The following is a 111,015-nucleotide window of genomic DNA, read 5'->3' on the forward strand; positions in this document are numbered from 1 at the left end:
CACGATCCTCACAGGTCTATGCGGCGCGGCCTTGATCGGCGGCGCCGTTTTTACAGCGCTCGACGGCGAGACGACATTCGCTTCGATGCCAGAGCGCATCGAGGGCGCCTTGCGCGGCGCATTCAGCGCCAACGAAAAGGCGACGACACGCAAGACCGATCGTCTGCCGCCGCCGAGCGAAGCGACCGCCGCTCGCCAGGTGATTCGCATCTCTCGCGCAGAGCGCGTTGGCAATCGCGACGTCATGCGGGTGCGCCCTTTCATCCGCATCGCCGGCAATTTGTCGCTCACCACGAGTGAACTCTCGGCAAAGATTCCCGCATTCAATGCGCAGCGGCTGCTGGCCGATGTAGGTTCGCCCCTGCCCGCGTCGGCAGAAGAATCGCAAGCTTCGGAAGACGCGGCTCCCGACGCCGAAGTCTCGTTCGTCACACGCGATCTCGGTACGATCCTGCCGCGCGCGAAGATCGCCACGACGATCCCCGTCGAAGAGGTCATGCTGCGTGTCCGCGAAGCCTCCAACTGGCGCGGGAACGGCAACGCGACGGGCGGCGTGCGCTATGCCTCCGCCGGCTCACCATCGGATATGCGTCTTGCTTACGCCGCCGAGGGACAGGTTGATCCGTATGCCGGCTTTGAGGCGCGCGTCGTGCCGGAGAACGTGACGCTGCTCGAAAAGACCAAGGAGCAGGCGACCGGTGGACATGCGACCAACGAACGCGTTCACATCGTCAAGAAAGGCGAGAGCGTTGCGACGATCCTGCGTGACCAGGGCGCCTCTGCGGAGGAGATCAAGGCCATCGTCGCTCAACTTGGAGCGCGCGGCCGGGACGGCGGACTGAAGGAAGGGCAGAAGCTGCGCGTGCTGATGATGCCGCCCGGCCCAGGTCGCAGGCCGCAAGCTGTGCGTGTCGTTGTCGCCAACGATACCGCGGCCGAGGCCGTGGTCGCGCTCTCCGATCTCGGCAAATACGTCAACGTCGATGTTGCCAGCCTCAACACGCCGACGGTCACAGCGGAAGTCGGCGACGACGATGATGGCGAGGACGACGGCAGCGGTGTCCGGCTCTATCAGAGCATCTACGAGACCGCGCTACGCAACAAGGTGCCGACGAACGTCATTGAGGACATGATCCGCGTCTACTCCTACGATGTGGACTTCCAGCGCAAGGTCCAGGCCGGCGACTCGTTCGAGGTCTTCTTCTCTGGCGACGACGAAGCACCGAACCTGGACGCAAAAGCCGAAGTGCTGTTCGCCTCACTCACCGTCGGCGGCGAGACCAAGAAGTACTACCGCTTTCAGACGCCGGACGATTCGGTCGTCGACTACTATGACGAAACCGGCAAGAGCGCGAAGAAGTTCCTCGTCCGCAAGCCGGTCAGCAACGCTATGATGCGTTCGGGCTTCGGCTCACGGCGCCATCCGATTCTCGGCTTTTCGCGCATGCATACCGGCGTCGACTGGGCCACCGGCTACGGCTCGCCGATCTTCGCGTCCGGCAACGGCACCATCGAGCGCGTCGGCTGGGAAGGCGGCTACGGCAAATACATCCGCATCAAGCATCCGAACGGATATGAGACCGCCTACGGCCACATGTCGGCCTATGCCAAGGGCATCGAAGTCGGCAAGCGTGTGCGCCAGGGCCAGGTCATCGGCTATGTCGGCTCCACCGGTCTCTCCACCGGAGCGCATGTTCACTACGAAATCCTGGTGAACGGACGATTCGTCGATCCGTTACGTGTACGCCTGCCGCGCGGACGCTCGCTCGAAGGCTCGCTGCTCACAAGCTTCGAACAAGAGCGCGACCGTCTCGAAAGCATGATGAACAACCGCGGCGGCGCACGCATGGCACAGGGACAGTCCGCCGACGCGCCGATCACGCGCAGCATCGTGCCGCGCTGACGCGAGCAGCGACAGACGCGCGGCATTCGGAGTGCCGAGCGCCATCCGTCAGTCTGGACATTGCCGCAATCAGCGGCCTCTCGAAGGAAATCGCTGTACGGGCCACGTAAGGCCAGGACCGCGGTTGCGGCCGTGGCCCTACGGTTCTTTCGAACACCCTCAGTGCTTGGTGCGTGTCCTGCCGCCCGCCGCAGTCTTGACCGAGCCGGGCCCCTCGAACGCATCGTCGTTGGCCGACGCGGCGATCTTGCCGTTGAACGTCAGGCCATCATAGGCGGCCGCGATCTTCACGTGCTCGCCATCCTTGATCTGGCCGGCAAGGATCATTTCCGCGAGCGGATCCTGCACGTTGCGCTGGATCACGCGCTTCAACGGACGAGCTCCGTAAGCCGGATCCCAGCCTTTTTCGGCCAGCCAGTCGCGCGCGCCCGGCTCCAGGTCGAGCACGATCTTACGCTCCTCCAGAAGCTTCGCGAGCCGTCGCATCTGGATGTCGACGATCTTGCCCATCTCGCTCTTCTGCAGGCGGTGGAACAGGATGATCTCGTCCACCCGGTTGAGGAATTCGGGGCGGAAGCTCGCGCGCACGACGGCCATGACCTGATCGCGCACCGCAAACGTGTCCTCGCCTTCGGGCTGGTTGACGAGGAATTCCGCACCGAGATTCGACGTCATGATGATCAGCGTGTTGCGAAAATCCACGGTGCGGCCCTGACCGTCTGTCAGTCGCCCGTCATCGAGCACCTGCAGCAGCACGTTGAAAACGTCAGGATGCGCCTTCTCGATCTCGTCGAACAGCACGACCTGATAGGGCCTGCGCCGCACCGCCTCTGTCAGAGCTCCGCCTTCGTCATAACCGACATAGCCTGGAGGCGCGCCGATCAGCCGCGCAACGGAATGCTTCTCCATGTATTCCGACATATCCATGCGGATCAGCGCGGTCTCGTCGTCGAACAGGTATTCAGCGAGCGCCTTCGTCAGCTCGGTCTTGCCGACGCCCGTCGGGCCCAAGAACATGAACGAGCCGATCGGACGATTGGGGTCCTGCAGGCCGGCCCGTGCACGACGAACGGCGGTCGAGACCGCCTTCACCGCTTCGGCCTGGCCGATGACGCGCTTGGCGAGTTGATGCTCCATCTTGAGGAGCTTTTCCTTCTCGCCTTCAAGCATCTTGTCGACCGGCACACCGGTCCAGCGCGAAACAACCTGCGCGACGTGATCGGCGGTGACGGCCTCCTCGACCATCGTGCCCTGATCTTCCTTCGCTTCGATCTCGGAGAGCCTCTTCTCGAGCTCCGGAATACGGCCGTAGGCCAGCTCGCCCGCGCGCTGGTATTCACCCTTGCGCTGGGCGTTGGCGAGCTCGATCCGCAGCTGGTCGAGTTCCGTTTTCAGTTTCTGTGCGTCGGAAAGCTTGCTCTTCTCCGCACGCCAACGCGAGGTGAGGTCGGCCGATCGCTTCTCCAGATCGACCAGTTCCTTTTCGAGGTTCTGCAGGCGCGACTTCGAGCCGGCGTCGCTTTCCTTCCTCAGCGCCTCCTGCTCGATGCGCAGGCGCACGATCTCGCGGTCGGTCGAGTCTAGTTCCTCAGGCTTGGAATCGACCTGCATTTTCAGCCGCGCGGCCGCCTCGTCGACAAGATCGATGGCCTTGTCGGGCAGGAACCGGTCGGTGATGTAGCGGTTCGACAGCGTCGTCGCCGCCACCAACGCGCTGTCGGTGATACGTACGCCGTGATGCTGCTCGTACTTGTCCTTCAATCCGCGCAGGATCGAGATGGTGTCCTCGACGGTCGGCTCGGACACGAACACCGGCTGGAACCGCCGCGCCAGCGCAGCGTCTTTCTCCACATGCTTGCGGTATTCGTCGAGCGTGGTCGCGCCAATACAGTGCAGTTCGCCGCGGGCCAGTGCCGGCTTCAGGAGGTTCGACGCGTCCATGGCGCCGTCGGCCTTGCCGGCGCCGATCAGCGTGTGCATCTCGTCGATAAAAAGGATGATGCCGCCCTCCGCGCCGGTGACTTCCTGCAGCACGGCCTTCAGCCGTTCCTCGAACTCGCCGCGGTACTTGGCTCCGGCGATCAACGCGCCCATGTCGAGCGAGAGCAGTTTCTTGTCCTTCAGGCTTTCCGGCACGTCGCCATTGACGATGCGCTGGGCGAGACCTTCGACAATGGCGGTCTTGCCGACGCCGGGCTCGCCGATCAGGACGGGATTGTTCTTGGTCCGGCGCGAAAGCACCTGGATCGTGCGGCGGATTTCCTCGTCACGGCCGATAACGGGATCGATCTTGCCGTCGCGCGCCGCCTGCGTCAGGTCGCGGGAGTATTTCTTCAATGCGTCGTAAGCATTCTCGGCGGTGGCGCTATCGGCGGTGCGGCCCTTGCGCAGCGCATTGATCGCCGCATTCAAATTCTGCGGACTGACACCACCCTTGGTCAGGATCTGGCCGGCCTCGGAATCCTTATCCAACGCCAGCGCCAGCAATAGCCGCTCAACCGTCACAAAGCCATCGCCGGCCTTCTCGGCCGCCTGCTCCGCCGCATCGAACAGACGCGCGGTCGCAGGGGCGAGATAGATCTGTCCCGCGCCGCTGCCGGAAACCTTCGGCATCTTCGCCAGCGCATCCTCGGTCGCCTTCAAGATCGCGCGCGAATTGCCGCCCGAGCGGTCGATCAGACCGCCCGCGAGCCCTTCGGGATCGTCGAGCAATACTTTGAGGATGTGCAGAGGAGAAAACTGCTGATGACCCTCGCGGGTCGCCAGCGACTGCGCAGACTGGATGAAGCCGCGCGAACGCTCGGTGTACTTTTCGATATTCATAACTATCCCTTCCCTCGGCCTGCGAATCCCGCCCCGAAGGCACGGACGATCGCATCGTCACTGGGGTGTCCGCGCAAAACCTTGATCCAACGCAAAGCTCGTGCGGTCGTCGCCGGCCCGAACGGGCCCGGCTTGCTGCAGATGTGGGATCAGCCCTCACAATTTTGAAGAGGCCGGGCCGGCTTTCGTTGCGATCGGACGCAAAACGGGCGCACACGACTGTCGTCGAATGATATGATTCGTTGCTGGCGCCGCCGGCGCGGAATCCTTAAAAGCTGCGGTATGAGCATGCGCGCATACATCCAGAGCATCTACCGTTACCCGGTCAAAGGCCTGACGCCGGAGCAACTTCCGACCGTGATGCTGAGCACGGGCCAGCCGCTGCCGAACGACCGGCGCTATGCGATCGAGAACGGCCCGAGCGGTTTCGACCCGGCCGATCCGAAGTATTTTCCGAAAACTTACTTTCTGATGCTGATGCGCGACGAGCGGCTCGCTGCGCTCGATGCGCACTATGACGACGACAGCCATGTGCTGACCATCCGTCAGGGCGGCGCCGAAGTTGCGCGCGGCGACCTCGAGACCGCCGATGGCCGGGCGACGATCGAGGCGTATTTCAAGGCCTATTGTGCGAACGAGCTGAAAGGTCCGCCGAAGGTGCTCTCAGGTGGCAATCACAGCTTCTCGGACGTGGCCAAAAAGGTGGTTTCGATCATCAACCTTGCCAGCGTCGCTGCGCTGGAGGACATCGTCGGCCAACCGGTCGATCCCCTCCGCTTTCGCGCCAATCTCTACGTGACCGGCTGGCCAGCCTGGAGCGAACTCGAGAAGGTGGGCCAGACGCTCTCGGTCGGCGATGCGCGCCTCAGCGTCACCAAGCCGATCGTCCGCTGCGCGGCCATCAATGTCGACCCGGCGACGGCCGCCCGTGATCTCAACCTGCCGCACACCATGATGCGCAACCTGGGCCATGCGAACTGCGGCATCTACGCCGAGGTCGTTGCCGACGGCAGGATCGCTGCCGGCGATGCCGTCGCGCCCGTCGGAGACGTCTAAAGCCGACAGGGCAAGAAAGCGGGAGAAACGAAAGCGGGAGAAAACGATGCTCCGTCTCGATCGACGCTTCGTCATCGCCAACGGGTTTGCATTCCTCGGCGCAGCGCCTGCCCTCGCGCAACATGCCGGCCACGCCGGCCATGGCCAATACGAGAAACTGACAGAGCCAGGCCGAATTCTGCGCCCCGAGCTCGCGACCATCCAGAGCGTGTTCGACAGTCCCGCACCGAAAGCGGCCCAGCAAGGCCGCTGGATGGCGAAGGCGGACCTTCCGCTCCCGCGAAGCGAGATGGCCTGGGGCACGGCCCATGAGGGCAAGATGCACATTGTCGGCGGTTATGGCGCGCAGCAGGTCGATCGCCCCTATCACCATGTCTACGACGCCGCATCCGATCGTTGGACGGTGGCCGCGCCCATCCCGCGCGGCGCGAACCACATCGGCGTGGCTTTTCTCGACGGCAAGCTCTACGCCATCGGCGGTTTTCTCGAACAGAACCGCAAGCCCCATTCGGCTTGCTATGTCTGGGATCCGTCAGTCGACGCATGGCAGGCGATTGCGTTCCTGCCCCGGCCGGTCGGTTCGGCTGCGGTGGTTGCCTTTGGCGGCAAACTGCACTGCATAGGCGGCGCAATTGGCGATACGTTCGACACCAAGAAGTCGATCGACTGGCATCTCGTCTACGATCCCAAGACCAACCAGTGGGACGCCCGCGCGCCGATGCCGACCGCACGCGACCACACCGGGACGGTCGTCGTCGGAAATCTCATCCACGTCGTGGGAGGACGCGTCGATTCCTTTCACACCAATTCGAACCTGCATCATGCCTATGACCCGTCGACAGACAAATGGCAGATGCGCAATCCCCTGCCGACCGCTCGCTCGGGCCATGGCGCGGTGCTCTACCGCAACAAGCTCTTCGTCATGGGCGGGGAAGGCACCAATCGGGTGTTCGGCCAGAACGAGGCATACGATCCCGCCAAGGATTCATGGGAGCAGTATGCGCCGATGCTCACTCCGCGGCACGGCCTCGGCGCCGCGCTGGTGGGCGACGAGATCTGCGTCGCTGGCGGCGGCGCGGTGATGGGCGGCGGCATCCAGAGCGCCATCAACGAAGCGTTCACGCTCGCCGGATCCTGACGCCGTCACTCTCGGGCCTGGCCGCGACGGCCGCGCCGATCACGAGCACGTTCCGGGCTAGCGGGCCTTGCCGGCGCGGCTCAGCAGGAACACGCCCTGCTCGCCGAACAAATTCCAGAACCACCATGGCGCGTTGAACCGCAGCGGCGTGCCCCAGGTGTTCAGCGCGACTGCACGGTCCATGCGCGCATCGACCTCGTCGCAGAGCTGGACGAAATCCTTGATGGTGCAGAAATGGATGTTCGCCGTGTCGTACCAGGTCGCCGGCAGGCCCTCGGTGCGCGGCATCTGGCCTTTCAGCAACAATTGCAGGCGCATGCGCCAATGGCCGAAATTCGGGAACGAGACGATGCCGTGCCGCCCGATCCGCAGCATGTGCTCGAGGACCACACGCGGCTGTCGCGTCGCCTGCAAGGTCTGCGACAGGATCACATAGTCGAACGCGTCGTCGGGATAATCGGCCAGATCAGTGTCGGCGTCTCCCTGGATGACGGCGAGGCCCTTTGCCACGCAACGGTTCACGCCTTCGCGCGAAAGCTCGATGCCGCGACCGTCAACGCCACGGGCTTCCAGCAGGCGCAAGAGATCGCCGTCGCCGCAACCGACGTCCAGAACCCGCGAGCCGGGCTCGACCATCCCGGCGACCAGCAGATGATCGCCGCGATAGGTGTGCGGCACATGAGCCGCCGGCTCGGTGCCTGCGAATTCGTGAGCAATCGCCATGGTCAGCCTTTCCGGATCAGGCCGCGCGCCGCACCACCCGAGTCGAGGAAGGCGCGAACGATATCGAAGAATTCCGGCACATCGAGCAGGAATGCGTCATGGCCCTTGTCGGTCTCAATTTCGGCGAACGACACCCGCGCTCCGCCGGCATTGAGGGCATGCACGATCGCGCGCGACTCCGTCGTCGGAAACAGCCAGTCGCTTGTGAACGACACCACGCAAAAGCGCGTGCGCGTGTTGCGGAATGCCTCCGCCAGCACGCCGTCATGGTCGGCGGCAAGATCAAGATAGTCCATCGCGCGGGTCAGGTAGAGATAGCTGTTGGCATCGAAGCGCTCGACGAACGACGACCCCTGATGACGCAGGTAGCTCTCGACCTCGAAGTCGGCATCGAACGAAAACGTCGGTACTTCACGGTCCTGCAGCCTGCGCCCGAACTTGCGGTGCAGGGCTGGGTCGGACAGGTACGTGATGTGCGCCGCCATCCGCGCGACAGCGAGCCCGCGCCGCGGACGCGTGCCTTCGGCGAAATAACGTCCGCCCTTCCACTCGGGATCGGCCATCACCGCCTGCCGCCCGACCTCGTGGAAAGCGATATTCTGCGCCGAGTGTCGCGTTGAGCAGGCCACCGGAAGCGCGGAAAATACGCGCTGCGGGTAGGCCGACGCCCATTGCAGCACTTGCATGCCGCCCATCGAGCCGCCGGCGACGCAGAACAGCGTCTCGATGCCGAGGTGGTCGATCAGCATCGCCTGCGCGCGCACCATGTCGGGAATGGTGATGAACGGAAAGTCGAGGCCCCACACCTGCCCGGTCTGCGGATTCGTCGAAAACGGTCCGCTGGAGCCCATGCAGCCGCCAATGACGTTGGAGCAGATGACGAAGTAACGGTCGGTGTCGATCGGCAGGCCGGGACCGACCAGCGTGTCCCACCAGCCGCCCTTGCCGGTGACCGGATGCGTGTTTGCCACGTGCTGATCGCCGGTCAACGCATGGCAGATCAAGATGGCGTTGGTGCGTTCGGCGTTGAGTTCGCCATAGGTCTGGTAGGCGATCTGGAACGGCGACAACGCAATTCCACAATCGAGCTGCAGCGGCTGGTCGGCGCCGAACGTCACCACATGCGATGATGGATGATCCGCCTCGCGTACGCGTTCCTGCACGTCCGCCCTCTGACTCGGCACAGGGTACAAATTGACCATTCTCGTTCGGCCTCCTCGACCGGTCGCGCCTTGCGGCGCAACCCCAAATTCGCAGGCAACCGGTCGGGCCAATAAAAAACCGGCCTGAACGGAAGTTCGGCCGGGATCCAATTTGTCCCCGGCCTGTTTAGCAAGTTGTTTAACGTGGCTGCAAGCCGGCCGGCTCAAATGACCACGACGAGATCAAGGTCTTAATCCTGCACGACCTTTTCGTCAAGCAAGCGGCGACCAAAGCGGTCCGGCCGCCCAAATTCGCCAATGTTTTCTTTGCTTTCGCAGCCGGTCTTTCCTATCAATGCGGCCGGCGCTGAGCGCTCTTGAAGGTCATGCCCATGTCGAAATCGCCGGCCGGCGCGCCACAACAGTCTGCGCCCTCGTTACAGGACCTGCGCAAGGAGATCGATCGCATCGACGAGCAGATGCACGGTCTTTTGATGGAGCGCGGCGAGATCATCGACCGGCTGATTTCGGTGAAGAAGACCCAGGAGGTCGGCTCGGCATTCCGGCCTGCGCGCGAAGCCGACATGATGCGCCGCATCGTCGAGCGTCACAAAGGCATGTTGCCGCTCGACACTGTCGAGAGCATCTGGCGCGTCATCATATCGACCTTCACTTACGTGCAGGCGCCTTTCTCGATGCATGCGGACCTGTCCGCAGGCGACTCGGCCATGCGCGATTCCGCACGTTTTCACTTCGGCTTCTCGGTGCCGTTCGTTCCGCATTTCAGTGCCGGTGCCGCGGTGGAAGCGCTCTCTAGATCGAAAGGCGATCTTGCGTTGGTGTCGGCCACCGACAGCCGATCGGCGTGGTGGACGGCGCTCGAGCCCGCCGACGCGCCGAAGATCATTGCCCGGCTGCCGTTTCTCGAGCGCGCCGATCATCCAGCCGCATTGCCGGTGTTCGTGATATCGCGTGTCGCCGACGACGCGATGGTCACCGAGGTCGAGATGTTCTCGATCCGCGTGTCCGGCTGGAGCGCCGACGTCGCGCGCGCTGTCTCGCCGCTGGCCGAGATCATAGCGGTGCCGGATACGGCCTTCGACGGCGCAGCGCTGCTCGCGTCGGTGACGGCGCGCGACGGCCTGGACAGGTTGAAATCGGCGCTGATCAAGGCAGGCGCCTCGGTGCGCTCGACCGCCCTCGTCGGCAGCCATGCGCGCCGCTATACCGTCACGCCAGAGGGTGCGCGGCCGGTTGCGTGACCGCCTACCCTCACGATCAGTCGATCACACGACATACGACCAGTTGGAGTTTCCAATGTCCCGCCCCGTGCCGCGACCCGGCGTTCTCGATATTGCCCCGTACGTGCCGGGCAAGAGCAGCGCGCCCGGCGTTGCCCGCGTCTTCAAGCTGTCCGCCAACGAGACGCCGCTTGGGCCATCGCCGAAGGCCATCGAAGCCTTCAAGGCGTGCGCCCTGCACCTTGAGGATTATCCGGAAGGTTCCTCCCGGGTGCTGCGTGAAGCGATCGGCAAGAGCTTTGGTTTGGATCCGGATCGGATCGTCTGCGGCGCGGGCTCCGACGAAATCCTGAACTTCCTCGGCCACGCCTTTCTCGGCGCCGGTGACGAAGCGATCATGACCGAGCACTGCTTCCTGGTCTACCCGATCGCGACGATGGCGAACGGCGCAAAATGCGTTGTCGTTCCTGAGACCGATTTCACCGCAAATGTCGATACGATCCTCGCCGCCGTCACCCCGCGCACGAAGATCGTCTGGATCGCCAATCCGAACAATCCGACCGGAACCTATGTCCCGTTCGACGAGATCAAGCGACTGCAGCGCAGCCTGCCGCCGCACGTCCTGCTGGTGATCGACGCCGCCTACTCCGAATATGTCTCGCGCAATGACTACGAGGCGGGCATCGAACTCGTTGCCACCACCGAGAACACGGTGATGTGCCGAACCTTTTCCAAAATCCACGGCCTTGCTTCGCTCCGGGTCGGCTGGATGTATGCGCCTGCGCATATCATCGACGCGATCAACCGGATCCGCGGACCGTTCAACGTCTCCACGCCGGCGATGCTGGCGGCGATCGCCTCGCTCGCCGACACCGCCTATCTGGAACACGCACGCGCACACAATGATCAGTGGCGCGGCTGGCTGACCGAGGAAATCGGCAAGCTCGGGCTGAAGGTCACGCCCAGCGTTGCAAACTTCATCCTGATTCACTTCCCGCAGGAAAAGAGACGAACCGCCGACGACGCCGATGCGTTCCTCACCAAGCGCGGCCTCGTGCTGCGAGGCCTGAAGAACTACAAGCTGCCGCATGCGCTGCGTCTCACGGTCGGCACCGAGGAAGCCAACCGGCTGGTGGTCGAGGCTTTGCGCGATTTCCAGGGCAGTTGAATTGGCAGCTTGAAGTATTGGGCACGCAGGTGAACGCATCTTCCTTCTTTCCGCGCGTTGCGATCATCGGTCTCGGACTGATCGGCTCGTCGATCGCACGTGGCACCATCGCGCTCGGCCTTGCGGGTGAGGTCGTTGCCACGGACGGTTCGGCCGACGTACGCCAGCGTGCGCAGGAGCTTGGGCTGGCGCATCGGATTACGGACACAAATGCGGAGGCCGTGCAGGACGCCGACCTCGTCATCGCCTGCGTGCCGGTCGGCGCCTACGGTGCCGTCGCGAAGGACATCGCCTCGCATCTGAAGAGCGGTGCGATCGTTTCGGATGTCGGCTCGGTCAAGGCGGCGGTTCTGAAGGACATGGCCGCGCATCTGCCCGACACCATCGATTTCATTCCCGCGCATCCGGTGGCGGGCACCGAGCATTCGGGTCCCGACGCCGGTTTCGCCGAGCTGTTCGTCAATCGCTGGTGCATTCTCACACCTTCCGAGGCGGCTTCGCCGGACGGCATCGAGCGGCTGAAGGCTTTCTGGCAGGCGCTCGGCGCAAATGTCGAAACGATGACGGCTGAGCACCACGATCTCGTCCTCGCCATCACCAGCCACCTGCCGCACCTCATCGCCTACACGATCGTCGGCACCGCGGAGGAGCTGGAAGGGGTCACCGAGTCGGAAGTGCTGAAGTTCTCCGCCGGCGGCTTCCGTGACTTCACCCGCATTGCCGCATCCGATCCGACCATGTGGCGCGACGTGTTCCTGAACAACAAGGACGCGGTGCTGGAGATGCTGGGCGAATTCCAGGAGGACCTTTCGAAACTGACCCGCGCCATTCGCCGCGGCGACGGCGATGCGCTGTTCGAGCACTTTTCGCGCACGCGCGCGATCCGGCGCGGCATTCTGAGTATCGGACAAGACGCGGCGAGTCCCGACTTCGGCCGCCCGCATCAGGGCTTACCGCCGAAAGGCGAGGATGATAAGCCCTGACGGGATTTGCGAGCGCGGCGCCGAACGCGTCGAGACCGGCGCACTAGAACAACGGCGGCGCCTGTCCGAGGCGAATGGGTCCGAGAAACACCGCGCCGTCGCTGAACCGCAGCGGAAACGCCTGCGCCGACTTGCCTTCAAGCGTGGTCTTCTGTCCGAGCATGGCAACGCCGGCGCCGAGCGCCGCGGGCGCCCGCTGGCGTACCACGTTGCCGAGACCCGGGATCAGCCGGTCGAGCGCGCCCATCGCCTTGTCGACCTGTTCGGCCTTCAAGCCGGGCGCCAACCGATCGAGGGTTTCCTGGGGCACACCTTGCTCGAGGATCCTGTCGAGGCCGAGCGCCGGCACGATCTTCTCGAGCCCTGCGACCACCATTTGCAGCTCGCCGTCGAGCATGCCTTGCGGGGTAATGCCAAGCGAACCGGTTGCGACCGCGACCATGGCCCCCTGCTGCAGCCGCGATTGCAGGATCTCGATCCGTCCGTTCTCGGCCTGGATCTCGCGGAAGCGTTCAGGCCAGGGCTTTGGACGAAAGTCCTTCAGCCCGCTCATCCGCGCCTGGACAGTCGCATCGAACGCTTCGCTCAACGCCGGATGCAGCGCGTTGGCGCTCGCCTGCATCAGTTGCCAGGCGACCTCGATCACCGGGTTGGCGCTGGCCGAGCCTTCCACGATCCTGCCATGCAGTTCGGACTGCTTCGCACGTCCCAATGGCGTGCGTCCTGACGCCGTTGCTGCTTCCAGCGACGGCTCGTCCACCACAAGCGCGATGCGCTCCGGCGACACCGGAAGTCCATAGACGCTGCTCTGCGCCTTGCTCCAGTTGATGGTCAGGGATTGCTGCTCACCCTGTTCGGTCACCGTGAGCGGGCCTTCGAATTCGGCGATCAACAACTTTGGATTATAGATCTGCGCGACGGCGAGAATCTCCGGCAGCCGCCCCTGGCCAAATCTGCGGTTGGCGGTCTGCGAGATCAGGTTGACGCTCGCGTTCTCACACCGCACTTCGAAGCGAAACGGATAGCCGCCGACGGTGAGCTTGCCGCAGTCATAGACACGCCCCGACTGGGCTTCGCGCGTGCGCCAGCGGTCGAATTGCGTGCTCACCTGCGACGACGCATAGAACCAAAACGCGCTCCAGCCGACCGCAAGAACGAGCAGGAGGCCGGGCATGACGAAGAGCGGCCAGCGGGAGCGCCTGCGCGGCGGATGTAAATCGTCTTGCATGAGAGTCTCGTTCTATGGGCAAGGCGCCTTGTCGGCGCAATGTTTGCCGAAATTGCGATCAAGTCCCGGATCGTTGCACCGCCGCAATCGGGCTGGTAAGCGTCTGGTATGACTGCAAAAACCGTGCTTGAACAGGACCTTCCACGTGGCGACCTCTGGGTGTTCGGGTACGGTTCGCTGATGTGGCGGCCGGGCTTTGATTTCATCGAAAAGCGGCCGGCCAAGCTGATCGGCGAGCACCGGGCGCTGTGCATCTACTCCTTCCATCATCGCGGCACGCCGGAGAAGCCGGGCCTCGTCCTGGGGCTGGACCGCGGCGGTGCCTGCAACGGGGTGGCGTTTCGCGTCTCCGAGGAGCATCGAATGGCGACGATCGCTTATCTGCGCGAACGCGAGCAGGTGACGACCGTTTATCGTGAAGTGATCCGCAGCGTCTGGCTCGACGGCGATGCGCGCGAGCGCGTCAGCGCCCTCGCCTACGTCGCCGACCGCAGCCATGTGCAATATGCCGGACGCCTGTCGCTCGAGGCGCAGTTGCATCTGATCCGGCAGGGACATGGGCAGTCGGGCCCGAACAGCGAATACGTGGTCTCAACCGTCGAGGCGCTGGAGCGCGACGGGTACAGGGATCCAGGCCTGCATCGCCTCGTCGTCGCTCTGCGAAAATCGTGACGCGACGCTAACGGATCAGGCCTCGGCGACAGGTTCGTCAAGCGGCGCAAGATCGCCGATCAGTCGCGCGCGCTCCTGACGTCCTTCCGCAACAAGTTTCGCGGTCGCCGTCTCGATCACGTCACTGGCGCGCGCCAGGAATTCGTCGCGTGACAGCCCGGGCGGGATCAGATCGAGAAACTCGACAATGATCGTTCCCGGATAGCGCAGGAACGTCCGCCGCGGCCAGAACAGGCCGGAATTGAGCGCCACAGGCAGACATCGCACGCCGCAATCGACATACACCTGTGCCACGCCGTACTTGTAGCGCGGCTCTGCACCGACGGGCCGACGGGTGCCCTCCGGAAAGATGATCAACTGGCGGTCATGCCTCACCCGTTCGCGGGCCAGCGCGGTCATCTTCGACAGCGCGCGGGCGCCCGCGGCGCGATTGACCGGGATCATTTGCCCCTTCAGGAGGAAGAGGCCAAACAGCGGGATCCATGTGAGTTCGCGCTTGAGGATGAACAGCGGCTCGCGGAAGAGCGGCAGCAGCGCGACCGTCTCCCAGGCCGACTGATGTTTGGCGACGACCAGCAGCGGCCCCTGCGGAATCTTGTCGAGTCCGCGGTACTCGACGCGGATATTACAGAACACTCGCAGCATCCACGTCATGCTGTGCGCCCACGACTTCGCCACGCTGAACAGCACCTGTCGCGGCAGAAAAAACGACGGGATTGCCGCCACCATATGCACCAACAACGACAGGTAAAACCCGACGTTGAAAACGAGCGAGCGCATGAAGATGGAGATCATGGGCGGGCCGGTCAGTTGCCGGCAGACGCGCGCTTGCGCGACACCTCGATCGGCGGTGCAGACGGGGTCTCCGGCAAGACCCAATCGTCAAAGTGCACGCGCACACCGGCAGCGAGGAATTTGGCGTATTCAGTCACCAAGAGCCGCGCCGCCGCGCCGCTCGCCCACCACGGCTCGTCGCGCCACTTCTCACCGATCACTGGAAACGGAATGAGAACGACGTCCGGCATGCTGTGGGACAGTTCCACGATCGCCCGCGGCATGTGGTAGTTCGACGTCACAACGATCAGGGAACGGAAGCCTCGTTCATGCGCCCACCGCCGGGTTTCGGTGGCGTTGCCGCGGGTGTCGAACGCGAAGTAATCGAGATCGACGCAGCAGGCGAGCCACGAGGCATTGTCGCGCAGCGAGCGGGAGAGCTCTCCGGTTCCGGTCGACCAGTGAACGCCGGAAATCAAGAGGCGTTTGCCATAGCCGTTGGCAAGCAGATCGACGGCATCCGACACGCGCGACGAACCGCCGGTCAGCACGACGATGCCGTCGGCGGGATTTTTCGGCGGAGCCTCGTCAGACTGCAATTGCGCAAGAAACCAGATGAACCCGCCGAGGATGACCACGAGAACGACACCGCACGCACGCAGCAGCACGCGCGCGCCTAGCAGCAGCGACGCGATATGTCCGGCCTTGTTTGCGTGACCCGATATCATGGCGGTCGTCGAGCGATCCTTCGATCGAACTTTAACGCGGAATCCGGCCCCGCTGTGACGCAATTGTCAAGCAATCGATTCAAATCAGTCAACATCGGCCAGAGTCGCAAGCAGCGTTTGCCGCGATGACCACGCGGTGATGATGGCGATCAGCATGGCCTGCGCTACCAGGACCAGATAGCCCGATGGCCGCAGCGAGAACGTGCCGAGCAGCGCCGCGAACTGATCGCCTACGGGCGTGCCCGAAAACCAGCCGCCTATCGATTCGGCAAAACCGAACAGGAGCACCGCCGCGCCAACACCGATCAGGCCGCCTTCGAGACCGAGCCGGAGGAAGTGGCGCAGGAAACGATTGGCGATGTAACGGTCGCCGGCGCCGACGAAATGCAGCACTTCGACGATCGGGCGGTTCGCGGCCATCGCGCCGCGCGTCGCGAAGGACACTGAGATGACCGTTGCCATGATGACGAGGGCAAGGACGCCCAGCCCTGCGAACACGGTGGCGTTGGTCATGGTGCGCATGCGTTCGATCCAGGCGCGGTGATCGTCCACCGATGCCGACGGCGCCACCTGCGCAAGCCGCTCGCGCAAATCCGACATACCGACAGCACCTCCCGGCGCGACCCGCGCGACGATCACGCGCGGCACCGGCAAATCGTTCAACGAAAGCCCGGTGCCGAGCCACGGCTCGAGCAGACGGCCGGATTCCTGGTCGGAGAAGGCTCGCACGTCGAGAATGCCCGGCGTGACGCGCAGCGCTTCCACCACCGCGCGCACGTCCCGTTCGAGGTCGCGGCCCTGTGCGGGTCGCACCTGGATCGTCATCTCGCTCGAAATGTCGGATTGCCATTCCGCTGCCGACGCCCGCACCAGCAGCACCGCACCGGTGGTGATCGAGGCAAGAAAGGTCATGATCGCCACCACCACGATCAGCGCGCGGCCGGAGATCGTCGACCGCGGCACGATTGGAGACACGTTGCGCGCGGTGGGCGGCAACGGTCGGCCAGCAGTGGATTCTGGCCCTGGCAGTTTCCCTGGCGACGGCATCTCATTCATAGACGTGCAGCCGTCCTTCGTGCAGCACCATGCGTTTGGCCGGATACTGATCCATCAGAGTGATATCATGGGTGGCGATCACGACGGCGGTGCCGGATTTGTTCAGCTCGATGAAAAGCCGCAGCAGTCGCCGCGCCAGCGTGGGGTCGACGTTGCCGGTCGGCTCGTCGGCAAGCAGCAGGCTCGGCCGCGCGATCACTGCGCGGGCGATCGCCGCGCGCTGCTTCTCGCCGCCGGAGAGGATCGGCGGCAGCGCATCCATGCGATGGCCGAGACCGACCCAGTGCAGCAGATCGATCACCTCACGGCGATAGCTTGACTCCTCGCGACCCATGACACGAAACGGCAGCGCGACATTTTCGTAGGTCGTCATATGATCGAGCAGGCGAAAATCCTGCAGCACGATGCCGATCCGCTTGCGCAGGTTCGCCACCGCCTCCTTGTTCAACCGAGAGACCTCGAATCCGAACAGATTGACCAGTCCGCGGGTCGGGCGGTGGGAAAGAAACAGCAGGCGAAGCAGCGACGTCTTGCCGGCACCGGACGGCCCGGTCAGAAACTGGAAGGAGCGCGCCCCGATCTCAAAACTCAGGTCGCGCAGCACCTCCGGGCCAAGCCCGTAGCGCAAGCCGACGTTCTCGAAACGGACCATGGTCAGCTCCGTTCGACACGACGCGGATGACAATCCTTTGCCCGGTTTTCCCGCATGCGAAATCCAGGCGCCCAGGCCCGGCTACCCCTTCGCCCCAATCCCTTGAGATGTTTTGGGGCCGTTATGGTTTCCGATTCGTTAACAGACCGCTGTTAACGTGGTGGCGTCAATAAGGCGAGTTGGCCATGAATATCGTTTGCCCGAATTGTGGAACTTCCTATGACGTGGAGGCGTCCACGCTCGGTGCGGCCGGACGGACGGTGCGCTGCGTCCGCTGCCGCGAGACCTGGCACGCGCGGGTTCAGGATCTGGGACGGGCCAATGCTCTCGTTCACGTCGACGGGGACCGAGCCGGCGCCCATGAGGCTGCTGTGGCTTCGGACCTGCCGCCCCCCTCGGTCGATCATCTCCTTCCTCAAATCGAAAGCCCGCCGCTCGTTCATGATGGCGCGCCGGCCCCGGACTGGACCGGCCGGCACCGCGGCGACGCCAACTCGGCGCCATCACGTCCGGGACAGACCCGCGCTGGTCGCCTACGGCAGTTTGCTTTCGGCTCGGGCCGGGCAAGAGGCTTGAGCTTCAGCCCGGCGACAACGATCGCCGCCATGGCCGCTCTCGTGCTCGCGCTTATCATCTGGCGGAACGACGTGGTACGCCTGCTGCCGCAGACGGCGGCGTTCTTTCAGGCCACCGGGCTTGGCGTAAACTTGCGCAACCTGACGTTCGAGGACGTCAAGATCTCCACCGAAACGGTGAGCGGCCAACGCGTCTACGTCATCGAAGGCGCGATTGCCGCGACTTCGCGCAAAGCGGTCGAGATTCCCCGCCTTCGATTCGTCGTGCAGGACGCGAACGGCGCGGACATCTACGCCTGGAACTCGGTGGTCGACCAGGCCGCAATCAGGCCCGGCGAGAAGATCGCCTTCAAGTCGCGTCTTGCTTCGCCGCCCACGGAGGCGCATTCAATCATCGTCCGCTTCTTCCATAAGCGCGATCTGGCCACAGGAAGCGTGTAATGGCCCGAGTGCTCATCGCCGACGACGAAGAATCCATGCGCCAGCTTGTGGCGCGCGCGATTGCCATGGACGGCCACGAGACGACGACGGCCGAAGACGGCGCCGAAGCGCTCGAAGTGCTCATCAAGGAAGATGGCGGCTTCGACCTGCTGCTCACCGATATCAAGATGCCGGTGATGGATGGCATTGCGCTGGCGCTTGCCGCCAAGCGCGACTTTCCGAAACTCACCATTCTGCTGATGACCGGCTTTGCCGACCAGCGCGAGCGCGCCTCAGGCCTCGACGTCATCGTCCACGATGTCGTCACCAAGCCCTTTGCGGTCGCCGATATTCGCACGGCGGTCGCCGACGCGTTGGCATCGCGCGGCTAGTGTCGTAGATCAGAAATTCGCACCATCGCTGCCGCGAGTCCATCGTGCGAATTTCTGATCTATAAACGACACTAGAATCATAAACTTGCTAGTGTCCTGATCGAATCCGAAGTTCGCTCTGAACTCGCTGCAAAGTATAGCGAACTTCGGATTCGGGACACTAGAAGTCCTTCAGAAGCCGTTCGAGGTAATCGAGCTCGAGCTGTGGCCGCTCCGGATCGGAGAAGCGTCGGCGCAACTCTTCGAGGATGCGGCGGACCCGCTGCACGTCGATCTCGCCCGGGATCTTCACCGAGAAATCGTCGCTGAACTCACGCCCGCGCAGCGGGCGCCCGAGCGGATCGGCGTTGGGACCGCTGTTCTGCTGCCTGCCCACCTGGTTGGACGGGCCGTTATCATTCGGATTGCCATCGCCCTGGCCCTGCTGCAGTTGCTGAGCGAGGTTCTGTGCGCCACGCCGCAGCGCTTCCAGCGCCCGACCCTGCGATCCGACGGCGCCATCAGCATTGCCGTCGCCGAGCTGATTGCCGGCGTCGCCCATCGCGTTATCGGCATCGCCGAGCGAATCGCCATCCTCACCTTGACCCTGACCCTGACCCTGACCCTGCTGGCCCTGCTGACCTTGCTGTCCAGGCTGACCCTTTTCACCCTTCTGGCCCTGGCCGCGCTCGCGCATGCCTTGTTTGCCCAACTGATCCAGCAGCGACTGCAAACGGTCGCGCAAGGCCTGCTGATCCTGCTGCAGGTCGCCCATGCCGTTCTGGTTGTCGTTCTGCTCGCCACCGCGCTGGCCGCGTTGCCGGCGCGAATCCTGGCCTTCCTTGAAGGTGCGGTCGCGCAACTGCTGCTGCTTGCGGATCACGTCGCCGAGCTCGTTCAGCGCCTGCTCCATATCGTCGCCGCCCTGACCCGGCTGCGCCATCTGCAGGTTCTCGAGCATCTGCTGCATCTGGTCGAGCAGCTGCTTCGCAGCGTCCTTGTCGCCCGAGCGGGACATCCGCTCCATGCGATCGATCATGTTGCGCAAATCGTCCTGGCGCATCACGCGCGTGTTCGGATCGAGCGGGCGCGCCAGCTGCTGCGGATTGTTGCGCAACTGCTCGGCAAGCTGGCGCATGAAATTGTCGAGCGCCGCGCGCAACTGATCGGTGAGTTTCTTGATCTCCTCGTCGGATGCGCCGCGCTCCAGCGCCTGACGCAACGCTTCCTGCGCGGCCCGCAACGCGCGCTCCACGTCGCTGATGTTGCCATCCTCGATCGTGACGGCGAGGGCCCAGAGATTGCCGACGACCTCCTTGAGATCGTCATCGGCCTTCGCGTGCGTCAGTTGCTCGTAGATCGTGCGCATCCCGAGATAGTGGCCGAGCTCGGGCGTGAACTGCTCGGGTTCGATCATGAGCGCATCGAGCGCATCCTTCACCTCGTCCCGCTTGTTGGCGTCAAGCGCAAGGTTGCGGCGCTGTTCGATCAGCGAACGCGCCAACGGCTTGACGAACAGCCGCTCCGGCATCCTCATGTCGAATGGCGCGCTCGTCCCCTCGTTGCCGGCCTCGTCCTTCGCCCGCAACGTCAACCTCAGGTCGGCGCCGGCGTAGGGGTGCTCAGTCAGGTCCTTCACGGTCTGGCCGACGCCGTTGCGCGTGCGCGCATTCGGCAGCACCAGCGGAAAGTCGGGTGGCGCGAAGAGCGGCCGCGCTGCCTGGGCGGCGCTATCGCTGTTGCGTGCAGCGAAGGTCGCATGCGCTTCCGTGACGCCGTAGTCGTCCTCGAGCTTATAGGACATCAGCAGCGAACCCCGCGCCTGCCGCTCCGGATCCTTCGCCAGCGATATAGATGGTCCCCGATCGGGCACGGCGGCAAACCGCCATGACGGCAGGCCAGACGGCGCGCGTACCTGCGCAACACCGTCGGCCGCGATGGTGTAGCGGCGTTCTTCGGTGCCGGCCGGTGGCGGCTTGTCGTCTGCAGCGGCCTCGGTGATTCCACCGCTGGTGAGGACATCGAGCCTTCCGCCGCTGGCACGGACAACCAGCGTGCTGCCGGCAGGCACCTGCAGCGTGTTGGTGTTTGGCGTAGTCTGGGCGTTCTGAGCGTTGACGGCGCCGGACAGAATGATCGGCGGCCTGTTGGTATAAGCCGGCGGCGCGACCCAGGCGTCGAGCCGCACGTTCGCGGGCGCGAGCACGCCCTGCCAGTCGAACGCAGCGGCGATGCGTGCGCGCCGGTCGCCGCCGGCGGCGATTGCCGTCGCAACCAGCAGCACCACCACCAGCGCCCGCAGCGCCCAGGGATCGTGGATCGCCAATCGTGGCGACGGCAGACCTGCCTTGATGTTCCGGATCGACGCGAGGGTGCGCTCGCGCTGCACGCGCCAGAGCGTCTGGGCGACCGGGTCCTGCGACGCCAGCGTATCGGTCAATGTGGTTGCAGGCCGATGGCGGATGCCGGTTCCGCGATCGAGCCGGGTGAGCGCCTCGATGCGGCTGGGCCAGCGGAACCAAATCAGCGGGGCGAGAGCTGCGAGCGCCAGAAGGACGAACAGCGCCAGTCCGATCGCGCGGCCGCTCGACGGCAGCCACAGCCACAGTCCGACCCAGGAGGCCACAAGGAAAAGCCCGATGACCGTCAACAGCCGGGCGAGCGTCGGCCAGAGGCGCTCCCAGGCGATCGCGTATTTAGCGCGGCGAAGTGCCTGCTCGAGCTGAAGCCGGGCGAGCGGATCGGCGGTCGCGTGGGTCTTGTGCGGTCCGGGACTGCTTCTGTCCAAACGTCTTCTCCATGCGCTCGGCCAAACCTAAGCCTATCACGGCGGCATCAGTGAGGCACGACTTGCGCGGCGCAACCTGCCTTCCGAGGGCGCGGTCACGAATGCCTCGAACACGCAACGATCCTACCGGCAATTCTGACCATCGGAACGTTTTTCATCCGGCGATCAACATCTTAGCTTCACGAATGCGTGACGGCGCGCGCAAGAAAACGTAGTTTAACGCCGGTTCAAACCAGAGGATGCGTCATGGACAAGAAAACTTTCGACAAGGGCGTAGAGGTCCGCACCGCGGTGCTCGGCAAACAGTATGTCGAAAACGCCCTGAAAAATGTCGACGACTTCAACCGCCCATTCCAGGAACTTGTCACCGAGTACTGCTGGGGCGCCGTCTGGGGTCGCGAGGAACTGCCGCGCAAGACCCGCAGCATGCTGAACATCGCCATGATCGCGATCCTGAACCGTCCGCATGAATTGAAGCTGCACATTAAGGGGGCGCTAACCAACGGCGTCACGAAGGACGAGATTCGCGAGGTGCTGATGCAGGTCGCGATCTATGCCGGCGTTCCGGCCGCCGTGGACAGCTTCCGCCTCGCGCGCGAAGCCTTCGCCGAACTCGACAAGAAGTAACTCCCGAACAACAAAGAGACACGCACGATGGAAATCGGATTCATCGGCCTCGGAAAGATGGGCCTGCCGATGGCCCGTCGCCTGATCGAGGCGAAGCACCAACTCGTCGTCCATGACACCCGCCGCGAGGCAATGGACAAACTTGTCGCGCTCGGCGCGCAGGCCGCCACCTCGCCGAAGGATGTCGCCGACCGCACGGAAACGGTGATGGCAAGCCTGCCATCGCTGCAGATTTCGCTCGACGTCGCAACCGGCAAGGACGGCGTCATCGAAGGCAAGCGCGTCAAACGGCTGGTCGACCTGTCGACGACAGGATCGCAAATGGCGATCCGCATCCACGACCTGCTGGCGGCGAAGAACATCGTTCAGATCGACAGCCCGGTCAGCGGTGGCGTCGGGGGCGCGGAGAAAGGCACGCTGGCGGTGATGGCGTCGGGTCCGCGCAGCGACTTCAACCTGGTGAAGCCTGCGCTCGACGTGATCGGCAAGGTGTTCTTCATCTCGGAAAGGCCCGGCGCGGGCCAGACGATGAAGCTCGCCAACAACTATCTGTCGGCCACCGCCATGGTCGCGACGTCTGAAGCCGTGGTGATGGGCGTGAAGGCCGGGCTCGACCCAGCGGTGATGATCGACGTCATCAATGCCGGCTCCGGCATGAACACGGCGAGCCGCGACAAGTTTCCGAAATCGGTCCTGCCGCGCACCTTCGATTTCGGCTTCGCCACCGGCCTGATGGTCAAGGACGTCCGGCTCTGCCTTGAAGAGATGAAGGCCATGGGGCTGTCGATGGAGGTTGCCGAAGCGGTCGGCCGGCTATGGGAGACCGTGATCAAGGAGATGGGCCCGGAGTCCGATTTCACCTCGGCGATCAAGCCGATCGAGAAGGCCGCAGGCGTCCAGGTCGGCGGCAAGTCACGACAACCAATCTCGAAGTGAGGGACAGGCGATGACCGATACCTACGAAGTCTATGCCGTCAAGTATGCTCACCATAGCCCGCGCACCGCGGCCATGAACTTCATCGGCGGTGATCCACATCAAGCTTCACAGGCGCTCGATTTCTACGTCTGGGTCGTCACCAACAAGGACCGGACGATCGTCGTCGACACGGGCTTCGACGAGGCGATGGCCAAGAGGCGCGAGCGACAGATCATGAAGCCGGTCGCCGAAGCATTGAAAGCGGCCGGTTTCGCGCCGGACAAGGTCGGCGACGTGATCATCACGCACCTGCACTACGATCATTCGGGCAATTACGATGCGTTTCCGAATGCGCGCTACCACCTGCAGGACTGCGAGATGGATTTCGCCACCGGCCGCTGCATGTGCGACGAGAAGATGCGGGTCGCGTTCGAGGCAGATGACGTCACCGCGCTGGTGCGGAAGGTTTATGCCGGCCGCGTCACCTATCATGACGGCGAGGATCAGGTCGCGCCGGGCATCACCGTGCATCACATCGGCGGGCACTCGAAAGGCCTGCAGGCGGTGCGCGTGAGAACGGCGCGCGGCGACGTCGTACTCGCCTCCGACGCAAGCCACCTCTACGAGAACCTCGAGCAGAACAAGGTGTTTCCGATCACCTACAACGCCGACGATGCGATCAAAGGCTACGCCAAGTTGAAAGCGCTTGCTCCGTCGCTGAAGCACATCGTGCCGGGTCATGATCCGCAAGTCCTGGAACGCTATCCAGCGCCGACCAGCGCGCTCAAGGGCTGGGTCGCCAAGCTGGATGTCGAGCCGAGCGCGTAGCGCTCCAGCAACGGTCGCTCTGTTCGCGACGCAACCTCTCGTTTCCGATTCCGCACAGCTTGAGCTGCGGCCGGGCTGCTAGAATTGGCTTCAGCAACAAGCAGAACGGAAACGGGAGGAACCATGGGAAAGCTCGACGGCAAGGTCGCCATCGTCACCGGCGGCGCACGAGGCCTTGGCCGGGCCTACGCACGCAGGCTCGCTTCGCTCGGCGCAAAGATTGCGCTCTGCGATCTCAATTTGAAGTCCTACGAGGAGTTCGAGATCGAGGCGAAGGACATGACGGGCGACAGCACCGTCGCTGAGATCGAAGCCGGCGGCGGCAGCGCGCTTGGCTACGAGCTTGACGTCAACGACCAGAAAGCGGTCAACGCGATGGTCGCCGACGTCGCAAAGAAATGGGGACGCATCGACGTTCTGGTGTGCAACGCGGGCGGCGGGCGCGGCAAGCCGGTCGAGACCAAAGCCTCGACGCTCGACCCGGCGCTGCTGCAGCTGGTCGTCGGCATGAACCTCTACGGCACCATCTACTTCGTCAACGCGGTTGCGCCGCACATGAAGGAGCAGCGCTCGGGTCGGATTGTCACGGTCAGCTCGACCGCGGGCCTGAGCGCGTCCGCCGACGGCGGCTATGCCCACTACGGCGCGGCGAAAGCGGCGATCGCCCATTACACGCGCTACCTCGCGCAGGAACTCGGCCCGTTCGGCATCACGGCAAACTGCATTGCGCCAGGCTCGATTGCGACCGGACGCATCATGACCACGGTCATCCCCGGCAGCAGTGGCGCCAACCGCGACCCCGCGGCGCGCATCGCGCTCCGCCGGCAGGGCACGGTGGAAGACTGCGCGAAAGTCGTGGAGTTCCTGTGCACGGACCTTTCGGACTACGTGACCGGCACTGTCATCCCGATCGACGGCGGAATGTTACGGTAAGTTCAAGCCCCGTCGTTATCGGCTACTGATTCCCGAGCCACGGCGCGTCGCGGTCGAGCGCGATGATATCCTCGACCTCGACGCGCGGCCGCACCACGGCATAGCGATCGTCCTTGACCAGCACTTCGGGCGCAAGCGCGCGGGTGTTGTAGGTGCCGGACTGCACGGCGCCATAGGCGCCGGCGCTCATGATCGCCAGGAGATCACCTTCTCTCGGCTCCGGCAACGTGCGGTTCTTCGCCATGTAGTCGCCGCTCTCGCAGACCGGTCCGACGATATCGGCGGTGATCGTCGGCGTCCCGGCCTGCGGCTGCTTCACCGGCAGAATGTCATGATGCGCTTCGTAGAGGGTCGGCCGCACCAGATCGTTCATGGCCGCGTCGATGACGACGAAATTCTTTGCCTCGCCGGGCTTCATGTACAGCACGCGTGTGACGAGGATGCCGGCATTGCCGACCAGCAGGCGCCCGGGCTCGAACAGCAGCGTACAATCGAGACCCTTCACGGCGCGCTTGACCACGTCGGCGTAGGCCCTTGGATCCGGGGGCGCTTCCTCTCCGGCGCGATAGGGGATGCCGAGGCCGCCACCGAAATCGATATGCGAGATCGTGTGCCCATCGGCGCGCAGCACATGCACGAACTCGGCCAACACAGTGAAGGCATCGCCCAGCGGCGCAAGATCGGTGATCTGGCTGCCGATATGCATGTCGACGCCGGTGACGACGATGTTCGGCAACTTGGCTGCGCGGGCATAGACTTCTCGCGCGCGTGTCAGCGGAATGCCGAACTTGTTCTCGGATTTGCCGGTGGCGATCTTCGCGTGGGTCTTTGCATCGACGTCGGGATTGACACGGACGGAGATCCGCGCGGTCCGCCCCTCATTTGCGGCGAGTTGCGACAGCAGCTCGAGCTCGCTTTCGGATTCGACGTTGATCGACAGGATTCCCGCTTCGAGCGCCATCCGCAGCTCGGAGGCGGTCTTGCCGACGCCGGAGAACAGGATCTTGTCGGGCGAAATGCCGGCTGCGAGTGCGCGCTTCAGCTCTCCGCCGGAGACGACGTCGGCGCCGGCCCCCAGCCGCGCAAACGTCTTCAGGACCGACTGGTTGGAGTTGGCCTTCATCGCATAGCAGATGATCGCGTTCACATCGGCAAATGCTTCCGCGAACACGCGATAATGCCGCTCCAGCGTCGCGGTCGAATAGCAGTAGAACGGCGTGCCCACCGTGCGCGCGATATGGGTGAGGTTCACCGCCTCGGCGTGCAATTCGCCGTCGCGGTAGTCGAAATGGTGCATGGCTATGCCAGGTTCAAAAAGGGCGTGGCGTCAGTCGAGAATGTTGTCGAGAAAGATACGTCCTTTCCGCGACGGCGGGACACTCGGCTGCTCTTCTTCGACGGGATCAAAAAGTCCAAATGGATTGCTTCGCGCCGGCTGCGCTTGCGCCGGCGCGCCCGGTGCCGGTTGCGCAGCTGCCTGCGGCGGCAGGTCGAGCGGGCCTTTACGGCCGCATCCACCGAGCGCCAGCGCCAGCAGCGCCGCTCCAATCAACGCAAGCCTTCCGGACCCAAACCTCCTGGACTGATGAAACAGATTCACGCCAAACGTCCCCAAGCGCGACCGCGGTCGCCATTCCGATATTCGCGCCCGCACCATACAAAGCCTGCCCGGCATTGGCGAGGCCTGACGGCGCCACGGAAGACGCTTTCAGCCGGAAATCGCGTCATTTTGCAGGCGCTTGAGCCAGCTTTCAGCTTGCTCACGCACATTTTTCGGTGCCGTGCCGCCAAAGCTCGTACGGCTGGCGACCGAGCTTTTGACCGACAGCACGGCAAGCGCGTCCGCCGTGATTCGAGGCTCGATCGCCTGCATGGCCGCCAGCGGCAACTGATCGAGGGCGACACCTGATTCCGATGCCTTGCCGACGATCCGTCCGGTGACGTGATGGGCTTCGCGGAACGGCATCTTCAGCGTCCGCACCAGCCAGTCGGCTAGGTCGGTCGCGGTGGCGTAACCCTCGCCTGCGGCCCTCTCCATCTGTGCCTTGTCAGCGACGAGGTCGCGCACCATGCCCGTCATCGCATTGATCGCCAGCGACAGCGCGGCGAACGCGTCCATGGCACCTTCCTTATCCTCCTGCATATCCTTCTGGTAGGTCAGCGGCAGTCCCTTCATGACGATCAGCAGCGCCGACAGCGCGCCGATGATGCGACCGGTCTTCGCGCGGACGAGCTCGGCAGCATCAGGATTGCGCTTCTGCGGCATGATCGAGGAGCCGGTGGTGAATTTGTCGGACAGCTTCACGAGGCCGACCAGCGGCGAGGTCCAGAGCACAATCTCCTCGGCAAAGCGCGACAGGTGCACGGAGGTGATCGCGGCGGCCGACAGCGCCTCGAGCACGAAATCGCGATCAGCCACGGCGTCAAGCGAGTTCGCCATCGGCCGGTCGAAGCCAAGCGCCTTTGCCGTCGCCGCACGATCGATCGGGAACGAGGTGCCGGCGAGCGCGGCTGCGCCAAGCGGACTTTCGTTCAGACGCCTGCGCGCATCGGCGAAACGTCCGCGATCGCGCGACGCCATCTCCACATAGGCAAGCAGATGATGGCCGAACGTCACTGGTTGAGCGGTCTGCAGATGGGTAAAGCCGGGCATGACCGTGTCGGCGTGCTCGAGGGCGCGATCCACCAGCGCACGCTGGTAGGCCGCAAGCGAGGCGTCGAGCAGATCGATGGTGTCGCGAACCCATAGCCTGAAGTCGGTTGCGACCTGATCGTTGCGCGAGCGCGCCGTGTGCAAGCGTCCGGCGCCCGCCCCGATCAGCTCAGACAGGCGGCTTTCGACATTCATGTGAATGTCCTCCAGCGCGCGCTTAAAGGAAAAGGTTCCCCCTTCAATTTCTGACAGAATCGTGTCTAGACCCTGTGCGATGTTTTTTGCATCGTCCGCTGCGATGATCCCCTGTGCCGCCAGCATCGTGGCATGCGCCTTCGATGCGGCAATGTCCTGCGCATAGAGGTGACGATCGACGTCGATCGAGACGTTGATCGCTTCCATGATCGCATCGGGACCAGCCTCGAACCGGCCGCCCCACATCTTGTTGCTCATGATATCTCGCTCACTTGCCGCCTGCCGCTCGCCTGCTAAACCTTCGCCGCTCGCCGGGCCGGACGCGCCCAATCACTCCTCAAAAGAAGCCGACAAGGCCATCCGCAGCTTCCATGACAGTTAACGACGAAACTCCAAAAGCTAACGACGAAACTCCAAAAGCGCCTGGCACAAGATCCTTCCGGCGCATCGGCGTGATCGCGGTCGGCGCCCTGATTGTCGTGGCCGGGGTATACGGGATCGTCACCCTCAAGCGCAATGCGGGCGACAAGGTGTGCAAGCCCACCTTCAGTCTTGCGCGCAAGGTCGAGCCCTTTGTTAAGGGTGAAGTCGCAGCCTTCACGCCGGCAAAGAAGCCCTTTCTGCTTCCAGACCTCGCATTCAAGGATGCATCGGGCGCTGAAAAGAAACTTTCCGACTGGCGCGGTCGCACAGTTCTCCTCAATCTTTGGGCCACCTGGTGTGTCCCCTGCCGCAAGGAAATGCCGGCCCTCGACGAGCTGCAGGCGAAGCTCGGGGGCAAGGATTTCGAGGTGGTCGCCGTCAATATCGACACCCGCGACACCGGCAAGCCGAAGAGCTGGCTGAAAGAGGTCGGCATCTCCGCCCTGCCCTACTTCAGCGACGATAAAGCAAAGGTTTTTCAGGATCTTAAGATGGTCGGAAAGGCCTTCGGCATGCCCACATCGATCCTGATCGACAAGGCCGGTTGCGAGATCGGCATGCTCTCAGGTCCGGCCGAATGGGCAAGCGACGACGCTTTGAAGCTCGTTCGTACCGCGCTCGCCCGCTGACACCCGCGCCTTCGTACCCATTCTTGGCGCCACTTGACGCGGCGGTGCTCACGCTTATACATAACCATATGGTTTACTATCCTGCTGACCCGCTCGACCGGACCTTCGCCGCGCTTGCCGATCCGACCCGGCGTGCGCTGCTGTCGCGGCTCGAGGCGTCGGATGGCCTGTCGATCAGCGAGCTTGCGAAACCGTTCGCCATGTCGCTGCCGGCGGTGATGAAGCACATCGATGTGCTGGCCGACGCAGGGTTGATGACCCGTTCGAAATCCGGCCGCACCGTAACGTGCAAGCTCAATGCGGCTGCCATGCAGGCGGCCGCCGGCTGGCTCAATCGTTACGCACGTTTCTGGAATGAGAAGCTGGACCAACTTGTTGCATTTCTCGAGGAGGACGATCCATGCGAGCCGCGCCCGCAGCCGTCAAACCCAGTCTCACCATCCAGCGACGCCTCAACGCCAGCCCGGACCGGGTCTACAAGGCCTGGACGGAACCGGAGCAAATAGCGCGCTGGTTCGGCCCGTCCGTGGTCGAGCAGGATACCGTCAAGGCCAAGATGGACGTGCGCGCCGGCGGAAGCTTTCAGGTGAGCTTCAAGACAGACGATGGCGAATTTCATCAGGTCGGTGGCGTCTACCGCGAAGTTGTTCCGAACAAAAAGCTTGTGTTCAGCTGGGCCTGGCACACGACGCCTGAGCGCGAGTCGCAGGTGACAGTGACGATCAAGGCCGAAGGTAGTCACACCTTGCTGACGCTGCTGCACGAGCAGCTGTTCGACGAAGCCACCAAGACCGGCCACACGCGGGGCTGGACCGGTTCGCTCGACAAGCTCGAAGCGATGTTCGCCTGACACAAGCGACGAGGACGCCATGAAGCTGTACTACGCCGAGACTCTGAATCCTCGAAAGGCGTGCGCGGTGGCGAAATACCTGAACGCGCCGGTGGAGTTCGTCCATGTCGATCTGACCAAGGGCGAGCAGCGCAATCCGTCCTATCTTGCCATCAATCCGAACGGCAAGGTCCCTGCGCTGCAGGACGGCGAGAACAGAATCTGGGAATCCAACGCGATCATGTGTTATCTCGCCCAAGCTGCCGGCTCGGATATCTGGCCGAACGACCGGCGGCAGACCGAGGTGCTGCGCTGGCTGAGCTGGGATGGACAGCATTTTACGCGACACGCGGGTACGCTTTACTTCGAGCACGTCATCAAGCCGATCTTCGCGCTCGGGCCACCCGACGAGGCAGCGACAAAAGAGGCGACAGGTTACGTCCTGCATTACGGCCACATCCTGAACGAGCACCTGCGCGGGCGCGCGTATCTGCTGGGCGACGTACTGACGATCGCTGATTTTGCGGTCGCGGTGACGCTTCCCTATGCGGAGCTAGCGAAAATTCCGATCAAGGAGTTTCCGGAAGTTCAACGCTGGCATGGACGACTGAACGAGCTTGCCGCCTGGCGCGAACCGTTTTCGAAGGCCTCCGCCGCCGCCTGACGCATCCCGAGTGGCTGGCAGATTGTGCATAAACACATTCCGTGCGCATCCACATCGATGGCGGCCTGAAAGCTGCTGACGATCCAACCCCCTGAAGCTCTCAAGAGGAGAACTATTGTGCCTTACGTCGATGGATTTATCGTTCCGGTCCCGAAGAAGAAGATAAAGGCCTACCTGACGATGGCGAAGAAGGCCGCGAAGGTCTGGAAGGAATATGGCGCACTCGAAGTGCGCGAATGCATCGCCGACGACGTCAAGGTCGGCAAGTGGACATCGTTTCCCCGCAGCGTCAAACTGAAGCCCGGCGAGACCGTGGTCTTTTCTTACATCGTCTACAAGTCGCGCAAGGATCGCGACAGGGTGAATGCCAAGGTGATGAAGGACCCCCGTCTCGAGACCATGATGGACCCGAAGAACCCGCCGTTCGACGGCAAGCGGATGATCTTCGGCGGCTTCAAGGTCAGCGTCGCGGCGTAAAGCGCAGCCGCACCGATCAAGGAATGGGCACCGTCGACGATGCCTTGCTGATCCGTTCGGGCGAAATCCGGTGGACTTTCACCGCAGCCATGGCCGCGGTGAAGATTAGCTATCGTTACCAACAACATAAGCGAGCTTCGTCGGATACCGTGACCTCGGGGCACAGTCACGCCTAAGGTCACCGATCCGGTTGATGCAGCCGACACGAATCGATAAATTCCGGCTGCCGCGTTACTGGCGACACAAGATGGAGCACCATCGGGAAGCGCGGCCTGACGCACGGTCTTGAAGCCGATCGTGTTGATGAATGGCCGTTCGCCTGGGCCGCCGAGGTCACTCGGCATTTCCGTTTCGGGAGGCCCGGTCGCAATGCACGAACGCCAGCCCGCCAACGCCCACAGCATCCTCGCACTCCTTTCGCTCGTCTGGTCGCAAACCGATACAACCTTGCGAATGCGCGTCATCGGCACTGTGCTGCTGGCGCTCGTGCTGGCGGGGCTGAATTCCCTCTCACCGGTCATCTACAAGACGATCGTCGATCATTTCGCCGCTGGCCCCTCACCGACCGATACGACCATTCCGCTGCTGCTCATCGCAGGCTATGTCGCCCTTGTTGCGGTTGGCCGGATCTGCGCCGAACTGCGCTGGGTCACCTATGGCGGCTTCGAGCAACGCGTACAGCGTCGGCTGATCCTGCTGCTCTACGATCACGTGCATGAACTTTCATTGCGCTTTCATCTCGAACGCCGGACCGGAGGTTTGCAGCAGATCATTTTCAACGGCCTGCTCGGTTATCGCTTCATCGTCTTCAACTTTCTGCTCATCATTCTCCCGCTTGCTGTCAGCGTGCTGCTGATCGGAGCCATCCTCGCGACATTCTATCCGTTGCCGTTCGCGTTGGTCATGCTGACGATGTGCACGCTCTACATCACCAGCCTGCTCTTCGGTGTCGGTCGCCAGCGCGAATTGCAGCGGACCGGCAACCTTGCCTTCGAGGAAGCCTATGCGCGGACGACCGACAGCTACCTCAACTACGAGACGATCAAGCTGTTCGGCGCGGACACGGTCGTACGGCAGCGGCTGAATGAGTCACTCAGCCAGGGGCAGAACAGCTTTGTTCGTTTCTACTTGCTGCGTACTCTGACCGGCCTGGCGCAAAGCATGTGGTTGCTCATCTGGCTTGCGGTCACGGTGGTGCTTGCCGCAACCTATTATGTGCAAGGCGTCATGACGCTCGGTGATTTCGTTCTTGTAAATACCTATACACTGCAACTGTGGGTGCCTTTGGAATTTCTCGGTCTTGCCTATCGCGAAATCAGGATGGGACAGACCAACGTCGAACGGATGCTGACGCTGCTCGGCGAGAAGCGCGACGTCACTGAACCGGTCAATCCGATCTCCCTGCCGGTCGGCAAAAAGGAGCTCCGATTCGACAATGTGGAATTCTCCTACGATCGCGATCACCACGTCCTGAAAGGCATCAGCTTCGTAGTGCCGTCCGGGCGTACAGTTGCGATCGTAGGTCCAAGCGGATCCGGCAAATCCACCATCGCCCGCCTTGCCTTTCGTTTCTACGATGCCGGCGGCGGGCGAATATCCCTCGGCGGCGTTCCGATCAAAGACCTTTCGTTGAACGACTTGCGCTCCACCATCGCGGTCGTCCCGCAAGATACGGTGCTGTTCAATGAGACGATCGCTCACAACATCGGCATCGCGCGGGCGAAGGCCAGTCAAGCGGAGATCGAGGAGGCCGCGCGTTTTGCAGAAATCCACGACTTCATCATGTCACGACCGCAAGCCTATGACACCGTCGTCGGCGAACGCGGATTGAAGCTCTCCGGCGGCCAGAAACAGCGGATCGCTATTGCACGCGCGATGCTGAAACGCGCCAGCCTGCTGATCTTTGATGAAGCGACGTCCGCGCTGGACAGCAGGACCGAGCAGAGGATCCAGCGCAGCCTGCGTACCTTGTCGGACGGCGCCGCGACACTGATCATCACGCATCGACTGTCGACGGTGCTGCATGCCGATGAAATCCTCGTGCTTGACGGCGGCGTCATCGTCGAACGCGGACGTCATGAAGAACTGTTGAGCCTGGATGGTGTCTATGCCGCGATGTGGCGCCGCCAACTCCAGCATCCGGATGTCGCAGAGGAACTCGACGTCGCGTCGTGACGGCGTCTCATCTTGAGTCGCCTCCTCGAAATTGCCTCTCCACCGCAGCAGCGTCGTCGCAAAATTTTTTTAAGCTGACATTGAAGCCGTTGACACCCCCGGCCCGATCTAGTACTTAACCGAAAGGTTATTTAACCGATTGGTTCCGCATGACCGACCGCTTGAGCGCCACTTTTGCTGCCCTCGCCGATCCGACCCGGCGCGCGATCATCGCGCGGCTGGCAATGGGCGAAACAACCGTCAGCGACCTTGCCAAGCCGTTCGACATGAGCGGCCCGGCGATCTCCAAACATCTGAAAGTGCTGGAGAATGCAGGGCTGATCACGCGCAGCCGCGAGGCCCAGTGGCGACCGTGCCGGATCGAGCCCAAGGCATTGAAGACCGTCGACGACTGGCTCGATCGCTACCGCCAATTCTGGGAGGAGCGGCTCGATCGCCTCGAGGATTACCTCAACACCCTACAGGCGGAGGCCGCCTCGTCAGCGAACACCGCAGAGACAGCCCCGCGCAAAGCCAACAGAGCCAGCAAGCCCAAGGAGAGCAGGCATGGACGCAAGAAATGAACTCACGCTGTCGGTAACGACTCCATCCGATCGCGAGATCGTCCTGACGCGCACATTCGACGCTCCGCGTGCGCTCGTATGGGACGCCATGACGAAGGCCGAGCATGTGCGCCGCTGGTACGGCTGCGCGAGCGTCAGCCTCGCGGTTTGCGACATCGATCTCCGCGTCGGAGGAAGCTACCGCTTCACCATGCGCACACAGGACGGCGTCGATCATACGATGACCGGCGTCTACCGTGAGATCGTCGCGCCGGAACGCATCGTCCATACGGAACGTTATGAAACCACCGCATTCACCAGTCCGGATGCACTGGTGACGATGACACTGACCGAGCAACGCGGACGCACGAAGCTGCAAAGCGTGATCCTGCATCCGAACCAGGACAGCCGTGACGCCCATCTCAGTGCCGGCATGGAGAACGGCGCCGGCGAGATGTTCGACCGGCTCGCCGCTCTGCTCACAACGATGTCGTAAGCAACCGCATTCACCCCGCAGAAAGGACAGACCATGGCCGAACCGAACAACATGCCGCCGATCACGCCCTACCTCACCATCAAGGGCGCCAACGAGGCGATCGAATTCTACAAGAAGGCGTTTGGCGCGAAGGAGAATGCCCGCCTGCCCTACGAGGATGGCAAGCGGCTGATGCACGCGGAGATTTCCATGTACGGCGGCACCGTGCTGCTCTCGGACGAATTTCCGGAGCACGGTCAGGTCATGGGCCCTACCACGCCGCACTCATCTCCGGTCGCGGTTGCGCTGCACTTCAAGACGCCTGCCGAGCTCGACGCCGCGTTCAAGCGCGCCGCCGAGGCCGGAGTAAAGACCGAGATGGAGCCCACCGACATGTTCTGGGGCGGCCGCTTTGCGGCGCTGCTTGATCCGTTCAACCATCGCTGGCTGATGCACGCGCCATTGCCGCCGAAATGATCGATGTGACCACGCGGCCCGTCGCCGCCTGAAAGCACAACAAACCAAGAAAGGCACCACCATGACCATGCTCGCTCCTTCGCCTGGATTTGACGCGCCCTCCGTCTCTGCGACGGCGATCTGGAGCGGGCGTGTGCTTTCAGGTCTGGTGGTTCTGTTCCTGCTGTTCGACGGCGCGATCAAGCTCGTCCCGCTCGAGATCGTCACGCAGACGTCGTTACAGCTCGGGATTCCGACACATCTGGCGCGGACGCTGGGCGTGCTCACCCTCGCCGGCGCGATCCTCTATGCGATTCCGAGCACTGCCGTGCTCGGCGCGATCCTGCTGACCGGCTATTTCGGCGGTGCGATCTATGTGCATGTCCGCGCCGACAGCCCGCTGTTCAGTCACACCCTGTTCGGTGTCTACCTCGGTGTGATCATGTGGGCCGGCCTCTGGCTGCGGGACCCCGCCATACGCGCGTTGATTCCCTTGCGGCGCTAGGAAGCGCTCCCCGACTTTCCGATCTTTCCATTGTCCTCGCGGCCCCGCCGACATGAAGGCGCCGCGGAAGCAGCTAGCGGAGGCTTACGTGAGCGCACCGACCAACATCAAGGCGCCGCGGGTGGAGGTGACCCTGACGCGCACGTTCGATGCTCCCCGCGCGCTGGTATGGAAGGCGTGGACGGAGCCGCAAATGATGGCGCGTTGGTGGGGACCGGACGGCTTCACCAATCCGGTGTGCGAGATGGACGTACGCGTCGGCGGTAAGATCCTGATCCATATGCAGGCGCCGGACGGGACGGTGCATCCGATGACCGGCATCTTCGATGAAGTCGCAGAGCCGGAGTGCCTGGTGTTTCGGGCAATTCCGGTGGATCGCAACGGCACGCCACTGCTTGAATCGCTGACCACCGTCACCTTTCACGAAGCCGGCGGCAGGACCAAGATCATTGTCCATGCGAGCGCCGTTCCGCTCGAGCCGGTCGCGACCGAGATGCTGAAGGGCATGAACGAGGGATGGCGCCAGAGCCTTGACCGGCTCGCTGATCTCGTCGCGCCGCACTGACCACTAAAGTTTCTGAAAGCCGCCGGCCGGCGGCCCTCACCCACAGGAGACGATGACAATGATGAATCCCGACCCAACCAAGGAACACCTTTGGCTGCAACGGATGGTCGGCGACTGGGACATGGAAGGCGAGTGCGTCATGGGTCCTGACCAGCCACCGATGAAGAGCAAGAGCTTTGAGCAGGTGAAGCCGATCGGCAGCCTCTGGGTGATCGGCGAGGGCGAAGGCGAGATGCCCGGCGGCGGCGCGGCGCTCACCCGAATCACGCTCGGCTACGACCCGCAGAAGGGTCGCTTCGTCGGAACGTTCATCGGCTCGATGATGACCCATCTGTGGCTCTATGAAGGCACGCTTGACGCGGCGGGAAAAGTGCTCACGCTCGATTGCGAAGGGCCAAGCTTCGCCGGCGACGGCACGATGGCGAAGTACCAGGACATCATCGAGATGAAGAGCGATGATCACCGGGTAATGACTTCGCGGGTGCAAGGCGCCGACGGGAAGTGGACGCATTTCATGACGGCGAACTATCGGCGGAAGAAGTAGGCCCTATTGCCTCCGCGGCCTGGCTCGGCCGGGCGAATGCGGTGTTTCTGACGCTCGGATCACTCTTGCTGCAAGCTCATTGATCGGAACGTCAGAAACAAAAAGCCGCACGGAAATTCGGAAGTAGCTGATATCCTGTTGTTTCTGAGCGCTTGCACGACGGCTCGCAGCGAATGATGCGGGCGTCAGAAACAGGTCACTCGCCGATGAGCAATTGGCTGTTCGCGCCGACCTTCATTTCCGCCCTGGGCTCGGCCTTGATGGCCGGGTTGTTCTTTGTATTCTCGAACGCCGTCATGACGGCGTTCGGAAAACTGTCGCCCGCCACCGGAATCGCCGCGATGCAGGCGATCAACATCTGGATCCTCAATCCGGTATTCGCCGCAGTGTTCTTTGGCACCGCGGCGTTTTCGGCGTTGCTAGCAATTGCTGCATTGTTGAATCTGGGGCACGCGTGGTCATTGCCGCTGCTCGCCGGCAGCCTCTGCTACCTCTTCGGCGCGCCTTTGGTGACGATGATTTTCAACGTCCCGCTCAACAACCGCCTCGCCGCCGCAAGCCCCGAGACGGCCGAAGCCGCACGACTCTGGGCCGAGTATCTACGGATCTGGACCGCCTGGAACCACCTCCGCACCATCCTCTGTCTTGCGGCGACCGGATTGTTCATCTGGGCGCTCTGCCGGGGATAAGCTCCGACCGAACGGCTCGGTCGTTGGCGGCGGGCTACCCGTTCTTCCCTTCCGCGCGCATCGTCGGCAGGCCAATGCCGGTCGCCTCGAAGCCGCCGTCAACCGACAGCATCTGCCCGGTGATGTAGCTCGCGCGCTCACTGCATAAAAAGAACACCACTTCCGCCAGTTCGGCCTCCAAACCGTAACGGTTGAGCGGGATCGTGTCGTGATAGTCGGCGCGGATCTCGGGCGTATGCACCGCTTTCGCCATCGCGGTGTCGACCGGCCCCGGCGCCACGGCGTTGACGCGGATGCCAAGCGCGGCGAACTCGACCGCCTGCTGCTTGGTCAGGTGTGCGAGCCCGGCCTTGCTGGTGCCGTAGGCCACTCGCAGCGTCGAGGCGCGCAGGCTCGAGATCGAGGTGATGTTGACGACGCTGCCGCCACCCTGCTCGCGCATCAGCGGCGCCACGGCTTGGGTGCAGATGAATGGCCCGGTGAGATTGACCGCCAGCGTGCGCGACCAGTCCGCCAGCGTCGTCTGCAGGATCGGTTTGAAGATCGCAATCCCCGCGTTGTTCACCAGCGCATCGACGCGATCGAAACGCTCAGCCACCGTGGCGACGGCGGCAGTGACCGCATCCGCGTCCGCGACGTCGCAATGCAGGGCAAGCGTCGTTTCCGGCGCGGCGAGTGCGCCATGGCTCCGGGTCAGCGTCTCGTTGTCGACGTCGAGCAGCGCGACACGCCAGCCGTCGGCGAGGAAGCGCTTTGCGGTGGCAAGCCCGATGCCACGCGCCGCGCCGGTAACGAAAGCAACCTTCTGCATCGCTTGTTTCATCCCCTTGCTGTCTTTTTCGCCATCACGTCCTCATACGCTTTCTGGAGCTTTTCTGCGACCGTCGGGCCGGCTTTCTTGCGGCGCTTCACACCGAGATGGGTCTCTCTCAACTCGTCCATGAACTCCGCCCACATTTTTGGCCCGCCTTCCGCCAGGAGTTTCGCCCGAATACCGAGCTCTTCACTCACGGGAAGATACTTCACGCCCCACGCCGACATTTGCGCCAGCACCGGCAGCAGTTCGATGCCCTGCTCCGTCAGGCTGTAGATGCCTTTCTGCTTGTGGGTGGGATCGTGGGTGCGGGTGATCACGCCCTGCTCGACCAGGGTTTTCAGACGGTCGGCCAGAATATTGGAGGAGATTCGCTCGTCTGACTTCGTCAGCAGTTCGCGGAAATGCCGGCGGTTGCCGAAGATCATGTCGCGGATGATCAGAAGGCTCCATTTGTCGCCGAGGACCTCCAGCGTGAGGTTGATCGCGCAGCTCGAGCGCGGCTGTTCGGCGTCCATGTGCTTGTCCTTTCTCAATCGTCCCAAAAAACCGCTTGCATTTCTGCATCGGATTCTTTAAATGGGCAACTAGTTGCAAAACGCAACTGGTTTTTTGGAGGAACGACAGATGGCAAAGCTGATCATGTGGAACCTGACGACCCTCGACGGATATGTGGAAGGCCCGGGCCGGGACATCTCATGGCACGAGGATGTCTGGGGCGAGGAGCTGGAGCAGCTCTCGCTCGAGCAGGGTCATGCCGCCGGTGCACTGATGTTTGGCCGGGTCACCTACGAGTTGATGGCTGGCCACTGGCCGACCGCCAGCGGCGAGGTCGCCGATTTCATGAACGCACTTCCGAAGTACGTTTTCTCGCGCACCTTGAAGGCGTCGGACTGGAACAACACACAGCTCTTCGACCGGGACGTTCCTGAAACGGTCGCGAAGCTGAAGCGCGAGTCGGCCAAGGACATCTACCTGTTCGGCAGCGCCGAGCTTGCGTCACACCTCATTCCACACAAGCTGATCGATGAATTCCGCATCTGCGTTGCGCCCGTCCTGCTCGGCGCCGGCACGCCGCTGTTCAAGCGTGCGGACGAACAGCAGAAGCTGAAGCTTCTCGAGGCGAAGGGGCTGAAGGTCGGCGCCGTGCTGCTGCGCTACGCACCGGCCTAGAACGGAGCGAACCATGAGCAAGAGCGAGATCGCGCGCCAATGCTATCGCGCCTACGAAACAAAGGACCGTAAGCTGCTGGAAAGCTTGCTTGCGGACGACTTCGTGTTTTCGAGTCCGCGCGACGACTACATCGATCGGGCGACTTACATGGCTCGCTGCTGGGCGAACAGCGGCAACATTCGAAATTTCACCTTCGAATATGTTGCCGAGCAAGGCGATGAGGTCGTCGTGCGCTACCTGGTCGAATTGACCGACGGGACCAGCTTTCGCAATATGGAGACACTGCGCTTCTCCGGCGACAAGCTTCGCTCCGCCGATGTCTACTTTGGCCGCACCGTCGAACGGGATCAGCCCTCATGTCGTTGACGTTCTATTTCCATCCGCTGTCGTCGTACTGTCAGAAGGTGCTGATCGCGCTGTACGAGAACGATACCCCGTTCGATGGCCAGATCGTCGACCTGATGAGCGAGACGGGGCGCGCCGACTACCTGAAACTCTGGCCGATCGGCAAGATGCCCTTGCTGCGCGACGAAGCACGCAACCGGCTGATTCCGGAGACCAGCATCATCATTGAGTACCTTCAGCGGTTCTACGGCGGACCGACCGTGTTCGTGCCCGATGACGTCGAGCAGGCACTGCATGTGCGTCTGCGCGACCGCTTCTTCGACCTCTACGTCTCGAACCCGATGCAGAAGATCGTGACGGACAAGCTGCGGCCGGCAGGTCAGAACGATCCCGCGGGGGTCGTCGACGCGAAATCGCAGATCGAGACCGCCTACAAGCTGATCGACAAGGAGATGGCGACGAAGGTCTGGGCGTGCGGCGAAGCTTTCACCCTGGCGGACTGCGCCGCGGCGCCGCCACTGTTCTATGCGGACAAGGTTCTGCCATTCCGCGACCGCTATCAGCATCTGGCTGCCTATTTCGAACGGCTGCAGCAACGGCCATCCTACGCCCGCACGCTGCGGGAGGCAGAACCCTACATGAAGATGTTTCCCGGCTGACGTCTTCGGTTGGCGACGAGCGAAATCGGCTGATCACGTCCGGATGAAGGCGCCGCCGGATTCCCGGGTCGGGTAGCAGCTCAGCGCATCGCGCGATCGCTGCCGAGCCCGACCAGCGGCCGCGCCCGCAGTTCGATACAGACCTGCTTGACGATCTCATGGCCGCTGAGCATGCGCGCCAGCATTCGTTTGACCTTCCAGGTGGGCTCGCGTGTCAGGGTCACTCCCGGAATGACGTCCGTCCGCTGAGCGATGCGCGCCGCCTCTTCGACCCAAAGCAGCTCGATCAGCCGGCTGCAGAAGAATTCGTCGCGCTCCGGCCTGAACCTGCCGTCGCGCTTGTCCTTGACGATCTCTATTCCCGTGACGGTCGGCAGCAGCAGATTGCGCTGGTGCCGCACGTCGGCGTGCCTGAGCCATCGCGGCGCCACTGCGAGCCAGACTTCGGGCAGATAGAAATTGAATTCGCGCAGCTGGCCGGTCAGACGGCCGTCGCTCAGGCTGTCGCGGGGGCCCTTGATCTCGACTCCGATAATGTCGTCCCGGCCGACCAGAACCATGTCGATCCGCCGTTCGCCAAGGGCGAACTCGTGAATGACGCGCACGTCGCCGAAGCGCTTGCGGCCCCAGGCCTCGACGGCTGCGCGGATCTCCTGCTCTTCGATCGATGTGTTGGCCCGCGCCGGGCGCTTGCGGGCCCCACCAGACCTCGCAGGGACCGCCGGAGTGTTGTCGGCAGAGAGCACGCGCGCCTCGCTAGCCACATTGATCGGCGCCTGAAGCTACGCGCTGATTGCTAAGGAAGCATTTCATGCCGTCGCGTGACGGCCATTTCAGCGGTCGTAGCGGACGGCGAAGGGCCCGCTCGCCTGCTCGGCCGGCTCGATGACCGTCACATCGTCGACGCGCGCGAGTTGCGGCCCACGGCGACAGGCGGCCAGCATTGCTTCAACCGCATCGGCTGAGCCGCTGAACAGCCCTTCCACCTCACCGCTTGCAAGGTTACGCACCCAACCGGAAAGGCCGAGCGCTGCGGCCTTGCGCTGCGTCCAGTCGCGATAGCCTACACCCTGCACACGGCCGGAGATGCGAACGAGGATCGAACGGCTGGCCTGCATCGGAACCTCCCGATGCCCAGTTTTACACCGATCGAATGGTGCTTACACCGCGATGTCGAGGTTGCCGCCGACACCGGCGGCGAGATTTGCGGATGATGACTGAGGCTGCAGCAGCGTTTGTACCACCGCTGCCTCGGCGTCCAGGTTCATCTTCATCACCCTCGTCGCCACCGCCTGCTGCGTGGCGGCCGCCTGCATCGTCAAGAAGCTGGCGGCTAAAGCTGCAACGTCCATATGCGCCTCCGTAGCGGCGGAGACTAATCGATAGACGTTAATAAAATTCAGCGCGTTGGGACCGGGGTCTCGCCACGGTAGTCATAGAAGCCGCGCTGCGACTTGCGGCCGAGCCATCCAGCCTCGACGTATTTCACCAGCAGCGGACACGGCCGGTATTTCGAATCCGCGAGACCTTCGTGCAGCACCTGCATGATGGCAAGGCAGGTATCGAGACCGATGAAGTCGGCGAGCTCAAGCGGCCCCATCGGGTGGTGTGCGCCGAGCTTCATCGCCGCGTCGATCGCCTCGACATTACCGACGCCTTCATAGAGCGTGTAGATCGCCTCATTGATCATCGGCAGCAGGATCCGATTGACGATAAAGGCCGGGAAATCCTCCGAAACCGCGATCTGCTTGCCGAGCTTGGTGACGAAATCCTTCGAGGTCTCGAACGTCGCATCCTCGGTGGCGATGCCGCGAATGATCTCGACGAGCTCCATGCGCGGCACCGGATTCATGAAATGAATGCCGATGAACCGTTCAGGACGGTCCGTCGCAGCCGCAAGCCGGGTAATGGAAATCGACGAGGTGTTGGATGCGACGATCGCATCCTGCTTCAGCACCGCGCAGAGATCGTGAAAGATCTTGCGCTTGATCTCTTCCTTCTCCGACGCGCTCTCGATGACAATGTCGCAATCGGCAAGTCCATCAAGCGCGGTGGCCGGCTTGATACGGCTGAGCGCAGCTTTGCGAACATCGTCGGTCAGCGCGCTCTTCGAGACCAGGCGCTTCAGGTTACCGTCGATGGTCGCCAGCGCCGACTTGATGCGGTCCTCGGCGACGTCGTTCAACAGCACATGGTAGCCGGCCAATGCCGCAACATGCGCGATGCCATTGCCCATCTGGCCCGCGCCGATCACCCCGACTTTCTTGATGTTCATGGCCATCCGTTCATTGTCACAGGTCAGGCGGCTGTCCCCGGCCCCTGTCCTGATCATAACACCGGGCGGAAGCCTGTCATCCGCCCGGTGCGACCTTCTGCTCCGGCCTACTTGCCGGCTTTCGCCAGTTCTGCCGTCAATTCAGGCACTGCCTGGTACAGGTCGGCGACCAGGCCGTAATCTGCAACCTGGAAGATCGGCGCCTCTTCGTCCTTGTTGATGGCGACGATCACCTTGGAGTCCTTCATGCCGGCGAGATGCTGGATCGCCCCGGAAATGCCGACGGCGATGTACAACTCCGGCGCCACCACCTTGCCGGTCTGGCCGACCTGCCAGTCGTTCGGCGCATAGCCGGCATCGACCGCGGCGCGCGAGGCACCGACACCTGCACCGAGCTTGTCGGCCAGCGGCTCGATATACTTCGTGAAGTTCTCGCGGCTTTGCATCGCGCGGCCGCCGGAGACGATGATCTTCGCCGAGGTGAGCTCGGGGCGATCGCTCTTGGCGACTTCCTCGCCGACGAAGGTCGACAGGCCCGGATCGGCTACTGCCGCCACGTCCTCGACCTGTGCACTGCCGTCGTTGCCGGCGGCCTGGAAGGTCGAGGTCCGGACGGTGATGACCTTCTTCTTGTCGTTCGACTTCACCGTCTGGATCGCGTTGCCGGCATAGATCGGCCGCTCGAACGTGTCCGGCGAGACGATCTTGATCACTTCCGACACCTGCATCACGTCGAGCAGCGCGGCGACGCGCGGCATCACGTTCTTGTAGCGGGACGTCGCAGGCGCGACGATCGCATCATACTTGTCGGCGAGCGAGACGACGAGCGCCGCAAGCGGCTCGGCAAGGTCATGCGCATAGAGCGCGTTGTCGGCGAGCAGCACCTTCTTCACGCCGCTGAGCTTCGCTGCGGCCTCGGCCGCGCCCTTGGCGTTCTGGCCGGCGACCAGCACGTCGACGTCGGCGCCGAGCGCTGCGGCCGCCGTCAGGGCCTTGTTTGTCGCGTCCTTGATCGACGCGTTGTCATGTTCGGCAATGAGCAGCGTAGCCATCAGATAACCCCGGCCTCATTCTTCAGCTTCGACACCAGTTCGGCGACATCCTTTACCTTGACGCCAGCCTTGCGGCCCGGCGGCTCGGTGGTCTTGACGATCTCCTGCCGCGGCGTGAGATCGACGCCGTAGTCGGCGGCAGTCTTCTCGCCGATCGGCTTCTTCTTCGCCTTCATGATGTTCGGCAGGCTCGCATAGCGCGGCTCGTTCAGGCGAAGGTCGGTGGTGACGATCGCCGGTCCCTTCAGCTTCACGGTCTGCAGACCGCCGTCGACTTCGCGCGTCACGGTGAAGTCCGTGCCGTCGATCACGACCTTGGAGGCGAAGGTTGCCTGCGACCAGCCCAGCAGCGCGGCCAGCATCTGGCCGGTCTGGTTGGAATCGTCGTCGATCGCCTGCTTGCCAAGGATAATGAGACCCGGCTTCTCCTCATCGGCGACCGCCTTCAGGATCTTCGCGACCGCGAGCGGCTCGACGCTTCCCTCGGCCTTCACAAGGATGCCGCGGTCGGCGCCCATGGCGAGACCGGTGCGAATGGTTTCCGTGCACTGCTGCGGGCCGATCGACACGCAGACCACCTCGGTCGCCTTGCCGGCTTCCTTCAAGCGAAGCGCTTCCTCGACCGCGATTTCGTCAAACGGGTTCATCGACATCTTGACGTTGGCGAGTTCGACGCCCGACCCGTCACTCTTCACGCGGATCTTCACGTTGAAATCAACGACCCGCTTCACTGGCACAAGAACCTTCATCGGTCCCCTTTCGTCTAGGTCAAAGGTATGATGGCAGATGGCCGCGGAACCTACTGGCCCGGCCTGACCGGGTCAACGCAGGAAGGAGCGTTTTTCGAAGGGTTTAGCCGGTTCCAGCCTTTAACGATTCTGACCTGGCACCCAGAGCACGTCCGCCCGGCCGTCGTCGTTCATGCATCGGGCCGCGACGAACAGAAAGTCGGACAAGCGGTTCATATACTTAAGCGCTGCCGGGTTGACCTGCTCATCGGCGCGGGCGGTCAATTCGGCCATTAGCCGCTCGGCGCGGCGGCAGACCGTGCGGGCGACATGCAGATACGCCGCCCCGGCATGACCGCCGGGCAACACGAACGAAGTGAGCGGCGCGAGCTTCGCATTGAGCTCGTCGATGTCGCGCTCGAGCCGTTCGACCTGGCTCTGCACGACCCGCAACCGTTCGGCCTTACCGGGCCGCTCGGGCGTCGCGAGATCCGCACCGACATCGAACAGGTCGTTCTGGATCGCTGCAAGCATGGCCGCGAGGCGCGACGCCGGATCGACGTGCAGTCGCGCAACGCCGATCATCGCGTTGGTCTCGTCGACAGTTCCATATGATGAAACGCGAAGATCGTATTTCGGCCGGCGCTCGCCGGTGCCGAGCGCGGTCGTGCCGTCGTCACCGGTGCGAGTGTAAATGCGATTCAGCACCACCATGATCAGACCTCCGGTCTATCCATCGGGCTAGTGCTCCTTTTCCGAAGTTCGCATCACTTCGCCGCACACTCTAAATGCGAACTTCGGAAACCTCCGGAGCGCTAGCAACTTTATGATTCTAGTGCGGTTTTGAATTTGAAATTCCTGCGATGAGATTGCCGCGGTTGGCAGGAATTTCAAATTCACCGCACTAGCCACGTGACATCGCCCACAAGGCCGCCATCGCGATGACGATGGCCACGAACTGCAACAGCACGCGCAAGCGCATCAGCCGCTGCGAGGTGTCCGGCGAGCCGCCACGCATCATGTTGAGCAGCCCGAGCAGCAGCACCACCGCGACCGCAGCGATCGCGACCGGCACCAGAAAGTTACTTAGAAAACCAGCCATTGAACACGCCCATATTGCCCTTTGCTATCTAACACCGCCAGCGGGGGGCTCGCCATGAGCAGACCGCGGACCTGTGCCGTACCCCCATCTTTCCCCATCGCAGGGCCTGTGTGACAATGCAACGCGCCGTCGGACACAAGTGCGCTAGTGCCGCCGATTTGAAATTCCTGCACCACCTGCGGCAGGCTCGTACTAGGAATTTCAAATCGAAAAGCGGCACTAGCATCATATCTTTGCTAGTGCCCTCTTAGTTTTCGAAGTTCGTGTCGGAGGGTGCCGCGATGTATCACGAACTTCGAAAACCGGGCACTAGACCGATCAAGTGAAATACGTCCGCTACATCTATCGCGTTTCGATACATGCGCTGGACATGTTCCTGGTCGATGACGGCTGGGCGATCGCAAGCCATATCGCGCTATCGGCGCTGATGGCGCTGTTTCCGTTCCTGATCGTGCTGACCGCCCTCGCCGGCTTCTTCGGCTCGGCGGAGCTTGCCGACCAGGCGGCCGAACTGATCATGGATACCTGGCCGGACCGCGTCGCAGACGCCATCGCGGGCGAAATCCACAACGTGCTCACCGTGGCGCAGGGTGGCGTGCTCACGATCGGCCTCATTCTCGCGATCTACTTCGCGTCGAATGGCGTGGAGAGCTTGCGCGTGGGGTTGAACCGCGCCTATGGCGTGGTCGAGATGCGGAGGTGGTACTGGCTGCGGCTGGAATCGATCGGCTACACCCTGCTCGCCGCGGTGGTCTTGCTGTCGCTCGCGTTCCTGATCGTGCTCGCGCCGCTTCTGATCGCGACCGCGCGGCGCTACTTTCCGATCGCGATGGAAATCAACGAGCCGTTTATCGATTTCGCGCGCCTCAGCCTCGCCATCCTGTCACTGGTCGTTGCTCTCTTCATCGTCCACAAATGGCTGCCGGCGGGAACGCGTCGCGTGCGCGACATCATGCCCGGCATCCTGCTGACGATCGTCGGCTCGCTCGCCTCCGGCATCCTGTTCGGAAAATATCTGGAAGAGTTCGCCAACAATTACGTGACCACCTATGCGGGTCTCGCCTCGGTCATCATCGCGCTGGTGTTTCTGTATTTCATCGCCTCCATCTTCGTTTATGGCGGCGAGTTCAACGCCGCTATCATGAAGACGAGGCTTCCTGGGGGCGGCGCGAACGCACGACCTTCGCAAGCACCTGCGCCAGCGCGCGCGGAGAAACAGGTTTCAGGATAAACGCATCGGCGCCGGCTGCGAGTGCTGCGGTCTCGTCTTCGTCGCGCCCCGAGAGGCCGATGATGGCGATCCCGCCATGCGGCCCGTCCAGCGCGCGGATACGTCGGATCGCCTCGATGCCATTGATGCCTGGCAGCACCATGTCCATCAGCACGACATCGAAGGCACCGTGGGTGAGGCGCTCGCCCGCAGTTTCGCCGAGCCCGATGAACTCGGTCTGGTGGCCGAGTTCGTTCAGGACCGCGTTGAGCACCACCCGGCCGAACGGATTGTCCTCCACCGACAGGATGCGCAGCATGAAAGCCGCATCCTGCGCGACATCCTCGCCGTCGGCGGCCGCCGCTGCATCGGCGCCTGCCGCGAGCGGGAACGGCACGGTCAGCGCAAACAGCGCGCCGCCGCCTTTGCGCGGTGACGCCGTGACGTCTCCGCCCATGGCGCGTGCGAGCTGGCGCACCGAGGACAGTCCGAGGCCGGCCCCGCCATAGCGCTGGGCGATCGAGAGGTTGGCCTGCGAGAACGGCCGGAACAGCCGCTTGATTTCCGCAACCGATACGCCGATGCCGGAATCGGCGATGGTGAAGCGAACCGTCACCCGGCCCTTCGAGACGCCCGTCACTGCGGCCCTGAACGCCACGTCGCCGGACGTGGTGAACTTCACGGCGTTGTCCACCAGGTTCTCGAGGGCCGCGCGCAGCCGCACGGCATCGCCGATCACCAGGTGCGGCAGGTCGTTCGCCAACTCGACCGTGGCCTCCAGACCCTTCGCGGCGGCGCGACCGGCAAGCGAGTCGCCGGCTGCGCGCGTCAGCGAGCGCAGGTCGAACAATTCCTTACGAAGACTCAAGGCGCTGGTCTGGCTGCGCGCGCCGTCGACGAACAGCGTGGCAAGGGCCGACAGGTGGTTGGCACTCGCCTTGATGGTATCGACCCATCGCCGCTCGCGCTCGCCGAGCTCGGAGGTGGCAAGCAGTTCGCTGATGGCGAGGATGCCGGTCAGCGGTGTGCGCACTTCGTGAGCGAACGTCGCCAGCACGGTTTCGACGACGCGCTGCTGGCGCGCGCCACCCTTCGCTGCGGATTTCGCAGCCGCTTTCGCCGGCCGCTTGCGCCGCGCCGCGATCGGCCTTGCGCCGGAGCGCGATGTGCGCCGTTTGGAAACCATCGTCCCATCCCTGCCCGAAGGCAGATTGCCCCAGGCCTTTGCGTGAGTCACGCGAGAGGTAGCCCAACTTTGCGGCGAATGTCGTCGGCGGTGACGCCTGCCGCCCGCAGTTCCCTGATCGACGTCGCCTTGGTGGATTTAGAAAGCTTCTGACCGGCGTCGTCGCGCACGAGGCGATGGTGACAGTAGATCGGCGCCGGCAGCTCCAGGAGGGTCTGAAGCAGACGGTGAACGCTGGTCGACCAAAACAGGTCCTGACCGCGAACGACGTGTGTTACGCCCTGAAGCGCATCGTCGAGCACAACCGAAAGGTGATAACTCGTCGGCACCTCCTTGCGCGCGAGGATCACGTCGCCCCATTGCTCCGGCTCGGCGAGAACCCTGCCGGTCTCTCCGTCAGGTCCTGCGCCGTCCTCACGCCATGTCAGCGATCCGCTTCGCGCCTGCGCCGCCGCCATGTCCAGCCGCAGCGCATAAGGCGCGCCACTTGCGATCATTGCATCCCGTTCAGCCGCGGGACGTAACCTCGCCTCGCCCGGATAGAGTGGCGCACCGTCCGGATCACGCGGCCACGGCGCGACCTGCTCGCGCCGGCGCACCAGGCTTGCGATCTCGGCACGAGTTTCGAAGGCCGGATAGAGCAACCCGTCCTGTTCCAGCCGTCGCAGCGCCTCGCCGTAATCGGACATATACATCGATTGCCGCCGCACCGGCTCTTCCCAGACGATGCCGAGCCAGGCTAGGTCTTCGTAGATCGCGCGTTCGTATTCGGGCCGGCAACGGGTTTGGTCGATGTCTTCGATCCGCAGCAGAAAGCGCCCGGAGCCTGCGCGTGCGGCATCGAAATTCAACAGCGCTGAGAGCGCGTGACCAAGATGGAGGTAGCCGTTTGGCGACGGCGCAAAACGGAAAACGGGTGGCGCTTCTGGCATGCTTGCGACTCGCGTGGCTCACCACATCAACATAACCCTCTCATCGCCGGGCTTGACCCGGCAATCCATCAGGCTCGACAATGAATCTTCTGCAGATCGATGAATGCGCAGGTCAAGTCCTGCGCATGATACATGACACCACGCCATGACTTTCCACCTCAACACCCAGGAGGATCTCGACGCGGCGCTACGCGTGCTGATCGAGCGCGACGCGCGGCTGAAGCCGGTCATGGAGATGACCGGGCACGCACCGCTCAGACGGCGCACGCCGGGCTTCGCCGGATTGGCCTCGACCATCTGCGGCCAACAGCTCTCTACATTCGCCGCCGCTGCCATCTGGGCACGGATGGTTGCCGCCTATGACGAACTGCATCACGAGCATATTCGTTCCGCGCGTGCGGACCGGCTGCGCCGCTTCGGCCTGTCGGAAGCAAAAATCAAGACGCTGAAGTTCGTCGCGCGCGAAATCGCTGCGGGCCGGCTCGACCTCGCAAAGCTCGCCGATACGCCCGCCGACGAGGCACACGATACGCTCACCGCCCTGCACGGCATCGGCCCTTGGACCGCCGACATCTATCTTCTGTTCTGTCTCGGCCACAGCGATGCGTGGCCCGCAGGCGATCTCGCTGTGCAGGAGGCCATTCGCATCGGACTCGGACTGAAGTCGCGTCCGACGGTCAAGGAGATGGCCGTGATCGGCGAGGCCTGGCGACCGTATCGCGGCGCCGCCGCGCATCTGTTCTGGGCCTATTACAAGGTGGTGAAGGCCAACGGTTTTGACCCGATGCCGCCGGAGAAGCCAAAGAAGGCGATTGCAAAGGCGCAATCGAGCCGTACCGTGACGAACGCGCCGGCCAGGCGCAAAGCCGCAATCATTTCTTCCAACAGGAAGGCTGTGAAAGGACGCGCCACGGATGCACGCTGATCTTCCCCTGCTCGACGGGCCGCGCATCGCGCCCCGTTCCGGCACCGCCAGACAGCTCGTGGTGTTCCTGCACGGCTACGGCGCCGACGGCAACGATCTGATCGATATCGGCAGTGTCTGGCAACATTGGTTGCCGGACGCTGCCTTCGTTTCGCCGGATGCGCCCGAGCCGTGCGCGGAGGCGCCGATCGGCCGGCAGTGGTTCACGATCGACCGATCCGATCCGTCGGGTCGATGGAAGGGTGTCACGGCGGCTGCGCCGATCGTGCATCGCTTTCTCGACGACGAACTGCGTCGGCACGATCTGCCGCCGTCGGCGCTGGCATTGGTCGGCTTCAGCCAGGGCACGATGGTCGGCTTGCATGTCGGCTTGCGCAGGGCGACACCGCCGCTCGCGATCGTTGGCTATTCCGGCCGCCTGACCGCGCCCAACCAGACCGACTTCGCGGCCATGACAAACGAAATCGTGAGCAAGCCGCCTGTCCTTTTGATCCACGGCGACATGGACATGGTCGTGCCGCCGGAATCCCTCGAATTGTCGGCACAGGGGCTGAAGACACTCGGCATCACAGCCGAAACCCACATGTCGCACGGCATCGGCCATGGCATCGATCAGGACGGCTTGCAGCGCGGCGGCGAGTTCCTGGCGCGCGCATTTGCCGCTCAGAAGCGCTGATTCGAGGTCGAAGGCGCTGGATCGGAGTTATCGCGCAATCGTGCGATGAGGCGCGATCGTGTCCCTGAAACCGGAGCCAGTTTCGCGCCAGCGGCACCCGTTTTAGGCCAAGATTCCTGCCCAAGAGACTGCCCTGAAGCCTCTTCACAAGCATGTCACGCTCCTTGTAGACTATGTACACGTAAAGACGCTTGCGAATCTCGAGGGGAGTCTGGAGCGTTACTTGAACGCGCACGTGTCACAGGGTGGCTTTCCAGCGCTGGTGCTGAACGCGGATTTTCGCCCGCTCAGCTACTATCCACTATCGCTCTGGTCCTGGCAGGACGCGATCAAGGCGGTATTCCTCGATCGCGTCAACATCGTCGCCAATTACGACCACGCGGTGCGCAGCCCCTCGTTCGAGATGCAGTTGCCGAGCGTGGTCTCGCTCAAGTCATTCGTGAAGCCGACCACCCATCCCGCGTTCACGCGGTTCAACGTCTTCCTGCGCGACAAGTTTTCCTGCCAGTATTGCGGCGACGACTCGGACCTGACGTTCGATCACATCGTCCCGCGCTCGAAGGGTGGCCAGACCACCTGGGAAAACGTCGTCGCCGCCTGCTCGCCCTGCAACCTGCGCAAAGGCAACATGACGCCCCAGCAGGCGCACATGTATCCGACGCAGCATCCTTACCAGCCGACCGTGCATCAGCTGCACCGGAATGGCCGACTGTTCCCGCCCAACTATCTGCACGATAGTTGGATGGACTATCTTTATTGGGACACCGAACTGGATCCGTAATTCTTTCCGGGTCGTTTCTCGTATATCCTGTCGGGTGAGCTCGGGTTCGTTGCGAACCCGTCCCTGTCGAAAACAGGAGACACCCGCATGGCATCACTGACCGAATGGAAAGTGCCGCCCGCGTTCCAGCCTCGCGCGCAGGACTACGGCTTCGATCTCGATCGCACGCTATCCGCCGTGGTCGGCCTGCACGCGATCGTCCCGCAGGATGCGTTCAGCGCCAATACGCTCGGCACCGAACGCGGCGGCAACGGTGTGCTGATCGACAACGGCCTCGTGCTGACCGTCAACTATCTGATCACCGAGGCCGAAACCGTCTGGCTGCATCTCGGCGACGGCCGGGTCATGGAAGGTCACCCGCTCGGCGTCGATCAGGAAAGCGGGCTCGGCCTCGTGCAGGCGCTCGGATCCCTCGACATAGAGCCGCTCGCGCTCGGCTCGTCGAACGCGACGCAGATCGGTGACCGCGTGGTGGTCGCCGGCGTCGGCGGGCGCACGCGCTCGCTCGCAGCGAGGATCGCCGCCAAGCAGGAGTTTGCCGGCTACTGGGAATATGCGCTGGACGAGGCGATCTTCACTTTCCCGGCGCACCCGAACTGGGGCGGCACCGGATTGATCTCAACCGGCGGCGAATTGATCGGCATCGGCTCGCTGCAGATCGAGCGAGCCAGCGAAGGCCGCAGCGAGCATCTCAACATGATGATCCCGATCGATCTGCTGAAGCCTGTCCTTGGCGACCTGCGCAAGTTCGGCCGCGTCAACAAGCCGGCACGGCCATGGCTCGGTGTGTTCACGGCCGAAGCCGACGACAAGGTGATTGTCGCGGGCATGTCGCCGAAGGGACCGGCCGCACGCGCCGAGTTGAAGGAAGGCGATGTCATCGTCGCGGTGAACGACGAAAAGGTCTCGACCCAGCGCGAGTTCTACCAGGCATTCTGGACGCTCGGGCCGGCCGGCGTCGACGTGCCGCTCACGCTCTATCGCGAAGGCGACACCTTCAACGTGGTGCTGACGTCGACCGACCGCACGCGAATGCAAAAGAAGCCGCGGCTGCACTAAAGCCTTTTCCGGAAAGGTGGATGCCGGCTTTCCGCACGAAAATGCGGCCGCTCAAGAAATCTGGACACTCTTTGACTCACGTCGCCGATCTGCGCAGCAGCAGCAGCGCAGCAAGCGCTGTGAGGCTGAGCGTCGACGAAACGATGAGCACATAGCCGCCCATCCACGCCATCAGAAATCCGAAGCCCAATGGCGCAAGCGCCTGGCAGATGCGCGACGGCGCCCCCAACAGACCGAGCCGATAGCCGTAATGCTCAGGCCCGAAGATCGCGAGCGGCACCGTGCCGCGCGCGATGGTGAGGATGCCGTTGCCGGCGCCATGCAGCAGCGCGAATGCAACCGCAGCGCCGCCGCCGAAGATCCCGATCACGCAGGCGCCGAGCGGATGAGCGAGGCATGCGAGCTTGTTCGACACGAGCGGATGAAATCGGCTCAGCACGCCGGCTTCCAGGATGCGGGCGGCGACCTGCGCAGGACCGATCATCGCGCCTGCGACGATGGCTTGCGTCGGCGTTCCGCCGAGCGTCTCCACAAGACGGGGCAGATGCGCCGCCATCGCTGACGTCACCGTCCACGCGGCAGCGAAGGCGAAGGACAACAGCACCATGTTCCGGTCGATGGGAATGCGCGGCTTGATCGCAGCCGGCTCGGCAAGCCGTTTTGCCCCGGCGCGCGGAAGAAACAGCAGATTGAGCGGGAGACCGATGACTATCTGCGCCAATGCCCAGCCGTAACAGGTCCAGCGCCAGCCGACGGCGTCCAGCCCCCATGCGGTCAACGGCCAGCCGACCGTGCTGGCAAATCCCGCAATCAATGTGATGCCGGTGATGGCGCCGCGCGCCGTAGCCCCATAGATGCGTCCCAGCGCGGCAAAGGCCGCATCGTAAAGGCCGCATCCCATCCCGGCACCGAGCAGCAGCCAGGCGGCGGCCATCGTCAGCACGGATTGCGATGCCCCGAGCAGGATCAGTCCACCGGCAAACAGAAGGTTCGAGGCCGACAGCACCTGGCGACCTCCCGCGCGATCGATCTGGCGACCGATGCGTGGGCCGAGCAGACCGGACAGCACGAGCGAAGCCGAGAACGCCGCGAAGAACCAGGTTTCGGAAATGCCCAGGTCGCGTGCGATCGGATCGGCGAGGATCGCAGGCAGATAGTAACTCGAAGCCCAGGCCAGGGTCTGGGTAATGCCGAGCGGCACGATGATCCAGAGCCGCTCCTTCGTCATCGCGTCGCGGCAAGAGTCTCGCGGCCCTGCTCCGGCCGCGTCGCGTCGCCCTGACCGAGCATCCGTTGCATCAGCACCGTATCGACCCATTGGCCGAGCTTGAAACCCACCGACCTCAGGGTGCCGACCGGCTGAAACCCGAAGCGCGCATGCAGCGCAATCGACCCTGCATTTTCGCTGTTGCCGATCACCGCCAGCATCTGCCGCCACGGTCCCTGCTCGCAGCGGGCGATCAAGGCCGCCAGCAATGCGGTGCCGACGCCCCGTCCGATCATTCCGTCGGCTATGTAGATCGAATCCTCGATCGTATGACGATAGGCCGGACGCGCACGATATGGACCTGCATAGCAGTATCCGACGACGCGGCCGTCGATCGTGCCGACGAGGTAAGGCAGCCCTTGCGCCAGAACCGCCGCGCGGCGCGCAATCATCTCGTCCACCGATGGTGGTGTTTCCTCGAACGTCGCCAGCCCGTGCCGCACATGCGGCGCGTAGATGCTCTGTACCGCGGCCATATCGACGGTTTCGGCGTCGCGCACGACAAGGCCGGCGCGCGCCTGTGCGGGTCCAGCGGCCGCAGGCGGCGATGCCTCACTCATTCCATGCCTCACTTTTTATGCCTTCCTGTTTCGTTTCGCCGTCGATATGGCCTTATGGCAGGCGCACCCCATAAAGGAAGGTTTTACAAATTATGCCGTGCATGAGATTTTCTTATCCATGAAGACTCTCAATCTCGACTATCTGCGGACTTTTCTCGACGTGATCGAGCTCGGCAGCTTTTCCGCCGCCGCCGACCGCCTCTCGCTGACCCAGCCCGCGGTCAGCCTGCAGATCCGTCAGCTCGAGAATCGGCTCGGGACCCGGCTCGTCGAACGCATCGGCCGGCGCGCACAGCCGACCGGCGCCGGCGCCGAGCTTGCAGGCTACGCCCGCGAGCTCGACAGGCTGGCCGCGCGAGCGGTCGAAGCGGTCAGCCGTCATGCGACCGGCACCATCGGCCGGGTGCGGATCGGCACCGGTGCGACGGCCTGCATCTATCTGCTGCCGCCTTTGCTCAGAGAGCTGCGCCGGAGGTTTCCATCGCTGCAAATCACGGTGAGCACCGGCAACACCGCCGACGTCGTCAGAGCCGTTGACGACAACACGATCGACGTCGCGCTCGTCACATTGCCGGCGTCAGGCCGCTTGCTGGAAATCACGCCGATCCTTGACGACGAGTTCGTCCTGCTCGCGCCGGCTTCGATCAAGCTGCCGCCACGCCTGACGGCGCAAGCGCTGTCCGCCCTGCCGATCCTGCTGTTCGAGCCGGGAGGAAACACGCGGCGGATCGCCGACGAATGGTTCAGGCGCAGCGGCATCACCCTGAAGCCGGAGATGTCGCTCGGCAGCGTCGAGGCCATCAAGGAGCTGGTGCGCGCCGGCCTCGGCTGTGCCGTGCTGCCGGCCATGGCGGTGCAGTCGGAGAGACACCGCAAGGGGCTGGTCGTCCGATCGCTGACGCCGAAGCTGCATCGGACGCTTGCGCTGGTGATCCGGCGCGACAAGCCGTTGCACCGCGGCCTGAAGGAGGTCGTCGGCGCCCTGACGCGGCTCTCGAAGACAACGACCGAATGAGTCCGTCGGCCATAGAACCGTGACCTCCTCGCTATTGCGACCCTCAGGCCCCGCGGGCCTGGCAGGCGCGCCAGATCTTTTCCGTTGTCAGCGGCATCTCGAGCTTATGCGCGTCGCCGCCGATGGCGTTCTGGACAGCATGGACGATGGCCGCGAGCGAGCCGGTGGTGCCTGCTTCACCGACCCCCTTCACGCCGAGCGGATTAGTCGTCGCCGGCGTCGGCCTGCTGACGTCGACGATCGGCGGCATGTCGGTCGCGCGCGGCATGCCATAGTCCATGAAGGACGCCGTGATGAGCTGGCCGCCGGTATCGTAAACCAGGTTTTCCATCAGCACCTGGCCAAGCCCCTGTGCAATCGAGCCGTGCATCTGCCCGGTGACGAGCACATGATCCATCACGTTGCCGCAATCGTCGACAGCCACGTAGGAAACGATCTTCGTCTCGCCGGTTTCGGGATCGACCTCCACCTCAGCCACGTGGCAGCCGTTCGGGAACGTCTGCGGCGTGTCGATGACATTTGCCGTGTCGAGGTCTTCGTCGAAGGTCTTCGCCTTCGCAAGCTCGGTCGCACGGCCCGCGACGTCGAACAGTGACAGGCGACGGTCGGTGCCGACGATGCCGAACATGCCGTCACGGTACTCGATATCGGTTTCGGTGGCCTCCAGCAGGCTGGCAGCGATCTTCCGGCCCTTTTCGAGCATGCTGTCGACCGCGCCGACCAGGGCGCTGCCGACGGTCATGGTCGTGCGCGAACCGACCGACGAGGATGCCGGTCCGGCAATGTCGGCCCGGCTGCGGTTCGCGTCGAGCCGAACCTTTGCCGACGGAATGCCAAGACGTTCGGCAACGAGCCTCGGAAAAACGGTCGCGTGCCCCTGCCCGGTCGAATGCACGCCGACGCCCAACAGAATCGTGCCATCACCAGGAAACGACAGCGCCGCGCCCTCACGGGGCAGCGCGCCCGCATGCTCCAGGAAGAAAGAGACGCCGATGCCCCGCAGCTTGCCTTCCCGCAATGCGGCTTTGCGACGCTTGCCGAAATCATTATAGCCGCCTGCCGCCAGCGCATCCTGCAGGATCGGCGCGAAGTTGCCACTGTCGAACACGGTGCCGACCGCCGTCTTGAACGGCATGGCGGTGGCCGCGATCAGGTTGCGGCGGCGGAGCACGATCGCATCGATGCCGCTGACGCGCGCGGCCTCCTCGACCAGCCTTTCCATGGTGTAGTTCGCTTCGGGACGACCGGCGCCGCGGTAGGGTCCGGTGGGCAGCGTGTTGGTAAAGACGCAGCGAACGTCGATCGACATCTTCGGAATGTCGTAGGCGCAAGGAAAACACCGGGCGAAGTTCATCGTCTGGATGTTGGCGCCCGCCGCAGCAATATACGCACCCATGCCGGCCAGATGCTGCACGCGGAGCGCAAGGAACCTGCCTTTGGCATCGAGCGCCAGCTCCGCGTTGGTGACCGTGTCCCTCGCCTGGTTGTCGGTGAGGAACGCCTCCGTCCGGTCCGACATCCAGTGCACCGGCCGCCCGGTCAGCCGCGCTGCGACCAGGAGTGCGACGTATTCAGGATAGACCGATGTCTTCATCCCGAACGCGCCGCCGACGTCGTCGGTATGGACGTCGACTTGCTCACGCGTCAGGCCGAGAACCGCAACAAGCTGGTCCCGCAGCGCCGTGGCGCCCTGCGAGCATGCGCGCAGCGTGTAGCGGCTCGCCCTGGCGTCGTAGACGGCCGTGGCACCGCGCGGCTCCATCGACGACACCGAGATCCTTTGATTAACGGTCCTCACCCGGGCGATATGCGTCGCCTTCTCGAAAATTTCAGCGATGCCGTCGCCAGCCGCAGCGATGGTCGGCATCGACCAGTCCAGCGCCACGTTGCCCGGTGCCTGCGGCCAGAGTTGCGGCGCACCGCTTACGGTCGCGTCCGTGACTGACGTGACGTGCGCCAACGGCTCGTATTCGACCTCGACCAGTTCGGCCGCATCGCGTGCTGCCGAAAGCGTCTCCGCGACAATCAGAGCGACCGGTTCGCCCACATGCATGACGCGCGTTCTGGCGAGCGAGGGTCGTGGCGGCACGATCAGCGAAGCACCGTCGCGGCCCGCAAGCGGCGGATGCCGCGAGATGCTTGTTACGCCGGCGGCCTCGATATCGGCGCCAGTCAGCACGCTGACGACGCCCGGCACTGCGCTCGCCGGCGCCGCGTCGAGTCTCGCGATGCTCGCATGCGCGACCGACGCGCGCACGAAACAGCCGATGAGTTGCTTCGGCTGACTGAGATCGTCGGCGAAGCGTCCGTGTCCTCTCACAAGTCGATCGTCTTCCACTCGCATGCGCGCGCCCCTCACAACTTCCAGATGAAAACGAACTCTACGCAACAAGATTTAAACGCGCGAGTGTCGCGTCGTTAAACTAAAATTCGACTGTTCCGCTGAACGAACCAGTACGACGTTGGTGACATGGTGCGCGCATTGGACGAGGGGAAACTATGGCGACCAAGCTACAAGTGAGACAGAGCAACGTGATCGCGTTTCCGCAGGCGCCGCGCGTGCGCCTTGCGATCCGCTGCGAGGATTCGAGTCGCCCGGCGATCTGCTCGCATTGTGGTGGTGTGCTCGCAAAAGGCGAGTCCGAAGACGACTGCTCCAGCGTCCGCATTTCCAAGTCGTCGTAAACCGCGAGCTTCGTCCTTCCTGACGACGCCCTTCCATCCGGCACCGTCGATTGGACGACCTGCCCGGCTCCGGCCAGGCGCGGGACCGACGATGCGGGAACGACAAGGTTGGATCTGTTGAGCGCGAGTCGCCTTGCGGATCGAGGCGGCTGCGCAGTCAGCAATACGCGGCAATTCGCGCCTCGAACTGCCTGTTTTGCGTGCAGACCACCGGCGATCGCGGGGCATCCACATTGAATAGCCGCCACAAGGACTTCGGCGGCATAACTGCATGCGTCTGTGAGACTACCTTGCAGCGCAGCAAAGGCCTATTTTGCGCTGGTCCGACGCGCAGAGCCGGGTGCTGCGCAGATACAGATGAAGAACGGCGCCTTGCACCAGCCCCTCGCCTCGCTTTCAGTTTCCAGCCAACGACGCACCGCGTTCTTGCGCGTCGCGGAGGCGCTTGCGGCAGGCGCCTGCGGCGGCTTCATCTTCAACTGGCTCGGAATGCCGGCAGGATTTCTGTCGGGCGCGATGCTGGTGGTCGCCATTCTCGCGCTTGCCGGCCGGCCGCTGTCGGTGCCGCAACCGCTGATGCATATCATGACCGCGACATTGGGCATCACGCTCGGCTCCGCCGCGACGCCCGAAATGATGCACGGCATGACCACCTATCCGATCAGCCTGACAATGCTCGGCCTCGGCACCGTCTGCGTCACGCTCGGCTCGATGCTCTATCTGCGTTATGTTCACGGCTGGAGCGCGCTTTCTGCCCTTCTCGGCGCGGTGCCCGGTGCCCTGTCCCAGACTGTGGCGATGGCGCTCGAGACGAAATCCGACGAGGTCGGTGTCGCGATCGTACAGACATTGCGCGTGGTGTTGCTGGCCGTCTTTTTGCCGATGGGGCTGGCGCTTGCGGGCATGTCGATCACCGGTCCGGGCATGAGCCGCCTCGCCGTGGCTGACACTGCGTCGCTGCCACTTTTGGTGGGTGTCGCCGTCGCGATCGGTTACCTCTTCCACCGGCTGAGGTTTCCCGGCGGATGGATGTTCGGAGCCATGCTGGGCTCAGGCGTGCTGCACGCTTTCGGCATCGTCCGAGGCGGCCTGCCGATCTGGGTCGTCAACATCGCCATGGTCGGCATCGGCGCGATGGTCGGCACCCGCTTTGCGACCATCGGCTTCAGCGCCTTCATGCGCTACCTGGCCGCCGGGATCGGCTCGCTCGCGGTTGCACTCGTGGTCATCACAGCCTTCCTGCTGCTCACCGTCTGGCTCGCCGGCGTGCCGATTCAGGACACGACGATGGCGTTTGCGCCCGGCGCCATGGACGTGATGATGGCAGTGGCCCTGACGCTGCAACTCGATCCGATCTTCGTCGGCGCGCACCATCTGTTCCGCTTCATCAGCGTGTCGCTCGCCCTGCCACTCGTGGTGCGCACGGTGGCACCGAAGACGACCGAGATTCCGGAGAACGAGATCTAAAGCATGATCCGGAAAAGTGGGCACCGGTTTTCCGAAAAGATCATGCTCAAACCAGAAGCTAAAGCGCGATGGTGATTCAACCAAGTGCCATCGCGCTTTAGCCGTTCGCCCCGCGCATCCGCGAAAGTCCGAACAGCGCGATCAGGCCCATCAGACCTGAAATCAGGAAATTGTAGCCGGCAAGCGATAGGCCGAGGAAACGCCACTGCACCTCGTCGCAACGGACCACCCTGACCGTATCGAGCCGCTGCAAGAGGTTTCCGGCGCTGCCGAGATCGGTGACCGGCCCACTGCAGGTGGCGGGCCCCGCCCAGAAGCCCCACTCGACGCCGGCGTGAAATGCACCGAAGATCGCGTTGGCGAACGCGGCCAGAGCAAGGATCGCAAGCCCTCCGATCAGGAACGCCCGCGGCAGGCGAGGCGCTGCGAAGGCCAGCAACGCACCGAGCACGATCACCAGATAATAAGCATAGCGCTGCTGGAGGCACATGGGACAGGGCTTGATGTCGAGCCCGTACTCAAAGAACCACGCTCCCGCGAGCGTTGCCGCCCCGATCGCAGCGATGGTGCCCGCCGCCAGCGCAGCGGGGTTCGGACCCGTCTCGGCAACCTCTGTCCGCATCAACAAGGCCGTGCTCCAATTCGTAAAATCGTCGTAACGCGACCGATTTGCGCTGTCGAGGCGGTGCCGGATCACGAACAGTTGGGACCGGCCGCCGCCAGCACGCATCCGATGCGTCTTTCCGGCTTCCGCGCGAAGCTCTGCCGGCGAAGTCGGGTTGACCGGCGGCCGGCTGCCGCTATAGTCCGCCCGCTTCGCGGGGCTGCGGCTGAAATCCTGTTCAATGGACGACCGGCGCACGCTCAGGCGAATGCCCCTGTGGCGGAACTGGTAGACGCGCTCGACTCAAAATCGAGTTCCGCAAGGAGTGCTGGTTCGATTCCGGCCAGGGGCACCATCACTTGCGGTTCAGTGCGAACCTGATGATCAGCAAAATTGGCGTCGCCACCACGAAAAGAAGCCCAATCGCAAGAAAGCACTCATTGAAGGACAGTGTGGCGACTTGCTGTGCAAATGCCTTCTGGATGAAGGCGGTTGCGGCTTGGGTAGCACCTTCCGGCTCATGGCCTCGTGCGGCCAGCAAGCTTCCGAGCGCTTCCTGACGTTCTGCCAGCGCGCGATTCCCGACAGCAAGGTATTGTGACAACACCGTACGGTTCAACGCGTTCTGGTGATCAAGATATGTGGTCAGCCAGGCTATGCCGATCTGCCCGCCAATCTGACGGCCGATATTGAACAGCGCGATGCCCTGCGGCAGGACGCGCCTGTCCAGACCGCCGAGCGTCACCAGCGTCAATGAAACGAACAGGAGGCCAAGCCCCAGCCCTCGCAGAAGAAGCGCCGGCACCATGTCGGGCAAACCGCTTTCGGAGTTCGATCCGGCAAGCATCCACATCGCGGTCATAAAGCAGATGATGCCGAAGGGAATCGTCTTGGTTGGGTCCAGATCCTTCAACTGGATCAGCGCCCCTGCCACCAAAAGACCGGCACAGACCATGAGACCGCTCGGCAGAAGCAGCAACCCGGCGTAGGTCGGTGACAGGTCGAGCACGCTTGTCGCAAAGGCTGGCACAACGAAGGCGCTGCCGGACAGCGCGCACCCGGCGACGAAGCTGACGATGAAGCCAAAGCTGAAGTGCTGGTCGCGGAAGACGGCGAAATCGATCAGAGCGCCGCGGCTCTGCCTGACGACCTGCCACGCCAGGAATGCAATCATCGCGAGCCCGGCCAGCAGGCTGACTTCGGCAATCTCCGGCTCGTCGAACCAGTTGTATCGACTACCCTCCTGCGTGACGAAGACAATGGACGTCATGGCAATTGCAAGAAGAGTCACGCCGATCCAATCGAACCGGCGAGGCGGAGATGACGACAACGTCGTATCCTCGATCGGCATGATGCGGCACACGAGCAAGCCGCAAAGGCCGAGCGGCAGATTGACAACGAAGATCCACGACCACGACGCGTTATCGACGATCCAGCCTTGCAGCGCCGGAGCAATCGTCGTCGGAGCCATGATCGTACTGAAGGCAAAGACGGCTTGGACAATGCCCTGGCGACAACGTGGAAATACGTCGAACAGCACAAGTTGGCTGCTGACGAGCAGTGCCGCTCCGGCAGTACCCTGGATAATGCGCCAGGCAATGAGCGCGGTCAGGTCGCTCGTCGCAGCACATCCGACAGAGCTGATCATCAACATCGCGGTCGAACCGACGATCAGCCGACCGGAAGCGATCCGTTGGTCAAGCCAGACTGCGGCCGGGAAGGCGGTAAGTTTCGCTGCAAGATAGGCCATGTTGAGCCACGCGACCTCGTCTGGCGTGGCGTGGGTGCCTCCCATGACATGCCCGCGCGCAACGACGAGAATCGTGCTGTTGATGGCGTCCGTCGTCGCGGCAACGGTCAGGATCATCAGGAAAAGCCACGGGCGGCGCGTGGAGCCCTGCGACGCCAGAGCGGCGGCGTCGGAATGTCCCGCAAACGTGGTCATTGCGATCGAGCTGTGCGGAAGAGCGAAAGGTGAAGGCGATCCGGAGCAGTTTGCGGCGGCTGGTTCGCCGCTATTGATCGCAGGTCGATGCTCACTTCGACCGACATGCCGGGAACGAGACGTCCCAGAAGCGCATGGTTCTCGTCAAGCCTGATCTTTACCGGTACGCGTTGCACGATTCTGACGAAATTGCCTGTTGCATTATCGGGCGGTAGCAGGCTGAACGCCGCGCCGCTTCCGGGCGAGAGGCTGTCCACCACGCCGCTTATGGCGACACCTGAGTAGCCGTCGACGGTGATCGTAGCCGCCTGTCCAACGTGCATGCGCGCGATCTGCGTTTCCTTGAAGTTGGCCACTACCCAGACGCCCTTGACCGGTACGATCGACAGCAGGACGCCGCCGGGCCGCACGTATTCGCCGGTGCGCACGCGCCGATTGCCGACGACGCCGGCAACGGGAGCACGGATGATGGTCTCTGAGAGAGCGATCTCGGCCAGCTGAAGATTCGCGCGCGCCTCTGCCATGCGCGCTTCGAGCTGCCTGGTCTCCGATTCAAGAACGCGCTCCTGCTCCCGCGCGGCCGCTATCGCCGCCTCGCCTCTCGCCAGAGCTGCGCGCGCTCGCTCTGCATCGGCGGTCGCACTGTCGTGCGTTCGTCGGGACGTTGCGCCTGAATCAACAAGCTGCGTCGTTCTCGCCAGCTGACGCCCGGAAAACACAACGTCGGCCCGGGCCATTTCCGCGGCGGCCTCCGCTTCGCGAATGATGGCGCGCTGCATTTGTTGCCTTCGCTGCAGGTTCTCGATCGCCGCGGCAACCTGCGCAACTGTCGCGGCAGCACGATCGCGCTGCGCGCGATAATCCTCGTCAGCTATTCGCAGAAGTACGGAGCCGGCATCGACTACCTGGTTGTCATCAACCAAGACGTCCGCCACGTAGCCTGAAATTTTGGGACTGATGGCCGTGATATCGCCGTGCACATAAGCGTTATCGGTCGAACGGGTCGTCTCCGCTCTTTCCCGCCATGCCCACACTGCCCATGCCGCCACAGCGATCAGCAGCGCAGCGCTCGTTCCGATCAGTGAGCGTCTCGCGATGCTTTTCATGGACTTGCTCTCTTTACGCATCAATTTGATAATGCTACGGTACCGTACCGTACCTCACAAATCGATGTGAGGTCAAGCGGAGGTACGGTATCCATCTGCTGCTCGATCCGCGACGCAGTGATGGGCTGGGAAAAACAGCAGTATGACCTTGAAAGAACTTGAGGAACGTCCCAGTGCAGCCGCACGGAAGGATGCCCGGCGCGAGCAGTTGCTCGGCGCGGCAACAGAAGTTTTCTTCAAGTCGGGATTTGCCGGAGCAAGCGTCGACGACGTGATTGCGAAGGTCGGGGGATCGAAGCGGACGATCTACAGCTATTTCGGCAACAAGGAACAGTTGTTTGCGACGATCGTCGAGGAAATCTCTAGGCGAGCCATGGGGCCGCTGGCCGACGAGGACATGCGGCGGGAAAGCCTCGAAGCAACGCTATGTGAAGTGGGGCGGCGTTACATCGCCGTGATCATGTCGCCCGAAGCGCTGCAACTCTATCGCACCATCATCGGGGAAGGCATCCGCTTTCCGCAACTTGCAAAGATCTTCTTCGAAGCCGGCCCGGGCCGGGCGAGCGCGACATTAGCCAGCGTGCTTCAGCGAATGGCAACGGCGTGGGGCATTCATGACGAGAACTACAAGCAACTTGCTGAGCATTTCCTCGGCATGATTCGAGACGATCTTCACCTCCAGGTCGTACTGGGATTGCGGCCACCGCCAACAGAAGAGGAAGCGGAGATTGCCGTCCGTACTGCGGTAAAATTATTCCTGCGCGGTGTCCATCCTGAGCGCTAGAGATCTGTCGTCGCAATTTACCTCAAATTATCACGGTCGCACGAGCTCGACACCTCCGTGCGCGGGATAAGCAAGCACTATCGTACTATTACGTAATGCACTTCGTGATCCAAATCCGAATAATCGGCCTGGCACATACGCGAAGAACATCATGGCCTGGTTAGCAAGATTGCTTCTTCTGATCCCGGCGGTCGTCGCCGACTGGTTCGTGTCTCGCGAGGATAAAAGATTCCCGGTGGTCGCCATGGTGATCGCTTTGGTGTTTCCTGGCGCTGATCGGCATTGCCGCCCTATATGCGCAGCGCGCGTCGGAAGATCGTCGCCGCTCGCCCTGAGCCATGCTGATTGCCCGATACGGAGCTGCGTTGCCGCGAGCACCTCGAAAACATTGCGCGCGCGACACCCCGTTGGCATCACGGCCAGCGTGCACGTCGGTCCTCTTTACCCAAAGTAGGCCACGACACGAGCAGCCTGGCGCGAGGCAGCGATCGACCAGTTGTTTCTAACGCAGCAAGCGCTCAGTACTCCCAGGGACCCGGTACCCAACGAAACACGTCGCCGTCGACCGCCACATGACAGACGGACGGAAACGACAGGTGAGTGGCCAACAGCGACTCGCGGTTCGCCGCCACCTCCCGCAGAAGACGGACCCGGACGCGGGCCGCCTCCTCGGGATCGTGTTCGAAGCCGTTGTACCAATCAGGGTGCTCGAACCCGACCTGAAACACGGCGTCGCCAGCGAACGTCAGCCGGTCGCCGCCGGACGCCAGGCGGACCACGCTATGCCCGGGGGTGTGGCCGCCGGTGCGTTGGACGACCACGCCCGGCGCCACTTCGTGCTCGTTCTCGAACGTCCGCAGCTGGCTGTGGTACTCTTTCAAGAACCGCTTGCCCGTCCGCCGAAGTGCATCCGGAAACCCTGGCGGCATGGAGACGTGTGAGAAATCGGGCGACTCCCAGAACTCGGCCTCGGCCGCCGCCAAGTGGACGCGCAGGTCCGGACGCAGCCGCTCTTTCACCCCGCCGGCGAGCAGTCCGCCACAGTGATCCATGTGCAGGTGTGTGAGCACCACGTCGGTCACCGATAGGGGATCGATGTCGGCGGCCTCCAGGCGCCGGGCCCACTGCCCGGCCCGCGGCAAGTCCGGAAACTCCGCCCCTATCCCAGCGTCGATGAGTATGGTCCGACCGCCGCTACGCACCACGACCGTGTTCAGCGCCCATTCGAGCACGTCCGGAGGCAGGAACATCTCCTCCAGCCAGGCCGCCCGGACGGCCGGGTCGATGTTGTGGCCCAGCATCGCGCCTGGCAGCGATAGCACCCCATCGCTGACCACCATCACGTCAATTTCGCCGACTCGCAGCGCGTAGCGCGACGGGACCAGCTCGTGCTCCGGTCTACCGTGAGTGTACCTCGCGTGCACCTTGTCGGCGCAGTGCTTGACCGAGGGGTGTGGGCTGTTGACCGAGGTCATGTTTGCCTCCTGTTGCTGTTGCTGTTGCTGTTGCTGTTGCTGTTGCCGTTGCCGTAACGTCACTGTGCGGGCACGAGCGCCGGGGCGCCCTTGTCCTTGATCAAGAGCACTAGGAATTTCGCCGGCTGGGTGCCGCTTGCGTTCCGGTCGACGACATGGACATCGTCAGGGCCTTCGTAGAAGGACTGTCCCGGCGTCAATGTCACTTGTTGTCCGCCCTTCAACTGCATCACGACGGAGCCCTCCAGCACGTAAACAAACGAATGTGCATTGTGTCGGTGGATAGCGCTCGACCCGCCTGGCGCATGCTCGACTGTGATCATCAGAGCTTCCCTGCCGGGATTCTCCGGAAGATCCTTAGTCATGAGCGACGTGACCTTAGGCTCCTGAGCTACCGCCGTGCCGACCATGAGGCACGCAAGAACCAACGCAACGAGTTTGATCGTCATAGTCGCCTCTTTCCTTCGTTGCCCGCGACCCACTCGGACAGGCTAGGCGTGTGAGTGGCGGAGCCATTCGTCGAAACCGATGCGGCCGAGGCGCGCTTCGCCCAATGGCACGAGCGAGTGCTCTTCAACTCGGCTGCCCCAATATCGGGCCTCGGGATCGCTCACGACCTGGCGCGGGTCGCCGACCGCCTTCAGATAACGGGCGACGATTTCGTTGAACGGCGCCCGTTCGAGGCCGGCGATCTCGACGATGCCGTTTCGCGGCGCCGCGAGTGCCACATCGGCAACGATGGCGGCGACGTCGTCCGCCGCGATGGGCTGGAACAGGATGGGTGGGAGCCTGACGATGTTTCCATCCGCGCTTGAATCGGCGATGCCGCGGAGGAATTCGAGAAACTGGGTCGAACGGACGATGGTGTAGGGGATGCCGGAGGTCTTGATCAGGCTCTCTTGGGCGACCTTGGCGCGGAAATAGCCATTGTCTGTCCGGTCGATTGCGACGATGGAGAGCGCGACGTGATGCCTGCTGCCGGCACGTGCTTCTGCCGCAAGGAGGTTCTTCTCATGCGCCGAAAAAAAGTCCATCGCGGCTGCGGGCTCGAAGGATCGAGAGTTGGCAAGATCAATAACCACCTCGGCGCCATCCAGTGCCGCCTCGAGACCCTCGCCGGTTATTGTGTTGACGCCAGTATTCGGGGCCGCGGCCAGAGCATCATGGCCAAGCCCGCGCAGCCGCGCGACCGTTTTTGCACCTATAAGGCCAGTACCACCAATCACGATGATCTTCATTATGCCTCCCGCTCAAACATGAGTCTGTGGGTTGCACTTCGCCGTGCCAAGCACAGGTTCTCAGCCCCTGATCCTCATCCCTTGATGAAAGCAAGCAGATCGGGATTCACGATGTCGGCATGGGTGGTGCACATCCCGTGAGGGAAATTCTCGTAGACCTTCAACGTGCCATTCTTAAGCAGCTTGATTGAGAGCAACGCGGAGTCGGCAATCGGCACGATCTGGTCGTCGTCGCCGTGCATGGCGAGCGTCGGGACATCGATGACCTTGAGATCCTCGGTAAAGTCCGTCTCCGAGAACGCCTTGATCCCGTCGTAGTGCGCCTTTGCGCCGCCCATCATGCCCTGGCGCCACCAGTTCAGGATGATCGGCTGTGACGGCTTTGCCCCCGAGCGGTTGAAACCATAGAAGGGCCCGGTCGGAAGATCGATGTAGAATTGCGACCGATTGTCAGCGAGTTGTTTGCGCAACCCGTCGAATACTTCGACCGGCAGGCCACCCGGGTTGGCCGGCGTCTTGACCATAAGAGGCGGCACTGCGCCAATCAGCACCAACTTTGCAACACGACCCTGCGGTTGCCCATGGCGTGCGACATAGCGCGCGGCCTGTCCACCCCCGGTGGAGTGACCGATATGGACCGCGTTCGTCACGTCCAAGTGTTCCATGACGACGTTCGCATCCGCCGCGTAGTGATCCATATCGTGGCCATCGCCGACCTGAGTCGATCGGCCGTGGCCGCGGCGATCGAGTGCAATGACGCGGTAGCCGTTGCCGAGAAAGTACAGCATCTGCGTATCCCAGTCGTCCGACGACAGCGGCCAGCCGTGGTGAAAGACGATGGGTTGTGCGTCCTTGGGACCCCAGTCCTTGTAATAAATCTCAACGCCATCGGTGGTCGTGATAGTGCTCATGCTCTGGGACCTTTCCGGTTGTGCAGATTGCGGTCGTAGCCTTGCGCGGTCGCCGGAAAAATTGGTTTGGCACTGCGAGTGCGCTGTGGTCCTACGATCAGCCATACTGAGGCCATGCGTGCAGATCTTGCCGCGCGCACCGCACTGACGAAGTCCTCGCTATCACAGGCGTTCACTTCGCCCTTGCACCCCACGTACTGTGCATGCGGCGCGAACTGATGGATTTCCAGCATCAGCGGCCCGTTCGGACCCTTGGGATCGGATGCGGTGGTGATGGCGACGAGGAACGGCAGACGCATATTGCGAGCGGTCGACATCGCAACTCCGTTGACAGATATGACTGTGATTGGACGCTGTGCGCTTGCACACGCTGACGGCGCGCCGAGTGGACAGGCCGCTCAGGTTAGCTTGAAGCACGACGTAAGCAAAAAAAATCAGCATTAACCCGGAAATCGCAGGCGCACTTTCCCGGAACGCTCCGAGCCTCTTCGTCCGGAGAGCGAGCGCTTTGTTGGGGCCAGACACGATGTCGGGCCGCCAGAGGAACGCGGCCTAGAATGATGGCCCAATAATACGCCCTTCCATTTGCGCCCGTCATCATGCGCTTTGTGCGCAAGCTGCCCCAGTTTCGCACCGTCGGGCATAGTTGCGACGCACGGCGCTCTGGGTTGCTGACGGTAGTGAGGTGTTGTTGCTGTCGAACAGATGAGTGGCATCCAACAGACGCAGCTGCGCATCGCGATCATGCTGGTGACGATGCCGATGCCCAAATCCATGCTCGAAATGGCCTTGATCAAATCGATATTCGTTGCCGGCATGATGTCACGCGCTAGCGTCGGCAACTGATTCGGCTCCCCACTCGCTATATCGTCGACAGCTTTGGATCTGCTGCGGCTGTGCCACGTGCTGACGCCGCTCTGACCTCAGCACCCTTCGGCTGTTGTGCTTGCGCGTTCGAGGGTTTCTCCCGATTGCCCAATTAGCTTCACGCGCGAGGATGCGCTTGCCGCACTCTCTTGCTTGGATGGGCCGTCCTTCCCAACGCGGCGTCGATGAGCACCAACATGAAGACGAGAAAGAGCGTCGAGGAAATCAATCCAGATTGGCGCCGCTTCTTGGGCGCTGGAGGCGCTCATGGACGTCTATGAGGCAGTCACAAGTCGACGGGCGGTGCGCGGATTCACCAGCCAACCCGTCTCAAGAGAAGTGATCGAGCGCGTGCTGTCCGCGGCAGCGCGGGCGCCATCCGGATCGAACCTGCAGCCTTGGAACATTTACGTGGTGACCGGCGCACCGCTGGCTGAGCTCAAGCATCGCGCGGTTGAGCGCGTGGCTACAGCCGACCCATGGGACGAGCGGGAGTATGTGATGTATCCGCCCGAGCTTAAGTCTCCGTACCGCGAGCGCCGATCCGCCTTCGGCAAGGAACGCTACAGCACACTCGGCATTGCGCGCGAGGACTGGGAGGCGCGCCAACGGGCCGCCATCGCGAACTGGGACGGTTTCGGTGCGCCGGCCGCTCTGTTCTGCTACATCGACCGCGACCTGGGGTTCCCGCAATGGGCCGACGTCGGGATGTATCTGCAGACCGTCATGCTGCTGCTCCGCGCTGAAGGTCTCCACAGTTGCCCGCAAATGGCGTGGTCGCAGGTTCGCAAGACCGTTGCGGAAATCGTGCTGCCGTCGGATGGCCTCATCCTCTTCTGTGGCATGTCGATCGGGTACGCGGACCTCACGGCGAATTGCACCCGCACGGGGCGGGCGCCGCTCGCCGAGACGGTCACGTTCATCGACGGGGCCTGCCCGCTTTCGCCGCCGCACGAGCATTCGCTCGGCACCTCCGTGCGCGGGATAGCAAGTACTATTACGTAATATACTTCGCGATCCGAATAATCGGATCGGCACATAAGTTGCCGGAAGCGAGAATCATCATGGCCTGGTTGGCAAGATTGCTTATGCTGGTCCCGGCGATCGTCGCTGGCTGGTTCGTGTCTCGCGAAGATCCGAGATTCTGGGTGGTAGCCATGGTGATCGCTCTGGTGTTTCTGGCGCTGACCTGCGTTGCCGCCATCTATGCGCCTTCGATTCTCGGCAGGCGCAACACTGGCGCATCGGACGATCGTCGCCGCGCGCCCTGAGCCATGCTGATTGCCAGATACGAAGCGGTGTTGCCGCGAGCACCTCGCCCCTCGCGACTCCTGTTGGCATCGTGGCCAGCGCTGCATGCGCGGGGGTTCAGGCTGCTGCCGCGAGGGTCGCTTCGGGCGGTCGGCGGAAACCGATCGCCATGCGATTGAAGGTATTCATCAGGCCGATCGCAATCGTCAGGTCGACAATTTCCTTTTCGCCGAACACATTCGAAACGGCCTGAAACTCCTTGTCGGGGATGGTCGTCTCGGCGACCCTCGTAACCGTCTCCGCCCAGGCCAGGGCTGCACGCTCCCGCTCGTCGAAAACGGCGCCCGCTTCACGCCACACCTGTACGAGTGCCAGCTTCTCCGCCCTGACGCCCTTCTTGGTAAGGCTGCGGGTATGAAGATCGAGGCAGTAGGCGCAGCCGTTGATCTGAGATACGCGCAGGTAGACGAGCTCGAGCAGAATCTCGTCGAGGCCAGATTGCGCGATATAGCCGTAGACACCGCCCAACGCCTTGTAGCCGGCGGGTGCGACATTGATGTAGTCGATACGAATGTTCATGAAGCAACTCCCAAGTTATGCGGCAACACGGATGGAGCGCATCGCGACGGCGGCTCCGAACTGGCTTTCAGCAGCATGCCCTGAGCGGTGGCCATTAATGAGTGACCGCTCGGTGTGGTGCCTATTGCCAGAACGATACCGCTCATCCTGGCGGGGCACGTCCTCGCCAAGGAGATGAACCCGGTTTGTATCATTCGAAAGCACCAAAAATGCTTCGCTTCAATGTACCATCGTGGCCGCCCGGCCACGTGAATAGAACGCTTTGGTCCACTCCGGATAAAGCTTTCTGGTCCTGACCCCGCCGACGAACTGGCGGTACTTCCTCACAGATCAAATGCAAATCTGTGAGGAGACTGTCATGGTCAAGCTATCGCCACCCGGAATTGTCCTTCGACATGCGCACAGTCAGGACGAGCTGGCCGCTTGCTTTCCGGTGATCTCCCAATTGCGACCTTCGCTCAAGGACGCCGCTCACTGGGTGGAGCGCGCATCAGGCATGGCCACCGATGGGTATCGTGTGCTGGCAGCCTGGGACGGTGATCAAGTCTTGGCGCTCGCCGGATACCGGATGATGGAAAATCTCATCCACGGCCACTTTCTCTACGTCGACGATCTTGTGACATCCGAAAGTCAGCGAGGCAAAGGGCTTGGTGCCGCTCTGCTCAAAGAACTGTCGTCTATCGGCGTCGATGAGTATTGCCGTCGCCTGGTTCTGGATACCGCGGCAACGAACACCAACGCGCGCCGCTTTTACAAGCGCGAAGGGTTGATCGACGCAGTCATTGGCTTTGTGAAGCCACTGGAGAAAGTCGCATGAACATCCTCCACGTCGATTGCAGTCCACGACCAGAGTCGCACAGTCGCCAGCTTTCAGCCGCGATCGTCGAGAAGCTTCTCACGATCCTTCCCGAACCGGGCATCAGTCGTCGAGACCTGGGACTCGAACCGATACCCCATACCCGGTCCGACTATGCCGCCGTCCTGGCGTCGCCTGCGGCGCTGGCTGCGGGAGCGTCCAGTGGCGCGGTGCGCCTGTCCGAGCAACTCATTCAGGAGGTCGAAGCCTCCGACGTCGTCGTTATCGGCACGCCGATGAACAACTTCACGGTTCCGTCGGTCCTGAAGGCGTGGATAGATCAGATCCTCCGCGTTGGTCGTACGATCAAGCCAACTCCGGCCGGCAAGGTCGGGATGCTTCGGGACCGCCCGGTGTTTGTCGGGATCGCTTCCGGCGGTGTGTTCGCCGGCGATCAAGCCAACCAGCCGGATTTCCTCACGCCTTATCTTTCTGCCGCACTCGGCTGCATCGGGCTCAATACCGTCCATTACCTGCCTCTGCAGGCCACCGCCTTCATCGACAAGGCGCGTGCGACCGAGATTCGCCGCTCGCTCATCGCGACGATCGAACCGTCGATGGTCAGCCTCTGATGGTTGGGAATCATGATGAACAGATGCGCGTTGACATCGTCGGCGGCGGACTCGCCGGCGTGCTGGCGGCGATCGAGCTGCCGAGAAACGGTGGCTGCGTCCACGGGAAGATAATCGGAGAGCACCTGGGGCAGAACAGCTGAGAGCTGACGATCGTCGTCACCTCCAGCCATAACACAGGAGAGGTAACATGAAGATCCGATCGATCGCATTGGCAGCGACGCTGACCGCGATGGCGGCTTGGCCTAGCTTCGTGTCAGTCGAGGCAGCAGCGCAGGAACGTCAAACGATCACGCCGGCTTTCCAGGAGGCGATTCCGAACATTCCCGGCAAAAGCCTCATCGGCATTGTCGTCAGCTATCCACCCGGCGGCAAGTCGCCGGCGCATTCCCACGCACGCTCCGCCTTCATCACGGGCTACGTACTCTCGGGATCGATCCGAAGCCGGGTGAATGACGGCAAGACGCAGGTGTTTCGCGCGGGTCAGCACTGGACGGAGCCGCCCGGCGGCGCGCATCACCCCATCAGCGAGAACGCGAGCGCCACCGAACCTGCGAGTCTGCTCGCCATCTTTGTCGTCGACACCGACGATGCCGGGCGGCTGACCATCTACGAGCAATGAGAAAGCCGCTTGCTGGGCGACCTGCGTGCCGACGTACATCGTGGCGGGCGGCCAGGCCGAGGTCTGCCGTCCCGCCTCCATTGATGGTCGGCGTGTCATAGGAGCTCTTTCCGCGCTTGCCGAATTATAACGGTGACTTATATAGTAGCCGTTATGAGCTACATTGGAGCCGGCGTCGAGTACGCCTTGCACTGCCTTCTCTGGATCGCTGGTCCGCTTGAGCGGCCGCCGAGCAGTCGTGACCTTGCAGAGATCCAGGGCGTCTCTCCAACCTTCCTGAAGAAGATCTTCCCCAAGCTGGAGAAGGCAGGGATTGTCGAAGCCACTGGCGGAATACGCGGCGGCTACCGGCTCGCTCGGCCCGCAAACAACATCACCGTCCTTGATGTGGTCGATGCTGTCGAGGGTCCGAAACAGCTCTTCGATTGCCAGGAAATCCGAGGTCGGTGTGCTCTTTTCCAGGGCAAGCCGCCTAAATGGTCGATCCAGGGCGTCTGCGGCATCCACGCCGTGATGTTGCGGGCTGAGCGAGTCATGCGCGAGGAGCTGGCAAAGACCAGCCTCGCCTCGCTGCAAAGAGGGCTTCTCGGCAAAGGCATGCCTGCCAGTTTCTCTGAGCAGGCGCGCGCCTGGTTCGCAGATCGCCAGACTGCGCGCGAAGGCGCACGCATCACGGCGATGCGTTCCCGCCCAGGCACGCGCGACGACGCGGAAACGGAGTAGCGGCCGAGAGAGTCCCAATGGTCCAGCCGACTTCGGACAAGACGGTCCTGAGAGAGCGCCCTCCGGCCACCTATGCACCGGCAGTTCGACTGTCGGGCTGCGTGCACCGAGTTGCAAAGGAGTAAGACGGCATGACAACAAGAGTGTTTGTGGCTGGGGCAACTGGCGTCATCGGCCGTTCGCTTATCCCCCTCCTTCGCGCGGCCGGTCACTCGATCACCGGCGCGACGCGGACGACCGAGGGCGAGTCGAAACTGGAAGCTCAGGGCGTCAACCCGGTCGTCCTGGATGTGTTCGACTGTGATGCGCTGGAGCGGGCCGTTGTCGCTGCCGCGCCCGATGTGGTCATTCACCAGCTCACCGATCTCGCGGCGGGCATTGACTCGCAATCACCCGAGCAGGGGCTGAAGCGCAATGCGCGCCTCCGTCGCGAGGGGACGGCGAATCTCGCCAACGCCGCCCGCGCAGCCGGCGCGAAGCGACTGATCGCGCAGAGCATTGCCTGGGCCTATGCGCCGAAGGACGCGCCCTTTCTCGAGACTGACCCGCTGGATATCCACGCTCGAGGTGCTCGCGCGATTTCGGTCTGCGAAGGCGTCGTTCCACTTGAGAGCGCCGTCCTGGACCAAAGCGAGTTCGTAGGCATCGTGCTGCGGTATGGGCAGCTCTACGGTCCACGCACGTGGTCCGCAGAACCGACCGGATCAGCTCCGGTGCACGTCGAGGCCGCGGCCTATGCTGCCTTTCTTGCCATCGATCACGGTGGCTCTGGCGCCTACAACATTGCCGATCCCGGCGGCGCGGTAGCGATCGAGAAAGCCGTCGCCGATCTCGGCTGGCGCCACGACTTTCGCATCAAGGAGCGGGGCTAGGCTCATGGAGCACGTGGCGCCGCCCTGGATGCCGGACGAGCTGACGCTTGATCGCGTCGGCCCTATGACGCTCATCGATCAGATCGCGCGCCACATCGAGGTCGCGATCACCGAGGGCGCCCTTCCTCCCGGAGGCCGGCTACCTTCGTGGCGTGATCTGGCCGCTCAACTCGGCGTCGCGCGCGGGACTGTCAAAGCAGCCTACGAGAAGCTCATTGATCGGCGGCTCCTTGTCACCGCTGGTTCAGCCGGAACCCGCGTGGCCGATCCTCTACCGTCTTCCATCGTGCCGACCATCGCGTCGGTCTCCGAGAGACTCCTGCCACCGGATGCTTTGTATCGCTCCGATGAGCCGCTCGTGTTCCAGTTGGGCGTCCCCGCCCATGACGCGTTCCCCGCCACCCTCTGGGCGCGCCTGTATCGACAAGCGGTGCAAACCACGGCCCTACGGACGGGCCACTCAGATTCGCGCGGCTTGATAGAGCTACGATCTGCCCTCGCGTCGCATGTCGCCATCGCCCGAGGCATCGAGTGCTCGCCAGAACAGATTATCGTGACCGGCGGGTTTCGAGGCGGATTGTCGATCGCGCTCCTCGCCATCGGCGCGACGGGCAGGCACGCTTGGGTGGAAGATCCCGGCTACCCCGCGACCCGACTCGCGCTCGAGCTTGCCGGCGTCCAGCCTGTCGCAGTTCCGGTCGATGACCAAGGGCTCGTCGTCCGACAAGGTCGCGAGCTGGCGCCGCGAGCCGGGCTCGCCATCGTAACACCGGGACAGCAGGCGCCGAGCGGTGTGACACTGTCACCGGAACGCCGTACCGCGCTTCTCCGCTGGGCCATGGAATCCGGTGCCTGGATTATCGAGGATGACTACCTCGCAGAATTGCATCTGTCGGGCCGGTCTGTGAACGCGCTGGCGTCGGGTGCCGGCGCGGATCGCGTCATCCACGTCGGGACGTTCAGTAAGACCATCAGCCCGATGGTGGGCATAGGATTTCTGGTCGCGCCGTTGCCTCTCGCGCGCCGATTAATTGATGTCGCAACATGGCTCGGTGCGCCTCCTAACGCCGCCGTCCAGCTCGCGCTCGCGGAATTTCTGCGCGAAGGCCATTATCTGCGACATTTGCGCCGAACGCGACGGCTCTATAGCGAACGAAGACGATGCCTCCTGGAGACGCTTGGAAGACTTGGGATCGATTCGGCGGTCCCCGCAGCATTGTCCGTGGTTGTGCCTCTTCCAGATGGCTTCGATGACCAGAAATTCGTGGTCGAAGCGCGTGCCGCGGGCTTCGGACCCGCACCATTATCCCCGTGGTTTGCGGCCGCAACGTCCTCCCACTCCGGCCTGCTTCTCGGGGTAGCCAATGTCCTTGAGCGACGGATCGAGCGCGATTGCCGTCAATTGCTGGCGATGATCGGCGATTTGCCGGAGGGTGGCGAACGCAGCACGAATCCGCTGCGCGCCACCGGTCTGATCGAAGCCCATGGGAAGGCGCACATACGTTCGGTCTGAATGGTAGAGGCCAAATACGGCTTCCTGGACCTCCATATCTCCTGCACGAAAGTATCCTCCCCGCTATGGATGAGGAGGCTGTATTGAGCACGATGCAATTTTATCGAGCGCTCCAGATCGCTGCCGGAATCCATCTCCGCGCGACGCACCGCGCAGCGAGCAACAGCGAATTCGAAACCCGACGAACGGCATGGCTGCCCTCCGACCTCGTCGCTTGCCATGACAAGGCGCCAGGCATTTAGTTTCGCACTCAAATAACTGCACTGGCGTTGTTGCTCTCGCGCCCGCGCAGAAGACGACTGCTGTGGGGACAACAATGACCGTACAAGGTCGGGCCCAAGCGATACGTGCCGCCGATCCGGATGCAAAAGACTTCCTGATATCAAGTCGCATCGATCGTCTGCCACTGACCCGCGTGCAGTGGGAGCTCGCGATCCTTGTCGAGATCACCTGGGGCTTCATCGTCGTCGACACCGACGGCATCGGCGCGCGGCTCTTTCCCTTTGTCTGGCGGCCGCTCGGCACCATCACCAACAATCAGTATGCGGTGATCCAGGCGCTGCAGGTCGGGCTCGGCGTATTGCTCGGCACTTACCTGATGAGCTTCGTCGCCGATCGCTACGGCCGCCGCCCGGCGATCCTGCTCTCGACGGCGCTTGCCGGGTTATGCCTATGGCCATTTGCGTTCGTCACCAGTTTTGTGCCGTTGGTGATCTTCTCGGTACTGTCGACGCTCGGAGTCGGCGGCATCGTCGCAACCCACGCCGTCTATCTGTCAGAGATGTCGTCGCATGCGGTGCGCAACAGGACGATGCTGACGGCGCAGGGCTCCACGGCCATTGTCGGCGTGCTGATCGCCGGCGTCGCGAGCGTGATGATGCCGACATATTGGCGCGAGTTCGTCTGGCTCGGTGTGATCATCCAGGCTTTCGTGCTGTTGCCGATCCTGTACTGGCGCTTGCCTGAATCGCCGCGCTGGCTGGAGACGCACGGCCGTCACGACGAAGCTGACCGGGTCGTAAGCGATCTGGAGAGGCGCGTCACAGCAATCGCGGGGGCACTGCCGTCGCCCGACCCCACACCCCGCATCGTTGGCAAGGCCGGCAAAGGACAATTGCTGGAGATTCTTACCAATCCCGAATACCGCTGGCGCAGCATCCTGATCCTGGTGTGCTGGCTGCTCGCTTATCCTGGCATCGTCTATGGCTCGGGCGCGTTCATGTATGTCTACATGGTAGACCATGGCGCCGACGCGGAGTTTGCGTTCCGGCTGCTGACGGGCGCTGCCGTCGTGACTTTCTTCGCGTTTCTCATCAATGCGCGACTCGGCGAACGGGTCGAACGCAAAACCGTACTGTTCGTGTCGGCGCTCATATTCTCCACCGCCTGGATTCTCATGTACCTCTATCCGACCGAGGCCATGTTCATCGTCGGCATCTGCCTCAGCCGGATCGGCACGGCGCTCTTCCTGTTCAACATGTACAACTACACCGCAATCGCGTTCCCAACGCGCATCCGCTCGGCCGCCTTTGCCTGGACCGACGGTCTCGGCCATCTCGGCGCGTGGGCCGGCGTGACATCGCTCGGACCGCTGTACCAGCTCGGACCAAACCATCTCGGCTGGGTCCTGTTCATCGTCGTTCCCGGCGCATTGCTGCCGGCGATCCTGATCAAGAGCTTCGGCATCAACCAGTCCGAGCGGGTGCTGGAGGAAGTCGCGAAGTAGCCTTTCGCGCCATCAATTTTTGCAGCTGCGAAACGACCCGTCTGCAGATTTTTGACCTGCGCAGACCGATTAATACGTCGCCTGGATCGTCGCTTGCGACGGCGGCGCACAGGCGGTCGGTACGCCTGCTGAATCGCAGGTCCGAATTGGCTTCCAAAGCTCCCGCCTTTTGCATACGCTTCCAGATCGCGGCCGCAAGGCATCCGCCGCTGCCGCCAGTCAGAAGCCCAAGATCCCGGCAAAGGGACGGGTACCACTGGAGGAACACCCATGAAGCGGAGAACAGTCCTCGCCGGACTTGGCGCGTCAGCTGCAGCTGCTGCGCTTGGCATGCCATCGATCCTCAGAGCCCAACAGCCGGTCACGCTGAACGGCGCCGTGCAGTTCAATGACGACCACGCCTTCACCAAGGCGTTGGTGAAGTTCGAGGAGCTGGTGAAGACGTATTACGGCAAGCCGGTCAACTTCACCCTGCACAAGAACTCCTCCCTCGGCCTCGAGAAACAGTACTTCGAGTACATGTCGCAAGGCAAAGCCGTCGACTACGGCATCGTGTCGCCGGCCCACATGAGCACGTTCGCCAAAGCTGCGCCCTTCATCGATGCCCCGTTCGTGTTCCGCGACATCGCCCACATGGACAAGGTCGTCAAAGCCAACCTGCTGAAGCCGGTGTCGGACGAGGTCGAGCAGAAGGCGGAAGTGATGCTGATCGGCTCCGCCGGTGGCGGCGTTCGCAACATCTTCTCCAACAAGCCGTTCAAGAACCTGGCCGAGATCAAGGGCCTGAAGATACGCGTGCAGGGAGCGCCGATCTGGTCGCGGACCTTCGCGGCTGCCGGCATGAGCCCGACGGTAATCGCCTACAACGAAGTCTACAACGCCATTCGCAACGGCGTGATCAGCGCCGGCGAGAACGAGGCCGCAGGTGTGGAAGCGATGAAGTTCTACGAAGTCGCGCCAAGTCTCGTGCTCACTGAGCACGCCGTGTCGATCCGGCCGCTCTGCTTCTCGGTCAAGACATTCAAGACGCTGGACAAGGGCCTGCAGGACGCCATCGTGAAAGCTGGCGCCGAGGCCGGCGATTTCGGTCGCGCGTTGGAGAGCAGCGAGGACACGCTCAAGCTCGAAACGCTCGAAAAGGCGGGCAAGTTGAAGCGGGTCGTGTTCGAGGAACGCGACGCCATGAAGAAGCTCGTCGATCCCGTGATGGCCGCGTACGCGAAGGAAATCGGCGCCGAGGACGTCTACGCCAAGATCAATGCAGCGGTCTGATTGAAGCGTGGATGCAATAGGCCGTGGCGCGCAGCCCGCGCGCCGCGGCTTCGTTTGAACTCCATTCCTGAGAGCTTAAGCCCATGACTGATGTGGCTGACGATGTGCCGACCCTTTGGCGGCGCCTGACGGCAGGCTATGCCAGGCTGCTGGAGATCCTGCTCGCCTGTTGCGTCGGGATCCTGATCTTCCCCGTCACCCTGCAGATCATCTCGCGCTACACCGCGCTGATTCCGTCCTACATCTGGACCGAGGAGATGGCGCGCTTTCTGTTTGTCTGGACGATCATGATCGGCGCCATGGTTGGGGTCAGGGAAGCGCAGCATTTCGAGATCGACGTATGGCCCACCCTGTCACGCCGTGCAGAGGCCGCAGTGCGCATCGTCGCCCGGCTGGGCGTGCTCGCGATGGCCCTGATATTCGTGTTCGCCGGCATCGAGTTCACGCGCTTTGCCTGGAACCGCACGTCCGAGCTCGCTGAGCTGCCATTGTGGATGATTCACATCGCCTGGCCCGTGGCCGGGATCTCATGGATCATCTTTGCCGGTGAGCAGATCGTCGATGAAACGCGCGTCCTGCTCGGAGGCGCGACCAGATGACGGGAGCTGTTCTCTCCGCCGGCCAGGCCGCCGCCATTCTGTTCGGCGGACTCGTCGTATTGCTGATCCTGCGTGTTCCCGTCGCATTCGCATTGGGACTGGCCTGCGTGCCTATCCTTCTGATCGAGCCGCGCCTGTCGATGATGTCGCTCGCTCAGGAGACGTTCAACGCCTACAACTCGTTTATCCTGCTGGCGGTGCCGTTCTTTCTCCTGACCGCCAATCTCATGAGCATCGGCGGCATTACCGACCGGCTGGTGGCCCTGTCCCGCTCGCTCGTTGGACATTGGCCGGGCTCGCTCGCGCAGATCAACGTGGTGCTGAGCGTGTTTTTTGCCGGCATATCAGGCTCATCCACCGCAGATGCGGCAAGCCAGTCCAAGATCTTTATCGATGCCCAGACCAAGGAAGGCTACGATCTCTCGTTCTCGATCGCCATCACCGCAGTGTCGGCCGTTCTGGCCGTCATCATTCCACCGTCGATCCTGATGATCGTGTGGGGCGGGCTGATCTCGACGTCGATCGGTGCCCTGTATCTCGCCGGCATTGTCCCGGGGCTGTTGATCGCGGGCGCGCAAATGCTGAGCGTCCATATCTATGCCGTGCGGCGCGGCTATCCGACCTATCCGAAATCGAGCTGGATCGACATGCGCTGCGCGGTCTGGCGCTCGCTGCCGGCGTTGACGACGCCGTTCATCATCGTCGGCGGAATTCTGCTCGGCTGGTTCACTGCAACCGAATCCGCGTGCGTCGCAGTTCTGTATTCGATCGCGCTGTCGACCTTCGTCTATCGCGAGACCGGCGTACGCGAGCTCTACACGGCCTTGCTCGATACCGGACGGCTTGCCGGCGTGGCGCTGTTCTGCGTCGGCACGGCGAGCGCGTTCGGCTGGCTGCTTGCCTATTACCGGATCCCGCAGGAGTTGCTGGCCAACGTCGCGACGTGGGGCATGGGACCGATTACGGCGGGTTTTTTCATCGCCTTCTGCTTTCTGATCGTCGGCTGCTTTCTCGATGCCATTCCTGCGATCGTGATCGTCGGCACTGTGCTCGAGCCTCTTGCACGTTCAGTCAATCTTCATCCCGTGCAGTTCGCGATCATCTCGATCGTATCGCTTGCCTTCGGCCTGGTGACCCCGCCTTACGGACTCTGCCTCATGGTTGCGTGCTCGATCGCCGGCGTACGGCTACGCTATGCGCTCAAGGACACGATGATCATGCTGGTGCCGATGCTGCTGGTGCTCGCCGCGCTGATCGCCTGGCCCGAGGTGTCGCTGTTCCTGCCGCGCCTGATCGTTCCGAACATGATGGACTGAGAGGTGGTCCCTAGATCAGGCCGATGCCAGACCGGACAGCCGTGACGAACCGTTCGAAATCGCTCTCTTCACGCGCGAGGACGTCACGCAGTCCACGCGGCAATTCCAGCTGCACGCCCATGCGTCGCAGGCCGCAGTTGCAGATGTTTCGTGGTCCCGAGCCGGGAAACATATGCCCCTCGGTGAGCGTGCCGAACCCGGCGCGCCTCAAGGCGTCGGCCACTCGATTGCACAGATCGACGTCGAGACCGCCGAGCCACACGGCTTCAGGATCGTCGCGGTCCAGCCGGCCGTGAACCGCCACGACGACGTCGCTTCGCGCCACAAGCTCGCAGGCAATTGGCTCGTCGAAGTTGTCGGAGGTGATGTGAAGATCGTGGTGCTCGCGATCCGGCTGGAGACCCTCGAAGCAGTAGGCGTTGCAGGTTTCTCCGGCAATGGCGAGCGCAAGCCTCGAAGTCGGCGGCTCAATCCGGCCGCCATGCGGAGCGATCACGGTGACCGGTGCGCGTCTGTCGACGACAACGATCCGATAATCGATCCCTTCGCGCTCAGATGCCTTGAGCGCGGCGAAGCTTCGGTACCTGTCGCCCGTCAAGTCCGGTTGCCCTACTCCGCCGCTGCCATGCGCGGCATCGCCGGAGCGCCGAGGACCTTGTGCTCCAGCACGGGAATCTGCTTACGGCACTTCTCGATATAGGCGGTGTCGATCCGCCCGGCGGTAAAGCCAACGCCATCCGATGCCTTGCAGATGACGTGGCCCCACGGATCGGCGATCAGCGAGTGGCCATAGGTCAGGCGGACCGAGCCGTCTTCGGCCTTGTGCGGACCGGTCTGGGCGGCGGCGACCAGGTAGGTCTCGGTCTCGATCGCGCGGGCGCGGAGCAGCACCTCCCAGTGGTCCTTGCCGGTCTGCTGCGTGAACGCGGCCGGCAGCATGATCACCTGCGCCCCACGCAGCGCCAGCGCCTGGAAAAGCTCCGGGAAGCGCAGGTCATAGCAGATGGCGCAGCCTATCGTGATGCCCTCGCAATCGTAGCTGACGATCTCACGGCCCGGCAGCACGGCAGCGCTTTCCTCATAGCGCGCACCGTCGGGAGACGTGATGTCGAACATGTGGATCTTGCAGTAGCGGGCGACTTCCTTGCCCTCGCGGTTGAAGACGTAAGTCACGTTCGACACCTTGCCGCCCGTCGCCTTCTCGGTCAGTGAGCCGGCATGCACCCAGACCTTGTGCGTCTTTGCCAACGCCTGTGCCGCGGAATACGACCTGCCGCCGCGCTGGTCATCGGCATTGGCGAACTTCTCCGCCTTGCTGCCGCCGTACCAGTTCCAGACTTCCGGCGTGACGATCATGTCGGGCTTTTCCAGCGCGGTCGCTTTTTCGGACAGATCGTTCATCTGGCGGATGTTGGCATCGACATCGGCGACAGAGTTCATCTGCAGAAGCGCGATCTTCATATGATTCTCCTTGGGCGAGGATCGTCAGAACATGGTGAGAGTGGGCAGTGCGGCGCCAAATTCTCCGCGTGATCCCCGCGGAGGCGGGATGCAGTATCCTAGAGCGTTCGAGACACTCTGCAATACTGGATGCCAGCTAAAGCCTGTCCCCCGGGCATGACGCCTGAGGTTAGATCAAAGCCCCATCACCTCTATGCCTTCACGGCAGCCAGAGCATCCAGCACCATTTTCGTCGCGCCCGAAATATCGCCGAGCTTTTCACCCGCGCGCACGCGGTCCTGATTTTGCTCGCCACGCTCCTGCCGGGCGATGGCGGCGATCGCAACGGCGTCCGCTTCCTCCGCGCCAAGCACGAGCACACCGGATTCGTCGGCAAGGATGGCGTCGCCCGGCTTCACCGTAACGCCGCCGCAGGAGACCGGCACGTTCAGCGTTCCGCCGAGATTATAGAGGCGCGTGGTGATCGGTGACATCCCGCGGCACCACATCGGCAGATCGCTGTCCTCGATCTCGGTCAGGTCGGTGCAGGGCCCGTCCACGACGCCGCCGAGCGCGCCCGCCGCCTTGGCGGCGATCGTGACCCCGCCGCCCCAGCAGGCATGCCTGTCGTCGCCGAGGCGGTCGACGACCAGGATGTCGCCCGGCCGCAACAAGCCGAGCGTGTGGTGCAGCAGTGTCGAATCCGGTCCCGGGATCGCCAGCGTCACAGCCGTACCGGCGATGCGACGGCGCTTCAGCAGCGGCTGGATGCCCCGGTCCATGAAGCCCCAGTGACGGCTGTGACCGACGGTGGCCGTTTCGACCTGCATCAGCCTGTCACGAACGGACGCTTCGATCTGCTTCGGCATGGGCTCGACGATGTAGTCAGGCATCCGGACCTCCATATTTTTAGAACTGACCGACTCTTTAAGATTGGCCGACGGCGCGTCTGACACCGACGAGGCGTTCGACAACGATGACAATTGCGAGCGTGCCGGCGATCAGCAGCACCGAGAGCGCCGCGATCATCGGATCGGTCCGGCCCTCGACATACCGCACCATCTCCACCGGCAGAGTGGATGCGCGCGGGCCGGAAACAAACAACGAGATGACGGTCTCGTCGAAGGACAGCAGAAACGACAACGCCGCACAGGCAATCAAACCGGGCGCGGCGAGCGGCAGCGTCACCCGCCAGACCACCCGCCAGGGCGGTGCGCCGAGCGTCGCCGCGGCGGCCTCGACATTCTCCGGCAGCGTGGCGAACGCGGTCGACATCATGCGGATGATGAACGGCACGGTCACGGTCATGTGGCCAAGTGCGATGCCGGGAAGCGTGGCCGTCAGCCTCAGCGGTGTGAAGAACAACAACAGGGCGAGGCCAATGATCAGAGTCGGCAGCAGCAACGGCGCCAGGAAAAAGCCACGCAACGCCTCCCTTCCGCGAAACTCGCCCTTTTCCAGCGCCAGCGCGGCAGGCACGCCGACCAGCAGCGACAGCAGTGTCACGACCAGAGCGATCTGCACGCTCAGCCCCAACGCCTTCATCAGCGGTGCATTTGCGACCAGCGTCTGGAACCAGCGGAACGAAAAACCGGACGGCGGGAATAGAATGAACGAGTCCGCTGAAAAGGCCATGACGACGACCACGACGATCGGCGCGAGAATCAGCGCGTAACTGATGGCGGCAATCAGCGACAGCACGCGTCCTGCGCCACTCATTGCGCGAGCCTCCGGGACAGGACGCTGGAAAGACCGAGGAAGGCGAGCATCAACACCAACGTGTAGAGCGCCATCGCGGATGCCATCGGCCAGTTGGCGTTGGTCGTCGCCTGCTCGAAAATCTCCGTCGCAAGCACGAAGACGCGCCCGCCGCCGAGCAGTTTTGGCGTGATGTAGGCAGACATGGAGAGCACAAAACCTAATCCGGCCGCGAGCACGATCGCAGGCAGGCTCAAAGGCAACGTCACGCGCACGAAGGTGCGCAACGGCGATGCCCCGAGACTGCGCGCCGCCTCCTCCAGCGCACGATCGAGCCGGCCGAAGCCCGCAAGCAGGGCCAGGATCATGTAGGGCAGGATGCTCTCGGCCAGTCCTATGGTGACTCCGGTCCAGTTGAACAGCAGCCGCATCGGCGTCGAGATCAACCCAAGCCAGCGCGCGGCGGAATTGACCATGCCCTGATCGCCGAGGATCGTCAGCCAGCCGAAGATGCGCACGACGCCTGAGACGAGCATCGGCATGATCGCCATGACTGCGAGCAGGCCGCGAAAGCGTGTGTCCGTGCGGAACAGAAACAGGGCGATCGGATAGGCCACGCAAAGCGCAATGGAGGTCGCGGTCACCGACAGCCAGAGCGAGTTGACCGTCAGTTCATAAGTGAACGGGTCGGCCAACAGATCGCGCCAGACCTTCAGCGAAAAAGCCTCGATCATCGCCCCGGTCGCGCCGGTCTCGTTGAAGGCCGTGCGGAACAGGTCGAGGCTTGGCCACACATAGATGACGGCCAGCAGCAGCGCCGCGGGGATTGCAAGCAGCGGCCAGCGCGCGGAGGTCACGAAGCCTCCCGTGAAAAGATGAGCGTATCCTCCACCTTCCAGACCACCTGAACCTCCGTTCCGGCTTGCGGCGTCGGCGCACCCGAGAGGCTCTGCACCGTCACTTGCCCGCCTTCGCCTGACACGACCGTTTCCACCTGATCGCCGATGAAGATGCTCTGCGCGACCTTACCCTTCAGGCGCGGCACATCGGGAGCGACGTTCTCCGAGGCCGCGACAAGGCGCATGCGCTGCGGCCGGACAAAGACATCGGCGTCCCCCTGTGCGAATGACGCGATGCCGGGGATCGGCATGCCCCAGACGGCAAGACCGCCCTGCCCGTCACGCGTGGCAGGCAGCACGTTGACGCTGCCGACGAAGCCGGCGACGAACCGCGTGGCCGGGCGCTCATACACATCCGCCGGCGTGCCGACCTGCTCGATGCGTCCATGGTTCATCACGGCGATGCGGTCGCACATGGCGAGCGCTTCCACCTGGTCGTGGGTGACGAACAGGGTGGTGATGGCAAGCGTGCGCTGCAGGTCGCGGATCTCACGGCGCATGGTCTGGCGCAGCTTGGCATCAAGGTTCGACAGCGACTCGTCCAGCAGCAGCACCGAAGGGCGGATCACCAGCGCGCGGGCCAACGCCACACGTTGCTGCTGACCGCCGGACAATTCGCGCGGTCGCCGGTGCCCAAGCTCCTTCAGGCGAACCATCTCCAGCGCATCGGCCGCCCGTGCAGCGCGCTCCTTCGCTGCCACGCCACGCTCCTCGAGGCCGAAGGTGACGTTCCTCGCAACGCTCATGTGCGGGAACAGCGCGTAGGACTGAAACACGTAGCCCATGTTGCGCCGGTGCGCCGGGAGGTCAGTGATATCCGTTCCGTCGACGGCGATGCGCCCACGATCAGGAGCTGCGAGGCCCGCCAGCATGCGCAAGGTGGTGGTCTTGCCGCATCCCGATGGACCGAGCAGCGCAACCGATTCCCCCTTCTCGACGGCGAGCGTCACATCCGCCACCGCAACGGCATCGCGGTAGCGTTTCTCCAGTCCGGTCAGTTCCAGATAGGCCATGCCTAGTTCGCCGCGATGATCTCGCGCCGCCAGCGGTTATTCCACTGGTCCCGGATTTTGACGATCTCCATCCAATCGACAGGAATCATGCGGGCGCGGGTCTCCGGCGTCGCCGCCGTGCGTGCCAGCGCCTTTGGCTCGATTTGCGCCTTCGCATTGGTCGGCGCGTAGTACAGCCGTTCGGTGAAAGCCTTCTGCGCCGCCTGCGACAACGCATAGTTCACGAACGCTGCGGCGGCCGCCTTGTTCTTCGAGCCGGCTGTCAGGTTGATGGTGTTGATCTGGAAGACGCTGCCCTCCGGCGGCAGCAGCACGCCGATGCGTCCTTTCGACTCGTCGTGATAAAGTTGCGAACGGGCATTCCAACCGGTCGCCACCTTGACGACGCCGTTGAGCAGGAGCGTTGCGCCGTCCGGGTTCGGCTCGAACGTTTTCACGCCTGGTGACAGCTCGCGCAGCTTCTTCACCGCCTTGTTGATCGACGAGCGATGGTCGCCGCCTTCCATCTTTTCGACCATGCAGGTGAGCGCCAGGCCCTGAATGTTGGGTGGTGCCGAGATCGACAGAAAGCCCTTGAGATCTTCGCGCCAGAGATCGGCGAGCTTCGCAAGCGGCGGTTTCACCGTCTGCGTATCGTAGATGATCACCAGATGGTCGTAGGTGACCGCCGGACCGAAATCGCCGCCGACCGCGCGGGCTTCGGAATAAAGCTCGTTGAGCGACGGCGCTTCCGTCGGCGTGATCTTGTCGAACAGGCCTTCGGCATTGCCGATCGACGAGGTCGTCACGTCCATAATCACGACGTCGACCTGCGGATCGGCCTTCTGCGCTCGGATGTTGCCGAGCATCGCCGCCGATGTGCCCCCGGGCGCGTAGTTGACCTTGATATCCGGAAACGCCTTCTGAAACGGCTCGACCACGGTCGCCATGTAATTGTCCTGGAAGATGCCGGTATAGGCCATCAGTGTGATCTGGCCCCTCGGCGCTTGCGCACGTGCGAGCGAGGGCATCGCCAGCATCGCGCCGCCGAGTTGCAGAAACTGCCTTCTCCTGAGCATCGTAATCTCCAGTCTTGATCGGCCCTCGCAAAGTCACGTCGCACAGGTTCGCAATGCGAACGGCGGCGACGGCGCGTTCACAAGCAAAGCATCGGCTACCTTTTCAGGTCAACGGCAAACAACAGGCTTGGCTTGCCCGTACGAACGGCACTTGAGGGTCGGAGCGATGGGGATCATTCGTGCGCGCCGGCTCGCACCCTGCGTCATGCGGCCTACATCATGCCGGTGGCGACCGAATAGATCATCGCGATCGCGAGCACGACAATCATCAGCAGCAGGACGGAGGATTGCCTGCGTCCCTTCAGAACACCCTTGATTTTCGCGACGCGTCCCAACGTTGCCTTGCGGCGCTCTTCGGATGCCGGACTGTCGGACATGATCGACCATCCTTCATGTCTACCGGATTCGATCATATCGTCGCCCGGGCACGACACCAGCCCCACGTAATGTGTGCACTGCGACAAGCAGTCCCAGGACGCCCCACCTCTGTCAAACATCGTACCTGGCGGAAGCGGCTGATCGGCGGACATTCAGCCGCTTCCTCCTGCAATCATCGCCTCTGCGCCAAATCAGGCCACGCGGTCACCTCCTGGCTGGATGTGATGCGCAAGCGGCGAGAGGCGATTCATTCAATTCGACATCAAGTCGGCTCAAGTCCGAGGCTTTTCACGAGCTCGAGCCAGATCGGCTTCTCGTCGTTGTAGAGCTTCTGCGTCTCGTCGAAGGTCATGGCGGCCTCGTCGACACCGAAGGTCTTCATCATCTCCTGGACCTTGTCGCTCTTGCCGGCTTCCACCAGAAGGTTGGAAATCTGCTTGACGATCTCGATCGGCGTGCCGGCCGGAACGGAACAGCTCTGGAAGCCGGTGAGCTCGAAGCATTTGGAGGTCGTTCCTTGCTCCTTGAAGGTCGGCACATCGGGCAGCAGGGGATTGCGGCGGCGTGACACCGCAACCGCCTGACCGCGACCGCCCTGCAGCACGGCCTGTGCCGCGCCGTAGCTGCCGACCGCACCATCGAGCGTCTGGCCGGCAACGTCGGCCCACATCGGCGACTCGCCGCGATAGTGCACCGGCTCGATCTTCAGCCCGTACTGCTTGTTGAGTTCGGCGACCGCCATGTGCGCATAGGAGCCTGCAGCGTAGGTGCCGACGCTGACCCGTTCCGTCTTCCTGCAGTAGTCGATGAACTCCTTGAGGGTCTTCGCGCCCGTCTTGGCGCTTGCGACCAGCGGCAGGCTGCCGGAAGGCATGATCGAAATCAGGATGAAGTCCTTGTCCGCATCATAAGGCACGTCCTTCAGCAGGACGCGGTTCATGATCAGCGTCGTCGAGATCGTGAATTGCCACGTGTAGCCATCGGGAGCAGCGCGCTTCACCTCGAGCGCAGCAACTGTCCCGCCGGCGCCGGCCTTGTTCTCAACCACGATCGGCTGACCGAGCTTCTTCGAAATCACGTCGCCGTAAGTGCGCGCGAACAGGTCGGTCTGACCACCCGCCGGATAGCCGGCGATGACCCTGATCGGCTTGTTCGGCCAGCCCGCCTGCGCCGACGCCTGCGTGCCGAGAATGGGCAGCGTGGCCGCGGCTGCTCCCGTTGCGAGGAAATTGCGACGGGTAAAGTCGAAAGACATCAGCTTCTCCCAAGGGTTAATGCCGCCTGTGGCGGGACATTTCCGTGTCCTAGAGCATTTTCCTGAAAAGGTGGATACCGGCTTTGCGGAAGAAAATGCGACCACCAAAAGCAATCTGGAGCGTATTCCGTTCAACCTGAACGGAATACGCTCCAGTGTCGTGGATCAGAAATTCGCACCGCCATTGCCGCGAGTCCATCGTGCGAATTTCTGATCCATAAACGACACTAGAATCATAAACTTGCTAGTATCCTGATCGAATCCGAAGTTCGCTCTGAGCTCGCTGCAAAGTACGGCGAACTTCGGATTCGGGACACTAGCGTCTTGGCTCCCTAGAGTTCAAGTCGCCTCGACAACTCCCGCGGGTGTAACACCTGACAAAAAATTAAGGCGGCTGGCAAAGCGCTGCCAACCGCCATGACGTTGCCGAAACGGGCTGTTGCCCGATGCTTACTCGGGCGTCAGCCCGAGGCTCGATACGGCCTTCAACCAGATCGGGCCCTCTTCGGCGACGAGCTTCTGGAAGCCTGCGCGACCGACTGCCGGATCGTCGATGCCGAACTGGTCGAGCAGCTGCTGCACCTTTTCGCTCTTGCCGCCTTCGACGAACAGGTCGGAGTAACGGTTGACGATTTCGTCGGGCATGCCGGTCGGGCCGACGGCGCAGACGAAACCCTGCAGCCGGAATACGTCCGACGTCACACCCTGCTCGGCGAACGTCTGCACCCCTGGAAGCTTCCTCATGCGCTTCTGCGACACCGCAATCGCGCGTCCCTTGCCGGACTGGAGCACGTTCTGCGCCACGAACCAGGCGCCGGAGCCGCCCTGCAGGGATCCCGTCAAGAAGTCCGCCCACATCGGCGCCTCACCACGATAGTGCACGGCTTCCATATTCAGTCCATAATGCTTGTTCAGTTCGGCGACGACGAGATGCGCATACGAACCTGCAGCATAGGTGCCGATGTTGGTCTTGTTCTTGCGCGCATATTCGGCAAGCTCGTTGAGGTTCGTCACGCCGGTGCTGTCCGCGACGATGGTCGGCAGGCTGCCGGCAGGCATGTAGGAAATGAGCGTGAAGTCTTTGTCGGGATCATAGGGAAGGTTCTTATAGAGCACCTTGTTCATGATCATCGTCGTCGAGATCGTGAACAGCAGCGTGTAGCCATCGGCAGGCGAGCGCTTGACTTCGACGGCGCCGACCGTGCCACCCGCGCCGGCCTTGTTCTCGACCACCACAGGCTGGCCGATCTGCTTCGAGATATAGTCACCATAGGCGCGCGCGAAGATGTCCGTGGCTCCGCCCGCCGGATAACTGACAACGAACCTGATGGGCTTGTTCGGCCAGCCTTGCGCAATTGCCGGTGTGCCGATCAACGGCAACGCTGCCGCGGCTGCGCCGGTACGAATAACGCTGCGCCGCGTAAGTTTGATGGACATTGCTTTCCTCCGGGTGATGTTGGCGCGGGTCGACTCCGTCTTGCTGATTGCCAATTAGTCTAAGCCGGTTCTGTCGGGCGGCCCAAGGAGATTTCGGGAATTGATGTCGCAGCCGATTGAAAGGGCCGATGAGAAGGGCTGTGGCCTGCGGTCCGCCGGCCATTGGATTTGCGCGCGGGCAATGCGATGGTGATCCGGCATCGGCGCAAACGAACAGGGGCGGCGCTCAAATGACGAACAAGGTCAAGACCATCTGGCAATCCGGCAAGGCCGTCATCAACGGCTGGCTGGCGATCCCGTCGGGCTTTTCGGCCGAGATGATGGCGCAGTGCGGGTTCGACAGCGTCACCGTCGATCTGCAGCACGGCGTGCAGGACTATCTGTCGATGGTGCACTGCTTCCAAGCAATGCAGCCACATCCAGTAACGCCTCTGGTACGGGTGCCATGGAATGAACCCGGTATCATCGGCAAGGTGCTCGATGCAGGCGCGCAGGGCGTGATCTGCCCAATGGTCAACACGCCGGAGGAAGCCGAAGCCTTCGTCGCCGCGTGCAAATATCCGCCGCGCGGCACGCGCAGCAACGGACCGGTGCGCGCCGGCCTCTACGGCGAGCCGGGGACCTACCAGAAGACCGCAAATGCGGAGACGCTGTGCATTCCGATGATCGAGACGCAGAGCGCAGTCAGGAATCTCGAGCCGATCCTCGATGTCGAGGGCATTGCCGGTGTCTATATCGGACCTTCAGACCTCGGCCTGTCCTACGGGCTGGCGCCGAAGTTCGACCGGCAGGAGCCGGAGATCCTTGCGATCTACGACCGCGTGATCGCCGAATGTGCCAAGCGCAAGATCTTCGCCGGCATCCACACCGGCGGCGCCGAGGATGCGGCAAAGTGCATCGCGCGCGGCTTCCGCCTGGTGACGCTGACCAATGATGTGAGCCTGATGGCGCTCGCGGCGCGCAACGCGGTGGCGCAGACGCGCAAGGACTCCAAGGGAGCCGCGTGACGCGGAGGCGAAGCGTTCGCCTTTTAAGCATTCCTCCCCGGCACGGGACGGGAGGTCACCTGAAACACGCCGGTGCAGCGAAGCGCGATCTTGCCGTCGGCGAAGATCCGCCCCGAGGAATGGGCCAGCGTCCTGCCGACGCGATCGACCTGCCCCACCGCCTCCAGCCAGGCGCCGATCGACGCTGAGGCAATGTAATCGAGGCCGAGATGGGCCGTGACCAGCGCGAGCGGAGGTGTCGTGCTCATCGCTGCCAGCCGTCCGAGATAGACGTCCGCCAGCGCCGAGAACAGCGCCCCATGGCAGGTGCCGCGGCTGTTGACGTGGCGCGCATCGACCCGCAGCCCGAGGCGATAGTCGGCGCCTTCGCCCGCCTCAAAAATCGGTCCGATCAGGTCGAGGTAGCCCGAGGAGCGCTTTGACTGCGAGAAGCCGGCCGGGATGTCGGTCATTCGGTCTTCCGTGCTCAGCCGCGCAGTCGGTCGGCGAACCGACTGCGCTTCATACGGGCTCGTTACGGGTCGACGCTCACGCCGCCCTTGCGTTTGCGGTCCAGCCGTCGAAGGCGGGATCGCTCGCCTCGAAGTATTCCTTGCGCAGCCGCGCAACGAACTCTTCGACCGAGACGATGCCCTTGACGCTGCCGATGCCCTGGCCCGAGCCCCAGATGTCCTTCCAGGCCTTCGGCTTGGTGCGCTCGCCGTCCGCCGAGGTCGCAAAGCTCATCTGCGTCTTGTCGGAGGTCGGCAGCGCCTCGGGATCGAGGCCGGCATTCCTGATCGACGGCTTCAGGTAGTTGCCGTGCACGCCGGTGAAGGCGTTCGAGTAGACGATGTCGTCGGCACCGTGCTCGACCACCATGGCCTTGTAACCCAGCGCAGCGTTCGCCTCATGGGTCGCGACGAAGGCGGTGCCGATGTAACCGAAGTCCGCGCCCAGCACGCGCGCTGCGCGCACCGCCCGGCCGTTGCCCATGGCGCCCGACAGCGCGATAGGCCCGTTGAACCACTCGCGCGTTTCGGTGACGAAGGCGAGCGGTGACACGGTGCCGGCGTGGCCGCCTGCGCCCGCAGCCACAAGGATCAGCCCGTCAGCGCCCTTCTCGGCGGCCTTGTGCGCGAAGGTCTGGTTGATCACGTCGTGGAAGACGAGCCCGCCCCAGCCGTGCACCGCCTGATTGAGTTCGGGGCGTGCGCCGAGCGAGGTGATGATCAGCGGCACCTTGTACTTCTCGCACATGGCAAGATCGGCATCGAGGCGATTGTTGGAGCGGTGCACGATCTGGTTGACCGCGAACGGCGCCGACAGGCGATCCGGATTCTTGCGGTCGTGCTCGGCGAGCTCCTCCTTGATGCGGGCGAGCCACTCGTCGAGCATTGACTGCGGACGCGCGTTCAGCGCCGGAAACGAACCGACGATGCCCGCCTTGCACTGGGCAATCACGAGCTCCGGGCCCGACACGATGAACATCGGCGAGCCGATGACCGGGATCGACAGCCGGTTCTTGAACAAGGCAGGCATTGGCATCTCAAAAATCCCTCAAAGCTTGGCGGCCGCCTCGCCTGATCGGCTGATCGTCCCGGCCGGATGGTCGCGGCGCACGATGCCAGAACCCGGCCCAGATGCAATCGGCGGGGACGGCGCGTTTTCGCGATAGGCCAATGCGGCGAACGCATTGTACGATGATAGGCATCATCTCTAATCGCCAGCCGGACAACCGAGGCCAGCTCCGGCTTACTGGCAGGCGGCGCGCGTCACGAAGGTGTCGATCCGGCAGTCGCCTTCCTTGCGCTGATAGCCGGGCATGTAGATGCGCGGGTTGCAGGTCTCGGCCGACTCGGTGTCGAGGCTCCGCCCCGCCGTATAACCCCTCTCCTTGCAGAGCTTTTCGCTCGCCGCGTAGCAGTCGGGTGCGCCGTTGGCGGCGCGCGGGCAGAGCGAACGTCCCATGGCGAAGCCCGCGGTCGGAATGCCCGTCAACGTGTCGAGTGCGCCTTTGTTGATGTCGAAAATGCGCTGCTGTGTCCCCTTGAGGCCCGAGGACACGCCGTCGGCGGAGTCGCGAAACCACTCGCCGAGCTTGTCGATCAGGCCCGGGCGGCTGGACGCTGGCGGAGCGGAGGAAGGCGTCGATGGCGATTGCGGGGCAAACGATGTCGCGGGCGGCTGCTCCGGCGCGGGGGCTGGCGAGGTCTGCGCGCGCAACGGCGCGATCGCGGCGACCAGGCCGAACAGCACCAATACCAGCCACGCCGCGCCGCGGCGCCTTGCTGGACGTCCCGCCGTAACCCTTCTGGACATCCGCGCAGCCTACGCGCTCAAGGGCGTCAACAAAAGGGCAATCTGAGCGGCAGCTCAGAACACCCAGTAGGCAATCACGAAGCCCAGCGCGAGGCCGATCGCGCCGATCGTCACCCAGAAGCCCAGACGCTCCTCGATGATCTTCCGCGCGCTCGGGCCGTAGCGATTCAACAGGAACGCCAGCAGATAGAAGCGCGCGCCGCGGGTGATGACGGAGAACAGGATGAAGAGCGGCAGGCTGTAGCCGGCGAAGCCCGAAGTGATGGTCACGAGCTTGTAGGGGATCGGCGTGAAGCCCTTCAGGAGAATGATCCATGCACCGTATTCGGCGTAGGCTGCACGGAATTGCTCGACCTTGTCGCCATAGCCGTAGAGCTGGATGATCCAGCCGCCGATCGAGTCATAGAGCAGCGCGCCGATCGCGTAGCCGAGCACGCCGCCTGCAACCGAGGTGACCGTGCAGACCAGCGCGAAGAACCACGCCCGTTGCGGCTTGGCCAGCGACATCGGGATCAGCATCACGTCGGGCGGCACCGGGAAGAACGAGCTTTCGGCGAAGGAGACGATGCCAAGCGTCCAGACTGCGTAGGGCTTGTCGGCCGACGCAACACACCAGTCGTACATTCGTCTCAGCATGAGGCGGCCGGCTCCTAAAGAATTCGCGCTGTCGGTGACGTGAGGGCGAGGACGGTGCTTTCACATCGCTACGATCGCCTGTGGCAATCCCCCGCCCAAACGTCGAAAGCATGGCGTACTAGCAGATGAATGATGACAGTGTCGCCCTTCTCGTGCCGCCATTTGCATTCGCGGCAGCCGCCGTCACGAAACCTCAGGGAATCCGGGAACAATGACAAGCCTGTGAAACGGCCGGAAATCCCGATAATTCAGCGTACGCCGCGCCTGCGGGCAGCGTCAGCGCCGTTTCGGCGAGCGGCGCGCCTCCAGCGCGATCACCGGGCGGCGCACCGCCATGGCGGCGGACTTTCCGACCCCGACGACCGCTTTCGCCGCCGGCTGGGCTCTCTCGGTTGCATGGGATTTCGGCAGCTTCTCGGCGATGCCGAGCAGGCGCTCGCGCCGGTCCATCTCGGCCCAGATGTCCTGCGGATGCACGCCCGCGGCGGCCCAGACGACGGCGAGATTGTAGATCAGGTCGGCGCTTTCCCGCACGACAGCCTGCGCATCACCCTGCACGGCATCGATGACGACTTCGATGGCCTCTTCGGCGAGCTTCTTGGCCATCTTGGCCTGGCCACGGCGAAGCAGCCGCGCGGTCCGTGAGACGCCGGGGTCCAGCTCCTTTGCTGCGACGATCGCCTTGTAGAGGCGCTCAACCGAATCACTCATGCGACCAGACTAACGGAATGCCGTGGCGCACGTGTTAACGTCGTGGTGCCAATTGCACACGCCAAGTGAAGGAAAATGGAAGACCCCGACACCTCGGCTCTCAAAGAAGTCTCACAGCAGCGTGCAGCGTGCGTCACTACCAGCCGATCCGCGGCGGACCGTAATTGGTCGTGTTCGGGTTCTGCGGATCGATACGCTGGTAACGATCGGGCCAGTTCGGATTGTAGTTTCGGTAGGCGCCTGGCTGGTGGCGGGGCACGTACGGCCGCTGGTAGCCGTAGCGATAGCCGTAGGCGCGCCGGTGATAATTTTCGTAGGCCTCGCGGCGCTGCTGGGCGGCAATGACGCCGCCGACTGCGCCGATCATCAGACCCATCATGGCGGCACCCGCCGCCGCATCGCCGCGCCTTGCACGCGTTCGCTTGCGTGCGCCGAACTCCACGGCGTCAGCCGGAGTCACTTGCTGGCCGGACGAAGCCCGCAGAGCAGGCAGCGCCTGAGCGTCGAAGGACGTCACGACCAGCGCCGCAATCGACGCCAGCAACATGAGACGCGCTCTCGCCGAAGGCGAGGCAGCAAGGTTTGGACGACGAAACAACATCTGTGCTGATCCCGCGCGGCAGCGCTCGTCCGGGACATGAACCCGCCGCATTGAAGTCATCATGGCCCGCGCAATGTGAATGCAACTTGAACAGCAATGTTCCATTCTGCGACGTTTCGTCCGTTGTGGACAGCCCGCGCGAGCGTCACGCAAACATCATCAGAAACATCGACAGATTCGAGGTCGCGCTGCGGACGATCCTGTGTTTTTATCCGACGGATTCACAGGCTCATCGTGAGTCGGCGCTCCCTCGATCGAAGTGCGTATCATGCGTGTTCAACCCGCCGTCCGGTCATTTTTCCTGTTATTCGCAGCCCTGAGTACACTTGCGCTTCTCGGGGCGTTTTCCACCCCGGCCGATGCTGCGACGGCGATCCGCTTCACGCTCGACCGGCGCATCGACGGCGCCGCGGTGCCGTTCGCGGTCGCCATGCACCGCGGGCTTTATCGGGCCGAGGATCTCGACGTGGCGACGACGGCGGTGAACGGATCGGCCGAGGCCCTCGCCAAGCTCGCCAAGGGCGAAGCCGACATCGCGCTCGCCGATTTCAACGAGCTGATCCGCTATCGCGACGGCGCCAATGGCACACCGCTGAAAGCGGTCTTCATCATGCACAACGAGAACGGCTACGCGATCATCGCCCGCCGCAGCCGCGGCGTCGACAGCGTGACCGACCTGCAAGGCAAGACGATCGGCGTCGCGGAGGGCGATCTGGCGATCCGGATGTGGCCCTCCCTTGCGAAGCGCGTCGGGCTCGACGCCAGCAAGGTCAAGCTGGAGAAGATCGGCGCGGCGGTGCGTGAGCCGATGCTGTCGGCGGGACAGGTCGATGCCGTCAGCGGCATGTCCTACGCCTCGGCGATCAATGTGCGCGACCGGGGCGTGCCTCGCTCGGATCTTCTGGTCATCCGCTTCACCGATTTCGGCGACCGCTCCTACGGACGGGCGCTGGTCGTCAACCCCGCATTCGCGGCCGCCAACCCCGACGCCGTATCGCGCTTCATTCGCGCGGTGATCAACGGCGTAAGGTTCGCGGTCAAGGATCCGGTGCACGCGACCGAGGATGTCCTGGCGCAGATGGACGGCGGCTCGCGCGAACTCGAGCAGGAGCGCGTTCGTGCGATCCTGCATGACAACATCGTCACCCCCGAAGTCCGGCGCGACGGTATCGGCGACATGACCGCCGAGCGTTTCGACGCTTCGCTGGAACAGATCGCGGTTGACTACAAGTTTCGCAACCGGCCCGCGGCACAGGACGTTTTCAACGGCGCTTTCCTTCCCCCGGCGACATCGCGTAAGATCGAGTGACGTTGATACCGCAAGACGCGCGCGCCGCCACTGGACGCCGCCCACCTGTGTGACGAATGGCGCTTTTCCATCTCTATGCCCGCGTCCTCAAATCGCTCGGATCGGAAGCCCGGCTCGGCTGGTTCCTCGCGCTTGCCAACGTGCTGCTCGCGATCGCGCAGTTCGCAGAACCGGTGCTGTTCGGCTGGATCATCGACGCCCTTACCAACGGCCAGGCGGCCGGCACGCGGGCGATACCGCCCTCGATCTGGCCGCTGCTGGGGGCCTGGGTCGGCTTCGGCCTCTTCACCATCGCCTGCAACGCCATCGTCGCGCTGCAGGCCGACCGGCTCGCGCACCGGCAGCGCCAGGCGGTGCTGACGAACTATTTCGACCACATCCTGCAACTGCCTTTGACCTTTCACACCGGCGTGCATTCCGGCCGGCTGATGAAGGTGATGCTGCAGGGCACCGATGCGCTCTGGGGCATCTGGCTCAGCTTCTTCCGTGAGCACCTGGCCTCGATCGTCTCGCTGATCGTGCTGTTGCCGCTGTCGCTCTATCTGAACTGGCGGCTCGCGATCCTGCTGTTCGTCCTGTGCATCGTCTTCACCGTGCTGACGACCATCGTCGTGCGCAAGACCTATGGCATGCAGAACGAGGTCGAGGAGCATTATTCCGATCTCGCCGCGCGCGCGTCCGACGCGCTCGGCAACGTCGCGCTGGTGCAGAGCTTCGTGCGTGTCGACGCCGAGGTGCAGGACCTGCGCAAGCTCGCCAGCAGGCTGCTGTCCGCGCAGATGCCGGTGCTGTCCTGGTGGGCTCTCGTCGCCGTAATGACACGCACGTCGACGACCATCACCATCCTGTCGATCTTCGTCGTCGGCGTATTGCTGCACGGGCAGGGTCTCGCCACCATCGGCGAGATCGTGATGTTCGTGAACTTCGCGACCATGCTGATCGCCAAGCTCGAGCAGGTGGTCAGCTTCGTCAACACCATCTTCATGGAAGCGCCGCGGCTGAAGCAGTTCTACGAGGTGCTCGATGCGACGCCGGCGGTGCGCGACCGGCCCGACGCAATCGACCCTGGCCGCCTCTCCGGCCTCGTCGAGTTCCAGGACGTCTCGTTCTCCTATGACGGCAAGCGGCCCGCGGTGGAGGATCTCTCCTTCACGGCGCTGCCCGGGCAGACGATCGCGCTGGTCGGTCCGACCGGCGCCGGCAAGTCCACCGCGATCGCGCTGTTGCATCGGGCCTTCGATCCGCAGTCCGGCGTCATCAAGATCGACGGCATGGACGTGCGCGGGCTGAAACTCTCGGCGCTGCGACGGAACATCGGCGTCGTGTTCCAGGAAGCGCTGCTGTTCAACCGTTCGATCGCCGACAACCTGCGCGTCGGCAAGCCGGACGCCACCGAGGCGGAAATGAAGATGGCCGCCGAGCGCTCGCAGGCGCTGGAGTTCATCGAGCGCGGCGAGCAGAAGTTCGACACCAATGCCGGCGAGCGCGGACGCATGCTGTCCGGCGGCGAGCGTCAGCGGCTGTCGATCGCACGCGCGCTGCTCAAGGACCCGCCGATCCTGATCCTCGACGAGGCGACCAGCGCGCTCGACGCGGTCACCGAGGCGAAGGTCAACGCCGCGCTCGACGAGGTGATGAAAGGTCGCACCACCTTCGTCATCGCCCACCGCCTCTCCACCATCCGCAATGCCACGCGCATCCTCGTGTTCGACAACGGCAAGGTGATCGAGAGCGGCACCTTCGACGAACTGGTCGCGCGCGGCGGCCATTTCGCCGAACTTGCGAAAGCGCAATTCATGGTGCAGGAGCAGGCTCGGGCCGAGGCGATGCCTCTCGCCAGCGTGGAACCGGACAAATAGCTACCAGGGGCGCTCCAAAGCGGGACAACTGCGCTACAAATTGGACCGATATCCTTGGCGATTGGGCAATTATAGATCGTCTTTTAAGCTTTCGACTCAAGTTAGTTTTGCTAGAATGCACGACAACTTCGCGGTAAAGCCCGTCCGCTTGCAAACTACCAAGAGCAACTTTCGCGAAGGTCGGCATCTTACGTGGATGCGCCTTCAGGACCGGAACCGGACTCGTGCATCACTTGCCAGCATCCCATCGCTTCTCATCGTTTCGCTTTGTCGCACTCGCCGTCATCGCCTGTGCTGCCGTCGTCGCGCTTGCGCAGCCGGCGCGGTCTGAAGCGCTGATCGTCGTCGAGGCGGATTCGGGACGGGTGATCTACCAGGAGAACGCGACCTACCCCTGGCATCCTGCTTCCGTCACCAAGCTGATGACGATGTATGTGGCGCTGAAGGCGGTGAAGGAAGGCCGCATGCAGCTCGACACGCTGCTGACCGTCTCGCCGACCGCCGCCGCGCAGGCTCCGTCGAAGATGGGCTTCAAGGCCGGCACCACCGTCACGCTGGAAAACGCGCTGGCGATGATGATGGTCAAGTCCGCAAACGACATGGCGGTGGTGATCGCCGAGGGCGTCGGCGGTTCGATCGAGAAGTTCGCCGACGAGATGAACAGGACCGCGTTGCGGCTCGGCATGACGCAGACGACCTACGTCAATCCGAACGGACTGCCGGCCGACGCTCAGATCACCTCGGCGCGCGACATGGCGATGCTTGCGCGCGCCATCATTCGCGATTTGCCTGAGTATGAGTATTTCGCGCAGATCCCGGCGATCAAGTTCGGCCGGCGGGTGACGCGCAATTTCAACAGCCTGATCGGCCGCTACCCCGGCGCCGACGGGATGAAGACCGGCTTCATCTGCGCCTCCGGCTTCAACCTCGTCGCCTCGGCGACCCGCAACGGCAAGCGCATGATCGCCGTCGTGCTGGGTGCGCCGTCCTCGCCGGTGCGCGCCGCGAAGGCCGCCCAGCTGCTCGAGCGCGGCTTCAGCAAGACCTCGGGCCTGTCATGGCTGACGCCGTCACACGGCACGCTCGCCTCGATGGAGCCGGTGCTGGCAGACCCGCCGAACCTGCGCGACGACATGTGCGGGCCGAAACGCAAGCGGCCGGGCATCCAGTCCGACGACGATCACGTCGAGATCGCAGCCGGCACCAACGGAACGAGCGAGAACGGCGACGGCAACTTCTCGCTGTTCTCGGCCGGGGCGTCAGCCTCGCTGAAGCCGTCGGAGATGCTGGCGCTGCCGGCGGCCGCCGCCGAGCCGATGGTCGTCTATACCGGTCCGAAGCGTTCGGGCGCAGCGCTGGTCGCAGCCGTTGCCGCCGACGAAGCGAGCCAGACGCCGCCCGCCAAGAAGGGCAAGAAGAAAGGCGTCACCGCGAAGATCGCCGTCAAGCCCGATGCTGCGGGCGCCAAGCCGGACGCTAAGCCTGCGGCCAAGTCGGCGACACCGAGCAAGCCGGCCGCGCAGAAGCAGGCTGCAAAGAACCCGGCCGAACCGAAGCCGGTGCAGGCCAAGGGCACCAAGGAAACCGTCAAGGATGCCGCGAAGGGCGGCGCCAAGGCGGAAGCAAAAGCGAGCGCCGCTGCCAAGCCCGCCGCCGCGGCCGCTCCTGCCGCAGCCAAGCCGAAGCCTGCGGCGAAGGACGCGAAGAACTGAGCCGGCGGCGCGTCGCCACTGCCGGTGTGCGGCGCGGCAGCAAGGCCGCTTGCCACATTCATCGCCATTCTCGATACTGCTGAGCAAGCATACGAGCCCCGGCCGGTGGTCGACGAAGGGGCCTGGCCGTCACGCGTGCATGGTCCCGAAACATCGGAGCCACAGATCATGCGCAGGACTCGAGAGGGAGACACATGACCCAAGGTATGGACCGCATCTGGCTCAAGAAGTATCCGGCCGGCGTGCCCGCCGACATCGATCCGACGCAATATGCGTCGCTGCCCGACCTGCTCGAGGAAAGCTTCAGGACGTACGCCGACCGCAAGGCGTTCATCTGCATGGACAAGGCGATCACCTTCCGTGAGCTCGACGAGATGTCTCTCGCGCTCGGCGCCTACCTGCAGAGCAAGGGCCTGGCGAAAGGCGCGCGCGTCGCCATCATGCTGCCGAACATCCTGCAGAACCCGGTCGCGTCGGCAGCCGTCCTGCGCGCCGGCTACACCGTGGTCAACGTCAACCCGCTCTACACCCCGCGCGAGCTCGAGCACCAGCTCAAGGACTCCGGCGCCGAAGCCATCATCATCGTCGAGAACTTCGCCACCACGCTGCAGCAGGTGATCGGCAAGACGCAGATCAAGCACGTCATCCTCGCCACCATGGGCGACCTGCTCGGCTTCAAGGGCATGATCGTCAATTTCGTGGTGCGGCGGGTCAAGAAGATGGTGCCTGCCTTCTCGCTGCCGCAGGCGGTGCCGTTCAACACCGCGCTTTTGCAAGGGCGCGGCATGACGCTGAAGAAGCCCATGCTGACCGGCGACGACGTCGCGTTCCTGCAGTACACCGGCGGCACCACCGGCGTGTCGAAGGGCGCAACGCTGCTCCACCGCAACATCATCGCCAACGTGCTGCAGAACGATGCGTGGCTGCAGCCGGCGCTGGAGGGCAAGCCGAAGGACGAGCAGATCATGATCGTCTGCGCGCTGCCGCTCTACCACATCTTCGCGCTCACCGCCTGCTTCCTGCTGGCGATGCGCGCCGGCGGCTGCAACCTCTTGATCCCGAACCCGCGCGACATCCCGGCGTTCATCAAGGAGCTGAAGAAGTACCAGGTCGGCAGCTTCCCCGCAGTCAACACGCTCTACAACGCGCTGATGCAGCACCCCGAATTCAAGGACATCGACTTCTCCAAGCTCGTTGCCGCGAACGGCGGCGGCATGGCGGTGCAGAAGGCCGTCGCCGAGAACTGGATGAAGCTCACCGGCGCACCGATCATCGAAGGCTACGGCCTGTCGGAGACCTCGCCGGTGCTGACCTGCAATCCGGGCAACTCGCGCGAATATACCGGCTCGATCGGCATTCCCCTGCCCTCGACCTACATCTCCATCCGCGACGACGACGGCAAGGAAGTGCCGCTCGGCCAGCCGGGCGAGATCTGCGCCAAGGGCCCGCAGGTGATGGCGGGCTACTGGAACCGGCCGGAGGAGACCGCGCAGGTGACGACCGCCGACGGCTTCTTCCGCACCGGCGACATCGGCGTGATGGCGCCGGACGGCTTCGTCAGGATCGTCGATCGCAAGAAGGACATGATCATCGTCTCCGGCTTCAACGTCTATCCGAACGAAGTCGAAGACGTGATCGCAAGCCACCCGGGCGTGCTCGAATGCGCGGTGATCGGCGTGCCGGATGCGAAATCGACGGAGGCAGTGAAGGCGTTCATCGTCAAGAAGGACCCGAACCTCACCGCCGACGACGTCATCAAGTTCGCCGGCACGCAGCTCACGAACTACAAGGTGCCGAAGCACATCGAATTCCGCACCGAGCTGCCGAAGACCAACGTCGGCAAGATCCTCCGCCGCGCCCTGCGCGACGAGAAGAAGGAAGCGCAGCAGGCGGCGTGACCCCGTCATTGCGACATCACCGTCATTGCGAGCCGCGAAGCGGCGCGGCAATCCAGCGCGGCATTTGCAGCAGCCTCAGCACTGGATTGCTTCGCTTCGCTCGCAATGACGGCGTGGGCCCTGCCTCGCACATCAACGTCAAGTGAGTTCGCTGAGATCTGTCCATGCCATTCGTCCTCGCTATCGATCAGGGCACCACGTCATCGCGGGCGATCGTGTTTCGCGACGACATCTCGATCGCGGCCGTCGCCCAGCAGGAGTTTCCGCAGCACTTCCCGGCATCGGGCTGGGTCGAGCACGAGCCGGAGGACATCTGGACCTCGACGCTCGCCACCTGCCGCGAGGCGCTGCGCCGGGCCCGGGCGAGCGCCGCCGACATCGCCGCGATCGGCATCACCAACCAGCGCGAGACGACGCTGGTGTGGGACCGCACCACCGGCACCGCCGTGCACCGCGCCATCGTCTGGCAGGACCGGCGCACGGCCGACATCTGCGCAAGGCTGAAGGCGGACGGCCATGAGGGCGCAATCTCGGCGCGCAGCGGGTTGATCATCGATCCGTATTTCTCCGGCACCAAGGTCGCCTGGATCCTCGACCACGTGCCGGGCGCACGCGCCCGCGCCGAGCGCGGCGAATTGATGTTCGGCACCGTCGACACGTACCTCGTCTGGCGGCTCACCGGCGGCAAGGTGCACGTCACCGACGCCACCAATGCCTCGCGCACGCTGCTGTTCAACATCCACACCGGCGACTGGGACGACGAGCTGTTGAAGATCCTGCGCGTGCCGCGCGTAATGCTGCCGGAAGTGAAGGACTCGGCCGCGCTGTTCGGCGAAACCGGGCTGTTCGGCGGATCGATCGCGATCCGCGGCATCGCCGGCGACCAGCAGGCGGCGACCATCGGCCAGGCCTGCTTCACGCCCGGCATGATGAAATCGACCTACGGCACCGGCTGCTTCGCGCTGCTCAACACCGGCGCCAAGCCCGTCGTCTCGAACAACAAGCTGCTTACCACCGTCGCCTATCAGCTCGACGGAAAGCGCACCTACGCGCTCGAAGGCTCGATCTTCGTCGCCGGCTCCGCGGTGCAGTGGCTGCGCGACGGCCTCGGCCTGATCCGCCAGGCGTCGGAGACCGGACCGCTCGCGGAAGCCGCCGACAGCGCCCAGGACGTCTACCTCGTGCCCGCCTTCGTCGGCCTCGGTGCGCCCTACTGGAATCCCGACGTGCGCGGCGCACTGTTCGGGCTCACGCGCAACACCGGCCCGAAGGAGCTTGCGAAGGCGGCGCTGGAGAGCGTGTGCTACCAGACCTACGACCTGTGGGCGGCGATGCGCGCGGACTGGCCGGACGGCGGCACCACGAGCCCGGTGCTGCGCGTCGACGGCGGCATGACCGCGTCGGACTGGACCATGCAGCGCCTCGCCGACCTGCTCGACGCGCCGGTGGATCGTCCCGAGATCCAGGAGACGACCGCGCTCGGCGCCGCCTACCTTGCGGGACTCAGCGCCGGCGTGTTTCCCGAGCCCGCGCGCTTCGCCGACAACTGGCGGCTGGAACGGCGCTTCCGGCCGGCGATGAGCGAGCCGACGCGCACGCGCAAACTGCAAGGCTGGCGCAAGGCCATTGCCGGGGTGCTGGCCAGCGATCCAAGGAGCACATCATGATCCTGATTGGCCAGTATGACTCACCGTTCGTCCGCCGTGTCGGCATTGCGCTTACGCTTTACGGATTCACCTTCGAGCACCGGCCGTGGTCGACGTTCGGCGACGCCGACAAGATCGCGCCCTTCAATCCGCTGCGCCGCGTGCCGACGCTGGTGCTCGACACTGACGAGGCGCTGATCGAGAGCACGGCGATTCTCGACTATCTCGATGAGCGCGTCGGCCCGGTGAAGGCGATGATCGCCGCCTCCGGCGATCCGCGGCGCAAGGCGCTGAAGATATGCGCGCTCGGCACCGGCCTCGCCGACAAGGCGGTGAGCCTGTTCTACGAACGCGCGCTGCACAAGGAGACCTCGCAGCAATGGAGCGAGCGCTGCCGCACGCAGATCGCCGACGTGCTCGATGTGCTGGAGAAAGCGCGGTCGGCGGTGACGACGCCCTACTGGTTCGGCACGACCATCGGCCACCCCGACATTGCGGTGGCCTGCGCGCTGCGCTTCATCCGCGAGGTACATCCGGATGCCTTCAGCGAGCAGCGGCTCCCCGCCCTTACCGCACACGCCACCCGATGCGAGGCGCTGCCCGCGTTTGTGGAGATCTCGCAGCCGTTCAACCCGCCGAGTTGAGGTGGGCACCGTCATTGCGAGCGAAGCGAAGCAATCCAGTCTGAGGTCGCGGCAACCGCAGACTGGATTGCTTCGTCGCTTTGCTCCTCGCAATGACGGAGTGTCTATTCAATTGTCAAACAGCCCAGCACGCGCGACTCATCGCCCCCTGTTCCTGTCCGGCCTGAGGCTTGCCGGTCGTCTTGTGCCTTCCCTTGCCCGAAAGGGCTGTGCGGAACGCAAGGGCGTTTCACCGCGCCTGCGGCGCCATGTGCTCTTGGCAAGCACATGGCAAAAACAAATGCCACGGAGGCAGCTCAACGCCTGCGCTCCGCACGCGATGGTTCTTGCACGGCTTGCTGCATGTCCCCAGGCCTCGCCACTTTCGCTGGCTTCGCCCGGTTCGTGCGAACTGTCGCCCGGACATGCACTTGGACCGTCCGTCCGTCGTACCGGCGTCTTGTCACCTCAGGCATCACACGGATTTCTCCGGCGCTTTCCAAGGCCCGGCATCGTAACGGCCACCGCATCCCGCTCCGCATCGATAAGACGACCGCGACGCGCCCTTCCGTTGGAGCGGGACGGGTGCATCGTATTGCGGATAGGAATGAAGGCAAGAATAATTTCGGAAAAAACGAATTGCCTGTGAGCATCCTGTTCACAACGTGCACAGGTGAATGGCGAGGACTGGGCATCCTCCGTCATTGCGAGCGCAGCGAAGCAATCCAGTCTGAGCCTGACGCAACCGCTGTACTGGATTGCTTCGTCGCTTCGCTCCTCGCAAATGACGGCGGTGGGTTTCGCGGCAATCGCCGAGCTGGATTGCCGCGTCGCCATAGGCGAGCGAAGCGACGCCGTTCTTCGAACGGCTATGCCTCGCAATGACGAGCTGTGTCGCTGCGCGTTGCCCCGGCGGAGCCGGGCTACGCTCTTCGCGTTACGGCAGCGTCGCCGGCGGACGGGGCGATGAGGGGATGTAGGGCTGGCCCGGCGAATAGGTGGATGACGGCGGGGGCGGCATCAGCGGTTGCGGCCGGGCGACGGCTTGCGGCGGCGGTGGTGGCGGCGCCGGGCTGCGCGTCGGTTGAGCGGCCGGACGCGGGGTGGGCGTAGGCGCCGCGGTCCTGCGGCGCGTCTCCTGCTCGCCGATCTTTTCCACGGCCTTGGCGAGCTCGCGGCCCATCTGCTGCTGGCTCGTCTTCAGCTCCTCGATCGTCTCGCGCAGGGAGACGATCTCGCGCGACATGCCTTCGATAGCCGGCGTCAGGTCAGGCGGCGGCGCGGCGGCCTGCACGGGCGCGGCACTCTCTGCCGGCGCGGATGCTGCCGGCGGAGCGGCCGCGGCGGTATCGGTGGCCGCGGCTGCCTGTTCAGGCGCGGCCGCCTCTTCTGTGGCTTCAGCGGGCGCAGTGCCGGCCTGTTCGCTCACGGTCTCGCTCGGCGTTTCCACCGGCAGGATCGCAGCGAGCTGCGGCACCTGGGTGACGAGCCACCGCCGCGCCGCCTCGCCATAGGACTGCCAGCCGACGGTCACGGCAACGCCGAAGCACACGGTCAGCAGGAAGCGCAGGAAACGGTTGCCGCGGCGCGGCCCGGCGGCGGGCGCCTTCAGCGTGCGATTGTCGTTCGACCGCGCCGGGCGCAGCTCCGGCTCAACTGCCGGCGCGGGCGCGGCCGCAGCCGGGCGATCGGCGCGATCGACGCGCAGCTCCGACGGATCGAGCGTCGGCCGCGAGGTGCCGTTGCGCAGGATGGCGACGATGTCGTCGTGCGGATCAGTGTGCGGACTCACCTGCGGATTAAGCTGTTGAGCCGGTGTGGGCTGCATTTTTGGCGCTCCGACGGTTGGCCTGGCGCGGTAAAAAACTACGAATCCTTCCGCGGATATCTGCATAAAAAGGGTCACCGCCCTTTGGCCGCAGCAAGGCAGTATGGTGGAAACTGTAAGGCTTTGGAACCCGCTCCGCCCTTCGGGCTACGCAGAACCGCAGCCCGGGCGAGCGAAGCGACCCCGGGTCTGACTCTCCACCGAGCGTCCCCGCATGTCGCTTCGCTCATGCGGGCTACGGGCCTCGCCCGCAATGCCTTACGCCGCCTGCTTGCGCTCCTGCGGGTGGATGGTCATTGCGCGGACGCGGCCGAGGCGCAGGATCTCGAGCTCGAGGGTGCGGTTGATGCGGTCGCGGTCGAGCAGACGGATCAGGTCGTCGACGCCGTTGACCGCGACGCCGTCGAGGCTGATCACCACGTCGCCCGGCAACAGGCCCGCCTGTGACGCCGGGCCGTTCGGCTCGAGCTGCATCAGAAGCGCGCCCTGCTTGTTGGCGATGCCGGCCGTCACCGCATGCCGGCGCGGGACCGGTGCGGTCTGGGCTGCGACGCCGATATAGGCGCGGCGGACATAGCCGTGGCGGATGATCTCCGACAGCACGAACTGCGCGGTGTTGCTGGCGACCGCAAAGCAGATGCCCTGGGCGCCGTTGATGATCGCGGTGTTGATGCCGATCACCTGCCCTGCGGACGACACCAGCGGCCCGCCGGAATTGCCCGGGTTCAGCGCCGCATCGGTCTGGATCACGTCTTCGATCATGCGGCCGCTCACGGCGCGGATCGAGCGGCCGAGCGCCGACACGACGCCGGTGGTCACCGTCGATTCGAAGCCGAGCGGATTGCCGATCGCGACCACGAGCTGGCCGCGCTTCAGCGTCTTCGAATTGCCGAGCGAGGCGTAGCTGAGGTCACGCACAGAGTCCGCGCGCAGCAGCGCCAGGTCGGTGTCGGGATCGGTGCCGAGAATGCGCGCGTCGGTGACGAAGCCCTCGTTGCTGCGCAGCCGGATCTCCTTCGATTTGCCGACCACGTGGCTGTTGGTCAGCACCAATCCATCGGGCGAGATGACGATGCCCGAGCCAAGCCCGCCGCGCTCGCGCCCGTTATTACCGCGGGAGCCGGTCTCGACCCGCACCACAGCCGGCCCAACGCGCTCGGTGACATCGATCACGGCGCGCGAATAGGCATCAAGCAACGCGGCGTCGCTCGAAGGCGGCATATCAGCGGCCTGCGGCCGGCTGACGTCGTCGGATGAATTGTCGTTGAAGGTATCGCTGGTGAAATCAAGCATGGGGGACCTCGGGCGTCACATATGGTGGCCGAGGCACGGGGTGGCAAGGAGGGGTGGGTGGCGGTGCAAGGCGGTTACCCAGCCGTCATTGCGAGCCATAGCCGTTCGGAGAACGGCGTCGCTTCGCTCGCCTATGGCGGCGCGGCAATCCAGTCTGAACCGGACGCGGATGCCGCGTTTTTTTTGCGCGCTTCGCGCGGCTGGATTGCTTCGCTACGCTCGCAATGACGGTGGGGGTTGCGCATGGAGAACAACCTAACCGTCATTGCGAGCCGCGAAGCGGCGCGGCAATCCAGGCTGAGCCAAACGCGGACGCTGCGCTTTTTGCGCGCTTCGCGCGGCTGGATTGCTTCGCTACGCTCGCAATGACGGTGGGGGTTGCGCATGGAGACGGACGCCACCGTCATTGCGAGCCATCGCCGTTCGGAGAACGGCGTCGCTTCGCTCGCCTATGGCGGCGCGGCAATCCAGGCTGAGCCAAACGCGGATGCCGCGCTTTTTTGCGCGCTCCGCGCGGCTGGATTGCTTCGCTACGCTCGCAATGACGGAGTGTGCTAAGCTGCCGAAGTCTTGCAAACGCGCTGAATGTGTTGCGAACGACAATGAAAGAACCCTGCGTGTACATCGTGGCGAGCCGACGCAACGGGACGCTGTACACGGGCGTTACGGCTGACCTGCCGGCGCGGGCCTTCCAGCACCGCGAGGGAAAGATCAAAGGGTTCTCGGCAAAGTACGGCTGCAAGATGCTCGTCTGGTACGAGCTGCATGAGGACATGATCGCCGCGATCACGCGAGAAAAGCAGATCAAGGCCGGCAGCCGCGCCAGCAAGCTGGCGTTGATCGAAAGCTTGAATCCGGACTGGAACGACCTCTACGAGACACTGATTTAGCGTCATTGCGAGGAGCAAAGCGACGCGGCAATCCAGGCTGAGCCGGACGCGAATGCCGCTTTTTTTGCGCGCTTCGCGCGGCTGGATTGCTTCGCTCCGCTCGCAATGACGATTGGGGGTTGCGCACTGAGACGGCCCCCGCCGTCATTGCGAGCCGCGTAGCGGCGCGGCAATCCAGAACGGCCGCGGCCGAACATGCGGCCGCCTCAGTCTGGATTGCTTCGCTTCGCTCGCAATGACGGTTGGGGGTTGCTCACAGAGAACAACCCGACCGTCATTGCGAGCAGCGGAGCGACGAAGCAATCCAGTCTGAGCCAGACGTGGATGCCGCGCTTTTTGCGCGCTTCGCGCGGCTGGATTGCTTCGCTTCGCTCGCAATGACGCTCGGGGCACGCGCGCAGCGCGCCCCTGGGCGCCCCCTCACTCCGCCGCTTGTGCGACTTCCAGGGCTTCGAGAACCTTGGGCGGGGACATCGGCAGGGCGTAGAAGCGTTTGCCCAGCGCGTTGTGGACGGCGTTGGCGACTGCGGCCATCACCGGGACCAACGGCACTTCGCCGACGCCTTTGACGCCTTGCGGGTGCTTCGGGTTTGGCACTTCGACGAGGATGGTGTCGATCATCGGCAGGTCGGAGCAGACCGGCATGCGGTAGTCGAGGAAGCCCGGGTTATCGACCTTGCCGTCCTTGTTGTAGATGTATTCCTCGCTGAGCGCCCAGCCGATGCCCTGGCCGACGCCGCCCTGGAGCTGGCCTTCGACGTAACCCGGATGCACGGCGCGGCCGACATCCTGCACGGCGGTGTAGCGGACGACGCGGACGATGCCGAGGTCGACGTCGACCTCCACGTCGCAGACGTGCGTGCCGAAGCCGCCTTCCGCGCCCTGGGTGTTGAGCTGGACGCTGGCGCCCACCGGCCCGCCCAGCGCCGGCGCCTTGTCGGCGAGCTCCTTCAGGGTGAGCGGCGGGAATTTGCCGGCGTTGGCGCCGGCCGGCCGCGCTGCGCCCTCCTCCCAGGTGACCGCCTCCGGATCGATCTCCCAGATCTTCGCCGCGCGCTTGCAGAGCGTTGCGATGACCTGCTCGGTCGCCTGCGTCACCACCATGGCGGAGGCGAACAGCACGCGGCTGCCGCCGGTCAGGTTGGAGAAGCCGACGGTCTGCGTGTCGCCGATGATCACCGAGACGCGGCGATAATCGATGCCCAGCAGTTCGGCGCAGACGTTTGCAATCGCGGCACGCGAGCCGCCGATATCCGGATGGCCGGTGGTGACCACCACGTTGCCGTCCTCGGTGATGTTGACCTGCGCGCTGGATTCGCCCCCGGCGTTGAACCAGAAGCCCGAGGCGACGCCGCGGCCCTGCAGCTTGCCGAGCGGCGCCTTATAGTGCTCGCTGTTCATGGCCGCTTCCACCGTCTCGACGTAGCCGATGCGCGGATAGACCGGGCCATGCGACGCCTTGGTCCCCTCTTTCGCCGCGTTCTTCAGCCGCAGCGCCAGGGGATCGATCTTCAGCGCCTCGGCGAGCTCATCGAGCACGCACTCGACGGCGAAGGCGCCGATCGGCGCGCCGGGCGCGCGATAGGCCGCGACCTTCGAGCGGTTCGACAGCACGTCGTAACCGATCGAGAGGACGTGCGGGATGTCGTAGGGCGAGAACGAGCAGCCGGCAGCGCCGCGAATCGGCGAGCCCGGAAACGCGCCGGCCTGCAGATAGAACGTGCCTTGCGCGGCGACGATCTTACCGTCTTTCGTGGCGCCGATCTTCACCGTGCTGGTCGAGGCCGAGGTCGGCCCCGTGGCCCGCATCACCTCCTCGCGGGTCATCACCATCTTCACCGGACGGCCGGATTTCTTGGCGAGCATCGTCGCCAGCGGCTCCAGATAGACGATGGTCTTGCCGCCGAAGCCGCCGCCGATCTCGGCGGGAATCGCGCGGATGTCGCTCTGCGGGATGCCGGTGAGCAGCGACGTCATCGCCCGCACCATGAACTGGCCCTGGCTCGAGCTCCAGATTGTGGTCTTGCCGTCGGCGCCGACGCCGATCAGGCAGGCATGCGGCTCGATGTAGCCCTGGTGCACCGCGCGCGTGGTGAAGGTGCGCTCGACCACGACCTCGGCCCTGGCGAAGCCCTCGGCGACGTCGCCCTTCTTCAGCTCCATCTTGCCGGCGATGTTCGACGGCTTGCCCTCAAAGGTGTTGAACTCGTGCAGGATCGGTGCATCCGGCTTGATCGCGTCCTCGATCTCGATCGACCACGGCAGCACCTCGTAATCCACCTCGATCAGCTCGCAGGCTTTCGCGGCGATCGCCTCGCTGGTGGCGGCGACGGCGGCGACCGGGTGGCCGGGAAACAGCGCCTTCTCGCGCGCCATCACGTTGCGGCACATCCAGCGCATGTCCTGGATGCCGAGCATCACCGACTTGTCGACCGGAAACTCGACGATGTCTTTCGCGGTGACCACCGCCTTCACGCCCGGCAGCGCTTCCGCCTTCGAGGTGTCGATGCCGCGGATGCGCGCGTGCGGATGCGGCGAGCGCAGCACCTTGCCCCAGATCATGCCGGGCATGGTGGTGTCGGCGGCGAACGCCGCGCGGCCGGTGACCTTGTCGACGCCATCCGGGCGAATGGTGCTCTGGCCGATCCACTTGTTGTTGGTGACGACGTTCATTGTGCTGCCTCCCGCATTTCTGCCGCGGTTTCCATCACAGCGCGGACAATCTTGTCGTAGCCGGTGCACCGGCAGAGATTGCCGGCGAGCCAGAAGCGGACCTCTTCCTCGGTGGGGTTCGGATTCCTGCGCAGCAGCGCGTCGGATGCGACCAGCATGCCGGAGGTGCAGATGCCGCACTGGAGCGCGGCCTGCTCCAGAAACTTCTGCTGCAGCGGATGCAGCTTCTCGCCCTGGGCCATGCCTTCGATGGTGCGCAGCTCGTGGCCATCCGCTTCCGCGGCGAGCATCAGGCAGGAGCAGACGAGCTGATCGTCGACCGTGATGCTGCAGGCGCCGCAATCGCCGGAGGCGCAGCCTTCCTTGGAGCCGGTGAGCCCCAGGGGACCACGCAGCGCATCGAGCATGGTGTCGTTCGGCTCGCAGAGGAATTCCATCGGCTCGCCGTTGATGGTGGTAGAGACGTGCAGTTTTGCCATGAGCTATTGCACCACAATTCGGAGTTGATTCGGAGTCGTCATTGCGAGCGAAGCGAAGCAATCCAGCCGCGCGCCGGCAGGCGCGCCAAAGAAACACTGAATCGCCGCAACGTCCGCGCTTTTTCGTTTGCGCGCTTCGCGCGCGCTGGATTGCTTCGTCGCTGCGCTTCTCGCAATGACGGCGCGTTGGGATGAGGACATCATCACCGCTCCTGCGCGCGCTTGGCGGCAATGGCGGTCGCGCGCCTGAGCAGCACGCCGGCGACTTTCGTGCGGTAGACGATGGTGCCGCGCTTGTCGTCGATCGGACGGCAGGCGGCGCTGCAGGCGCGCGCCGCAGCTTCGAGCGCTTTCTCATCCAGCTTCGAGCCGATCAGCGCCTTGGCCGCGGCCTCCACCAGCAGCACGGTGGGCGCGACGGCGCCGAGCCCGACGCGGGCATCGGTGCAGACGCCGCCCTTCATCGTCAGGTTGACGCCGCAGCCGACGACGGCGATGTCCATCTCCGTGCGCGGGATCATGCGCAGGTAAGCATCGGATGCGCCCTTCGGACGCGGCAGCAGCGTGAAGGCGACGACGATCTCGCCGGGCTTGAGGTTTGTGCGGCCGGGGCCGGCGGGCACCTCCTCCACCTTCAGCTCGCGGCGGCCTTGCGGGCCGGCGACGGTGACGACGGCGCCGGCAGCGACGAGGGCCGGCACGCTGTCGCCGGCGGGCGAGGCGTTGCAGAGGTTGCCGCCCGCGGACGCGCGGCCCTGCACCTGCTTGGAGCCGATCAGATTGATCGCCTCGAGCACACCGGGCCAGACCTTGCCGAAGCGCGGATGGTCGTGCAGCGCCATGCCGGAGACCGCGGCGCCGACACGAAAGCCGCCGTCCTTGGTTTCCTCGATCGCCGTCATTTCGCCGATCTTCTTGATATCGACGATCAGCCCCGGCTTCACCGCGCCGGAGCGCATCTGCACCAATAGATCCGTACCGCCAGCCAGAATGCGCGCGGCACTCCCGGCCGCGGCATAGGCGCCGATCGCCTCATCGAGGGTGCGCGGGGCAACGTATTGG

The 111,015-nt window shown here is 63.6% G+C and carries 115 protein-coding genes, 1 tRNA gene, 1 pseudogene and 2 riboswitches (2 of these 119 only partly in view); of the genes and pseudogenes, 60 read left to right on the top strand and 57 right to left on the bottom strand.

Translation table 11 applies throughout. The features are described from left to right. Positions 1-1,903: the 3' portion of a M23 family metallopeptidase gene (locus tag RCO31_RS22810; protein WP_308970808.1), read on the top strand. It extends 146 nt beyond the left edge of the window; 1,903 of the gene's 2,049 nt are visible here — the last part of the coding sequence; its start codon lies off the left edge, out of view; it ends in the stop codon at positions 1,901-1,903. A gap of 159 nt (positions 1,904-2,062) precedes the next feature. On the opposite strand, the gene clpB is transcribed toward RCO31_RS22810, so the two are convergent. Further along, positions 2,063-4,726: an ATP-dependent chaperone ClpB gene (clpB, locus tag RCO31_RS22815; protein WP_308970809.1), complete on the bottom strand. Its 2,664-nt coding sequence runs from the start codon at positions 4,724-4,726 to the stop codon at positions 2,063-2,065. 282 nt (positions 4,727-5,008) lie between these two features. Between clpB and RCO31_RS22820 the strand changes: the two genes are divergently transcribed. Then, positions 5,009-5,782, top strand: coding sequence for an MOSC domain-containing protein (locus RCO31_RS22820; protein ID WP_308970810.1), 774 nt, complete (start codon positions 5,009-5,011; stop codon positions 5,780-5,782). 46 nt (positions 5,783-5,828) lie between these two features. Beyond that, positions 5,829-6,920, top strand: coding sequence for a kelch repeat-containing protein (locus RCO31_RS22825; RefSeq protein WP_308970811.1), 1,092 nt, complete (start codon positions 5,829-5,831; stop codon positions 6,918-6,920). 57 nt (positions 6,921-6,977) lie between these two features. Here RCO31_RS22825 and metW read toward each other — a convergent pair whose 3' ends face one another. Together metW and RCO31_RS22835 are read right to left on the bottom strand one after the other, a co-directional pair. Next, positions 6,978-7,643: a methionine biosynthesis protein MetW gene (metW, locus tag RCO31_RS22830; protein WP_308970812.1), complete on the bottom strand. Its 666-nt coding sequence runs from the start codon at positions 7,641-7,643 to the stop codon at positions 6,978-6,980. Between the two features lie 2 nt (positions 7,644-7,645). Next, entirely contained in the window at positions 7,646-8,845 is a 1,200-nt protein-coding gene (locus RCO31_RS22835) for a homoserine O-acetyltransferase (RefSeq protein WP_308970813.1), read from the bottom strand. A gap of 106 nt (positions 8,846-8,951) precedes the next feature. Then, positions 8,952-9,031, bottom strand: a riboswitch (SAM riboswitch). A 146-nt stretch (positions 9,032-9,177) separates the two neighbouring features. Here RCO31_RS22835 and RCO31_RS22840 point away from each other — a divergent pair. From RCO31_RS22840 to RCO31_RS22850, 3 genes are read left to right on the top strand one after another with little or no spacing between them, the layout of a single operon-like run. Further along, complete coding sequence (locus RCO31_RS22840; protein ID WP_308970814.1) at positions 9,178-10,047, top strand: chorismate mutase; 870 nt, start codon at positions 9,178-9,180, stop codon at positions 10,045-10,047. A 55-nt stretch (positions 10,048-10,102) separates the two neighbouring features. Beyond that, the gene (gene hisC / locus RCO31_RS22845; RefSeq protein WP_308970815.1) at positions 10,103-11,194 is read left to right on the top strand and encodes a histidinol-phosphate transaminase; all 1,092 of its coding nucleotides are present in this window, start codon (positions 10,103-10,105) and stop codon (positions 11,192-11,194) included. Between the two features lie 29 nt (positions 11,195-11,223). Then, positions 11,224-12,177 carry a prephenate/arogenate dehydrogenase family protein gene (locus RCO31_RS22850; RefSeq protein ID WP_308970816.1) on the top strand — a complete coding sequence of 318 codons (954 nt, stop codon included), beginning with the start codon at positions 11,224-11,226 and terminating at the stop codon, positions 12,175-12,177. Between the two features lie 43 nt (positions 12,178-12,220). On the opposite strand, the gene RCO31_RS22855 is transcribed toward RCO31_RS22850, so the two are convergent. After that, complete coding sequence (locus RCO31_RS22855; protein ID WP_308970817.1) at positions 12,221-13,405, bottom strand: DUF2125 domain-containing protein; 1,185 nt, start codon at positions 13,403-13,405, stop codon at positions 12,221-12,223. Positions 13,406-13,513: 108 nt separating this feature from the next. On the opposite strand from RCO31_RS22855, the gene RCO31_RS22860 reads away from it, so the two are divergent. Further along, positions 13,514-14,077, top strand: coding sequence for a gamma-glutamylcyclotransferase (locus tag RCO31_RS22860; RefSeq protein ID WP_308970818.1), 564 nt, complete (start codon positions 13,514-13,516; stop codon positions 14,075-14,077). Between the two features lie 15 nt (positions 14,078-14,092). Here RCO31_RS22860 and RCO31_RS22865 read toward each other — a convergent pair whose 3' ends face one another. The 4 genes from RCO31_RS22865 to ftsE all read right to left on the bottom strand — a co-directional run bounded on the left by RCO31_RS22865 (position 14,093) and on the right by ftsE (position 17,287). Beyond that, positions 14,093-14,872, bottom strand: coding sequence for a lysophospholipid acyltransferase family protein (locus RCO31_RS22865; RefSeq protein WP_308970819.1), 780 nt, complete (start codon positions 14,870-14,872; stop codon positions 14,093-14,095). Between the two features lie 11 nt (positions 14,873-14,883). Continuing rightward, positions 14,884-15,579, bottom strand: a complete 696-nt coding sequence (locus RCO31_RS22870; protein WP_308970820.1) for a YdcF family protein — start codon at positions 15,577-15,579, stop codon at positions 14,884-14,886. An 84-nt stretch (positions 15,580-15,663) separates the two neighbouring features. Continuing rightward, positions 15,664-16,626, bottom strand: coding sequence for an ABC transporter permease (locus tag RCO31_RS22875; protein ID WP_308970941.1), 963 nt, complete (start codon positions 16,624-16,626; stop codon positions 15,664-15,666). Position 16,627: 1 nt separating this feature from the next. Then, positions 16,628-17,287 (bottom strand): cell division ATP-binding protein FtsE, encoded by a 660-nt coding sequence (gene ftsE, locus RCO31_RS22880; protein WP_308970821.1) that lies wholly within the window; start codon positions 17,285-17,287, stop codon positions 16,628-16,630. 185 nt (positions 17,288-17,472) lie between these two features. On the opposite strand from ftsE, the gene RCO31_RS22885 reads away from it, so the two are divergent. Further along, complete coding sequence (locus RCO31_RS22885) at positions 17,473-18,303, top strand: MJ0042-type zinc finger domain-containing protein (RefSeq protein ID WP_308970822.1); 831 nt, start codon at positions 17,473-17,475, stop codon at positions 18,301-18,303. After that, entirely contained in the window at positions 18,303-18,674 is a 372-nt protein-coding gene (locus RCO31_RS22890; protein WP_308970823.1) for a response regulator, read from the top strand. The genes RCO31_RS22885 and RCO31_RS22890 overlap by 1 nt, the downstream gene beginning before the upstream one ends. 160 nt (positions 18,675-18,834) lie before the next feature. Here the strand turns inward: RCO31_RS22890 and RCO31_RS22895 are convergent, their stop codons facing one another. Continuing rightward, positions 18,835-21,441, bottom strand: coding sequence for a TIGR02302 family protein (locus RCO31_RS22895; RefSeq protein ID WP_308970824.1), 2,607 nt, complete (start codon positions 21,439-21,441; stop codon positions 18,835-18,837). A gap of 246 nt (positions 21,442-21,687) precedes the next feature. Here RCO31_RS22895 and RCO31_RS22900 point away from each other — a divergent pair, with 246 nt between their 5' ends. From RCO31_RS22900 to RCO31_RS22915, 4 genes are all read left to right on the top strand, one after another. Beyond that, a complete protein-coding gene (locus RCO31_RS22900; protein ID WP_308970825.1) occupies positions 21,688-22,068 on the top strand; it encodes a carboxymuconolactone decarboxylase family protein in 381 nt (126 codons plus the stop codon). Positions 22,069-22,095: 27 nt separating this feature from the next. Continuing rightward, a complete protein-coding gene (locus tag RCO31_RS22905; protein WP_308970826.1) occupies positions 22,096-23,004 on the top strand; it encodes an NAD(P)-dependent oxidoreductase in 909 nt (302 codons plus the stop codon). Positions 23,005-23,014: 10 nt separating this feature from the next. Then, a complete protein-coding gene (locus tag RCO31_RS22910; protein ID WP_308970827.1) occupies positions 23,015-23,812 on the top strand; it encodes an N-acyl homoserine lactonase family protein in 798 nt (265 codons plus the stop codon). A 123-nt stretch (positions 23,813-23,935) separates the two neighbouring features. After that, a complete protein-coding gene (locus tag RCO31_RS22915) occupies positions 23,936-24,745 on the top strand; it encodes an SDR family NAD(P)-dependent oxidoreductase (protein WP_308970828.1) in 810 nt (269 codons plus the stop codon). 22 nt (positions 24,746-24,767) lie between these two features. Here RCO31_RS22915 and lysA read toward each other — a convergent pair whose 3' ends face one another. The 3 genes from lysA to argH form a co-directional block, all read right to left on the bottom strand. After that, positions 24,768-26,042, bottom strand: coding sequence for a diaminopimelate decarboxylase (gene lysA, locus RCO31_RS22920; protein ID WP_308970829.1), 1,275 nt, complete (start codon positions 26,040-26,042; stop codon positions 24,768-24,770). 30 nt (positions 26,043-26,072) lie between these two features. Continuing rightward, entirely contained in the window at positions 26,073-26,345 is a 273-nt protein-coding gene (locus RCO31_RS22925) for a lipoprotein (RefSeq protein WP_374991525.1), read from the bottom strand. 108 nt (positions 26,346-26,453) lie between these two features. Then, positions 26,454-27,851: an argininosuccinate lyase gene (argH, locus tag RCO31_RS22930; RefSeq protein ID WP_308970830.1), complete on the bottom strand. Its 1,398-nt coding sequence runs from the start codon at positions 27,849-27,851 to the stop codon at positions 26,454-26,456. A gap of 113 nt (positions 27,852-27,964) precedes the next feature. Between argH and RCO31_RS22935 the strand changes: the two genes are divergently transcribed. The 13 genes from RCO31_RS22935 to RCO31_RS22995 all read left to right on the top strand — a co-directional run bounded on the left by RCO31_RS22935 (position 27,965) and on the right by RCO31_RS22995 (position 36,566). Continuing rightward, entirely contained in the window at positions 27,965-28,645 is a 681-nt protein-coding gene (locus tag RCO31_RS22935; protein ID WP_308970831.1) for a TlpA disulfide reductase family protein, read from the top strand. 68 nt (positions 28,646-28,713) lie between these two features. Then, positions 28,714-29,151, top strand: coding sequence for a helix-turn-helix transcriptional regulator (locus tag RCO31_RS22940; RefSeq protein ID WP_308970832.1), 438 nt, complete (start codon positions 28,714-28,716; stop codon positions 29,149-29,151). Beyond that, the gene (locus tag RCO31_RS22945; protein ID WP_308970833.1) at positions 29,046-29,495 is read left to right on the top strand and encodes an SRPBCC domain-containing protein; all 450 of its coding nucleotides are present in this window, start codon (positions 29,046-29,048) and stop codon (positions 29,493-29,495) included. Before RCO31_RS22940 ends, RCO31_RS22945 begins: the two co-directional genes overlap by 106 nt. Before the next feature lie 19 nt (positions 29,496-29,514). Continuing rightward, entirely contained in the window at positions 29,515-30,138 is a 624-nt protein-coding gene (locus RCO31_RS22950) for a glutathione S-transferase family protein (RefSeq protein WP_308970834.1), read from the top strand. A gap of 117 nt (positions 30,139-30,255) precedes the next feature. Beyond that, the gene (locus RCO31_RS22955) at positions 30,256-30,615 is read left to right on the top strand and encodes a DUF1428 domain-containing protein (RefSeq protein WP_308970835.1); all 360 of its coding nucleotides are present in this window, start codon (positions 30,256-30,258) and stop codon (positions 30,613-30,615) included. 220 nt (positions 30,616-30,835) lie between these two features. After that, positions 30,836-30,947, top strand: a riboswitch (ZMP/ZTP riboswitch). Between the two features lie 37 nt (positions 30,948-30,984). Then, entirely contained in the window at positions 30,985-32,790 is a 1,806-nt protein-coding gene (locus tag RCO31_RS22960; protein WP_308970836.1) for an ATP-binding cassette domain-containing protein, read from the top strand. Positions 32,791-32,939: 149 nt separating this feature from the next. Then, positions 32,940-33,353: a metalloregulator ArsR/SmtB family transcription factor gene (locus tag RCO31_RS22965; protein ID WP_308970837.1), complete on the top strand. Its 414-nt coding sequence runs from the start codon at positions 32,940-32,942 to the stop codon at positions 33,351-33,353. After that, entirely contained in the window at positions 33,337-33,828 is a 492-nt protein-coding gene (locus tag RCO31_RS22970; RefSeq protein ID WP_308970838.1) for an SRPBCC family protein, read from the top strand. The genes RCO31_RS22965 and RCO31_RS22970 overlap by 17 nt, the downstream gene beginning before the upstream one ends. 33 nt (positions 33,829-33,861) lie before the next feature. Next, complete coding sequence (locus RCO31_RS22975; RefSeq protein ID WP_308970839.1) at positions 33,862-34,284, top strand: VOC family protein; 423 nt, start codon at positions 33,862-33,864, stop codon at positions 34,282-34,284. Positions 34,285-34,345: 61 nt separating this feature from the next. Then, a complete protein-coding gene (locus tag RCO31_RS22980) occupies positions 34,346-34,768 on the top strand; it encodes a DoxX family protein (protein ID WP_308970840.1) in 423 nt (140 codons plus the stop codon). Positions 34,769-34,856: 88 nt separating this feature from the next. Next, positions 34,857-35,333, top strand: a complete 477-nt coding sequence (locus RCO31_RS22985; RefSeq protein ID WP_308970841.1) for an SRPBCC domain-containing protein — start codon at positions 34,857-34,859, stop codon at positions 35,331-35,333. Positions 35,334-35,391: 58 nt separating this feature from the next. Beyond that, positions 35,392-35,877, top strand: coding sequence for a DUF1579 domain-containing protein (locus RCO31_RS22990; RefSeq protein ID WP_308970842.1), 486 nt, complete (start codon positions 35,392-35,394; stop codon positions 35,875-35,877). A 206-nt stretch (positions 35,878-36,083) separates the two neighbouring features. After that, positions 36,084-36,566: an anthrone oxygenase family protein gene (locus RCO31_RS22995; RefSeq protein ID WP_308970843.1), complete on the top strand. Its 483-nt coding sequence runs from the start codon at positions 36,084-36,086 to the stop codon at positions 36,564-36,566. Between the two features lie 34 nt (positions 36,567-36,600). On the opposite strand, the gene RCO31_RS23000 is transcribed toward RCO31_RS22995, so the two are convergent. Both RCO31_RS23000 and RCO31_RS23005 read right to left on the bottom strand, forming a co-directional pair. Then, a complete protein-coding gene (locus tag RCO31_RS23000; RefSeq protein ID WP_308970844.1) occupies positions 36,601-37,389 on the bottom strand; it encodes an SDR family oxidoreductase in 789 nt (262 codons plus the stop codon). Then, the gene (locus RCO31_RS23005; RefSeq protein ID WP_308970845.1) at positions 37,386-37,898 is read right to left on the bottom strand and encodes a helix-turn-helix domain-containing protein; all 513 of its coding nucleotides are present in this window, start codon (positions 37,896-37,898) and stop codon (positions 37,386-37,388) included. Before RCO31_RS23005 ends, RCO31_RS23000 begins: the two co-directional genes overlap by 4 nt. Before the next feature lie 109 nt (positions 37,899-38,007). On the opposite strand from RCO31_RS23005, the gene RCO31_RS23010 reads away from it, so the two are divergent. Genes RCO31_RS23010 through RCO31_RS23020 form a run of 3 tightly spaced genes read left to right on the top strand, consistent with a single transcriptional unit; the run spans position 38,008 to position 39,558 of the window. Further along, positions 38,008-38,553, top strand: coding sequence for a dihydrofolate reductase family protein (locus RCO31_RS23010; RefSeq protein ID WP_308970846.1), 546 nt, complete (start codon positions 38,008-38,010; stop codon positions 38,551-38,553). Positions 38,554-38,566: 13 nt separating this feature from the next. Further along, the gene (locus RCO31_RS23015; RefSeq protein WP_308970847.1) at positions 38,567-38,920 is read left to right on the top strand and encodes a nuclear transport factor 2 family protein; all 354 of its coding nucleotides are present in this window, start codon (positions 38,567-38,569) and stop codon (positions 38,918-38,920) included. Continuing rightward, positions 38,911-39,558, top strand: coding sequence for a glutathione S-transferase family protein (locus RCO31_RS23020; protein WP_308970848.1), 648 nt, complete (start codon positions 38,911-38,913; stop codon positions 39,556-39,558). The genes RCO31_RS23015 and RCO31_RS23020 overlap by 10 nt, the downstream gene beginning before the upstream one ends. 80 nt (positions 39,559-39,638) lie before the next feature. Here the strand turns inward: RCO31_RS23020 and RCO31_RS23025 are convergent, their stop codons facing one another. From RCO31_RS23025 to RCO31_RS23060, 8 genes are all read right to left on the bottom strand, one after another. Further along, positions 39,639-40,304 carry a hypothetical protein gene (locus RCO31_RS23025; RefSeq protein WP_308970849.1) on the bottom strand — a complete coding sequence of 222 codons (666 nt, stop codon included), beginning with the start codon at positions 40,302-40,304 and terminating at the stop codon, positions 39,639-39,641. A gap of 87 nt (positions 40,305-40,391) precedes the next feature. Continuing rightward, the gene (locus RCO31_RS23030) at positions 40,392-40,676 is read right to left on the bottom strand and encodes an acylphosphatase (protein WP_308970850.1); all 285 of its coding nucleotides are present in this window, start codon (positions 40,674-40,676) and stop codon (positions 40,392-40,394) included. A gap of 42 nt (positions 40,677-40,718) precedes the next feature. Further along, positions 40,719-40,910: a putative motility protein gene (locus RCO31_RS23035; protein WP_308970851.1), complete on the bottom strand. Its 192-nt coding sequence runs from the start codon at positions 40,908-40,910 to the stop codon at positions 40,719-40,721. A 47-nt stretch (positions 40,911-40,957) separates the two neighbouring features. Beyond that, positions 40,958-41,839 carry a 3-hydroxybutyryl-CoA dehydrogenase gene (locus RCO31_RS23040; protein WP_308970852.1) on the bottom strand — a complete coding sequence of 294 codons (882 nt, stop codon included), beginning with the start codon at positions 41,837-41,839 and terminating at the stop codon, positions 40,958-40,960. A gap of 101 nt (positions 41,840-41,940) precedes the next feature. After that, complete coding sequence (locus RCO31_RS23045; RefSeq protein WP_308970853.1) at positions 41,941-42,885, bottom strand: FAD-binding protein; 945 nt, start codon at positions 42,883-42,885, stop codon at positions 41,941-41,943. Then, complete coding sequence (locus tag RCO31_RS23050; protein ID WP_308970854.1) at positions 42,885-43,634, bottom strand: electron transfer flavoprotein subunit beta/FixA family protein; 750 nt, start codon at positions 43,632-43,634, stop codon at positions 42,885-42,887. The genes RCO31_RS23045 and RCO31_RS23050 overlap by 1 nt, the downstream gene beginning before the upstream one ends. Before the next feature lie 120 nt (positions 43,635-43,754). Further along, entirely contained in the window at positions 43,755-44,327 is a 573-nt protein-coding gene (locus tag RCO31_RS23055; protein ID WP_308970855.1) for a cob(I)yrinic acid a,c-diamide adenosyltransferase, read from the bottom strand. Between the two features lie 190 nt (positions 44,328-44,517). Then, positions 44,518-44,715, bottom strand: coding sequence for a twin transmembrane helix small protein (locus tag RCO31_RS23060; protein WP_308970856.1), 198 nt, complete (start codon positions 44,713-44,715; stop codon positions 44,518-44,520). 322 nt (positions 44,716-45,037) lie between these two features. Here RCO31_RS23060 and RCO31_RS23065 point away from each other — a divergent pair, with 322 nt between their 5' ends. Further along, the gene (locus tag RCO31_RS23065; RefSeq protein ID WP_308970857.1) at positions 45,038-45,946 is read left to right on the top strand and encodes a YihY/virulence factor BrkB family protein; all 909 of its coding nucleotides are present in this window, start codon (positions 45,038-45,040) and stop codon (positions 45,944-45,946) included. Here RCO31_RS23065 and RCO31_RS23070 read toward each other — a convergent pair. Continuing rightward, positions 45,855-47,111, bottom strand: coding sequence for an ATP-binding protein (locus RCO31_RS23070; RefSeq protein ID WP_308970858.1), 1,257 nt, complete (start codon positions 47,109-47,111; stop codon positions 45,855-45,857). The genes RCO31_RS23065 and RCO31_RS23070 overlap by 92 nt on opposite strands. 47 nt (positions 47,112-47,158) lie before the next feature. Then, positions 47,159-48,043: a tRNA glutamyl-Q(34) synthetase GluQRS gene (gene gluQRS, locus RCO31_RS23075; protein ID WP_308970859.1), complete on the bottom strand. Its 885-nt coding sequence runs from the start codon at positions 48,041-48,043 to the stop codon at positions 47,159-47,161. Between the two features lie 145 nt (positions 48,044-48,188). On the opposite strand from gluQRS, the gene RCO31_RS23080 reads away from it, so the two are divergent. The 4 genes from RCO31_RS23080 to RCO31_RS23095 all read left to right on the top strand — a co-directional run bounded on the left by RCO31_RS23080 (position 48,189) and on the right by RCO31_RS23095 (position 51,484). Beyond that, positions 48,189-48,968, top strand: a complete 780-nt coding sequence (locus tag RCO31_RS23080) for a DNA-3-methyladenine glycosylase 2 family protein (RefSeq protein WP_308970860.1) — start codon at positions 48,189-48,191, stop codon at positions 48,966-48,968. Continuing rightward, positions 48,958-49,644: a prolyl oligopeptidase family serine peptidase gene (locus tag RCO31_RS23085; protein ID WP_308970861.1), complete on the top strand. Its 687-nt coding sequence runs from the start codon at positions 48,958-48,960 to the stop codon at positions 49,642-49,644. The genes RCO31_RS23080 and RCO31_RS23085 overlap by 11 nt, the downstream gene beginning before the upstream one ends. A gap of 223 nt (positions 49,645-49,867) precedes the next feature. After that, a complete protein-coding gene (locus RCO31_RS23090; RefSeq protein ID WP_308970862.1) occupies positions 49,868-50,425 on the top strand; it encodes an HNH endonuclease in 558 nt (185 codons plus the stop codon). Between the two features lie 87 nt (positions 50,426-50,512). Next, positions 50,513-51,484: a S1C family serine protease gene (locus tag RCO31_RS23095; RefSeq protein WP_308970863.1), complete on the top strand. Its 972-nt coding sequence runs from the start codon at positions 50,513-50,515 to the stop codon at positions 51,482-51,484. A gap of 76 nt (positions 51,485-51,560) precedes the next feature. Here RCO31_RS23095 and RCO31_RS23100 read toward each other — a convergent pair whose 3' ends face one another. Continuing rightward, positions 51,561-52,712: an MFS transporter gene (locus RCO31_RS23100; protein ID WP_308970864.1), complete on the bottom strand. Its 1,152-nt coding sequence runs from the start codon at positions 52,710-52,712 to the stop codon at positions 51,561-51,563. Then, on the bottom strand, positions 52,709-53,311 hold the full coding sequence (locus RCO31_RS23105) for an N-acetyltransferase family protein (protein ID WP_308970865.1): 603 nt from the start codon (positions 53,309-53,311) through the stop codon (positions 52,709-52,711). Before RCO31_RS23105 ends, RCO31_RS23100 begins: the two co-directional genes overlap by 4 nt. Before the next feature lie 118 nt (positions 53,312-53,429). Here RCO31_RS23105 and RCO31_RS23110 point away from each other — a divergent pair, with 118 nt between their 5' ends. Further along, on the top strand, positions 53,430-54,326 hold the full coding sequence (locus RCO31_RS23110; protein WP_308970866.1) for a LysR family transcriptional regulator: 897 nt from the start codon (positions 53,430-53,432) through the stop codon (positions 54,324-54,326). 43 nt (positions 54,327-54,369) lie between these two features. On the opposite strand, the gene RCO31_RS23115 is transcribed toward RCO31_RS23110, so the two are convergent. Next, a complete protein-coding gene (locus RCO31_RS23115; RefSeq protein ID WP_308970867.1) occupies positions 54,370-56,670 on the bottom strand; it encodes a xanthine dehydrogenase family protein molybdopterin-binding subunit in 2,301 nt (766 codons plus the stop codon). A 698-nt stretch (positions 56,671-57,368) separates the two neighbouring features. Between RCO31_RS23115 and RCO31_RS23120 the strand changes: the two genes are divergently transcribed. Next, positions 57,369-58,478, top strand: a complete 1,110-nt coding sequence (locus RCO31_RS23120) for an AbrB family transcriptional regulator (protein WP_308970868.1) — start codon at positions 57,369-57,371, stop codon at positions 58,476-58,478. 97 nt (positions 58,479-58,575) lie between these two features. Here RCO31_RS23120 and RCO31_RS23125 read toward each other — a convergent pair whose 3' ends face one another. After that, the gene (locus tag RCO31_RS23125; protein ID WP_308970943.1) at positions 58,576-59,100 is read right to left on the bottom strand and encodes a disulfide bond formation protein B; all 525 of its coding nucleotides are present in this window, start codon (positions 59,098-59,100) and stop codon (positions 58,576-58,578) included. 252 nt (positions 59,101-59,352) lie between these two features. Between RCO31_RS23125 and RCO31_RS23130 the strand changes: the two genes are divergently transcribed. Next, positions 59,353-59,437 (top strand) — tRNA-Leu (locus tag RCO31_RS23130). Here RCO31_RS23130 and RCO31_RS23135 read toward each other — a convergent pair. Both RCO31_RS23135 and RCO31_RS23140 read right to left on the bottom strand, forming a co-directional pair. Next, positions 59,438-61,027 (bottom strand): DHA2 family efflux MFS transporter permease subunit, encoded by a 1,590-nt coding sequence (locus RCO31_RS23135; RefSeq protein WP_308970869.1) that lies wholly within the window; start codon positions 61,025-61,027, stop codon positions 59,438-59,440. After that, positions 61,024-62,133 carry an HlyD family secretion protein gene (locus RCO31_RS23140; RefSeq protein ID WP_308970870.1) on the bottom strand — a complete coding sequence of 370 codons (1,110 nt, stop codon included), beginning with the start codon at positions 62,131-62,133 and terminating at the stop codon, positions 61,024-61,026. The genes RCO31_RS23135 and RCO31_RS23140 overlap by 4 nt, the downstream gene beginning before the upstream one ends. A 142-nt stretch (positions 62,134-62,275) precedes the next feature. Here RCO31_RS23140 and RCO31_RS23145 point away from each other — a divergent pair, with 142 nt between their 5' ends. Next, positions 62,276-62,917 (top strand): TetR/AcrR family transcriptional regulator, encoded by a 642-nt coding sequence (locus tag RCO31_RS23145; RefSeq protein ID WP_308970871.1) that lies wholly within the window; start codon positions 62,276-62,278, stop codon positions 62,915-62,917. A 518-nt stretch (positions 62,918-63,435) separates the two neighbouring features. Here RCO31_RS23145 and RCO31_RS23150 read toward each other — a convergent pair. From RCO31_RS23150 to RCO31_RS23170, 5 genes are all read right to left on the bottom strand, one after another. Then, positions 63,436-64,392, bottom strand: coding sequence for an MBL fold metallo-hydrolase (locus tag RCO31_RS23150; protein WP_308970872.1), 957 nt, complete (start codon positions 64,390-64,392; stop codon positions 63,436-63,438). 59 nt (positions 64,393-64,451) lie between these two features. Continuing rightward, positions 64,452-64,841 (bottom strand): cupin domain-containing protein, encoded by a 390-nt coding sequence (locus tag RCO31_RS23155; protein WP_308970873.1) that lies wholly within the window; start codon positions 64,839-64,841, stop codon positions 64,452-64,454. Positions 64,842-64,883: 42 nt separating this feature from the next. After that, a complete protein-coding gene (locus RCO31_RS23160; RefSeq protein ID WP_308970874.1) occupies positions 64,884-65,630 on the bottom strand; it encodes an SDR family oxidoreductase in 747 nt (248 codons plus the stop codon). Positions 65,631-65,704: 74 nt separating this feature from the next. Next, entirely contained in the window at positions 65,705-66,541 is an 837-nt protein-coding gene (locus RCO31_RS23165; RefSeq protein WP_308970875.1) for an alpha/beta hydrolase, read from the bottom strand. Then, complete coding sequence (locus tag RCO31_RS23170) at positions 66,538-66,858, bottom strand: hypothetical protein (RefSeq protein ID WP_308970876.1); 321 nt, start codon at positions 66,856-66,858, stop codon at positions 66,538-66,540. Before RCO31_RS23170 ends, RCO31_RS23165 begins: the two co-directional genes overlap by 4 nt. A gap of 388 nt (positions 66,859-67,246) precedes the next feature. On the opposite strand from RCO31_RS23170, the gene RCO31_RS23175 reads away from it, so the two are divergent. The 3 genes and pseudogenes from RCO31_RS23175 (at position 67,247) to RCO31_RS23185 (ending at position 68,679) form a co-directional block, all read left to right on the top strand. Further along, entirely contained in the window at positions 67,247-67,387 is a 141-nt protein-coding gene (locus tag RCO31_RS23175; protein ID WP_308970877.1) for a hypothetical protein, read from the top strand. A 288-nt stretch (positions 67,388-67,675) separates the two neighbouring features. Next, positions 67,676-68,332, top strand: a pseudogene (locus tag RCO31_RS23180) (nitroreductase); the annotation flags it as partial. A gap of 140 nt (positions 68,333-68,472) precedes the next feature. Continuing rightward, positions 68,473-68,679, top strand: coding sequence for a hypothetical protein (locus RCO31_RS23185; RefSeq protein WP_308970878.1), 207 nt, complete (start codon positions 68,473-68,475; stop codon positions 68,677-68,679). A gap of 97 nt (positions 68,680-68,776) precedes the next feature. Here the strand turns inward: RCO31_RS23185 and RCO31_RS23190 are convergent, their stop codons facing one another. Further along, entirely contained in the window at positions 68,777-69,238 is a 462-nt protein-coding gene (locus RCO31_RS23190) for a carboxymuconolactone decarboxylase family protein (RefSeq protein ID WP_308970879.1), read from the bottom strand. Positions 69,239-69,596: 358 nt separating this feature from the next. Between RCO31_RS23190 and RCO31_RS23195 the strand changes: the two genes are divergently transcribed. The 10 genes from RCO31_RS23195 to RCO31_RS23240 all read left to right on the top strand — a co-directional run bounded on the left by RCO31_RS23195 (position 69,597) and on the right by RCO31_RS23240 (position 79,309). Continuing rightward, positions 69,597-70,055, top strand: a complete 459-nt coding sequence (locus RCO31_RS23195) for a GNAT family N-acetyltransferase (protein WP_308970880.1) — start codon at positions 69,597-69,599, stop codon at positions 70,053-70,055. Then, complete coding sequence (locus RCO31_RS23200) at positions 70,052-70,666, top strand: NAD(P)H-dependent oxidoreductase (RefSeq protein WP_308970881.1); 615 nt, start codon at positions 70,052-70,054, stop codon at positions 70,664-70,666. Before RCO31_RS23195 ends, RCO31_RS23200 begins: the two co-directional genes overlap by 4 nt. A gap of 190 nt (positions 70,667-70,856) precedes the next feature. Then, positions 70,857-71,288, top strand: a complete 432-nt coding sequence (locus RCO31_RS23205; RefSeq protein ID WP_374991526.1) for a cupin domain-containing protein — start codon at positions 70,857-70,859, stop codon at positions 71,286-71,288. Between the two features lie 153 nt (positions 71,289-71,441). After that, positions 71,442-72,011 (top strand): Rrf2 family transcriptional regulator, encoded by a 570-nt coding sequence (locus tag RCO31_RS23210; protein ID WP_308970882.1) that lies wholly within the window; start codon positions 71,442-71,444, stop codon positions 72,009-72,011. A gap of 131 nt (positions 72,012-72,142) precedes the next feature. Continuing rightward, positions 72,143-72,883: an NAD-dependent epimerase/dehydratase family protein gene (locus RCO31_RS23215; protein WP_308970883.1), complete on the top strand. Its 741-nt coding sequence runs from the start codon at positions 72,143-72,145 to the stop codon at positions 72,881-72,883. Between the two features lie 28 nt (positions 72,884-72,911). Beyond that, the gene (locus tag RCO31_RS23220; protein ID WP_308970884.1) at positions 72,912-74,396 is read left to right on the top strand and encodes a PLP-dependent aminotransferase family protein; all 1,485 of its coding nucleotides are present in this window, start codon (positions 72,912-72,914) and stop codon (positions 74,394-74,396) included. A 316-nt stretch (positions 74,397-74,712) separates the two neighbouring features. Next, entirely contained in the window at positions 74,713-76,122 is a 1,410-nt protein-coding gene (locus tag RCO31_RS23225; RefSeq protein WP_308970885.1) for an MFS transporter, read from the top strand. A 270-nt stretch (positions 76,123-76,392) separates the two neighbouring features. Next, entirely contained in the window at positions 76,393-77,394 is a 1,002-nt protein-coding gene (locus RCO31_RS23230) for a TRAP transporter substrate-binding protein (RefSeq protein ID WP_308970886.1), read from the top strand. Between the two features lie 83 nt (positions 77,395-77,477). Continuing rightward, entirely contained in the window at positions 77,478-77,993 is a 516-nt protein-coding gene (locus tag RCO31_RS23235) for a TRAP transporter small permease subunit (RefSeq protein ID WP_308970887.1), read from the top strand. Beyond that, the gene (locus RCO31_RS23240; RefSeq protein WP_308970888.1) at positions 77,990-79,309 is read left to right on the top strand and encodes a TRAP transporter large permease; all 1,320 of its coding nucleotides are present in this window, start codon (positions 77,990-77,992) and stop codon (positions 79,307-79,309) included. The genes RCO31_RS23235 and RCO31_RS23240 overlap by 4 nt, the downstream gene beginning before the upstream one ends. Positions 79,310-79,319: 10 nt before the next feature. Here RCO31_RS23240 and RCO31_RS23245 read toward each other — a convergent pair whose 3' ends face one another. From RCO31_RS23245 to RCO31_RS23290, 10 genes are all read right to left on the bottom strand, one after another. Beyond that, positions 79,320-79,907 carry a poly-gamma-glutamate hydrolase family protein gene (locus tag RCO31_RS23245; protein ID WP_308970889.1) on the bottom strand — a complete coding sequence of 196 codons (588 nt, stop codon included), beginning with the start codon at positions 79,905-79,907 and terminating at the stop codon, positions 79,320-79,322. Positions 79,908-79,918: 11 nt separating this feature from the next. Beyond that, positions 79,919-80,770 carry a carbon-nitrogen hydrolase family protein gene (locus tag RCO31_RS23250; protein ID WP_308970890.1) on the bottom strand — a complete coding sequence of 284 codons (852 nt, stop codon included), beginning with the start codon at positions 80,768-80,770 and terminating at the stop codon, positions 79,919-79,921. Positions 80,771-80,961: 191 nt separating this feature from the next. Then, positions 80,962-81,642 (bottom strand): RraA family protein, encoded by a 681-nt coding sequence (locus RCO31_RS23255; RefSeq protein ID WP_308970891.1) that lies wholly within the window; start codon positions 81,640-81,642, stop codon positions 80,962-80,964. Between the two features lie 34 nt (positions 81,643-81,676). Further along, positions 81,677-82,468 carry an ABC transporter permease gene (locus tag RCO31_RS23260; RefSeq protein WP_308970892.1) on the bottom strand — a complete coding sequence of 264 codons (792 nt, stop codon included), beginning with the start codon at positions 82,466-82,468 and terminating at the stop codon, positions 81,677-81,679. After that, complete coding sequence (locus RCO31_RS23265; RefSeq protein ID WP_308970893.1) at positions 82,465-83,304, bottom strand: ABC transporter permease; 840 nt, start codon at positions 83,302-83,304, stop codon at positions 82,465-82,467. Before RCO31_RS23265 ends, RCO31_RS23260 begins: the two co-directional genes overlap by 4 nt. Further along, the gene (locus tag RCO31_RS23270; RefSeq protein ID WP_308970894.1) at positions 83,301-84,359 is read right to left on the bottom strand and encodes an ABC transporter ATP-binding protein; all 1,059 of its coding nucleotides are present in this window, start codon (positions 84,357-84,359) and stop codon (positions 83,301-83,303) included. Before RCO31_RS23270 ends, RCO31_RS23265 begins: the two co-directional genes overlap by 4 nt. Positions 84,360-84,361: 2 nt before the next feature. Then, on the bottom strand, positions 84,362-85,417 hold the full coding sequence (locus RCO31_RS23275) for an extracellular solute-binding protein (protein WP_308970895.1): 1,056 nt from the start codon (positions 85,415-85,417) through the stop codon (positions 84,362-84,364). A 212-nt stretch (positions 85,418-85,629) separates the two neighbouring features. Further along, positions 85,630-85,794, bottom strand: a complete 165-nt coding sequence (locus RCO31_RS23280) for a hypothetical protein (protein WP_308970896.1) — start codon at positions 85,792-85,794, stop codon at positions 85,630-85,632. 263 nt (positions 85,795-86,057) lie between these two features. Further along, positions 86,058-87,050 (bottom strand): tripartite tricarboxylate transporter substrate binding protein, encoded by a 993-nt coding sequence (locus RCO31_RS23285; protein WP_308970897.1) that lies wholly within the window; start codon positions 87,048-87,050, stop codon positions 86,058-86,060. 450 nt (positions 87,051-87,500) lie between these two features. Continuing rightward, the gene (locus tag RCO31_RS23290; RefSeq protein WP_308970898.1) at positions 87,501-88,487 is read right to left on the bottom strand and encodes a tripartite tricarboxylate transporter substrate binding protein; all 987 of its coding nucleotides are present in this window, start codon (positions 88,485-88,487) and stop codon (positions 87,501-87,503) included. 230 nt (positions 88,488-88,717) lie between these two features. Between RCO31_RS23290 and RCO31_RS23295 the strand changes: the two genes are divergently transcribed. After that, the gene (locus RCO31_RS23295) at positions 88,718-89,494 is read left to right on the top strand and encodes an aldolase/citrate lyase family protein (protein ID WP_308970899.1); all 777 of its coding nucleotides are present in this window, start codon (positions 88,718-88,720) and stop codon (positions 89,492-89,494) included. A 23-nt stretch (positions 89,495-89,517) separates the two neighbouring features. Here the strand turns inward: RCO31_RS23295 and RCO31_RS23300 are convergent, their stop codons facing one another. The 6 genes from RCO31_RS23300 to RCO31_RS23325 form a co-directional block, all read right to left on the bottom strand. Continuing rightward, positions 89,518-89,946 (bottom strand): PaaI family thioesterase, encoded by a 429-nt coding sequence (locus RCO31_RS23300; protein WP_308970900.1) that lies wholly within the window; start codon positions 89,944-89,946, stop codon positions 89,518-89,520. Positions 89,947-90,022: 76 nt separating this feature from the next. After that, positions 90,023-91,021, bottom strand: coding sequence for a nitronate monooxygenase family protein (locus RCO31_RS23305; protein ID WP_308970901.1), 999 nt, complete (start codon positions 91,019-91,021; stop codon positions 90,023-90,025). A gap of 207 nt (positions 91,022-91,228) precedes the next feature. Then, positions 91,229-91,795 (bottom strand): hypothetical protein, encoded by a 567-nt coding sequence (locus RCO31_RS23310; protein ID WP_308970902.1) that lies wholly within the window; start codon positions 91,793-91,795, stop codon positions 91,229-91,231. Between the two features lie 54 nt (positions 91,796-91,849). After that, a complete protein-coding gene (locus RCO31_RS23315) occupies positions 91,850-92,431 on the bottom strand; it encodes a YqaA family protein (protein ID WP_308970903.1) in 582 nt (193 codons plus the stop codon). Between the two features lie 276 nt (positions 92,432-92,707). Then, a complete protein-coding gene (hisE, locus tag RCO31_RS23320; RefSeq protein WP_308970904.1) occupies positions 92,708-93,142 on the bottom strand; it encodes a phosphoribosyl-ATP diphosphatase in 435 nt (144 codons plus the stop codon). 136 nt (positions 93,143-93,278) lie between these two features. After that, entirely contained in the window at positions 93,279-93,689 is a 411-nt protein-coding gene (locus RCO31_RS23325) for a hypothetical protein (RefSeq protein WP_308970905.1), read from the bottom strand. A gap of 322 nt (positions 93,690-94,011) precedes the next feature. On the opposite strand from RCO31_RS23325, the gene RCO31_RS23330 reads away from it, so the two are divergent. From RCO31_RS23330 to RCO31_RS23355, 6 genes are all read left to right on the top strand, one after another. Then, entirely contained in the window at positions 94,012-95,052 is a 1,041-nt protein-coding gene (locus RCO31_RS23330) for an ABC transporter substrate-binding protein (protein WP_308970906.1), read from the top strand. Between the two features lie 56 nt (positions 95,053-95,108). After that, a complete protein-coding gene (locus tag RCO31_RS23335; protein WP_308970907.1) occupies positions 95,109-96,911 on the top strand; it encodes a glucan ABC transporter ATP-binding protein/ permease in 1,803 nt (600 codons plus the stop codon). A 224-nt stretch (positions 96,912-97,135) separates the two neighbouring features. Further along, positions 97,136-98,623, top strand: a complete 1,488-nt coding sequence (locus RCO31_RS23340; RefSeq protein WP_308970908.1) for a D-alanyl-D-alanine carboxypeptidase family protein — start codon at positions 97,136-97,138, stop codon at positions 98,621-98,623. Positions 98,624-98,829: 206 nt separating this feature from the next. Continuing rightward, positions 98,830-100,521 carry a long-chain fatty acid--CoA ligase gene (locus RCO31_RS23345; protein WP_308970945.1) on the top strand — a complete coding sequence of 564 codons (1,692 nt, stop codon included), beginning with the start codon at positions 98,830-98,832 and terminating at the stop codon, positions 100,519-100,521. A 164-nt stretch (positions 100,522-100,685) separates the two neighbouring features. Next, positions 100,686-102,188: a glycerol kinase GlpK gene (gene glpK / locus RCO31_RS23350; RefSeq protein WP_308970909.1), complete on the top strand. Its 1,503-nt coding sequence runs from the start codon at positions 100,686-100,688 to the stop codon at positions 102,186-102,188. Continuing rightward, the gene (locus RCO31_RS23355) at positions 102,185-102,811 is read left to right on the top strand and encodes a glutathione S-transferase family protein (RefSeq protein ID WP_308970910.1); all 627 of its coding nucleotides are present in this window, start codon (positions 102,185-102,187) and stop codon (positions 102,809-102,811) included. The genes glpK and RCO31_RS23355 overlap by 4 nt, the downstream gene beginning before the upstream one ends. Before the next feature lie 916 nt (positions 102,812-103,727). On the opposite strand, the gene RCO31_RS23360 is transcribed toward RCO31_RS23355, so the two are convergent. Then, the gene (locus RCO31_RS23360) at positions 103,728-104,618 is read right to left on the bottom strand and encodes a hypothetical protein (RefSeq protein ID WP_308970911.1); all 891 of its coding nucleotides are present in this window, start codon (positions 104,616-104,618) and stop codon (positions 103,728-103,730) included. Between the two features lie 258 nt (positions 104,619-104,876). Continuing rightward, complete coding sequence (locus tag RCO31_RS23365; RefSeq protein WP_308970912.1) at positions 104,877-105,911, bottom strand: trypsin-like peptidase domain-containing protein; 1,035 nt, start codon at positions 105,909-105,911, stop codon at positions 104,877-104,879. Between the two features lie 21 nt (positions 105,912-105,932). On the opposite strand from RCO31_RS23365, the gene RCO31_RS23370 reads away from it, so the two are divergent. Both RCO31_RS23370 and RCO31_RS23375 read left to right on the top strand, forming a co-directional pair. Beyond that, the gene (locus RCO31_RS23370; RefSeq protein WP_308970913.1) at positions 105,933-106,139 is read left to right on the top strand and encodes a hypothetical protein; all 207 of its coding nucleotides are present in this window, start codon (positions 105,933-105,935) and stop codon (positions 106,137-106,139) included. 374 nt (positions 106,140-106,513) lie between these two features. Further along, the gene (locus RCO31_RS23375) at positions 106,514-106,801 is read left to right on the top strand and encodes a GIY-YIG nuclease family protein (RefSeq protein WP_308970914.1); all 288 of its coding nucleotides are present in this window, start codon (positions 106,514-106,516) and stop codon (positions 106,799-106,801) included. Positions 106,802-107,221: 420 nt separating this feature from the next. On the opposite strand, the gene RCO31_RS23380 is transcribed toward RCO31_RS23375, so the two are convergent. From RCO31_RS23380 to RCO31_RS23390, 3 genes are all read right to left on the bottom strand, one after another. Next, a complete protein-coding gene (locus RCO31_RS23380) occupies positions 107,222-109,474 on the bottom strand; it encodes a xanthine dehydrogenase family protein molybdopterin-binding subunit (RefSeq protein WP_308970915.1) in 2,253 nt (750 codons plus the stop codon). Continuing rightward, positions 109,471-109,953 (bottom strand): 2Fe-2S iron-sulfur cluster-binding protein, encoded by a 483-nt coding sequence (locus tag RCO31_RS23385; RefSeq protein ID WP_308970916.1) that lies wholly within the window; start codon positions 109,951-109,953, stop codon positions 109,471-109,473. Before RCO31_RS23385 ends, RCO31_RS23380 begins: the two co-directional genes overlap by 4 nt. A 203-nt stretch (positions 109,954-110,156) precedes the next feature. Continuing rightward, positions 110,157-111,015, bottom strand: partial view of a xanthine dehydrogenase family protein subunit M gene (locus RCO31_RS23390; protein WP_308970946.1) — the 3' portion only. 2 nt of this gene lie beyond the right edge of the window; only the last 859 of its 861 coding nucleotides appear in the window; the start codon is cut by the window's right edge — 1 of its three bases falls inside, at position 111,015; the stop codon is at positions 110,157-110,159.

The sequence above is a fragment of the Bradyrhizobium sp. LHD-71 genome (assembly GCF_031157255.1).
Lineage (GTDB): Bacteria > Pseudomonadota > Alphaproteobacteria > Rhizobiales > Xanthobacteraceae > P52-10.

What these genes read in the sequence shown, in the direction of transcription:
- clpB (WP_308970809.1), bottom strand. Translation starts at nt 4,726, where the DNA reads ATGAATATCGAAAAGTACACCGAGCGTTCGCGCGGCTTCATCCAGTCT.
- RCO31_RS22820 (WP_308970810.1), top strand. Translation starts at nt 5,009, where the DNA reads ATGAGCATGCGCGCATACATCCAGAGCATCTACCGTTACCCGGTCAAA.
- RCO31_RS22825 (WP_308970811.1), top strand. Translation starts at nt 5,829, where the DNA reads ATGCTCCGTCTCGATCGACGCTTCGTCATCGCCAACGGGTTTGCATTC.
- metW (WP_308970812.1), bottom strand. Translation starts at nt 7,643, where the DNA reads ATGGCGATTGCTCACGAATTCGCAGGCACCGAGCCGGCGGCTCATGTG.
- RCO31_RS22835 (WP_308970813.1), bottom strand. Translation starts at nt 8,845, where the DNA reads ATGGTCAATTTGTACCCTGTGCCGAGTCAGAGGGCGGACGTGCAGGAA.
- RCO31_RS22840 (WP_308970814.1), top strand. Translation starts at nt 9,178, where the DNA reads ATGTCGAAATCGCCGGCCGGCGCGCCACAACAGTCTGCGCCCTCGTTA.
- hisC (WP_308970815.1), top strand. Translation starts at nt 10,103, where the DNA reads ATGTCCCGCCCCGTGCCGCGACCCGGCGTTCTCGATATTGCCCCGTAC.
- RCO31_RS22855 (WP_308970817.1), bottom strand. Translation starts at nt 13,405, where the DNA reads ATGCAAGACGATTTACATCCGCCGCGCAGGCGCTCCCGCTGGCCGCTC.
- RCO31_RS22860 (WP_308970818.1), top strand. Translation starts at nt 13,514, where the DNA reads ATGACTGCAAAAACCGTGCTTGAACAGGACCTTCCACGTGGCGACCTC.
- RCO31_RS22865 (WP_308970819.1), bottom strand. Translation starts at nt 14,872, where the DNA reads ATGATCTCCATCTTCATGCGCTCGCTCGTTTTCAACGTCGGGTTTTAC.
- RCO31_RS22870 (WP_308970820.1), bottom strand. Translation starts at nt 15,579, where the DNA reads ATGATATCGGGTCACGCAAACAAGGCCGGACATATCGCGTCGCTGCTG.
- RCO31_RS22875 (WP_308970941.1), bottom strand. Translation starts at nt 16,626, where the DNA reads ATGCCGTCGCCAGGGAAACTGCCAGGGCCAGAATCCACTGCTGGCCGA.
- ftsE (WP_308970821.1), bottom strand. Translation starts at nt 17,287, where the DNA reads ATGGTCCGTTTCGAGAACGTCGGCTTGCGCTACGGGCTTGGCCCGGAG.
- RCO31_RS22885 (WP_308970822.1), top strand. Translation starts at nt 17,473, where the DNA reads ATGAATATCGTTTGCCCGAATTGTGGAACTTCCTATGACGTGGAGGCG.
- RCO31_RS22890 (WP_308970823.1), top strand. Translation starts at nt 18,303, where the DNA reads ATGGCCCGAGTGCTCATCGCCGACGACGAAGAATCCATGCGCCAGCTT.
- RCO31_RS22900 (WP_308970825.1), top strand. Translation starts at nt 21,688, where the DNA reads ATGGACAAGAAAACTTTCGACAAGGGCGTAGAGGTCCGCACCGCGGTG.
- RCO31_RS22905 (WP_308970826.1), top strand. Translation starts at nt 22,096, where the DNA reads ATGGAAATCGGATTCATCGGCCTCGGAAAGATGGGCCTGCCGATGGCC.
- RCO31_RS22910 (WP_308970827.1), top strand. Translation starts at nt 23,015, where the DNA reads ATGACCGATACCTACGAAGTCTATGCCGTCAAGTATGCTCACCATAGC.
- RCO31_RS22915 (WP_308970828.1), top strand. Translation starts at nt 23,936, where the DNA reads ATGGGAAAGCTCGACGGCAAGGTCGCCATCGTCACCGGCGGCGCACGA.
- lysA (WP_308970829.1), bottom strand. Translation starts at nt 26,042, where the DNA reads ATGCACCATTTCGACTACCGCGACGGCGAATTGCACGCCGAGGCGGTG.
- argH (WP_308970830.1), bottom strand. Translation starts at nt 27,851, where the DNA reads ATGAGCAACAAGATGTGGGGCGGCCGGTTCGAGGCTGGTCCCGATGCG.
- RCO31_RS22935 (WP_308970831.1), top strand. Translation starts at nt 27,965, where the DNA reads ATGACAGTTAACGACGAAACTCCAAAAGCTAACGACGAAACTCCAAAA.
- RCO31_RS22940 (WP_308970832.1), top strand. Translation starts at nt 28,714, where the DNA reads ATGGTTTACTATCCTGCTGACCCGCTCGACCGGACCTTCGCCGCGCTT.
- RCO31_RS22945 (WP_308970833.1), top strand. Translation starts at nt 29,046, where the DNA reads ATGCGAGCCGCGCCCGCAGCCGTCAAACCCAGTCTCACCATCCAGCGA.
- RCO31_RS22950 (WP_308970834.1), top strand. Translation starts at nt 29,515, where the DNA reads ATGAAGCTGTACTACGCCGAGACTCTGAATCCTCGAAAGGCGTGCGCG.
- RCO31_RS22960 (WP_308970836.1), top strand. Translation starts at nt 30,985, where the DNA reads ATGCACGAACGCCAGCCCGCCAACGCCCACAGCATCCTCGCACTCCTT.
- RCO31_RS22965 (WP_308970837.1), top strand. Translation starts at nt 32,940, where the DNA reads ATGACCGACCGCTTGAGCGCCACTTTTGCTGCCCTCGCCGATCCGACC.
- RCO31_RS22970 (WP_308970838.1), top strand. Translation starts at nt 33,337, where the DNA reads ATGGACGCAAGAAATGAACTCACGCTGTCGGTAACGACTCCATCCGAT.
- RCO31_RS22975 (WP_308970839.1), top strand. Translation starts at nt 33,862, where the DNA reads ATGGCCGAACCGAACAACATGCCGCCGATCACGCCCTACCTCACCATC.
- RCO31_RS22980 (WP_308970840.1), top strand. Translation starts at nt 34,346, where the DNA reads ATGACCATGCTCGCTCCTTCGCCTGGATTTGACGCGCCCTCCGTCTCT.
- RCO31_RS22990 (WP_308970842.1), top strand. Translation starts at nt 35,392, where the DNA reads ATGATGAATCCCGACCCAACCAAGGAACACCTTTGGCTGCAACGGATG.
- RCO31_RS22995 (WP_308970843.1), top strand. Translation starts at nt 36,084, where the DNA reads ATGAGCAATTGGCTGTTCGCGCCGACCTTCATTTCCGCCCTGGGCTCG.
- RCO31_RS23000 (WP_308970844.1), bottom strand. Translation starts at nt 37,389, where the DNA reads ATGAAACAAGCGATGCAGAAGGTTGCTTTCGTTACCGGCGCGGCGCGT.
- RCO31_RS23005 (WP_308970845.1), bottom strand. Translation starts at nt 37,898, where the DNA reads ATGGACGCCGAACAGCCGCGCTCGAGCTGCGCGATCAACCTCACGCTG.
- RCO31_RS23010 (WP_308970846.1), top strand. Translation starts at nt 38,008, where the DNA reads ATGGCAAAGCTGATCATGTGGAACCTGACGACCCTCGACGGATATGTG.
- RCO31_RS23015 (WP_308970847.1), top strand. Translation starts at nt 38,567, where the DNA reads ATGAGCAAGAGCGAGATCGCGCGCCAATGCTATCGCGCCTACGAAACA.
- RCO31_RS23020 (WP_308970848.1), top strand. Translation starts at nt 38,911, where the DNA reads ATGTCGTTGACGTTCTATTTCCATCCGCTGTCGTCGTACTGTCAGAAG.
- RCO31_RS23030 (WP_308970850.1), bottom strand. Translation starts at nt 40,676, where the DNA reads ATGCAGGCCAGCCGTTCGATCCTCGTTCGCATCTCCGGCCGTGTGCAG.
- RCO31_RS23035 (WP_308970851.1), bottom strand. Translation starts at nt 40,910, where the DNA reads ATGGACGTTGCAGCTTTAGCCGCCAGCTTCTTGACGATGCAGGCGGCC.
- RCO31_RS23040 (WP_308970852.1), bottom strand. Translation starts at nt 41,839, where the DNA reads ATGGCCATGAACATCAAGAAAGTCGGGGTGATCGGCGCGGGCCAGATG.
- RCO31_RS23045 (WP_308970853.1), bottom strand. Translation starts at nt 42,885, where the DNA reads ATGGCTACGCTGCTCATTGCCGAACATGACAACGCGTCGATCAAGGAC.
- RCO31_RS23050 (WP_308970854.1), bottom strand. Translation starts at nt 43,634, where the DNA reads ATGAAGGTTCTTGTGCCAGTGAAGCGGGTCGTTGATTTCAACGTGAAG.
- RCO31_RS23055 (WP_308970855.1), bottom strand. Translation starts at nt 44,327, where the DNA reads ATGGTGGTGCTGAATCGCATTTACACTCGCACCGGTGACGACGGCACG.
- RCO31_RS23060 (WP_308970856.1), bottom strand. Translation starts at nt 44,715, where the DNA reads ATGGCTGGTTTTCTAAGTAACTTTCTGGTGCCGGTCGCGATCGCTGCG.
- RCO31_RS23070 (WP_308970858.1), bottom strand. Translation starts at nt 47,111, where the DNA reads ATGGTTTCCAAACGGCGCACATCGCGCTCCGGCGCAAGGCCGATCGCG.
- gluQRS (WP_308970859.1), bottom strand. Translation starts at nt 48,043, where the DNA reads ATGCCAGAAGCGCCACCCGTTTTCCGTTTTGCGCCGTCGCCAAACGGC.
- RCO31_RS23080 (WP_308970860.1), top strand. Translation starts at nt 48,189, where the DNA reads ATGACTTTCCACCTCAACACCCAGGAGGATCTCGACGCGGCGCTACGC.
- RCO31_RS23085 (WP_308970861.1), top strand. Translation starts at nt 48,958, where the DNA reads ATGCACGCTGATCTTCCCCTGCTCGACGGGCCGCGCATCGCGCCCCGT.
- RCO31_RS23095 (WP_308970863.1), top strand. Translation starts at nt 50,513, where the DNA reads ATGGCATCACTGACCGAATGGAAAGTGCCGCCCGCGTTCCAGCCTCGC.
- RCO31_RS23100 (WP_308970864.1), bottom strand. Translation starts at nt 52,712, where the DNA reads ATGACGAAGGAGCGGCTCTGGATCATCGTGCCGCTCGGCATTACCCAG.
- RCO31_RS23105 (WP_308970865.1), bottom strand. Translation starts at nt 53,311, where the DNA reads ATGAGTGAGGCATCGCCGCCTGCGGCCGCTGGACCCGCACAGGCGCGC.
- RCO31_RS23110 (WP_308970866.1), top strand. Translation starts at nt 53,430, where the DNA reads ATGAAGACTCTCAATCTCGACTATCTGCGGACTTTTCTCGACGTGATC.
- RCO31_RS23115 (WP_308970867.1), bottom strand. Translation starts at nt 56,670, where the DNA reads ATGCGAGTGGAAGACGATCGACTTGTGAGAGGACACGGACGCTTCGCC.
- RCO31_RS23120 (WP_308970868.1), top strand. Translation starts at nt 57,369, where the DNA reads ATGAAGAACGGCGCCTTGCACCAGCCCCTCGCCTCGCTTTCAGTTTCC.
- RCO31_RS23125 (WP_308970943.1), bottom strand. Translation starts at nt 59,100, where the DNA reads ATGCGGACAGAGGTTGCCGAGACGGGTCCGAACCCCGCTGCGCTGGCG.
- RCO31_RS23135 (WP_308970869.1), bottom strand. Translation starts at nt 61,027, where the DNA reads ATGACCACGTTTGCGGGACATTCCGACGCCGCCGCTCTGGCGTCGCAG.
- RCO31_RS23140 (WP_308970870.1), bottom strand. Translation starts at nt 62,133, where the DNA reads ATGAAAAGCATCGCGAGACGCTCACTGATCGGAACGAGCGCTGCGCTG.
- RCO31_RS23145 (WP_308970871.1), top strand. Translation starts at nt 62,276, where the DNA reads ATGACCTTGAAAGAACTTGAGGAACGTCCCAGTGCAGCCGCACGGAAG.
- RCO31_RS23150 (WP_308970872.1), bottom strand. Translation starts at nt 64,392, where the DNA reads ATGACCTCGGTCAACAGCCCACACCCCTCGGTCAAGCACTGCGCCGAC.
- RCO31_RS23155 (WP_308970873.1), bottom strand. Translation starts at nt 64,841, where the DNA reads ATGACGATCAAACTCGTTGCGTTGGTTCTTGCGTGCCTCATGGTCGGC.
- RCO31_RS23160 (WP_308970874.1), bottom strand. Translation starts at nt 65,630, where the DNA reads ATGAAGATCATCGTGATTGGTGGTACTGGCCTTATAGGTGCAAAAACG.
- RCO31_RS23165 (WP_308970875.1), bottom strand. Translation starts at nt 66,541, where the DNA reads ATGAGCACTATCACGACCACCGATGGCGTTGAGATTTATTACAAGGAC.
- RCO31_RS23170 (WP_308970876.1), bottom strand. Translation starts at nt 66,858, where the DNA reads ATGTCGACCGCTCGCAATATGCGTCTGCCGTTCCTCGTCGCCATCACC.
- RCO31_RS23175 (WP_308970877.1), top strand. Translation starts at nt 67,247, where the DNA reads ATGAGTGGCATCCAACAGACGCAGCTGCGCATCGCGATCATGCTGGTG.
- RCO31_RS23185 (WP_308970878.1), top strand. Translation starts at nt 68,473, where the DNA reads ATGGCCTGGTTGGCAAGATTGCTTATGCTGGTCCCGGCGATCGTCGCT.
- RCO31_RS23190 (WP_308970879.1), bottom strand. Translation starts at nt 69,238, where the DNA reads ATGAACATTCGTATCGACTACATCAATGTCGCACCCGCCGGCTACAAG.
- RCO31_RS23195 (WP_308970880.1), top strand. Translation starts at nt 69,597, where the DNA reads ATGGTCAAGCTATCGCCACCCGGAATTGTCCTTCGACATGCGCACAGT.
- RCO31_RS23200 (WP_308970881.1), top strand. Translation starts at nt 70,052, where the DNA reads ATGAACATCCTCCACGTCGATTGCAGTCCACGACCAGAGTCGCACAGT.
- RCO31_RS23205 (WP_374991526.1), top strand. Translation starts at nt 70,857, where the DNA reads ATGAAGATCCGATCGATCGCATTGGCAGCGACGCTGACCGCGATGGCG.
- RCO31_RS23210 (WP_308970882.1), top strand. Translation starts at nt 71,442, where the DNA reads ATGAGCTACATTGGAGCCGGCGTCGAGTACGCCTTGCACTGCCTTCTC.
- RCO31_RS23215 (WP_308970883.1), top strand. Translation starts at nt 72,143, where the DNA reads ATGACAACAAGAGTGTTTGTGGCTGGGGCAACTGGCGTCATCGGCCGT.
- RCO31_RS23220 (WP_308970884.1), top strand. Translation starts at nt 72,912, where the DNA reads ATGCCGGACGAGCTGACGCTTGATCGCGTCGGCCCTATGACGCTCATC.
- RCO31_RS23225 (WP_308970885.1), top strand. Translation starts at nt 74,713, where the DNA reads ATGACCGTACAAGGTCGGGCCCAAGCGATACGTGCCGCCGATCCGGAT.
- RCO31_RS23230 (WP_308970886.1), top strand. Translation starts at nt 76,393, where the DNA reads ATGAAGCGGAGAACAGTCCTCGCCGGACTTGGCGCGTCAGCTGCAGCT.
- RCO31_RS23235 (WP_308970887.1), top strand. Translation starts at nt 77,478, where the DNA reads ATGACTGATGTGGCTGACGATGTGCCGACCCTTTGGCGGCGCCTGACG.
- RCO31_RS23240 (WP_308970888.1), top strand. Translation starts at nt 77,990, where the DNA reads ATGACGGGAGCTGTTCTCTCCGCCGGCCAGGCCGCCGCCATTCTGTTC.
- RCO31_RS23250 (WP_308970890.1), bottom strand. Translation starts at nt 80,770, where the DNA reads ATGAAGATCGCGCTTCTGCAGATGAACTCTGTCGCCGATGTCGATGCC.
- RCO31_RS23255 (WP_308970891.1), bottom strand. Translation starts at nt 81,642, where the DNA reads ATGCCTGACTACATCGTCGAGCCCATGCCGAAGCAGATCGAAGCGTCC.
- RCO31_RS23260 (WP_308970892.1), bottom strand. Translation starts at nt 82,468, where the DNA reads ATGAGTGGCGCAGGACGCGTGCTGTCGCTGATTGCCGCCATCAGTTAC.
- RCO31_RS23270 (WP_308970894.1), bottom strand. Translation starts at nt 84,359, where the DNA reads ATGGCCTATCTGGAACTGACCGGACTGGAGAAACGCTACCGCGATGCC.
- RCO31_RS23275 (WP_308970895.1), bottom strand. Translation starts at nt 85,417, where the DNA reads ATGCTCAGGAGAAGGCAGTTTCTGCAACTCGGCGGCGCGATGCTGGCG.
- RCO31_RS23280 (WP_308970896.1), bottom strand. Translation starts at nt 85,794, where the DNA reads ATGTCCGACAGTCCGGCATCCGAAGAGCGCCGCAAGGCAACGTTGGGA.
- RCO31_RS23285 (WP_308970897.1), bottom strand. Translation starts at nt 87,050, where the DNA reads ATGTCTTTCGACTTTACCCGTCGCAATTTCCTCGCAACGGGAGCAGCC.
- RCO31_RS23290 (WP_308970898.1), bottom strand. Translation starts at nt 88,487, where the DNA reads ATGTCCATCAAACTTACGCGGCGCAGCGTTATTCGTACCGGCGCAGCC.
- RCO31_RS23295 (WP_308970899.1), top strand. Translation starts at nt 88,718, where the DNA reads ATGACGAACAAGGTCAAGACCATCTGGCAATCCGGCAAGGCCGTCATC.
- RCO31_RS23300 (WP_308970900.1), bottom strand. Translation starts at nt 89,946, where the DNA reads ATGACCGACATCCCGGCCGGCTTCTCGCAGTCAAAGCGCTCCTCGGGC.
- RCO31_RS23305 (WP_308970901.1), bottom strand. Translation starts at nt 91,021, where the DNA reads ATGCCAATGCCTGCCTTGTTCAAGAACCGGCTGTCGATCCCGGTCATC.
- RCO31_RS23310 (WP_308970902.1), bottom strand. Translation starts at nt 91,795, where the DNA reads ATGTCCAGAAGGGTTACGGCGGGACGTCCAGCAAGGCGCCGCGGCGCG.
- RCO31_RS23315 (WP_308970903.1), bottom strand. Translation starts at nt 92,431, where the DNA reads ATGCTGAGACGAATGTACGACTGGTGTGTTGCGTCGGCCGACAAGCCC.
- hisE (WP_308970904.1), bottom strand. Translation starts at nt 93,142, where the DNA reads ATGAGTGATTCGGTTGAGCGCCTCTACAAGGCGATCGTCGCAGCAAAG.
- RCO31_RS23325 (WP_308970905.1), bottom strand. Translation starts at nt 93,689, where the DNA reads ATGTTGCTGGCGTCGATTGCGGCGCTGGTCGTGACGTCCTTCGACGCT.
- RCO31_RS23330 (WP_308970906.1), top strand. Translation starts at nt 94,012, where the DNA reads ATGCGTGTTCAACCCGCCGTCCGGTCATTTTTCCTGTTATTCGCAGCC.
- RCO31_RS23335 (WP_308970907.1), top strand. Translation starts at nt 95,109, where the DNA reads ATGGCGCTTTTCCATCTCTATGCCCGCGTCCTCAAATCGCTCGGATCG.
- RCO31_RS23345 (WP_308970945.1), top strand. Translation starts at nt 98,830, where the DNA reads ATGGACCGCATCTGGCTCAAGAAGTATCCGGCCGGCGTGCCCGCCGAC.
- glpK (WP_308970909.1), top strand. Translation starts at nt 100,686, where the DNA reads ATGCCATTCGTCCTCGCTATCGATCAGGGCACCACGTCATCGCGGGCG.
- RCO31_RS23355 (WP_308970910.1), top strand. Translation starts at nt 102,185, where the DNA reads ATGATCCTGATTGGCCAGTATGACTCACCGTTCGTCCGCCGTGTCGGC.
- RCO31_RS23360 (WP_308970911.1), bottom strand. Translation starts at nt 104,618, where the DNA reads ATGCAGCCCACACCGGCTCAACAGCTTAATCCGCAGGTGAGTCCGCAC.
- RCO31_RS23365 (WP_308970912.1), bottom strand. Translation starts at nt 105,911, where the DNA reads ATGCTTGATTTCACCAGCGATACCTTCAACGACAATTCATCCGACGAC.
- RCO31_RS23370 (WP_308970913.1), top strand. Translation starts at nt 105,933, where the DNA reads ATGGTGGCCGAGGCACGGGGTGGCAAGGAGGGGTGGGTGGCGGTGCAA.
- RCO31_RS23375 (WP_308970914.1), top strand. Translation starts at nt 106,514, where the DNA reads ATGAAAGAACCCTGCGTGTACATCGTGGCGAGCCGACGCAACGGGACG.
- RCO31_RS23380 (WP_308970915.1), bottom strand. Translation starts at nt 109,474, where the DNA reads ATGAACGTCGTCACCAACAACAAGTGGATCGGCCAGAGCACCATTCGC.
- RCO31_RS23385 (WP_308970916.1), bottom strand. Translation starts at nt 109,953, where the DNA reads ATGGCAAAACTGCACGTCTCTACCACCATCAACGGCGAGCCGATGGAA.